Origin of the sequence: Mesonia sp. K7, assembly GCF_003233725.1 — a bacterium.
GTDB lineage: Bacteria > Bacteroidota > Bacteroidia > Flavobacteriales > Flavobacteriaceae > Mesonia.
In genome coordinates this window covers 1-115,343 of the sequence record NZ_QKQV01000004.1, presented here as the reverse complement: position 1 = coordinate 115,343, position 115,343 = coordinate 1, and the positions used below count along the sequence as shown (strand labels likewise).

The following is a 115,343-nucleotide window of genomic DNA, read 5'->3' as shown; positions in this document are numbered from 1 at the left end:
GCGATACCCCAGGAATTATCAAGCCTGCTTACGAATTGCAAAGCTCGATGATGGATTTTGTAAAGTCTGCACTCGATGATGCCGATGTACTTATTTATTTAGTAGAGTTGGGCGAAAAAGAGCTTAAAGACGAAGCTTTTTTCAATAAAATCAAAAACTCGAAAATACCGGTATTGTTGCTTATCAACAAAATAGATAAAGGCGATCAAGAATTGGTGGAAGCACAAGTAAAACTTTGGCAAGAAAAAGTGCCTAATGCAGAAGTTTTTGCAATTTCAGCTTTAGAGAATTTTGGCGTAAGCCAAGTTTTTACCCGTATTATTGAATTGCTTCCAGAATCACCTCCGTTTTACGACAAAGATGCGTTAACTGATAAGCCAGAACGTTTTTTTGTTAACGAAATCATTAGAGAAAAAATCCTATTACATTACAAAAAGGAAATTCCTTATAGTGTTGAGGTAGATACAGAAGAATTTTTTGAAGACGAAAAAATCATTCGTATTCGCAGTGTGATTATGGTCGAGCGAGATACCCAAAAAGGAATTATTATTGGTCATAAAGGAAGTGCGATTAAACGCGTAGGAGTAGAAGCCAGGGCCGATTTAGAAAAGTTTTTCGGAAAGCAAATTCACTTAGATTTGTATGTAAAAGTCAATAAAAATTGGCGAAGTGACCAAAAACAATTAAAACGATTTGGGTATAATCAAAAATAAAAAATACTAATTTCGCACACAAAATAAAAACTATGGGAAATATCGTTGCCATTGTAGGAAGGCCAAATGTAGGAAAATCTACGTTCTTCAATCGTTTAATACAACGACGAGAAGCGATTGTAGATTCGGTGAGTGGTGTAACCCGTGATCGCCATTACGGAAAAACCGATTGGAATGGGCGTGAGTTTTCGGTGATTGACACTGGAGGTTATGTGATTGGTAGCGACGATGTTTTTGAAGCCGAAATCGATAAACAAGTAGAACTGGCCATAGACGAAGCCGATGCGATTATTTTTATGGTTGATGTTGAAGAAGGCATTACGCCAATGGATGAAGATGTGGCAAAATTACTTCGTAAAATAGAAAAACCTGTTTTTTTGGCAGTCAACAAAGTTGATACTGCACAAAAATCTCAAGATGCGATGGAGTTTTATAGTCTTGGTTTAGGCGAATATTTTACGATTGCTGGTATTAACGGTAGCGGAACAGGTGAACTGCTCGATGCTTTGGTGTTAGCTCTACCAGAAAAAGAAGAAAAGGAAGAAGAAGTTCTGCCGAGGTTTGCTGTAGTAGGAAGACCAAATGCAGGAAAATCTTCTTTTATCAATGCGTTGATTGGCGAAGAAAGATATATTGTGACCGATATTGCAGGAACTACTAGGGATTCTATCGATACCAAATACAACCGTTTTGGGTTTGAATTTAACCTTGTCGATACCGCAGGGATTAGAAGAAAATCGAAGGTAAAAGAAGATATCGAGTTCTACTCGGTGATGCGAAGTGTAAGAGCTATCGAGCATGCAGATGTTTGTATTTTAATTGTTGATGCTACTAGAGGTTTTGATGCCCAAGTGCAAAATATATTTTGGTTAGCACAACGCAACAGAAAAGGAATTGTCATTCTAATCAATAAATGGGATTTGGTAGAAAAAGAAACTAATACCATGAAAGAATTTGAAGCGCACATCCGTAAAGAAATAGAGCCTTTTACCGATGTGCCGATTGTGTTTATTTCGGTGTTGAACAAACAACGTATTTTTAAAGCGATAGAAACGGCAGTTGAAGTTTACGAAAACCGTAGTAAACGCATTAAAACCAGAGAATTGAATGATGTTTTGTTACCGATTATTCAAGGAAATCCGCCGCCAGCCTATAAAGGGAAATACGTTAAAATCAAATTTATTACCCAATTGCCAACACCACAACCGCAATTTGCTTTTTTCTGTAACTTACCACAATACGTGAGAGATCCTTATAAGCGATTCCTCGAAAACAAACTACGTCAACATTTTGGGTTTACCGGAGTTCCGATTTCAGTTTATATGCGGAAAAAGTAAAAACTGATGATTAAAATTATTGTCTTTATATTCATTTTACTTGGTTTTAGTTTTTTGTTTTACGAAACTAATAACCCCTTATTTCTGTTATTTATTGCTCCAACTTTATTTTTTGTTCATCAAGTAATTACCAAATTTTCTAAGGTTTAATGCAACTTTTTTGAGGTTTGTTAGTCTATTATATATGTAAACTAACAAAAATTCATTTCTATTTTGAAGAAATTTCATTTACTCCAATGGTTCGCTGTACTTTTCTTTACAGCCACAAGTTTTGCTCAAGATTATAAAATTACTGGTAAAATTTCCGACGAAAGTCAAATCGCTTTAGAGTCGGCTACGGTTTATGTCGAGACCAAAGACAGCACGTTGGTAGATTATACCATTACCGATAGAAACGGAAATTTTACAGTAGAAGGAAAAACTTCAGAAAATTTGGTCAATCTTTTTGTCTCGTACACAGGTTTTCAAACCTTAAAAAAAGAAATCGATTTTTCACAAAGTAAAACAGTAGAACTCGGAAATCTTAACCTTGTTATCGACGACAACACGCTCGACGAAGTAGTTGTAAAAGGAACGAGAGCTCCAGTAACCATCAAGACAGATACTTTGGAATTTAATGCAGCTTCTTTCAAAACAAAAGACGATGCCAACCTCGAAGAAGTACTCAAAAAGCTACCTGGGGTAAAAGTAGATACCGAAGGTAAAATTACCGTGAACGGAAAACCGGTTTCTCGAATTTTGGTGAACGGAAAAGAATTTTTTGGTGACGATCCGTTAGTGGCAACCAAAAATTTACCCAAAGAAATCATCAATAAAATTCAGGTGGTCGATACCAAAACCAAATCACAAGAATTTACTGGGGAAGAAGGTGATTCAGAAAATAAAACCATTAACATTACCATAGAAGAAGATAAAAACAAAGGTTTTTTCTCGCGCTTAACCGCTGGAGCTGGAACTAACGAGCGTTATGAACTCAGCGGAATTGCCAACTATTTTAAAGATGAAATGCGGGTAAGTTTGTTGGCAAGCTCTAATAACATCAACTCTTCTGGGTTTAGTTTTGATGAGGTTTTTGATGCGATGGGAAGAAACGCCTATTCGATTACTCGAAATTCTAGCGGTGCTTTTTCGATTAACGGAAATAGTTTTGGCGGTGGAAGTGGAGTGACCAAGTCGGATAATGCTGGTTTTAATTTCACCAACGAGTGGAATGACAATACAGAATTGGATGTCAATTACTTTTTTAATCGAGCAGATAATGTGACCGAAACTAAAATTGAACGGGAAAATATTTTGCCAGACCGAAGGTATTTTAATAATTCAGAGTCAGGTTCGAATAGAGAAAACGACAATCACCGTTTACGATTGGGTTTTGAAGTAGAACTCGACACGCTTACGCGAATTGATTTCCGACCAAATATTACCTATAATGATGGTTTTTCTAACAGTGACTCTTTTACCGAATCGTTTGAAGAAGACGGAACACCAATAAACGATGCAGAAACTTTTAGAGATTCTGAAGTAAATAGCCTCAACTTTAGTAACCGATTGGATGTGACTAGAAAAATAGGAAAACGCAAGAGTTTTTTAAGGCTTGGGTTTAATAATTCGCATAACAATTCAGATGAAGAAGAGTTTTTGTTTTCGAACCGAAGAACCTACAGTAACGGTGTTTTAGAAGATGAAGAAATTCAAGACCAATTCATCACCGAAGAAGGTAGGCAAGACACTTACGAAATAGAATTTGATTCTCGTTTTTCGCTCACCGATAGTTTGCAATTGGAGTTTGATTATATGTATACGAAAGAAAATCGTCACAACAGTAGGTTGGTTTATGATAAAGATTTGACTTCCGAAGGCTATGATAATTTAAACAACAATTTAAGTAGCGAATTTTACTCCGAAACTTTTGAACATCGACCCTCAGTTGGTTTGAGTTATACTGGAAAAAAACTTAGGTTAGGCACAAATGCTGGTATCCAGAACATCAGATTGGTAAACGAAAATGTCTTTGCAGATGCGGAATTTGATAACACATTTACCAATTTTTATTCTAGGGTTTTTGCGCATTACCGAATCAATCAGACCAAATCGATGTATGCCAATTACCGAAGCAACTGGAATGTTCCAAGTATCAGTCAGTTGCAACCAGTACAGAATACGACCAATCCGCTGAATATTGTTACGGGTAATCCTAATTTACGACCTACGCTCAATCATAATTTGTATGCCAATTTCAATAATTATGATTTTAAGAGTAAATCTGGTTTCTACAGTTACCTTGGCGGAAGCTTTTACCAAGACCAGGTTGTTTCTATCACCACAACAGATGAAGATTTGGTAAGAACAACCACTTACACCAATGTTGATGGAGCGTATAACTTTTACGGTGGTTTTAGCATCGACCGATCGTTTAAATTTAAAGATGAAAGCACTTTTCGTCTAAGTCCGGGGATCAATGCCAATTATTCAAAAAATGTTGGGTTTTCAAACGCGGTACAATTTGATTCTAAGAACTTAAGTCTTACACCAAACATTGGTTTTCAGTATGATATTCCAGACAAGATTACCATCGAACCTAATTATGATTTTTCTTTCAACCAAACCAATTATAGTCTGAACGATAGAACAGAGGAATTTATCAATCATACGGTAACGACAGAAATAACGAGTTATTGGCCAAAGAATTTTGTTTTCGGAAATGATATTACCTACCAATACTTAGGAAATGTAGCGCCAGGCTTTAAAAACAATTATGTATTGTGGAATATGAGTTTGGGTTATAAGGTTTTTGGAGAAGATGGTATTATAAAAGTAAAGGTCTTTGATGTGCTTAACGAAAACACAGGAGTTGTAAGAAGAACAGGTGAAGATTACATCCAAGACCAAGAGAGTTTGGTTTTAGAGCAATATGTAATGTTTAGCTTTACATATAAGCTCAGTAAGTTTGCGGGCAATAAATCTCCAAGAGGAGGAATGCGTTTCAGAAGAATGTAAAAAAAATCCACTTGTTCTGCAAGTGGATTTTTCTTTTATAGCACATAAAAAATTATGGTCTTTTATGGTGTTTTAATTATTGTTGAGCGTTGCCTTGTAATGTGTGGTAATAATCACTTTTTATCACTTTTGACATCCATTCCATCAAGTTGTTAGACTTTCTTTGAAACTTGTATGACACTTCATTTATCATTAGATTTTCGTGGTTTAAATTAGTAGTCATAAGAGTTAGATTTTTTGTTTTTAGTATTCTAAAATTACGAAATCTAAAAATAGACTGTTATGAAATCGATAAACTTTAATAAAAATATAATAGAATTTCTCAATAAATTCTTAAAAAAAGACAGTTGATATGTGAAATTAATAAAAAATTAAGAAGAAGGCTACCAACTTCCGCCAGCGCCACCACCAGAGAATCCGCCACCGCCAAAACCGCCTCCAAAGCCACCCCCAAAGCCTCCGCTGCCAAAACCGCCAGAGCTTCTTCCGCCTCCAAAACTACCTCGACCCATATTGCTTAAAATAAGTGCATCTAAAACAGTCCCTAAAGTGCTTCGGTTACCTTTGCTATTGTCATCGTCATCGTTACGGTTTCTTCTAATGACAGATAAAATAATGATAAGGATGATAAACCCGTAAAAAAGAAGCTTAAATATAATTTCGTAAGAAGTATAACTTGGTTTTTTGTTGGCCTTTCGAGATCCTTTGTAAGTTCCTTTTAAAACTTCAAAAATAGCATTGGTACCTTTATCTAAACCAGCGTAATAATCTCCTTTTTTAAATTCAGGAATAATCACATTTCTGATGAGTTCTCCGTTGATGCCTGCGGTAAGTTTATGTTCAACACCATAACCAGGAGAAATCCAGATATCCCGATCGTCTTTAGCGAGTAAAATAAAAACACCATTGTCTTCTTTTTCTTGCCCGATTCCCCACTTGTGTCCCCAACGCGGAGCTAATAAGCCAATGTTTTCACCTTTGGTAGTACTGATGATACTCACGACAATTTGGGTAGAGGTCGTATCCGAATAGCGAATGAGTTTTTCTTCTAAAGCAGTTTTTTGTGACGGTGTGAGTAAATCGATATAATCATAAACACTAGTTTGCTTTTTTGGGACACCAGGAATATTATACTGCCCAAAAACAATTTGCTGCGAAAGCAACAAAAGCAAAAACAGACTTGACTTCAATATTATTTTTAAGAACTTATTTTGCATTGTTTTCTTTAGAAATCGTATTAGGAAGTTCATTGATATCGCTATGATCCCAAGGAAAATATTTTTGTAATTCGAGACCTGCTTTTTCTATTCCTTCGACCAAACCTTGTTTAAAATGACCGTGCCTAAAATGGTTTTGCATCACCTCTTTGGTAGATTCCCAAAAATCGTCGGTAACAGCATCGTTGATGCCTTTATCGCCATAGATATAAAATTTCTTATCGTTTACCGCCACATAAATCAAGACACCATTTTGAAGTTTGGTATTATCCATTTTGAGGTAATGAAAAACTTCTTTGGTGCGTGACTCAAGTGTTGTTTCACAGTGGTTTTCGATATGCACCCGTATTTCTCCCGAAGTGTTCTCTTCAGCATTTCTTATAGCGGTAATGATTTCCTGTTCTTCGGTTGGAGTCAAGAAATCTTCTATTTTACCCATAACTTTTATTAAAAATCAAATTCTACGTCAACCGGTTTTTCTGCTCCAGGTTCTGAATCGAAATAAGGTTTTCCTTCAAAACCAAACATTCCTGCCAAAACTGAATTTGGAAAAGTTTTCACGTGGTTGTTGTAAGGTTTTATCGCTTCGTTATAGCGTATTCTAGCAGTTTGTATCGTGTTTTCCGTGCTGGTAAGTTCGTCTTGTAGTTTCAAAAAGTTTTGATTAGCCTTTAATTCTGGATAACGTTCTACCGAAACCAGTAATCTCGAGAGTGCTGAAGATAATCCGCCTTGAGCTTGGTTGAATTGCTCTAACTGCTCTGGTGTTATATTTTCTGGGTTGATGTTGGTAGCGGTAGCTTTTGCTCTTGCTTCAATTACTTCCCTTAAAGTGTTTCGTTCAAAATCTGCAGCACCTTGTACGGTCTTCACTAAATTTCCGATAAGGTCGTTTCTACGTTGGTAAGAAGTTTGTACGTTACCCCAAGCTTCGCTTACACTTTCGTTAAGGCGAACAGCTTCGTTGTTAAAACCTACTGCCCAACGGTAAACTCCAAAGATGATAACTGCAAGTATGATTACAGGAATAAGCCATTTTTTCATAACAATAATTTTATAGTTGATTTTTTATTTTTATTAGTTCTTGTTTGATGTGTTCTAATTTACGAACAATCTCAAAGTTGTCAAGTGTTTCTCTTCCTTTTTCTTTGAGATGTGTTTTTGCACCTTCGAGCGTAAAACCTCGTTCTTTAACCAAATGATAGATAAACTCTAGGTTTTTGATGTCTTCGGGAGTAAATTTACGGTTGCCTTTGGCATTTTTTTTTGGTTTCAGAATGTCGAATTCATTTTCCCAATACCGGATAAGTGAAGTGTTAACATCAAAAGCTTTGGCAACTTCGCCAATGCTGTAGTATAATTTCTCCGGAAGGTTTACTCTCATTAGTCAAGAGATTGGTTTTCTAAAGAAGATTGGTGCAACATGATATCATACTCTTCGGCCGTTAAATCACCGTGGTAAAAGTTGATTGGATTGACTACTTTACCATCTTTGTGTACTTCATAGTGTAAGTGTGAGGCGGTAGATAAACCTGTGTTTCCTACTTTGGCAATCACTTCACCTCTTTTTACACGTTGACCACGACGAACATTGATTCTGCTCAAGTGCGCATAGTAGGTTTCGTAACCAAAACCGTGATCAAGCACGACCAAATTTCCGTAACCAGTAGAGCGTTCTGCTTTTTTTACAACGGCATCACCAGTGGCGAAAACTTCGGTTCCTGTTCTTGCTGTAAAATCCATGCCGTTGTGCATTTTTCGGTATTTTAAAATAGGGTGCATACGCATTCCGTAACCCGAAGCCATACGTTTTAGGTCTTCGTTTTTTACGGGCTGTATTGCAGGAATTGCTGCCAAAAGCTTTTCTTTTTCTTTTGCTAAACGGATAATTTCATCTAGTGATTTTGATTGTACAACAATTTGCTTTTGAAGAATATCCATACGTCGATGCGTTTCAATAATCAGTTCCGAATTATCGTAACCATCGTAATCGCGGTAACGGTTTATCCCTCCAAAACCAGCTTTTCGTTGTTCATCTGGAATCGGACTTGCTTCAAAATAGACGCGGTAAATATCGTTGTCTCGGGTTTCTACATCTGCCAAAACACGTTGCGCTTGGTTCATTTTTTTGTTGAGTACCTCAAACTGAACCTGCATGTTTTTAAGCTCACGTTTTAACGCTTTTTCTTTAGGTGTATCTATTTGTGGAATGTTGAGGTAAATAATGAGTAAAAGAAATCCTGCCAGAAAAGAGGCTGTAATACCTAAAGCGATAAACCCAATTCTACGCCCTTTTTTCTTTTCAATTTTCTTGTAAGAGAGGGTTTCGCTATCGTAATAATATTTAACCTTAGACATTCTAGTAAATTATGTTATTTTTGCGTGTTATTAATTTCGAATTAATAACATAACGACTAACAAATATAGAAATTGTTTCAATAGTAACATAATATTAACAAGAGTTCGATTAAAATTCCTATGAAATCTAACGATATACGCACTAAATTCTTACACTTTTTTGAGTCAAAAAAACACCAAATTGTTCCTTCTGCACCTATGGTTTTAAAGAACGATCCCACCTTGATGTTTGTGAATTCTGGGATGGCTCCCTTTAAAGAATATTTTTTAGGAAATGCAGTGCCAAAAAATTCGCGTATTGCTGACTCCCAAAAATGCCTTCGTGTAAGCGGAAAGCACAACGATTTAGAAGAAGTAGGAAAAGACACTTACCATCACACCATGTTTGAGATGTTGGGTAACTGGAGTTTTGGTGATTATTTTAAAAAAGAAGCTATTTCTTGGGCTTGGGAATTATTGACGGAGGTATACAAAGTCAATAAAGACGATTTGTATGTGACGGTTTTTGAAGGTGATAAAGACGATAACTTAGGTGTAGATCAAGAAGCGTTGGAATTGTGGAAAGCTATTGTTCCGGAAGAAAAAATTCTTTACGGAAATAAAAAAGACAACTTTTGGGAAATGGGTGATCAAGGACCTTGCGGGTCTTGTTCAGAAATTCATGTAGATATCAGAAGTGACGAAGAAAAAAAGAAAATTTCAGGTAGGGATTTGGTTAATCAAGACCATCCGCAAGTGGTAGAAATCTGGAATTTGGTTTTTATGCAATACAACCGTCTTGCCAATGGAAAATTAGAAGAATTGCCCAACAAGCATATCGATACCGGAATGGGGTTTGAGCGACTTTGTATGGTATTACAAGACAAACAGTCTAATTATGATACCGATGTTTTTACGCCACTTATTAGAGAAATCGAAACCATTACCAAAACGGATTATGATAAAGATGAAAAAACAGCTATTGCGATTCGTGTAGTTGCCGATCACGTTCGTGCAGTAACTTTTGCGATTGCAGACGGACAACTGCCAAGTAACAACGGAGCTGGATATGTGATAAGAAGAATTTTACGTCGAGCGATTCGTTATGGTTATACTTTTCTCGGTACACGAAAGCCGTTTATCTATAAATTAGTTTCGACTTTAGTAGAACAAATGGGAGAGCAGTTTCCTGAGCTTCAGAAGCAAAAAAATATCTGTGAAAATGTCATCAAAGAAGAAGAGAATTCTTTTTTACGTACGCTAGAGCAAGGCTTGGTTTTGTTAGAGAGCATGACGGCAAATACTAAAGAAAAAACCCTTTCGGGAAAAAAAGCTTTTGAATTGTATGATACTTATGGATTTCCGATAGATTTAACCTCGCTCATTCTGAGTGAAAAAAATATGCAACTCGATTATGAAGGTTTTGAGAAAGAATTACAAAAACAAAAAGAACGTTCGCGGGATGCTTCCAAAACCACCACCGAAGATTGGCAGATTTTAATAGATGATGAGGTTGAAGAGTTTGTGGGTTATGATCGCACAGAAGTTAACGTAAGAATTACCAAATACAGAAAGATCACGACCAAAAAGCAAGGTAATTTATACCAGTTGGTGTTTAATCTAACTCCATTCTACCCAGAAGGTGGAGGTCAAGTTGGTGATAAAGGTTTTATTGAAGCGGCCAACGGAAATATGACCTACATTATCGATACCAAAAAAGAAAACAACCTGATTTTACACTTCGCCAAAAATTTACCTAAAGACCTTAACGGAACTTTTAAAGCGGTGGTAGATGAAAATTCGCGTAAACTAACTGCTTCTAATCACTCGGCGACGCATTTGTTGCATCAAGCTCTGAGAACCGTTTTGGGAAAACACGTCGAGCAAAAAGGTTCGATGGTAAATAGCGATTATTTACGTTTCGATTTTTCTCATTTTGCTAAAGTAAGCGATGAAGAATTACAAGAAGTAGAACGTTTTGTGAATGCGAGAATTAGAGAGCAACTTCCGTTGGAAGAAAAAAGAAATATTCCTTACGAAGAAGCGATAGAAAACGGAGCGATTGCCCTTTTTGGGGAAAAATATGGTGATGCTGTAAGAACTATTGGTTTTGGTGACTCTGTAGAACTTTGTGGAGGAACACACGTAAAAAACACCAATGATATTTGGCATTTTATCATCACTAATGAAACAGCTGTTGCTTCTGGAATACGTCGTATCGAAGCCATAACAGGCGAAACAGCTAAAGAATTTTTAACCCAACAGAGCAAAAGCTTTGATGCTTTAAAAAGTTTGCTGAAATCTAAAGAACCTATCAAATCGGTTGCTCAATTACAGGATGAAAACAATCAGTTAAAAAAGGAAATAGAAAAACTTTTAAGTGAAAAAGCACAAGGTTTAAAAGTAAACCTGAAAAACAACATCCAAGAAAAAAATGGTGTAAACTATTTGGTGCAACAAGTAGATGTAGATGCTAATGCAATGAAAGATATCTGCTTTCAGTTGGGTGGAGAAGTCGACAATTTGTTTGTTTTTCTAAGTGCTGATGTCGATGGTAAAGCGTTGTTGACTTGTTATATTTCTAAAGATTTAGCAGAACAAAAAAGTTTGAATGCAGGAACAATTGTTCGAGAAATGGGTAAACACATTCAAGGCGGTGGCGGCGGTCAAGCTTTTTTCGCTACAGCTGGCGGAAAAAATCCTGCAGGAATTGCCAAAGCCAATGAAGATGTTTTAAAATATTTAGACTAATTGAAGCTATCTACTCAAATACCTATAAAGGAAGAACAGCCAAAAATTAATTTGGATTCTAAAATTCTCTTGCTTGGTTCTTGTTTTTCGGAAAATATAGGAGCAAAATTTGATTATTTTAAATTTCAAACTCTTCAAAATCCGTTTGGGATTTTGTTTCATCCGTACGGTATCGAAAAATTCATTGACTTTGTGGTCGAAAATAAAACTTTTGATGAAGAAAGTTTACTTCGTCATAACGAAGTTTGGCTTTCATTAGATGCACATTCTAAACACAATGGTGTAGATAAAGAAGTGGTCTTTAAAAACCTTCAAACGCAATTAGAGCTAACTCAAAATTTTCTAAAAGAAAGCACTCATGTTTTTATTACCTTGGGGACTTCTTGGGTGTATTCTCATAAGGAGAAAAGGCAATATGTGGCCAATTGTCATAAAATTCCGCAATCGGAATTTCAAAAAGAATTGATCTCGAGCGAAAATATCCGCGAAAGTTTAAAGCGAATGAGTGTAAACATTCATCAAATCAACCCGCAAGCAAAAGTAGTTTTTACGGTTTCTCCTGTGCGACACCTTAAAGATGGTTTTGTCGAAAACCAGCAGAGTAAAGCCAATTTGGTGGTAGCTGTTCATCAACTAATCAAAGAAAATGCTGAGATGGGTTATTTTCCAAGCTATGAGTTGCTGTTGGATGAGTTACGCGATTATCGTTTTTATGCAGCAGATTTATTGCATCCTAATCAATTGGCTATCGATTACATTTGGGAAAAATTCAAAACTACTTGGTTTGATCTTAATATAGAACAAGATTTAAAGCAGATCGATAGTATCCAGAAAGGTTTATTACATAAAGTTTTTAATCCAGAGACTGAGCAATATCAGAAGTTTTTGGCAGATCTAGAAAAGCAAAAAACAGCTATTCGGAAGAAATATTCCCACATCACTTTCTAATTATAAGGCAATTGCCCTATTCTATAAGTAACTTTTTTCTTATAAGTTTGAATTGAAGAAATGCTTTTTAATTTTAGGGGTAATTTTTTAAATCAGCAGACTTTTATAAAATGAAGTCAACTTCAACCATTAAACCGAGATTTTTCTCGGTTTATTTTTTTAGGGCAATTGCCCTATTGTTATAAGTTAATCTTCCGTCTACTTTTGAAACCATAAACCAATAAATATAAAAACCATGAAAAAATTACTTTATTTATGTTTGAGCTTAACCTTTTTGGTTAGTTGTAGTAGTAGCGACGATGGTGGTTCTGGAGGGTCTGCCGCAGAAGGCACGATAGAAGCTAGTGTAAATGGTAGTGCTTTTAACTCTTTAAGCATGACCTCATTTGCATCTTTAGTAGAAGCAGGAGGAACAACATCTCTGGTTATTCAAGGGAATGATGCTGACGGTCGAGCTGTTCATTTAATGATGCATAGCGTTTACGAAGGTCCAGGAACTTATGAGATTAATGGTGATGAAGGAAACGTAATGATTTCTGCATCTTATATAGAAATAGATGTAGATATGAACAATCCGCAAAACTCAGAGACAACTACTTGGGTTGCTCCTTTTGAAGGAGGCGGACTTGTAGGAGAAATTCAAGTATCTGAAGACGAAGGCGAATATGTAAAAGGAACTTTCTTTTTCGAAGCTCGAAATCAAGATGATGAGAATGATACAGTTAATGTGACTTCAGGTTCATTTAATGTAAAGAAACAGTAAGAAATAAAAACATTAAAACTCTCAAACTTGAGGTTTTTATGTGGAACCGGAATATCATTTTAATGTGGTTTCCGGTTTTTTTGTGAGACATATCATTAAAAATGATATATTTAAGATACTAAAATCAACCAACTTATGCGAAAATTTATTTTTGCAGCACTTTTTTTATGCCCCTTTCTTTTTTGTTTTGCACAAAAAGAAGATAATTTAACTCCATTAGATTCTTTAATAAGGTTTTATAAAATTGAGGCTTGGAACAATAGATATATAGATGGAAAAAAAGCTTCTCAAGCTTTGCACCTAGGTTTGGAAGCTGCCTATCAGAAAGATTTTGATGTTGATATTGGTTATTTTTATAGGAAGTTAGTTTCTCAAAAAGGATATTCTAGTGAGCTTGATAGTTCTAGGTATTTTTTTAAGAAGGGCTTAGAGTATTTTAAAGCTCTTCCTAAAAACAAATTGAATGATAAGTCTATCGATGCACATTTACATAGTGAATTAGCAGAAGCGTACCATGTCAACGATTTTATAGACAGTTCTTTATATCACTATAATAAAGCTACTAAGCTCTATAAAAGAGACAATGATGGAATAGGCGTCTTGATAGGCTACATTAATATAGGAAACCTATATTATGAGAAAAATGATAATTCAGAAGCTCTTGTCAATTTTCATGAGGCAGAAAAATTAGCAGATACAACACGATATTTATACATCAAAGCTACAGTGTTTAATAGTCTTGTGGCAGTTTATGATGCGATGGGAAATGTTAATAAATCTAAAGAATATGCATACAAGGCTCTACATACAGCATTGCAAGATGACGATAAAGAAGTGTGGTTGCGAGCATATTTAGCTGTAGCTAAAAAAGAGTTTGTTTCTGGTGATTTTGAAGAAGCTAAAGTTCATCTAAAGCATACCCAGGAAATCATAGACACGACAGGATACAAGAGTTTTAGCCTGCCTTTGAGTATAGAGCATTCAGAAATACTATTAAAAGAAAAAAAATATCAGCAATCAAAAGAAATTTTAGAAAAGAATAAACCTCTTTTAGATGAGTTTCAATATTATCCTGATACTCGTTTTCATTTTAAGTATCAATTAGCAAAAACATACGATGCTTTAAATGATGATATAAAAGCTAAGTCTGTACTGATTCCTTTAGAAAAATTGGCAGATTCTTTAAAGTATAAAAGTGAGCAAGGTTACATCAATAAGTTACTTAGCGATATCTACTTAAAACAAAAAAACTATGAACAAGCTTTTATTACAAGAGAAATATATCATAACATATCTGATAGTCTCATGTCTGTAGAAAAGCAAAAAGAGTTTAAAGAAATAGAAACAGTTTACGAAACAGAAAAGAAAGAGAACCAGATACTTGCACAAAAAGCAGAGCTTATAGAAAAAGATTTACAGGTAAAAAGAAAACATATTTTATTTTTAGCAGGTATTGCCTTGGCTGTAATTTTAGGGTTGATAGGTTTTTTAGTATACAATCAGCAGAGACTTAAAAATAGACAGTTAAAAAAGGAAAGTGAACTTAAAGTTGCCCTTGCCAAAATAGAAACCCAGAATAAACTACAAGAACAAAGGCTCCGTATTTCGAGAGATTTGCACGACAACATAGGTTCGCAACTTACATTTATCATTTCATCTATAGATAGCCTTAATTTTAGATATAATGATAAAAATCAAGAACTTAGTCGTAAATTGGGTTTTATAAGCGATTTCACCACAAGTACTATTTATGAACTTCGTGATACCGTTTGGGCTTTAAATAAAGACAATATTTCTGTTGAAGATCTTAAAACTAGGATTCAGAATTTTATAGAAAAAGCAGGAGTTGCATCGCAGAATACTGAGGTGAAATTTCAAACAAAAGGAGCTATAAATGATCAGACCTTGTTTACTTCAGTTGCCGGAATAAATATTTATAGAATCATTCAAGAAAGTGTAAATAACGCTGTCAAGCACGCTTATGCAGAATTAATAGAAGTGGTGTTTAATGTAGATAATAATTACTTGTCGTTAATGATTTCCGATAACGGAAAAGGATTTGAAACATCTCAACATACTTCTACCAACGGTTTAAACAACATCAGGAAAAGAGCAAAAGAGCTCGAAGGATTTTCAAAAATTGCCTCAGAAAAAAATCATGGAACTCAAGTAGAAGTAAAGCTGCCATTAACCAAAATTAGGGCAAATGCCTAATAGATAATACTAACTTAAACAATTACCTTTATCATAAAATACAGCTATGGTTTTTATCCAGTACAATTTTTTATTGGTCTTGGTCTTGTTTGCTTTTGTTTTTACGCATTGTTATTTTAAGTTAACTTCAAAAATTATAAGAGAAAGGCATGAGTGTATTGTAAAAAAGCTTGAGGGTAAAATAAATTTGAATAGAAATTACATACAAAATAGGCAGGAAAGATTAGCTAACTATAGTTTTTTAGAATACAATTTATCGGAAGTTTTAGTCCCACAAAATACGATTAGAATAGAATAGGTTAACAAGTAGATTTACATATTTTTAAGTTATGAATATAAAAGTAGGTATCATAGATGACAATTCTTTTTTAATTAGTGCTATCAAAGAAAAACTTTCTTTCTTTGAAGACATATTTATAAAAGTTACGGCTTTAAATGGCGGAGAATTGCTAAGTCAATTAGAAGAAGATTGTCGTATCGATGTGTTGCTTATGGATATAGAAATGCCGGTGCTTAATGGTATTGAAGCCACAGAAATTGTCAAGCAAAAATATCCACAGATCAAAATTATTATGTTAACGGCTTTTGATAACGACGAAAACATTTTCAAAGCCATAAAAGCCGGAGCAGATGGTTATTTGCTCAAAGAAATCCATCCCGATTTGTTGTATAAAGGTATTATAGAAACCCTAAGCGGAGGTGCAGCGATGAATCCTTCAATAGCCTTAAAGACGCTAAAATTATTGAGAAACCCTACTGGTATCGAAAATGTAAAAGATCAAGAAGAAATAACACTTTCTGATAGAGAAACACAAGTGCTAGAACAACTTAGTAAAGGTTTGAGTTACACAAAAATTGCCGAGAACCTTATTCTTTCGCCAAGTACCATTAGAAAGCACATCGAAAACATCTATAAAAAACTTCACGTACACAGTAAAATAGAAGCCGTACAAAAGGCAAAGCGACATAATCTTATTTAATAGATCACAAGTTCTCTTAAAATCTAATAATATTGAGAATGAAATATTAAGGTTTCTTTTTTATATCCCAACATTTTTATATTATTGTATTTTAACAAAATTTTATAATTTTCATGTATTTGTGAACTTTATAAGTTTTTGATTTTATAATATAATAACCCCTAACTTCCTAATGAAAAAACTATTACTCCTGTTGCTATTTGTAAGCTTCAACCTCCATGCTCAAGAAAACATCAACTATGTAGATATCGAAGAGTTAGCTATAAATGTTTACGATTTTATTGATAAATCTGATTATAAAAGGGCAATTCAAGAAATTGAAAAAGTACATCCGAATGATTCAACTTACACAGATTTTTTAGTAACTAAATCTTATTGTTACTTACAATTAGAAGATTTTGAAAATGTTGCAAAAGTTTGTCAAGAAGGAATAGAAAAAAAAGACTATGAAAATTTAGAGTCTTTTTATGTAAATCTAGGAACGGCATACTTAAGACAAGAAAAAATGGATAAAGCATTAGAGGTTTATGAAGATGGTTTGCAGTATTATCCTAAAAATGAAACCTTAAATTATAATAAGGCAGTTGCTCTAAGAAGATCAGAAAAAATAAGAGAAAGTATAGATTGGCAAGAAAAAACAATTTTTTATAGTCCTATTAATGTTAGCTCATACACTGAGCTTGCTGACATGTTTTATAAACAAGAGCGTATTACTCAGGCGCTTATGTGTGTAAATATGTATTTAATTCTTAACCCTGAAGGAGAAAACACTTTTTATGTGCTTAAAGCTGCAAATGATATAGCTAAAAATAAAAACCCAAACCAAGCAAACCCAGCATTAGAATCTGCTTTTAAGGCAAAAGGGTTTAAAGAACTAGATCTTATTTTATCGAATAGAGTAGCATTAAATAGTGATTATGAAGTAGATCATAAAATAGATTTAGCCTTAACCAAACAAAACCATCTTTTGTTGGAAGGTTTAAAAAATTACAGCCCAGGAAAAGAAAAAACAGTTTGGTCTGAAATATATGTACCACTTTTTAATTGGATATCAGAAAACGATTACTTCGAAGAATTTATCTATACAATTTCTTATTCTATAGAAAACGAGAGCTATAAAAAAGATGTAGAAAAAAATATAGAAGGCATAATTGAATTTTTAGATAAGTTTAAAAATAAATATTCAGAGTTGCTTTCAGAAAACAGTTACCTCGTTACAAATGAAAAGGATAAGAATTTTCTTTACCATGAGGGTCGTATAGTTTCGTACGGTGCTATACAAAACGAGAAAGCCACAGGAGATTATACTTTCTATACAGAAAACGGAAATATCTCAGCAAAAGGAGCTTTTAAAAATGGAGAAAAGAACGGTGTATGGGAATGGTTCTACAATAACGGAAATGTTAAGGAAAAGGGTGTGTATAAAAATAATGAGCTCCACGGTTTATATGAATCTTTTTATGAAAATGGAAGGAAAGAAACCCTTTTAAACTATAAAAACGGAAAAGCAGATGGGAAGTTCACATATTATAATGAAGAGGGAGCTTTAATTCAAGAAAAGGTGTTTAAAGAAGGAGAAATAGCAGGACTATACAAAGCTTATTTCAAAGTCGGAGATGTATTGCCTGCAGAATTTTTAGTCGAATATTCAAAAGGAGAGGCAAACGGAAGCTTTGTAGAAAATTATGCCACTGGAGATAAATATTCAACTTCCAATTTTAAGAATAATCTTCGTCAAGGTCACGAAAAAGGCTTTTACCTAAATAACAAAGTGATGTTTGAAGCAAACTATCTTGATGGTGTTTACCATGGAGATTTTAAATCATATTGGCCAAACGGAAAATTAAAACAAGAAGGAAAATACAATCAAGGCGAACAGGTTGGTTTGTGGAAGAACTACTTTAAACATGGAGTCCTAAGCGAAGAAGTTACCTATAAAAACGGTAGAATAGATGGTGTTTACAAAGTTTACGATAAAGATGGTTTGCTTACAATAGAATACGACTATAAAAAAGGAGATATCATAGCTTATCGCTCCTATAATAAAGAGGGTAAAGTTATAATGGAAGACAGAAAAAAAGGAGGCGAGTTTTTTTATAGGTCTTTTTCTCCTTACGGTCAGATAGAAACTGAAGGTAAATATGATGTTTCTGGAGGAAAAATCGGGCACTGGAAATTTTATAACGACAACGGTATATTAGAAAGTGAAGGAGATTATATTGATAATAAAGTGCAAGGTGTTTATACCTCTTATTACCTAAATGGTGTTGTTAGAGAGTTATATAAGTATAAAAATGATACTATTCAAGGTTATTATAGCTCTTTCTACAGAAATAAAAACATAAAAAATGAGGGTTATTATAAAGACGGAGAAAGACAAGGAGAATGGAAAACATATTATTCTAATGGAAAATTAGCAGCAATAGAGTTTTTTCATAAAGACAATTACTGGGGAAAACAAAAATATTATGCGCCTAATGGTAAATTAGAACGTGAAATGTTTTATGATCAAGGAAAGTTTTCTAAAATAATATACTATAATCAGAATGAAAAAATTTTAGAAGAAATAGATCACGATATTACAACACCAGATTATACGATTTCTCTTAAGGCACTAAATAATGAACTTTATCAAACTACCCAATATTCTTATCAAGTTGAACACGGGCTATCTCAAGGTTTCTATTTTACAGGTGAAAAAAGATTTGAAGGAAACTATGTAAATGGGGAAAGAAACGGAAACTGGAAATACTTTTATGAAAACGGAAACACAGATGAGGACCTCACATACCTTATGGGGAACCTACACGGAAAAATAAAACGATACCATGAAAATGGCGAGTTAAAAGACGAGATCACATATGAACTAGGTACTCTAGAAGGAACATGGGTAGATTATTACGATAATGGTCAAATTGAAACCGAAAACACTTATGTAAATGATGATTTAAATGGAGAGCGAAAAAATTATTCTTATACAGGAGAATTACAGCTTATACGCTATTATAATCATGGCAGACTTATGGGGTACTCTTATTTAGGAAAAGATAAGGAATTAGTAGAGATGATACCTCTAGAGAATGAGTCAGGAAAAATAAAGGCCTACCATCATAATGGTAATGTGTCTCGTGAGATGGAGTACGAAAAAGGGCTCTTGAATGGCAAATATAAAGCCTACTATACCGACGGAAAGTTACAAATGGAGGTAGATTATGATCATGGTTTTAATGACGGGATTTATTTTACATATTACCCAAACGGAAACATTAAAAAGGAACTAAATTATAAAGAAGATATGCTGAACGGGGAATATAAAAGCTATTACTCTAATGGTAAAGTAAAAGAAACAGGTCAGTATGTAGATGGTATTAAAGAAGGTGAGTTTATAGAATATGATGAGAATGGAAAGATTACAAATAAAATCAATTATTTTAAAGGATATGCATATAAATAAGTTGCCTTTTTTACTGTTTTTTATAGCAAGTCTTTCAACTCAGGCTCAATACTCCCAAGAGTATAAAAACTATAAAAATAAATATCCCAATGCTCATTCTGTAAGGCTTCAGAATCATGTAAAACTCAATTTAGAAGTAAAAAGAGGAGATATAGAAATAACTAGAGAGGTTATAGAAGAAGATCTATACCTTGACGAATCGGCTAACTATAATTCAAAAAAATCTTTAAAGTTTTCTTCTTTTTTTGAATTGGGAAAAATTAAAGCTTCCTCATTTAGTTTTAATGAGGATAAGTATGAAGAGTTTAAAGTGAGTGACTTTACTCAAAAAGACCATTTAGATGGTTCTTTTCATGATGACACAAAAATTTTAAGTTACATCTATCCTAACTTAAAGAAAGGCTCAAAATCAAAATTAGAATACACAGAAAAAATTAAGAACCCTCGCTTCATAACGCCTTTTTATTTTAGTGATTTTTTTCCGATTGTAGACCAAAAGTTTGTTGTAGAAACAGATAAAGAAATCGATATTAGGTTTGTAAAAGTAAATATGGATGATTTTAATGTAAAATACACTACAGAACAAAAAAGAGGAAAAAATATACATACTTGGGAAATAAAAAATGTAGAGAAAGTAAAATCAGAAAGTAACACACCTTCGTATAGCAAAATATTTCCGCACATTATTCCTATAATCAATTCTTATCAAGGAAATGATGATAAAATCAATATATTACGAAATACCCAAGACTTATATAATTGGTATTATGACTTAACAAAAAATCTAAATGAAGAGGAGCCTTCAGAAGCATTAATTAAAACAACAAAAGAGTTAATCAAAGATAAAACCTCTGAGTTTGAAAAAGTAAAAACAATATACTATTGGGTGCAGCAAAACATAAAATACATAGATTTTGAGTACGAATTAGGAGGCTTTATACCTAGAGAGGCAAATGCTGTTTATGAAAAAAAGTATGGCGACTGTAAAGACAACTCTAGTATACTCAAAGAAATGTTTGAAATAGCAAACATCAAAGGATATTTAACTTGGATAGGCACAAGAGATCTTTCCTACACATACAATAATGTGCCAACTCCACTTTCAGACAATCATATGATTTTAACCTACAAAACCTCAGAAGGAAAAAACTATTATTTAGACGCCACCGGCAGGTATCTATCTATAGAATATCCTTCATCATTTATTCAGGGTAAAGAGGCATTAATTGGTAATGGCAAAAACGGTTTTGATATTCAAATGGTACCTTATGTAGAAGCTAAAAAAAATAAGTATATAGATTCTACTTATATAAAAATAGAAAACGATAAACTCATAGGGCAATCTCAGACCTCTATTTCGGGGTATTTAAAATTAGATCTTTTTAGTGACTTAGAAAGAAATAAAAGCGAACAAGATTTAAGAAACGTTTACAAAGCATATGTCGAAAAGGGGAACAATAAATTTATCATAGAAGATTTTGAAGAGATAAATAAATTTGGATACGAAGAACCTTTCGAATTGAAATACAGTTTCACCATACAAGACTATGTAAAAACAATAGGAGATGAAATATACCTTAACCCTAACCTTAACAAAGACCTAATTCATCTAAAATTTGACCCAGATAGAGTTCATTCATACGAGCAGGATTATAAAAAATACTTTAGATATGTAAATACTTTTGATATTCCTGAAGGCTATAAAGTGACGTATATGCCAGAGTCATTATCCATAAAAAACGATTTACTTTCTATTAACATTTCATACGAAATAAAAAATAATCAATTGATTGCCAATCAAGAATTCACCTTAGATTTTATAGAAATAAATACTCAAGAACAAAAAGAACTAAACTCATTTATAAAACAAATAAGTAAGCAATATAACGAAACAATAGTGCTTAAAAAACAATAGTCGTAATATGAAAAATATCTACTTATATTTAATTATCTTTTTTACTTGCTCTTCAGTAATTGCGCAAGAAAAACCATTCTATGAAAATTATGATTGGAATGTAAAACCAACCTATGATTTGCAGGAAACAAAAGACCAGCCAATGCTTGGGTTGAAACACAAAGTTGCTATCGAATTTGCTTTTTTAGAAGATAATTCTTTTGTAGAGTACTACCTTCAGCATAAAGCCTATTTGTTAAATTCTGATGATAAAATAGAAGAATACAATAAAATATACCTTCCATATTCTTCAAGCTCTGAACTCATTGCTAATAAAGCTCGGGTAATCAACGGAAATAAAATCATAGAATTAGATGAAAACGATATTCTAACTGCCGAAAATGAAGAAACTGGAGATAAGTATAAATATTTTGCTTTAAAAGGTGTACAAAAAGGTAGTATTGTTGAGTTTTTTTATATAGTAAAAAAGTACCCTAGTTATAAAGGCGTAAGAGCTTTCTTTCAGGATGATTATGATGTTAAAAATATAGAGTTTGACTTGTACTCACCAGAAAACTTGATTTTTGATATCAAAAGTTTTAACGGTTTAAAAGAAGCTCAATACGATGAAAATTTTTCTGATGAAAATAGAAATCATTGGTCGATGCAGGCTGAAAACATTACAGCGCTAGAAGAAGAAGATAATTCGGCTCACAACGCCAACCGAAAATTTTTAATCTATAAATTAGATAAAAACTTGGCAAATAACAGTTCTGGAATTTCGTCTTACGATATCGTAGTTCAAAATTTAATGCCTTTTTTCTACCCAAAAGAAACTTCAAAGAAGACTGATAAACAACTGGAAAAATATATCAATAAAATAGGTGTTGATAAAGCGTCATCAAATAAAGAAAAAATTCAAAAAATAGAAAATTTTCTGAAAACTAACATTTTTGTGACCGATGTATATAATGATAAATTAGAGGATTTAGAATATATAATGAGTGAAAGCGTTGCTAGTAATAGAGGTATTACCAAATTATATATCTCTTTGTTTAATCTATTAGATATCAAACATGAGATTGTAATCACAAGCGACCGAACAGAATTATCTTTTGATCAGTCTTATGAAGCAACTGTTTTTCTGAACGAATTTCTAATTTATTTTCCAGAGGACGATTTATACCTAGACCCAACCGAAATTGGCTCAAGATTGGGATATCCTCCAACAGAGGTTACAGATAACTATGGTCTGTTCATTAAAACTGTAAAGGTAGGTAGTTATAGCTCTGGCGTTGGTGAGGTCAAGTATATAGATGCAGTAACTTCAGATAAAAATTATGATAATATGCATGTAAAGGCTTCTTTTAACAAAGAAAACCTAAATGAAGTAAATATCAGTCTCAAAAGGGAAATGTTTGGATATTATGCTTCATTTGTCCAGCCTTATGCGCATTTAATAAAAAAAGAATCAGAAAAAGATTTTGTACAAGCAATGGTAGAAAATCTTGATGAAGGTATTCAGGTAGATACCTATAAACTAGAAAATTTTGACTCAAATTTATACGGAGTAAAACCATTGAGAATTATTGTAGAGGTCAATTCAGAAGCTTTTGTAGAAAAAGCCGGTAACAAATACTTATTTAATGTAGGTGGGCTTATTGGTAAGCAAACAGAACTTTATCAAGATAAAGAAAGAAAACAAGCCTTAGACAACGGTTTTATGAGAAGATATGATAGAGAATTAATTATCGAACTTCCTGCAGAAATGAAAGTCGCGAATCTCAATGACATTAATATTGATCAGAAATTCACCAAAGATGGAGAAGAACTAATGGCCTTTAAATCTCGATATAAACTAGAAGGAAATACCCTAACCATATACTGTAATGAGCATTATAGTATAAACAAACTTCCAGCTAGCGATTATGCTGATTATAGAAGAGTTATCAATGCGGCAGCAGACTTCAATAAAGTCACATTGGTTTTAGAACCAAAATAAATTGTAGATGATTTAAAAATGCTTCGTAATCACGAAGCATTTTTTTTTCAAAAGTCAATAACTAAAGTTTTCCAATTTTCTCATTATTTTTATAGAAATAAATTTATAAATGAGGAAAATCATTATTGGTATCGTTGTCGGAATAATAGCCGCTTGTCTTTTTTTCTATATTAAAAACGCTGCTTCTACAAATGAAAAAATAGAGGCAGACTCTGCCTTGATAGAAAAGGAAATCAAAAACGTCAGTAAACTCATCGTTACCGAAGGTTATTACGCTCAGGTTTTCACTTATAAAAATAATGAGTCTTTGTTTTTTGGTTTGGTTCCCACAGAAAAAAAAGCACTCGTTTCTGTCAATACCAAGGCTTTGGTTACATATGATTTGGCTCAAATAAATTACGAAATCGAAGAGCAGAACAAAACTTTAAAACTCATAAAAATTCCAGAATCGCAATTAGAGATATTCCCAGAATTCGAGTTTTATGATGTTTCGCAAGATTACCTCAACCAGTTCAAAGCAGAAGATTTCAATAAAATGAAAGAAAAAATAACTTTGCTTACGCGAAAAAAAATTGAAACCTCAGAAATGATGAAAAATGCCGACAACCGTTTGGTTTCAGAACTTCAAAAACTTTTTATTTTAACCAATTCTCTAGGTTGGACGTTAGAGTATAACCAGCAGCCCATCGATTCTCAGAAAGAATTTGAAATTTTATTGAACTAAAACAACTTGGTTGCTTCTACACACCATATAAAATATAGGTTGTTCTGTTATTTTTTTCTTAATTATTAAAAATTGTCAAAAATTTAAAGTCAAATTTGAGAAAAAGAATACTCATGAAATATTTTTTGATACTGCTTGCTGGTATTTTGGTGATAAATACAGTAAACGCCCAACAACAAATAAATACAACATCTCCTTACAAAACCGAATTTTGGACAGATGCAGGAATAATCACAGGAACAGTCGGTCTAAATGTTCTTGGTTTTTATTTTATTCAGAATAAAGATGGTAAAAGTCTGGAGGAAGTAAATATGCTTTCAGAAGATGATGTTTGGGCAGTAGACCGTTGGGTCGCTGGAAACTATTCAGAAGAAGCAGATCGCATAAGTTATATTCCTTTTTATAGCTCTTTTGCATTGCCTTTAACTTTTCTGGCAGGTGATGAAACTCGTGAAAATATGGGTCAGATTTCTGTACTTTATGTAGAGAGCATGGCTACAGCAGGTGCTTTATATACGCTTTCTGCGGGTTTAATAGATCGAGATCGACCATTGGTATACAACAGAAATGTCACTAATGAAGAAAGGATGGAAAGCAGTGCGCAACGCTCCTTTTTCGCGGGTCATGGAGCAGCCACGGCAGCAGCCACATTTTTTACGGCTAAAGTTTTTCATGATTATTATCCAGATTCTCCGTTAAGACCTTATGTTTGGGGAGTTGCATTTGCAATACCTGCTTATGTAGGTTATTTAAGAATTGAAGCAGGTAAACATTTTTTAACCGATACCGTTTTAGGGTTGGGTGTGGGAGCAGCGGCGGGAATTTTAATTCCAGAGCTGCATAAGAAGGAAAATACAAATTTGTCATTTTACCCTACCTACCAACAAAATCTTAATGGTTCTGGTTTTGATGCCAAAGGTGTTGCACTTTCATACCGATTTTAATTAAATTCCACGTATTTTTATGGCGTGAAGAATAACGATAGAAAAGAACAAATTGTAAAAACTGCGGCGCAACTTTTTAGAGAAAAAGGTTACAATGCTGTATCAATGCGGGATTTAGCAAAAGATTTAGGGATTAAAGCAGCAAGTCTTTACAATCATATTTCCTCTAAAGAAGCCATTTTGGCTGAGGTTATTTTAAGTACTGCAAGAGATTTTACAGAGCATATCGATAACACTTTTTTAGAAGAAAAATCTTCTGTCAAAAAGTTAGAAGAAATTATCGAGAGCCACATAGATCTCACCATCGAAAAAGCCAACTTTGTTGCCTGTCTTAATAATGATTGGATGCATTTAGAGGAAAAAAACCTCAACGATTATATAAAAATGCGTAATCATTACGAAAGTACTTTACGTAAAATTATCATAAAAGGTATGAACTTACACGAAATAGAACCTCAAAATCCTGAACTCATCCTTTTTTCATTGCTATCTACCTTACGAACATTGTATTTGTGGTACCCAAAAAACAAACATATAGAAAAAAGTGTTTTATCTAAAGAATTAAAAAATAATCTCCTTAAAGGAATTATAACTATATAGAAACAAGTTAAATAACTCTGTGAGTTTGCAAAACAAACTAACAATTGTTAGTTTTGTAGTAATCAATTAAGAAAATGACAAATTTTTATACCTTAACGGTCAAAGATATTTACAAGGAGACTTCAGATTGTTCGGTCATCACATTTGAAGTTCCGGAGAACTTAAAAGAAAAATTTAAGTTTCAACAAGGCCAACACCTTACCTTAAAAAAAAATATAAACGGTGAAGAGGTGAGGCGTTCTTATTCGCTCTGTTCTAGCCCGAGAGAAAATGTGTGGAAAGTAGCGGTAAAAGAAATTTTAGGTGGTGTTTTTTCCACTTACGTAAATCAAGAATTAACTGCGGGAGACACACTTGAGGTGATGATTCCCAGCGGTAAATTTGGGATTAAGGCCGACCAACAAAACGATAAAAACTACTTGTTTTTTGCTGCCGGAAGCGGAATCACACCAATTCTTTCGATGATCAAAGCATATCTCGAAGAAGAGCCGAAATCAACTTGTAAGTTGTTTTACGTCAATAAAACAGCAAAATCCATTATATTTAAAGAAGAATTAGAGCAATTACGTAATAAATATTTTGGGCGATTAGAAATTTATTATTTCTTAACCAAAGAGCGACGTGATATCGAGTTGTTTAATGGCAGGTTTGATGAGAGTAAAATGGATGTTTTGTCTAAAACCTTTATCGATATTCCTGATACCAACGAAGTATTTCTTTGCGGACCAGAACAAATGGTAAAGTTTGTAAGCGATTACTTGATCAATGCAGGTTTGCCGAAAGAATTAGTACATTTTGAGTTGTTTGTAACTGGGCTTTCCGAAGAAGATGTCAAACGTGCTGAAAGATTAGCACAGCAAAATGTAGAAGGAACGGAAATTATAATCGTTGATGGTGGTAAAGAATTTCAATTTACGATGACTAAAGAATATGACAATATTCTTGATGCTGCTCTAAGTGCAGGAGCAGATTTGCCATTTGCTTGTAAGGGTGGCGTTTGCAGTACTTGTAAATGTGAAGTTTTAGAAGGTGAGGTAGAAATGAAAATAAATTATGCCCTAGAACAAAAAGAATTAGATCAAAATTTGGTGTTGAGCTGTCAAGCTGTGCCAACTTCAGATAAAGTAAAAGTAGATTTTGATGTGTAACAACTTATAGCTAACGGCTGTAAGCTAAAAGTTAGAAAGATGAGTGAACAAGAAGTAAAAAACTTAGAAGAGATTTTTGAAGCGAGAATCGCTCGCGACGAAAAAATAGAGCCTAAAGATTGGATGCCCGAAAAATACAGGCAAACCCATATTAGGCAGATGTCACAACACGCCCATTCAGAAATTGTGGGGATGTTGCCCGAAGGAAACTGGATTACCAGAGCACCTTCTTTACGTAGAAAAGTAGCTTTGTTGGCAAAAGTGCAAGATGAAGCGGGTCACGGTTTGTATTTGTATAGCGCGACCGAAACCTTAGGAATTTCAAGAGACGAATTGTATGAGCAGTTACATTCCGGAAAAGCAAAATATTCGAGTATTTTTAACTACCCAACGTTAACTTGGGCAGATATGGGCGCTATTGGCTGGTTAGTTGATGGCGCAGCAATTATCAATCAAGTGCCATTGTGTAATACTTCTTTCGGGCCATATGCGCGTGCGATGGTGAGAGTTTGTAAAGAAGAAAGTTTTCACCAACGGCAAGGTTATGAGATTATGCTTACGCTTTGTAACGGCACCGAAGTGCAGAAAGAAATGGCGCAAGATGCCTTAAATCGCTGGTGGTGGCCAAGTTTGATGATGTTAGGCCCAACAGACGATATGTCTGTGCATACCGAGCAATCGATGAAGTGGAAACTCAAGCGAAAAACCAACGACGAACTTCGTCAGCAGTTTATCGACCAAACCGTTCCGCAAGCAGATATCTTAGGCTTAACTATTCCCGATTCAGATTTAAAATGGAATGAAGAAACAGGTCATTACGACTTTGGGGAAATCGATTGGGATGAGTTTTGGCAAGTCGTCAAAGGTCACGGCCCTTGTAACAAAGAGCGTTTACAAACTAGAGTGAATGCCTGGGAAAATGGTCAGTGGGTACGCGATGCTGCCTTAGCTTACGCGGAAAAACAATCAGAAAGAAAAATTAAAAAAGCAATCTAAAAAAGATGGGTAATAAAAAAGAATGGCCATTATGGGAAGTCTTCGTGAGGAGTAAAAACGGTTTAGAACACCGTCACTTTGGAAGTCTTCACGCAGCCGATGCAGAAATGGCCTTAGAAAACGCAAGAGATGTATATACTAGAAGAAGCGAAGGCGTAAGTATTTGGGTGGTCGAGTCAGAACATATTACTGCTTCTAACCCAGAACATAACGGTGAGCTGTTTGAGCCAGCCCAAGATAAAGTATATAGACATCCCACTTTTTATGATTTACCAGATGAGGTAAAGCATATGTAAAATATAAAAAATGGATAAAAAAGATCTTATTCAATATATAGAAACCATTGCCGACAATTCCTTGATATTAGGCCAACGTATGGGTGAGTTAACCGGACATGGGCCAACCTTAGAAGTAGATATTGCCTGTACCAATATTTCGTTAGATTTATTTGGTCAAGTACGTAGCTATTTTCAGTATGCTGCACAGCTTTCAAATCAAGAGATTAGCGAGGACGATTTGGCTTTTCTTCGACAAGAAAGAGCTTATAAAAATGTGTTGTTGGTAGAACAACCCAATCGTGATTTTGCTTATGTAATCGCACGACAGTTTTTGTTTGATCACTATCACTTTTTGTTTTTAAAACACTTGCAAAACAGCGAAGATGAAACCTTGGCAGCCATTGCCAAAAAAAGTATAAAAGAGGTAAGTTATCATAAGCGTTTTTCTTCAGACTGGATAATTCGTCTGGGCGACGGAACCGAAGAAAGCAAGCAAAAAATACAAACGGCTGTTGATGATTTATGGCAATATACCCAAGAATTGTTTGAGCCTAACGAAGCAGAAAAAGCTGCCGAGGAAAAGCATATAGGTGTAGATATCGTTTCACTTCAAGCAGAATATACGCAAAATGTTGGTAAAGTTCTACAAGAAGCAACCCTCACGCAACCTGACTTAAAATTTTTCCAAAGAGGTGGTAAGAAAGGAATACACACAGAACATTTAGGTTATTTGCTCAGCGATATGCAATATATGCAACGCACTTACCCAAATATGAAGTGGTAACAAATTCCTGCCAAGGCAGTAATCTAACTACATAAATTCAAATGACTATTGAGGAAGCACAAATCGATAAAGAACTGATTCCGATTTTAGAAAAAGTTTCGGATCCAGAGATTCCTGTGCTTACAGTTTTAGATTTAGGTGTAGTTCGTTTTGCAAAAATCACCAAGCCCAATTTTGTCGAGGTAAAAATCACCCCAACTTATAGCGGTTGTCCAGCGATGGATGTGATTGGTGACGATATTACTTCCGCTTTAAGCGAAAATGGTTACGAAACAAAAGTAGATTTGGTACTCGCGCCAGCTTGGACTACCGATATGATCACCGAAAGTGGAAGAAAAACCTTGGAAGAATATGGTATTGCTCCACCAATGGATGCTGTGTCAGATAAAAAAGCTTTGTTAGGTGAGGAGCAAGTAGTCAAATGCCCGCAATGTCATTCTACCAATACCAAAATGGTAAGTCAGTTTGGGTCAACGGCCTGCAAGGCACTGTTTAAATGCCACGATTGTCAAGAACCTTTTGATTATTTTAAATGTTTAATATAAATTCCTGCATACCTATTAGCTAAAGCTTTAGTCGAGGCGCAAGTCAGGATTTTTTTTATAAAATAAAAAGATGAGTAACACCATAAATTTCGAAATCAAAAATAACATCGGTTACATTACTTTAAACCGACCAGAAGTATTTAATAGTTTTAATCGCGAAATGGCTTTGGCATTGCAAGGAGTGTTAAAAAATTCGGCCAAGAACGATGAGGTAAGAGCAATTGTTTTAACCGGAAATGGCAAAGCATTTTGTGCAGGGCAAGACCTTAAAGAAGTAACCGACCCTGATTTAAACCCTGGTTTTAAAGCCATTTTAGAAGAACATTACAATCCTATTATTCAGTTGATAAGAGAAACTCCAAAGCCTATTGTGGCTGCGGTAAATGGTGTAGCTGCTGGAGCAGGAGCCAATATTGCCTTGGCTTGTGATATTGTGGTTGCTAACGAAAATGCAGCTTTTATACAAGCGTTTAGTAAGATTGGGTTGATTCCCGACAGTGCCGGCACTTTCTTTTTACCACGATTAATTGGATTGCAGAAAGCTTCAGCTTTAGCAATGTTGGGCGACAAAGTTTCGGCAGAAGAAGCAGAAAAGTTAGGGATGATATATCAAGTAATCAAAGCCGAAAATTTTGAAGAAGAAGTTTCCGCTTTAGCGAAAAAATTAGCCCAAATGCCCACCAAAGCTTTAGCGTTGACCAAAGAAGCCTTTAATCAATCACTCAATAACAACTTAGACGAGCAGTTGGCGTTAGAATCTAAATTTCAGATAAAAGCAGCTTCTTCAGAAGATTACAAAGAAGGTGTCAATGCATTTGTAGAAAAAAGAAAGCCTAATTTTAAAGGGGAATAAAAGATCAAATTAAAAACCGAAAAGTGTAAAATTTAAAATTTCAAAGTGAACACTTTAATTAAAAGAACTTTGTCATTTAAAATTTATCATTTAAAATTTAAAATTAATGAACGTAGGAATCATAGGTAGCGGAACCATGGGAAGCGGAATTGCTCAAGTAGCAGCAACGGCAAACTGTTCTGTAAAAGTATACGATACAAATCAAGAAGCTTTAAAAAAGAGTGAGGTATCGCTAGATAAAGTCTTATCGCGACTTATAGAAAAGGGTCGTATCGATGAAGCTGAAAAAAATAGAATTCAAAACAATATTTTATATGTCGATAGCTTAAAAGAGTTGGCTGATGCCGATTTGACTATTGAAGCGATTATCGAAAATCTCGAAGTCAAACAAAAGGTGTTTCGCGAGTTGGAAAGTTACCAATCAAAAGATGCTATTATCGCTTCTAATACTTCTTCTTTGTCTATTGCTTCCATAGCAGGAGCCCTAGAAAATCCAGAAAGAGTTATCGGGATTCACTTTTTTAACCCAGCGCCGTTAATGCCGTTGGTAGAAATTATTCCTGCCGTGCAAACCTCAGAAGAGGTTAAAAACAAGGTGGTCAAAATTATTGACGATTGGAAAAAAGTAGGCGTACTGGCAAAAGATACCCCTGGATTTATTGTGAATCGTGTAGCGAGACCTTTTTATGGGGAAGCACTCCGAATTTACGAAGAAGGTTTGGCTGACTTTGCTACCATAGATTGGGCGATGAAATCGTTAGGAGGTTTTAGAATGGGACCTTTTGAATTGATGGATTTTATCGGTAACGATGTAAATTACACGGTGACCGAAACCGTTTTTAGAGAATTCTATTACGACCCGCGGTACAAGCCGTCTTTTACACAAAAACGACTTTCAGAAGCAGGTTATTTGGGTAGAAAATCAGGAAGAGGTTTTTATCAATATGGTGATCATGCCAAAACACTAAATCCATCGAAAGATAAAGATCTAGGAAATAAAATCTTAGACCGTATTTTAGTAATGCTTATCAATGAAGCTGCCGACGCATTGTTTTTAAATATAGCTTCCGCGAAAGATATTGACTTGGCAATGAGTAAAGGAGTAAATTACCCAAAAGGCTTGTTGACTTGGGCAAACGAAAAAGGAATCGATTGGTGTGTAGAGAAGCTAGATAAACTTTACGAAGAATACCATGAAGATCGCTATAGGTGTAGTCCGTTATTACGAAAGATGAAAAAGAACAATCAAAAATTTCTAGTTTAATGAAACCTGAAAAAATTCCGCATCACATGCTCGCCAATGATCCATTTAGTAGTTGGCTAGGTATTGAGATTTTGGAAGTAAAAGAAGGTTATTGTAAACTGCAAATGAAAGTGAGAAAAGACATGCTTAACAGCATGAAAAAAGCTCACGGCGGAATTACTTATGCACTCGCCGATACGGCATTTGGTTTTGCGTCTAATACCCATGGTAGAAAAGCCGTTTCTATCGAGACTTCCATCAATCACGCCGAAGCAGTAGAAGAAGGTGATATCATCACTGCTGAAGCCAATTTAAAGAGTTTAAAAAACAAGTTGGCTTTTCACATAGTCGAAGTAAAAAGAGGAAATACTTTAATAGCACTTTTTAAAGGTGTAGTGTATCGTACAGGTGTTGAGTGGTAATTTTTAGTTAAAATCAATTAATTACAGCGATACCAAACTTCGTAATTTACTATCTTTAGGTTTCTAACAAAAGCAAACATTATGAAATGGAGAGGTAGAAGGCAAAGTGGTAACTTAGAAGATCGTCGAGGAATGGGAACGACAGGAAAAGTTCTTGCAGGCGGTGGAGTTATTGGTGTTATTGTCATTTTATTACAACTTTTTGGAGGCGAAACAGGACAAACTGTAGGTACAATTCTTAACGAAGTCAATAAAGGTCAACAAACTCAGCAAGTCGAGCAGAGAGAATTAACCGCTGCCGAAAAAGAATCCGGTCAGTTTATGGCAACCGTTTTGGCGGATACGGAAGATGTATGGAACCAAATTTTTAGAGAAGAAAATATAGGCGATTATCCTGAGCCAAAAATGGTGTTGTTTACCGATAGAGTTCAGAGTGGTTGTGGTACAGCTTCGGCTGCATCGGGTCCTTTTTATTGTCCCGGTGACAATAAATTATACATGGACTTGGCTTTCTTTCAGCAACTCAAAACTCGTTTTGGTGCGAAAGGCGGTGATTTTGCCATAGCTTATGTAACAGCGCATGAAGTGGGTCATCATGTACAAACTGTCCTTGGTACAACTCAAAAAGTGCGTCAGTTGCAGCAGCAACAAGGTCAAGCGGCAGCCAATCAACTTTCAGTGGCTTTAGAGCTTCAAGCCGATTTTTACGCGGGAGTTTGGGCGCACCATAACCAACAATACCTCGAAGAAGGCGATATACAAGAAGCTTTAAGTGCTGCGCAAGCAGTTGGTGATGATGCTATTCAGAAGCGAATGCAAGGTCACGTGGTTCCCGATTCTTTTACCCACGGAACTTCCCAACAACGTATGGAATGGTTTATGAAAGGTTTCCGTTCGGGCGACGTGAGACAGGGAGATACCTTTGCGGCTCTAATTAATTAAGGTTAATTTCATTCCGATAAAACCTATTTTAGCTTTCCGTTTCTGTTAAAAATCCGTATTTTTAGGGCTCAAAAATCAGAACTATAAATGGATGCATTTATCATAGACGGAATCAGGACTCCCATCGGAAACTACAAAGGCACATTATCCCCCGTAAGAACCGATGATCTCGGAGCACTCGTCATCAAAGAATTAGTAAAAAGAAATCCCAATATTCCTCAAGACGCTTACGCGGATGTTATTTTAGGTTGTGCCAATCAGGCTGGAGAAGACAATCGAAATGTAGCCCGCATGTGTTCACTTTTGGCAGGTTTGCCTTATAGTGTTCCCGGAGAAACAGTCAATAGACTTTGCAGTAGCGGTTTATCGGCAATCATACACGCCAATCGAGCGATCAAAGCTGGCGATGGCGGTTTGTTTATTGCGGGTGGAGTTGAGCATATGACGCGTGGCCCATACGCTATAGCGAAACCTTCGTCTGCATTTGGTAACGATGCCCAAATGTACGATACGAGTTTCGGGTGGCGTTTTGTCAATCCCAAAATGCACGAAATGTATGGCACCGACGGAATGGGAGAAACAGCCGAAAACTTGGTAGACAAATACCGTATTTCGCGTGAAGATCAAGATGCTTTTGCTTATCACAGTCAGATGAAAGCTACTAAGGCGCAAGAAAATGGACGGTTGGCAAAAGAAATTGTAGCGGTAGAAATCCCACAAAGAAAAAAAGACCCAATAGTTTTTAACCAAGACGAATTTGTAAAACCAACGACAACTCCAGAAATTCTTGCAAAGTTACGTCCGGCTTTCCGTAAAGAAGGCACTGTAACCGCAGGAAATGCTTCTGGTTTAAACGACGGAGCTGCCGCAACGATAATCGCTTCCGCGGAAGCAGTAAAAAAATATAATTTAAAACCTTTGGCTAAAATTGTAAGTTCAGCAGTAGTTGGTGTGGAACCAAGGATTATGGGAATTGGTCCTGTAGAAGCTTCCAACAAAGCTTTGGAAAAAGCAGGATTAACGATGGAGGATATGGATGTAATTGAATTGAACGAAGCCTTTGCGGCACAATCATTGGCTTGTATTCGTGCTTGGGGATTAAAAGATGATGACCCAAGAATAAACCCAAATGGAGGAGCGATTGCGATTGGGCATCCGCTTGGCGTAACCGGCGCTAGAATTGCTTATTCTGCGGCTTTAGAATTACAAATGACAGACAAAAAATATGCACTGATCACGATGTGTGTAGGCGTTGGTCAAGGTTATGCTGCAGTAATTGAAAATGTTTCTGCGTAAGCAAGAAATAGTTGGGAATATCAAATTGATATAAAATTTTAAAAATACCTGCTTTAGCAGGAAAGAATTATGACAAAAACACAACATTATGTTCAAGGAAATTGGATCGATGGTCAAGGTGAAGGAACACCTATTTTCGATTCGGTAACGGGTGAACATTTTACCAATATTACGACCGAAGGTTTAGATGTTCCGGCAATTTTAGACTACGGAAGAAAACACGGAAATCAACTTCGGAAAATGACTTTTCAAGAGCGAGGTTTGATGCTTAAAAAATTGGCTTTTTACCTTCAGAAAAGAAAAGATAAATTTTACGAAATCAGTTATCGAACTGGAGCAACGCGAATCGATAGTTGGATAGATATCGAAGGGGGTTTTGGAAATTTATTTGCCAATGCTTCCTTGCGAAAACTCTTCCCCAATAAACCATTTCACGTAGAAGGAAGTCCGATTGATTTATCACGTGGCGGAAAGTTTATGGCGCATCACATTATGGTGCCAAGAAGCGGAGTTGCGGTACATATCAATGCGTTTAATTTCCCTGTTTGGGGAATGTTGGAAAAATGTGCGGTCAACTGGATGGCCGGAATGCCAGCGGTAGTTTTACCTGCTCCACAAAGTGCTTACCTAACAGAAGCTGTTGTCAAGGAAATTATCGCTTCAGGAATTTTACCAGAAGGTTCGATACAATTGATTAGCGGAACGGCAAAAACAATTTTAGATACGGTAAACTCACAAGATGTAGTGACGTTTACGGGTTCTGCCGCGACAGGAAGAAAACTAAAAACCCATCCGAGATTAATTGAAGAATCAGTACCTTTTACGATGGAAGCAGATTCATTAAATGCTTCTATTCTTGGGGAAGATGCGGTTCTGGGAACTCCTGAGTTTGACTTGTTTATCAAGGAGGTTCGTAACGAAATGACCGTAAAATGTGGTCAGAAATGTACGGCGATTAGAAGAATAATTGTGCCGGAAAATTTGGTTGAAGATGTGCAAATTGCGCTCGGTAAAGCATTAGATAAAGTAACTTTCGGAGATCCTCGATTAAAAGAGGTGAGAATGGGATCTTTAATTGATAAAAAACAAGTAGAAAGCGTCAAAAATCAGGTGAAAGAAATTGCTAAGACTGCAGAGATGGTTTACGGTGATTTTGAAGGTGGAAAAGCAATTGGAGCTGATTTTGAAAAAGGAGCCTTCATCAAACCTATTTTATTAAGAGAGGATAACCCTTTTAAAAATGAAGCGGCTCACGTTACTGAAGCCTTTGGTCCGGTAAGTACAATTATGCCTTATAAAAACTTAGACGAAGCTATTCAACTTTCGCATTTAGGTAAAGGTTCTTTGGTGAGTTCTATCGTTACGAATGACAATAAAATTGCTACGGAATATACGGTAAACGCAGCAACACATCACGGTAGAATTTTGGTGCTCAACCGCGAAAGTGCCAAGCAAAGTACGGGTCACGGTTCACCGTTGCCTAACTTAATTCACGGTGGTCCAGGTCGAGCTGGAGGCGGTGAAGAAATGGGTGGTGTTCGCGGTATCAAGCATTATTTGCAACGTTGTGCGGTACAAGGTTCGCCAACTACACTTACGGAAATCACAGGGATTTATCAACCCAATGCCGATTATAAGGAAGCAGAAAAGCATCCATTTGCCTATCACTGGGAAGATATTCAGCCAGGAATGTCTTTACAAACACACAATAGAACGATTACAGATACCGATATTGTCAACTTCGGAAACTTAACTTGGGATCATTTTTATGCACATACGGATATTACTTCACTGGACGGAAGTATTTTTGAGAAAAGAACTGCTCACGGGTATTTCATTATTTCCGCGGCAGCAGGATTATTTGTATATCCCAACAAAGGTCCGGTAGCGGCAAATTACGGATTGGAAGAAATCAGATTCTTGCGTCCGTTGTACCACAACGATACGATTTCGGTGCGACTAACTTGTAAAGAAAAAGTAGATCGCGACCAAAAAGGTGAAGAATTACCAAGCGGAATTGTCAAGTGGTATGTAGAGGTTTTTGACGTGGAAGCAGAAGAACCCGAGGATAAATTGGTGGCAATTGCGACTATTTTGACCATGGTGCAAAAAAAGCAAACCACTTTCGTGGAAATAAATGACGAAGTAATAAAATCCGCTTTAGCGAAATTAAAAGAAGGTACACAACCAGAATGGGGAAATATGAATGCACAACAAATGGTAGAGCATTTAGAATATACTTATAGAATCGCCTCTGGAGAAATTCAGGATTTTGAAATAAAAACCCCAGAAAAAGTTTTACAGAAAGTACACGACACCTTATACAACTACGAGAAAATGCCTAGAAATTTTGAATTTCCGTTGTATGAATCTAAATCTGCACCTGCTTTAAAACACGAAAATCTGGAACAGGCCAAAGAAAAATTATTGGAAGCACGAGAAGATTACCTGCGATTTTTCAAGGAAAATAAAGAAGCAACTTTAAAAAATGCTGTTTTTGGAGAACTAAATCGCTTTGAGTGGTATTTACTGGAGCGTAAACACCTCAATCATCATTTCGAACAGTTTAATTTGTTTTAAATTAAACTGTTCGAAAATTTCCACGAAAGTGGAAATCTGAAAATAATAAAATCAGAATTTTATAAAAACTCTTCTGATAAGAATGAGACATTATGTTTACATATTATCAAATAAACCAAATGGAGTTTTATATATTGGAGAAACAAAAGAACTAAAAAGGCGAATTTATCAGCATAAAAATAAAGTCCATCCAAAAACTTTTTCAGCTAGATATAATCTCGATAAATTGGTTTATTTTGAAGAGTATAATACAAAGAAAGAAGCTTGTCTAAGAGAAAAGAGGATGAAGAAATGGAATCGAGCTTGGAAAATTGAATTAATTGAACAAAAGAATCCAGATTGGCTGGATCTTTACAAAAAAATTAAGTAAAATAATTAAAAAAAGTTTCCCGTTTTCATGGGAACACAAAAAGTGATGACACAAGCATACGTAACACAAACCATACAAAATCAAGTAGCAACTATCGAGTTTTTTCATCCAGCGCATAATAGTTTGCCAGGAGATATCTTAGCAAAATTGGCGAAAACTATCGAAGAAGCTGGAAAAAATGAGGAAGTTCTCGTCATTATTTTAAAGTCGGGTGGCGAACGCACGTTTTGTGCAGGCGCAAGTTTTAAAGAACTTATCGCTATCGAAGATGAAAAAACTGGTGAGAAATTTTTTAGTGGTTTTGCCAATGTAATCAATGCCATGCGCAAGTGTCCTAAATTTATCATTGGTCGCGTGCAAGGAAAAACCGTAGGCGGTGGTGTTGGTTTAGCATCAGCGATGGATTATTGTATGGCTACCAAATTTGCTTCAATTAAGCTTAGTGAGCTTAATGTTGGTATTGGTCCGTTTGTGGTTGGTCCTGCTGTTCAGCGTAAGCTTGGCGTTAGCGGAATGTCACAGATCGCTATCGATGCCAATACTTTTTATGATGCCGAATGGGCAAGACAAAAAGGCTTATATGCTAATGTTTATGAGAGTACAGAAGAGCTAGATAAAGCTGTTGCGGAATTTGCTCAGAACCTTTGTAATTACAATCCAGAAGCGGTAAAAGAAATGAAACAAATGTTTTGGCGTGGTACCGAAGATTGGGATGAGCTTCTACTAGAAAGAGCAAAAATTAGTGGTCGATTGGTGTTGAGTTCGTTTACAAAAGAGAAATTGAAGAGGTTTGAGTAGAATTTCTGCGAAAGCAGGAATCTCATAGAGAATTTCACACAAAAATAATAAGATTCCTGCCTCCGCAGGAAATAGATATGATTTATTCTTTTAAAGGACATATTCCGATAATCCACGAAAGTAGTTTTGTACATCCTTTGGCTGCAGTTACAGGAAATGTGATTATTGGGAAGAACTGCTATATTGGTCCAGGAGCCGCGATTCGTGGCGATTGGGGTGAAATTATTCTCGAAGACGGTGTAAATGTGCAAGAAAATTGTACGGTACATATGTTTCCTGGGAAAAGTATCGTACTCAAACAAAGTGCTCACGTAGGGCACGGAGCGATTATTCACGGTGCCAATTTAGGTAGAAATTGCCTTATCGGAATGAACTCAGTAATTATGGATGATGCCGAAATTGGCGACGAATGTATTGTTGGTGCGATGGCTTTTGTAAAAGCAGAAACAAAAATTCCGTCAAGGACTTTGGTGGTGGGAAATCCTGCGAAAGTGATTAAAGAAGTTTCTGATGAAATGATCGCGTGGAAAACCGCAGGAACAAAACTTTACCAACGCTTACCAGCCGATTGTTACGAAAGTTTACGGGAAGTAGAGCCCTTACGGGAAATTCCTAAAAACAGACCCGAACAAGAAAATTTTTATCAAACCCTTCAAGAAATGAAGAAGGACAAATAAAATAAAAAGCTCACAAATTTTGTGAGCTTTTTTAATTCCGAAAGGAAAATAAGTCTATTTTTTCTTTTTGTCTTTTCTTTTGTTTTTTCCTTTTTGTTTTGGGTGTACCAATTTCATTTCGTCTATTAAATGTGTTGCTCCGGCATATTTATCGATAATAAATAAAATATAACGTGCATCGACCATAATGTTACGAGAAATAGAAGGATCGTAATAGATGTCACTCATCGTTCCTTCCCAAACACGGTCAAAATTAAGGCCAATCAAATTTCCGTTGGCGTCAATTACAGGGCTTCCAGAGTTTCCTCCAGTAGTGTGATTCGTTCCGATAAAGTTGACAGGCATTTTGCCATTTTCGGCATATTGGCCATAATCTTTTTGGTTGTACAAATCGATAAGCTTTTGCGGGACATCAAACTCATAATCTCCCGGAACGTACTTTTCAATCACACCGTCAAGATAACTTACAGGCTGGTATTCTACCGCATCTCTGGGTTGATAGCCTTTTACCTGTCCATAAGTAACTCTCAAAGTTCCGTTGGCATTTGGGAAAATACGAGCGTCTTCTGGGCTCAATTCTAAAATACCTTTCATATATTTTTTCTGAAGCGCATCAATCTCTAAGCTCTTATTTCTATACGTTGGTAAAACACTTTCGTAGAATTTTTGTGCTTGTTCTTTTACAAAACTATAGCCTGGATCTTCATTTAATGCTTTTACAGCATCGTTGGCATTTCCTTCTAATAATTTCTCGATTGAAGCATAAGAAGTAAGTGCAGAATTATTATAAATATTATTTGTTAAGGTTAACTTATTCTGCGATTTTAGGTTATTTGCCATAAACTGCTCAGGCATATTTTCAGCATAAAAAGCAATGACTTTCTCAAAAACTTTTTCATCTACTTGAGCATTGTAATCTTTGTAAGAAGCTTTAAAATCTTCTAAAAGATTTGCTTTTCTGTCGTTAAAAGATTGTTCGCCACGCGCCTGTAAAACCTGTTCTAATTGGTATAACTGAAAGCCATTTCGCAACAATTCGACATTTCTGATAAATGCTTCTGAGAATAGATTATAAGCCAAGTTGTAATCTTCATATTCCGCGTAAGCTTTATCTAAATCACTTAAAAGTGACCCATATTCTTTGCTCAAACCTTTTGCTTTTACGGTATTCATAAAAGCTTTTTCTTGAGCTTTCTTTATGCCAACAGCATCGGTCTTTTTTAAACCTTGACTTTCACCAATCCATTTTTTATAATAGTTGGCGATACGCGCATATTTTGAAGCGTATTGAATTTTAATCTGCTGATCTTTACGCATAAAAACATCTTGCTCTTTTAGGGCGACCTCTCGTAAACCAATACGAGCTGGATTAATTGTATTTACAATTTGCTCAACGGCAACAGCTGGTAGATACTCATCAGTCGTTCCTGGGAAACCGAAAACCAACGTAAAATCGTTTTGCTCAACACCATCTAAACTTACCGGTAAAAAATGTTTGGGTTTGTAAGGAACGTTGTCTTTACTGTATTCTGCAGGTTTGTTGTTTTTATCGGCGTAGATTCTAAAAAGAGAAAAATCACCCGTGTGTCTAGGCCACATCCAATTGTCGGTATCTGAACCAAACTTACCAATTGACGAAGGCGGAGCTCCTACCAAACGAATGTCTTTAAAGGTTTCTACTCTAAAAAGCATAAACTGATTTCCTTCGTAAAACGTACTGATGCGATTGGTCTGCCAAGCTTCTTTCGGAGAAGAATCGATCACCGATTGTTTGTTTTTTTCAATAATTTGCTGACGTTCTTCTTCGCTCGAAGCGTTTTCAGTTCCCTTTAAAACCTGTTCGGTCACATCTGTAATTTCTTTAATAAAAGTAACGGTCATACCTGGGTTTGGTAATTCTGCTTCCAGATTTTTTGCCCAAAAACCGTCTTTAAGGTAATCGTTTTCTACGGTAGAATGCGATTGAATTTGACTATAACCACAGTGGTGATTGGTTAATAAAAGTCCTTTTGGTGAAATCACTTCTGAAGTACAGCCACCATTAAAATGCGGAACCGCATCTTTCAAACTACTTTGGTTAACACTATAAATATCTTCAGCAGACATTTTCATTCCGAGCGATTGCATTTCGTCTTCGTTCATTCCTTCCAATAGTGAAGGAATCCACATTCCGCCTTCTTGGGCAAAAACCGGAAAAGCAAATAGGAAAATAAAGATTCTAATCAGTTTCATAAATGAGATTTAATAAATTTAAAATGGTTTGCAAAATACTACTTTTATAGATTTTCTACACTATAATATTGTGATGACTCATCAAATGATGTTCTGAAAAGATTACATTTTCTTTCGTTATTCCTTCCTAAATTCTACAAAAAATAGGCATAAAATGTTATTTTTGTGAACCCAGCAACAATCTATTGTTCTTAAGAAAATTTTATGTCGAAAGTAGAATTAGTATTGCCCAGAATGGGCGAAAGTATAACCGAAGCAACTGTTTTAAATTGGTTGGTAGCCGAAGGCGATGAAGTAGAGCAAGACCAAACCGTAGTAGAAGTCGCTACTGATAAAGTAGATTCTGAAGTACCGTCACTAGTTAACGGAAAAATCACTAAAATATTGGTTGAACCCAATGAAGTGGTAAAAGTAGGCGAAGTCATTGCGATTATAGAAGCTTCAGGCGATCAGTCTTCAAAAAAGAAAGCAAGTAAAGCTTCTGCGGAAAAGAAAACAGAGCAGAAAGCTGTTTTGCCAAAAAAAGTAACTTCGACTTCGAACTCAACCTCATACAAACTCAACGCTAACCAAAATACGTTTATTTCTCCTCTCATTCAAGCAATTGCGCGAGATTATCATATCAGTTACGAAGAGTTGGCACGAATTCCGGCAACAGGACACGAAGGCAGGTTACGTAAAAGTGATGTTTTTAAATATATTGAAGACGGAAGACCGGCACAATTTGCACAACCTGTTTCAGAAAATTCAGGATTTCAAGTACCCGATTTAAAATTAGATAAAGGTACCGGAAAGATTGTCGAGATGGATCGTATGCGCCAAATGATTGCCGATCATATGGTGTATTCCAAACATACATCACCGCACGTAACGGCTTATGTGGAAGCCGATTTGACTGATATGGTAAACTGGCGAAATGCCAACAAAAAAGCTTTTCAGGAGAAATATGGTGAAAAACTTACGTTTACGCCACTTTTTGTTGAAGCGGTAGCCAAAGCGGTGAAAGACTTTCCGATGATCAATGTTTCCGTTGACGGAAAAAATATTATTGTCAAAGAAAATATCAACATCGGTATGGCAACAGCTTTACCCAGCGGAAATCTAATAGTACCTGTAGTAAAAGATGCCGACAAAAAATCATTGCAAGAGATTGCTGCTAACGTTAACGAATTAGCCGAGAAAGCCCGTAATAACAAATTGAGTCCAGACGATACCAAAGGAAGCTCGTTTACCATTTCTAACGTGGGAACTTTCGGAAGTTTGATGGGAACGCCTATTATCAACCAACCTGAAGTCGCTATTCTTGCCACTGGAATCATCAAAAAAAGAGCTGAGGTAATGGAATATGAAGATGGAGATAAAATCGAAATTAGAAGTATGATGTATTTGTCACTGTCTTTCGACCATCGTGTGGTTGATGGTTTCCTTGGCGGAAGCTTTTTAAGAAGAGTAGCCGATTATTTTGAGGAATTTGATAATCAAAAGACTTTTTGATACAAGACAATTTGAGGCAAGACAAAATAAATGAAATGAGAAGACATAATTTCAAAAAATTACAGATATGGGAAGAAGCGATGGGTTTAATTGATGAAAATTATCTCTTAACTTCGACTTTACCAGATTATGAAAAATATGGTTTGAGAACTCAAATGAATCGTTGTTCTGTATCAATTGCTTCAAATATATCAGAAGGTTCTAGTAAACGAACTGATAAACATTTTATAAAATTTTTAGAAGATAGTTTAGGTTCTTCTTTCGAATGGGAAACTCAATTAGCAGTTTGTTTTCGTCAAAGGTTTATCTCTGAAAAACTTTATTTTAATTTAGAAAGTAAAATACAAAAATTACAAAGCAAAATTTCGAATTTTATTGATAGCCTTGAATCAAGTAACTGATTAAATCTTGATTCAAAAAGTCATGTTTCGTGATTCTAAAAAAAAACTAATGAGTATAAAAATAGATAAAGCTACATACCAACAAGCTTTTAAAAACCTATGTGCGGCAAAGGCAATGACCGAGTTGTACGAAGAAAATTTTAAAGTCGTTTCTAAATATGTTCACGCTACTTCACGTGGTCACGAGGTGATACAAATGGCTGTTGGGATGCAGTTGAAACCTTATGATTATGTGTTTCCATATTACCGTGACGATTCTATTTTGTTAGGCTTGGGAATGGAACCAAAAGATTTGATGCTGCAAGTTTTGGCCAAAAAAGACGATCCGTTTTCTGGAGGTAGAACCTACTATTCACATCCGAGTTTAAACGATCCCGATAAACCAAAAATTCCGCACCAAAGTTCGGCGACAGGAATGCAAGCCATTCCAGCAACCGGAACAGCGATGGGAATGTGGTATAAAGAGACAGAAGGTTTAGCAAGCGATGAAAAACCAGTGGTTGTATGTTCACTTGGTGACGCTTGTGTGACCGAGGGCGAAGTGGCAGAGGCTTTTCAGATGGCGGTGCTCAAGAGTTTACCCATTTTATATGTTGTACAAGATAATGGTTGGGATATTTCGGCCAACGAAGAAGAAACACGCGCTCAAAACGCAGCCGAATACGCGAGAGGTTTTAATGGTTTAGAAGCCATTTCAATCGATGGAACGGATTTCAACGAAAGTTACAGCACGGTAAAAAAATGTATCGAAACCATCCGTAAAGAGAGACGTCCAATGTTGATTCACGCTAAAGTACCTTTGTTAAATCATCACACTTCAGGCGTAAGAATGGAGTTTTACCGCGACGATTTAGATGAAGCGAGGACAAGAGATCCGTATCCAAAAATGAAGAAGCTGTTATTGGATAATAATTTTGCTGAAGCGGAATTGAAAAACCTAGAAGACGAATGCTATCAAAAAGTAAAGAATCATTATAAAGAGGCTCTAAAAGCAGAAGACCCAAAACCAGAAGATTTATTTACGCATGATTTTGCACCTACAACAATTACGGAAGAAAAAGGAGAACGTTCACCAGAGGGTGCCGAAAAAGTAGTGATGGTAGATTGTGCCTTGTTTGCGATAGAAGAGTTGATGCGCAAGCACAAAGAATGTTTGCTTTACGGTCAAGACGTTGGCGGAAGATTGGGCGGTGTTTTTAGAGAAGCGGCGACTTTGGCGCAAAAATTTGGAGACAATCGTGTATTCAATACACCAATTCAAGAAGCTTTTATTATTGGTTCGACGGTAGGAATGTCTGCGGTTGGCTTAAAACCAATTGTTGAGGTGCAGTTTGCCGACTATATTTGGCCGGGTCTTAATCAACTCTTCACGGAAGTGAGTAGAAGTTGTTATTTATCAAATGGAAAATGGCCAGTTTCAATGATATTACGCGTTCCTATTGGTGCTTATGGTAGCGGTGGTCCTTACCACTCTTCTTCGGTAGAGAGCGTAGTAACCAACATACGCGGACTCAAAATTGCTTACCCAAGTAACGGAGCCGATTTAAAAGGATTGATGAAAGCTGCTTATTACGATCCAAACCCAGTAGTGATTTTTGAACACAAAGGCTTGTATTGGAGTAAAGTACCTGGAACCAAAGGAGCCACTTCGGTAGAACCAAGTGAAGATTATATTTTGCCTTTCGGGAAAGCGTGGGTTTTACAAGAAATCTGGAAACAGGAAGATGCCGAAACCCTTTCGATCATCACTTACGGAATGGGTGTGCATTGGGCAATGAATGCTTCCGCGGAATTAGGCATGCAAGACCAAATAGAGGTGGTAGATTTACGTACCTTGCATCCACTGGATGAAGAAACGATTATGAAATCAGTAAAGAAATGCGGTAAATGTTTAGTGGTGACCGAAGAACCTTCTAGCAATAGTTTTGCAAGGGCTTTGGCCGGAAAGATTCAAGAAGAATGTTTTCAGCAATTAGACGCTCCAGTGATGACCATTGGTTCAGAAAATATGCCAGCAATTCCGTTAAATTCTACTTTGGAAGAGACAATGATTCCTTCTACCGAAAAGGTGAAAAAGAAAATAGAGGAATTGTTGAATTATTAAAATTTTAAGTTTTCCCTTTTGTTTTTAAGAGATTTAATAGAAAGAAGTTAAATCTTACCTAAGTATTAGTTAATTGGCTGATATTGAGAATTATATTTCAGTAAATTTAGAGTACTAAAACTTAAAAATAAAAGCTATGGAAACTAGAAAAGAAATTGCCAACAAATTAAATGAGATTTTAGAAAGAACCTATGATGCAGAAAAAGGTTATAAAGACGCTGCAGAAAGAGTTGATAATGCAAAAATGAAATCTTTTTTAAATGAACAGGCACAACAGCGTTATGATTTTGGTCACGAGCTAAAATCCGAAATTAAAAATTTTGGTGAAACTCCTGAAAAAGGTGGAAGTGTCAAAGGTGCAATTCACCGAAATTGGATGGATTTAAAAGCTGCAATCTCATCTAATAGTGAAGAAAGGGTGATGGAAGAAGTTCAGCGTGGTGAGCAAGCAGCATTAGATGAATACGATAGTGTGATGGAAAATATAAACATTTTACCATCTTCGACACTACAAATCTTACAAAAACAACGTGAGAGTATTTCTCAAGCACAGCAAAACGCAAGAAATTGGGAAATAATCTCTTAGTAAGTATTTTTCACCTGATAAAAAGACCGCTTTGAGCGGTTTTTTTATTTGTAAGTTTTTTAAATGTTTAAAAATAGTATGTTAAAATTCATGAAAAACAAGATGCATTTAGTTGTATTTTATTTATAATGCCAGCTAATTAAAAATAAATTTATATGGACATAGATATCGACTTTGACAAAATCTACCAAATGATTATTGAATACGCTCCAAAAGTTTTGGGGGCTATTTTAACCCTTGTTATTGGCTTTTGGATAGCCAACTTAATTGCTGGCAAAGTAAGAAAAGCTTTAGAAAAGAAAGAAGTTGATCCTTCGCTTACGCCTTTTTTAGTATCTGTAATTGGTATCGGACTTAAGCTTTTGGTGCTCTTGAGTGCTGCCTCAATGTTTGGTTTTGAAGTAACCTCATTTGTAGCGATCTTCGGTGCTTTAGCATTGGCAATTGGTATGGCGCTGCAAGGAAATCTTTCGCATTTAGCAGCAGGAGTTTTGATATTGTTTTTTAAACCCTTTAGAGTAGGTGACTTTATCGTGACAAACGGTTACTCGGGTACAGTAAAAGAAATTCAAATTTTCAACACGTTTTTAACTACGTTAGATAACAGAGTCATTATTATACCTAATGGTGAAATCACTTCCAATCCGTTAGAAAACTTAACGGCAAACGATATCAGAAAAGTGCCAATGACATTCGGTATTGGCTATGGTGATGATATAGATAAGGCACGTTCGGTGATACAGGAAGTAGTAGCTTCTTGTGATAAGGTTTTGCACGATCAACCGGTAGATATTTTAATATCGAGCTTGGGAGATTCATCGGTAAATTTTGCGGTGAGACCTTGGTGTAAAACCGAAGATTATTGGGCAGTAAACTTTTATATGCATGAGCACATCAAAAAAGCTTTTGATAAAAATGATATTGGCATTCCATTCCCACAAATGGATGTACATATGCATAAAGTAGCCGATGAGAAAGAAGATGATAGAGAAGCTGCAGAGTAAGTAGAATATCTTTTTTACTAAGACAAAAAATTCCGCTTAAAGCGGAATTTTTTTATTTAAACAGTAAATGGATTTATTTTTTTTCTTTTTCTGGAGGGTACTTTTCTAAAATTTCTTCGACCATCTCATTGATTTGTTCAATCTTGGCATCTCGATTTTGGTATAAAACTCCTGTTCCCATTCCTTGCCAAATAAGTTCCTTTTTTTTGGCATCAATCAAATCGATATATAGCGTGCCTTCGGTTGTTCTACTTACCGTATTAAAACCGCTGTTCCAGTACCAAGGATGCCAACCCCAACCGTAACCCCAGCCCCAATTGTTTTGGTAAATGTTTACGTTTTCTTGGGTTTTTGTAAAAATACTAATCAACATATCGGGCTGCTCAGATTTAATCATGCCTTTTTCGATAAGTTTGGCTTCAATAGCACGAAGGATTCTTTTTTTATCTAAATCGGAAATTTCAGTTTTATCGATACCAGGTTTGTAAAAAGCAAAACTTTGGTATTGGTTAAAGTCCACCGACTCATCGTAATCGGTAGCAACTCTCACGCTACTACACGAAAAAAGTGTAGTCACAAGAGCTAACAAAATAGTAATTTTTAGTGCTTTCATCTGTATAGGGTTTTTAAGAAAGCAAATCGTCGCTCACAATATTGGGTAAAGTAACTTTAAGTAAGGGTTCGTTTTGCATCGCTCTTTTGATCGCAAAAATTGCTTCGTTGTTCCTAGCCCAAGAACGTCTGGCAATACCATTGTTAACATCCCAAAACAACATTTGTTTTAAACGCTGATCTGCTTCTTTACTACCATCAAGAAGCATACCAAATCCGCCATTGATAACTTCGCCCCAGCCAACGCCACCACCGTTATGGATGCTTACCCAAGTGGCTCCTCTAAAACTATCACCAATCACATTGTGAATAGCCATGTCGGCGGTAAAACGACTTCCGTCGTAAATATTTGAGGTTTCTCGATAAGGAGAATCGGTACCCGAAACATCGTGATGATCTCGACCTAAAACTACAAGGCCAATTTCTCCTTTTTCGATAGCTTTATTAAAAGCTTCGGCGATTTTCATTCTTCCTTCTGCATCTGCGTACAAGATACGAGCTTGAGAACCTACCACCAATTTGTTTTCTTGCGCACCTTTGATCCAAGTGATGTTGTCTTGCATTTGCTGCTGAATTTCTTGTGGCGAGTTTTGTTTTAATTCATTTAAAACTTTTGTGGCAATCGCATCGGTTTTGGCTAAATCTTCTGGTTTGCCCGAAGCACAAACCCAACGAAACGGACCAAAACCATAATCGAAACACATTGGTCCCATAATGTCTTGTACATAACTTGGGTATTTAAAATCGATGCCGTTTTCTGCAAAAACATCAGCTCCGGCACGAGAAGCCTCAAGCAAGAAAGCGTTTCCGTAGTCGAAAAAGTAAGTGCCTTTTTGGGTGTGTTTATTAATAGCTTCGGCTTGACGAATTAAACTTTTTTGTACTTCTTTCTTAAACTGTTTTGGGTTATTAGCCATCATATCATTGGCTTCTTCAAAGCTTAGACCAACTGGATAATAACCACCAGCCCAAGGATTGTGTAAAGAGGTTTGATCGCTTCCTAAATCGATGTGAAGCTCAGCTTCGTCAAACTTTTCCCAAACGTCAACCACGTTTCCGTTATAGGCAATCGATACGGTTTCTTTTTTAGCTTGAGCTTCTTTAACACGAGTCACTAATTCCTCTACATCGGAAATCACTTCGTCAACCCAACCTTGTGAGTGTCTGGTTTCAGTAGCTTTTGGATTGACCTCTGCGCAAACAGTGACACAACCCGCAATGTTACCAGCTTTAGGTTGAGCACCACTCATTCCGCCAAGGCCAGAAGTCACAAACAATCCGCCTTGAGTGGCTTTATTGATTTTTCTGAAACCGTTAAGAACGGTAATTGTTGTGCCGTGAACAATACCTTGTGGGCCGATATACATATAACTTCCAGCAGTCATTTGCCCATATTGGGTGACACCTAGCGCATTAAATTTTTCCCAATCGTCAGGTTGCGAGTAGTTGGGGATCATCATTCCGTTGGTCACGACAACTCGCGGAGCTTCTGCGTGTGATGGAAAAAGCCCCATCGGATGACCGCTGTACATCACCAGTGTTTGTTCATCGGTCATTTGGGAAAGGTATTTCATCGTCAATAAATACTGTGCCCAGTTTTGGAAAACAGCTCCATTTCCACCGTAAGTAATGAGTTCGTGTGGGTGTTGCGCTACGGCGTAATCTAAATTATTTTGAATCATCAGCATAATGGCTTTCGCTTGTAAGCTCTCTCCTGGGTAATCGTCAATAGGTCGAGCATACATCTTGTAATCTGGACGAAAGCGGTACATATAAATTCTTCCGTAAGTTTCTAACTCTTCTTTAAATTCAGGAATTAAAGTAGCGTGATGTTTTGGTTCGAAATAGCGTAAGGCGTTTCTTAAAGCAAGTTTTTTTTCGTCTTCGCTTAAAATTTCTTTTCGCTTTGGAGCGTGATTTATCGAAGTATCGTAAGCTTTTTTGTTGGGTAAATTATCTGGAATTCCTTGTAAAATTTGTTCTTTAAATGTCATGTTTCTTTTCGTTGTTACTTTTTTATTAACTACTCAATCCCGGTTTTTATCAAATCCGTAAGGACAATGGCGGCAACCGCTTTTACAACAATAACCTCGTTTTAGGTGGTATTGTTTGGTAAAAACCTTGTAGCCTTCGGGCGACAAATAATAATCGCCTTCTTCTAATGGGATAAACTTTTTCATTTTTCGCAAAGATAATTTAATTTAGCCAGTAATTTAAAGACTTATGGCTTTGATTCTGCCTTGGCGTTTTTTGGTTCCCAAAGGATATTTGGCAGTAACCTTTTTTCCGTTTATTTTTCTGAAAAATCATTTACTTAAAAATGATAAAATATTGGTAAATCATGAGAAAATACATTTACGCCAGCAGTTAGAGTTGTTGGTGATTCCTTTTTTCATACTTTATTTTGCTCATTTTATTTACTTATGGCTAAAGCATAAAAACTGGCAAATCGCTTACCGAAATATTATTTTTGAACGTGAAGCTTATCAAAAAGACAATGATTTAGAGTATTTAAAAAATCGCCCTTTTTGGAATTTTTTAAAGTTTTAGGACATGAAAAACCAAAAAGTAGAATTTCCAGGGGTTGAAAATGAAATTTTTATTAAAAGAGAAGATTTAATTCATCCTTACATTTCGGGGAACAAATACCGAAAACTAAAATACAATCTGATCGAAGCCAAGAATCAAAACCACAAAAATTTACTCACTTTTGGCGGTGCTTTTTCTAACCATATTTTGGCTGTCGCTTACGCTGGAAAAGAGAACGATTTTCAAACTGTTGGTGTGATTAGAGGCGAAGAATTGGGTGGGAATTTGGAGAAAACTTTAAAACAAAATGATACGTTACGATTGGCACAAAGCTTTGGGATGCAATTTCACTTTATTTCACGTGAAGGCTATAAAAATAAAGAATCAGATGAGGTTTTAAATTCGCTAAAGCGAAAGTATGGTGAATTTTATTTGTTGCCTGAAGGCGGAACGAACCATTTAGCTATTAAAGGTTGCGAAGAAATTTTGACCGAGGAAGACAAAGGTTTTGATTTAATTTGCTGCTCAGTAGGAACTGGCGGAACCATTTCTGGGTTGATTAATTCTGCGAAAGCACATCAAAAAGTTTTGGGTTTTTCAGCTCTAAAAGGTGAATTTTTACAGGATGAAATAAATAAATTGGTAAAAAAAGAAAACTGGCAAATCAATACCAACTATCATTTTGGAGGCTATGCCAAAATAAATAACGAGTTAGTTGCGTTTTTAAACCAGTTTTACGAGCAAACCGAAATTCCTTTAGACCCAATTTATACTGGAAAAATGATGTACGGAATTATAGATTTGTGCCAGAAAGGTTTGATTAATAAAAATACTCGTATTTTAGCAGTTCATTCTGGAGGTTTGCAAGGCATTGCAGGGATGAACAAACATTTGAAAAAGAAAAACTTAAATCTAATAGAATATTCTTCATGAAAAGCGTTTTACAAATTTGTTGTGTGTTGTTGTGTATTTTTTTAGTCTCTTGTAGTGCTGTTAAAAGAGCAGAAAGAGCATCTCATAAAAAAGATAAAAATGAGGTGGCTGTTGTCGACAGAAGAGAAAGCATAGAAGACGAAGAAGATAGAAATGAAGAGCTAAAAGAAGATCGTGGTGACGAAGATAAAGTTGCGGTCAAAAAACCAGTAGATACAGGTCCTGTTTTTGAGGACATCAACGAAAAGTATATCTACGATTATGTTGCTATTGCTCAAGAAGAAATGAAATTGTACGGAATTCCCGCCAGTATTACTTTGGCACAAGGAATATTAGAATCAAGTGCAGGAAAAGGAGAGCTTACGCGAAAATCTAACAACCATTTCGGTATCAAATGTAACGGTTGGCAAGGCGAAAAAGCTTATCACGACGACGATGCCTACCAAGAATGTTTTAGAAAATATAAAGACCCTAAATACAGCTTTAGAGACCACTCTTTGTTTCTAAAAGAGAGAAGACGTTATGCAGCACTTTTTGAATTAGATATCGAAGATTACAAAGGTTGGGCTCACGGACTCAAAAAAGCGGGTTATGCAACCGATCCACGATACCCAGCAAAACTTATTGGTTTGATAGAGCGTTATAATTTAAGTCAATACGATCGTCAGGTTTTAGGAAATGCTTATACTCAAAATCAAAAATCGGGCAGTTTAAAAGCAGACCATACCAGTATTCGTTATACCGTAAAAAAAGGCGATACACTTTATGGGATTGCTAAGCAACACAACCTCACGATAGAAGAGCTTAAAATGCTCAACAACCTAAATTCAAATGATTTGGCGATTGGCCAAAAACTATACGTAAAATCACTTTAGTTTATGATTTATCAAAGAAGCAGTCAGCTTTTCGCTGAAGCTAAAAAATATATACCAGGTGGAGTCAATTCACCTGTAAGGGCTTTTAATGCGGTTGGCGGAGAACCTATTTTTATTAAAGAAGCCAAAGGAGCTTATTTGTATGATGAAGATGGTAACCAATTCATCGATTACATCAATTCTTGGGGACCGATGATATTAGGTCACGCCCATCCAAAAGTGATTGATGCCCTGATTGAAAAAGCCAAAAAAGGAACTTCTTTTGGCACACCAACCGAAATCGAAACCGAAATCGCCAAACTTGCCGTAAAAATGGTACCTAATATCGACCAGATCAGAATGGTCAATAGCGGAACCGAAGCTTGTATGAGTGCGGTTCGTTTGGCAAGAGGTTATACCAAACGCGATAAAATTATCAAGTTTGCGGGTTGTTACCACGGCCATAGCGATACGTTTTTGATTCAAGCCGGAAGTGGAGCCGTTACTTTTGGTGAGCCCAACAGTCCGGGTGTTACCCAAGGAACTGCCAAGGATACTTTACTGGCAAATTATAATGATATTGAAAATGTCAAACAGATTGTGAGTGAAAACCAAAATGAAATCGCATGTATCATTCTCGAACCCGTTGCCGGAAATATGGGGTGTATTCCGCCGAAAGGTGATTTTTTACAACAATTGCGACAAGTGTGTGATGAAAATGGCATTTTACTCATTTTTGATGAAGTGATGACCGGTTTTAGACTCGCTCAAGGCGGAGCTCAAGAATTGTTTGAAATAAAAGCCGATATCATGACTTTCGGGAAAGTGATTGGTGGCGGTTTGCCAGTGGGAGCTTTTGCTGCACGACAAGAAATTATGGATCATTTGGCTCCGTTAGGCTCGGTATATCAGGCGGGCACTTTAAGTGGAAACCCTTTAGCGATGGCAGCCGGTTTAAAGATGTTACAAGAATTGCATCAACAACCTGAGATTTACCAAAGTATCAATGAGAAAACGGCTTATTTAAGAGAAGGTTTGCAAAAAGTCTTGACCGAAAATGAGGTGACTTTTACCATCAACCAAATTGGGTCGATGATTTCGGTGCATTTTAGCGATCAAGAAATGAAAGATTTTGAATCTGCTAAAAGCGGAAATAACGAGCGGTTTAAAAAATTCTTCCACGGAATGCTCAAAGAAGGCGTTTATATTGCCCCAAGTGCGTTTGAAACTTGGTTTATTTCGGAAGCTGTAAGTTATGGTGATTTAGATTTTACGATTGAAGCGGCGAGGAAAGTAACTGCGGACGGGTTTTAATATTTTCAAATGAAAAAGATAATTTTAGAAGATAGATTTACGACTCATCAAAAGTTAATGATATTATTTTGTGTTGGCGCTCCTTTTTTATTGATGACTGTGACAGTTCTTGGTTTTAATCTAAATTTTAAAGGTTATTTATTTTTAGTTTTTCTTATTATAGCCTGTGTTTTTATATTTTGTATTACTTTTCTTAAAAAAGGATTTATAAAAATAAAATCAGATTTATATCGAGGTTCTTTTTTCTAGGAAAGTTGTTTTTTATGACAAAAATAAACCTTATCGATAAGCCTAAACTTAGTGTTTTAAAATTTAAAAAAGTACAAAAATTTGCTTTCTTTTCTGCAGCAAGGCCAGATTTAGGCAGCGGTTTTAACTCTTATGAAATTAATATTCTTAATAAAAATCACACAAAAAGAGAAGCAATATTAGTTTTAAAAAAGGAAGAAAATTCTAAAAAAGTGATTGAATTTTTAACAGCAAATTTTTCTTTAGTACATGAGACTTATAGTCCAAAATTTTATACGTAAATAACTTACAACCCTCTATTGATCTCCAACAACTCCTCCAAATAATCTCGGGTGTTCGACAATCTCGGGATTTTATGTTGTCCGCCTAATTTATCATGTTTTTTAGACCAATTGTAAAACAATTTGCTTTTGGCTTGATGCAATTTTAGCATATTGAGCGTGACGTTGTTTTTGCGTTTAGCTTCGTAGTCACTATTGAGGCTTTGCAATTTGAGGTCAAGATTTTCCGCGAAAGCGTGTATGTTTTCTGGCGGCGTTTTAAACTCGATGATCCACTCGTGAGCACCTTTTTCATTATCTTCCATAAAAATAGGGCCTGCTGTATAATCTATAATTTCGCAATGGTGTAGTTGTGAGACTTCGTTTAAGGCTTTTTCGGCATTTTCGATAATGAGTTCTTCTCCAAAAACGTTAATGTGGTGTTTGGTGCGACCTGTCACTTTAATGCGGTAGGGCTTGGTTGAAGTAAACCTTACCGTGTCGCCAATTTTATAACGCCACAAACCCGCATTGGTGGTGATGACAACCGCATAATTTTTTCCTTCTTCGACCTCGGAAAGCGGAATCACTTTTTCGTTTTTAGAACCGTAAGTAGCCATATCGATAAACTCATAAAAAATACCGTAATCGAGCATTAAGAGTAAATCTTTGGAGTCGTTTTGGTCTTGTGCGGCAAAAAAACCTTCGGAGGCATTGTAGATTTCAAAATACTTAAAATCTGTTGAAGGAATTATTTTTTTGTATTGATTTTGATAGGGTTCAAAACTTACACCACCGTGAAAATACACTTCTAGATTAGGCCAAATTTCGAGTAAATTGGTTTTTCCTGTCGTTTCCATCACATTGTTAAGCAATACCAACATCCAAGAAGGAACTCCTGCCAAACTGGTAACATTTTCGTTAACGGTTTTGTTGACAACGGCATTCATTTTGGCTTCAAAATCGCTCATAAGCGAAATTTCGTTATTGGGTGTAGAACTCAACGTAGCCCAAATCGGCATATTATCAATCAAAATCGCTGACAAATCCCCAAAAACAGTCCCGTTTTCTTTGTATAGTTCTTTACTTCCGCCCAAGCGCAAGCCTTTACCTGTAAAAAGTTTGGAGTTAGGGTTGTTGTTTAAATACAAACACAACAAATCTTTGCTGGCGGCATAATGGCAATCTTCGAGCGATTCTGTACTTACTGGAATAAACTTACTTTTGGCATTGGTCGTACCGCTAGATTTCGCAAACCATTTGATTGTCGAAGGCCAAAAAATATTGTTTTCGCCACGACGACTTCGCTCAATAAGCGGTTCGAATTCTTCGTATTCAAAAATAGGGACTCTTTCTTTAAATTCTTGATAATTGGCTATACTTTTAAAGTCGTATTGCTTACCAATTTCGGTGTCTTTTGCTTTAGAAATAAGCTGATGCAGTAGTTCTTCTTGTACTTCGTTGGGATACTTTATAAAAAGTTCCATTTGGTGGATTCTTTTTTTTAGAAACCAAGAAGCGATAGAATTTACTATTGGTATTGGCATTTATAGATTATATTTAGACCTTTATAGCGGTTATAAATTTAAAGTATTTATAAATTTAAAAAACTCATTCTATCATAAAAATATAAAAAATATGTTATACGAAGGCGTATTGGTCAAGATGCAAACCGAATTGAAGAGCGAGGTGCAATATTATCTGGTTTTTAATCAGGATTTTATTCATGTGAACCAGTTGCTGGATAAAAAAGTACAGCTTACTTTTTTGAAGTATGAATGCCTAAATTGTCATCAAGACAAACAGATTTATCGTCAAGGTTTTTGTAAACAATGTTTTTATGAGGTGCCACAAGCAGCAGATTGGGTAATGCGACCAGAACTGAGCAAAGCTCATCTTGATGAAGAAGATAGGGATTTAGCTTATGAAAAGAAAGTACAATTACAACCGCATATTGTTTATTTAGCAAATTCGAGTAACGTAAAAGTAGGTGTAACGCGAAAAGTACAAGTTCCGACAAGGTGGATTGATCAAGGAGCTCACGAAGCCATAGAAATGGTCGAAGTACCCAATCGTTATTTGGCAGGAATTGCTGAAGTAAGCCTAAAAGAACACATTAGTGATAAAACCAATTGGCGAACGATGCTTAAAAACGAAATCATAGATGCTGATTTAAAAGCCGAAAAGGAAAAACTAATTGCTTTTTTACCCGATGAAGTTAAACCTTATGTGAAAACTAATATTGAAGAATTAAATATCAAATTTCCAGTGCTAGAGTTTCCAAAAAAACTAAAATCACTCAATCTCGAAAAAGAGAAAACTTATTCGGGTGTCCTCAAAGGTATAAAAGGGCAGTACCTTATTTTTGAAGATAGTACTGTTTTTAACATCCGTGGAAACGAAGGTTTGTATGTAGGTATCGATATTTTAGCCTAAGTAATTTCGCAACACAATATTATTGGAAGAACGTTTGAGTTTTCTAATTCCTTTTTCGCGAATTTGTCGCACACGCTCACGTGTGAGTTCAAATAATTCGCCTATTTCTTCGAGTGACATCGGTCTATTGTTGTCTAATCCATAAAAGAGTTTGATTACATCGGCTTCTCGTGTAGAAAGATGTTTTAAAGCTCTTTCTATTTCTATCGAAAGCGAATCATGAATGAGTTTTTCGTCTGGATGATCGCCGTCACCTGGATTAAGCACGTCATAAAGATTGGAGTTTTCTCCTTCCACCAATGGAGCATCCATCGAAAGATGCTTTCCTGAGTTTTTTAAAGATTGGGTTACCACACTTACAGCAACGTCTATTTCTTTGGCAATTTCTTCTGCTGTTGGAGGTCTTTGATAAGTTTGCTCTAAAGCCGCATAAGCTCGATTGATTTTATTGATCGAACCAATTTTGTTGAGTGGTAAACGTACAATGCGTGATTGTTCTGCTAGTGCTTGTAAAATAGATTGGCGAATCCACCAAACGGCGTAAGAAATAAATTTGAAACCACGGGTTTCATCAAAACGTTTGGCAGCTTTTACAAGTCCTACATTTCCTTCATTTATCAGATCGGGAAGCGTCAAACCTTGGTTTTGGTATTGTTTGGCAACCGAAACTACAAAACGTAAATTGGCTGTAGTTAAACGGTTTAAAGCTTGTTGGTCACCAGCTTTGATGCGTTGTGCAAGTTCTACTTCTTCTTCGGCGGTAATTAGATCTACTTTACCAATGTCATGTAAGTATTTGTCTAAAGAGACCGACTCACGATTGGTAACTTGTTTGGTTATTTTAAGTTGTCTCATATCGGGTTAGATGGTTATTCATCCGAAATTTAACAAAATATGTAGAAAAACCTCAAAAAAAATCAATTTTTCTTGTTACCAAATAAATCTTTTAGAATATTTCCTGCTGCTTCTTTTACTTTGTCTTCTGTACTTTTATTATCATTTGCAGGGATAGTGTCGGTTTGGTTCTCTTTATTAGGGTTTAAGATATCATTTAACTTATCGTTGATTTCCTCTTTTACTTTATCGGTCGCTTTGTCTTTTTGTGCATCAATAATTTTTTGTGAAAGTTCTCTTACAGCTTGTTCGGTATTTACATTTACACTTGGGTTGGCAAAGTTTCCAGTGAGGCTTATCGGAACTTTTACTTTGGTGTTTTCTAAATTGGTGTTGGTAAGACTTGCTAAACCACCACTAATTTCACTACCTAAATATTTTGCTGGGACATCAAGATTGAGGTTATAATTCATTTGGTTGTCAAAACCATGCGAACCTTGTATCTGAAAATTGAAATCTTTGATATTAAAATTAAGCGGTGCAACATTTACTTTTCCGTCGCTAAATGAAAGTTGTGTAGTGATATCTTTTAGATTAACATTATCAAGATTTATAAAATCAAGCCTGCCGTCTAATTTTTGAAGCATCGGAGTTTGTTCGGTATCTATTTTAGCATCTAAAATTTTCGCCAAAGCATCACCGACCAAACTGGATAAAACAGGTGTGAAATCCTCATTCAGATTTCCTTTTAGAGTTAAATTGGTATTGAGGTTGCCCGTAAAAGCCTTTGCTAAAGGAGCCAAACTCTGTAATAATTCTAACTGTTTAAACGAATCGACAATATTGATCTGGCTTAAATCGAGATTCATTGCAAAAGTGGGTGTTTTTTGCTGTGTCGAAACATTTCCGGTTAAACCGATGCTTCCGCCAAAAATGTTGGTTTTCACATTGTTCAAAGAAGCGATTTCGTCTTTGATGGTCATATTTCCGGTCACGTTTTTCAAAACCAAATTGTCGTATAAAACCTGATTGGCTGTAAAATCTACTTGAGCATCTAAGAAAGCAGGTATTTTGATGGCTTCTTCTTCGGCCGAAGTAGTTTTAGTTTTGCTTGAAGCGGATTTATTAGTTCTTTCTTCTTCAGAGGTCATAAAATCGCTAAAAGCAAACTGATTGGAATTGAGCTTGAACTGTCCTTTTAGTTTTTGGTCGGCAAACAAATACCCAAACAAATTCTGAATGGTTCCCGAAATCGCTGCATCGGTTTTTCCGGTTTGCGCTTTCATTTCTTTTAGCTGAATGGTTTGCGGGTTGAACGCTAAACTCGCCTTAGAAACATCAATCGGGTTTTTGAAATCTTCTGAAGTATATCTGAAATTAGAAATCGTTGCCGTTCCGTCACCTTTGATATTTTGGTATTGCTCTTTTTCTATCGACTCATAATCGAATTGTGTCGTAAAATCGGCATCAATAATTCCGTTAAGGTCGTTTTCTAATTCAACAGGATATGTTTTTTCGATGTTTGCTAGATTCAATCTTCCTTTTACGGCAAGATCGACTAACATGTTTTCGGTAAGGTTTTTTAGCGAACCCTTAGTATTAAACTCATCGGTGTCTACTTTAAAATTAAGGTTGTTGATGTTGAGGTAGGTGTCTTTAGAAAGTCCGGTTTCGTTTTTTAAGTTAAGGTCTATCGCAATATTTTCAACCTTTTTCGGCAAATCAGGGTATTTAAAAGACGCATTGCTACTGCTTACCTGAATATCCATTTGCGGAACAGTAGTTTCGCTTACTATACCTTTTATGATTCCGTTTACTGTAAAATCGCCAGTAGTTTCTACGTTGCTGATGTTTTTAGAATAAACTTCTGGAATAATCGCCAAGAAGTTTTTAAAATCTGACGAAGGTGTTTTAAAACTCAAATCGATTTCGTTATTGTTTTCATTCACTTTTACAAAACCTTCGAAGGTAAGCGGCAACTGATTGATTATGGCCTTGTTTTCTGAAAACGTATATTTTTGGTTCTCTAGATCGAGGTCGAAGATAGCATCTAATTGTAACTTGTGCTTATTGAGGTAATTGATGCTATCTAAGGTAAACGAAACATCGGCGTCGGTTTTGGTTGTGAGCTTGGTGGTCGAAGCTGATAAATCTCCTGTTCCTGAGTGATTAAAATTTTCAAGATGGAAGTAGGTCTTGGTCTTATCGTCGATATAATTGATTTCTGCATTTTCTATTTCATAATTCTGAACATCAAAAACCAAGGCTTTTTCGGTCTCTTTTTTAGATTCGTCTTTTTTGGCAACATCAAAATTGGTGTTTCCTAAAGTGTCTGTTTTTAAGTTAAGAACGGTGTTGTTTATCAAAATTTCTTTGATACTTATGGGTTCGCCTTCGCCTTTAAAAAGTTCACCTAAATCCATATTCAAACCAACCGATTCACCATAAGCCAAAGTGTCTCCGGTGTAGGCTCCTTTGCTCAAAATCAGAAAATCTTTAATGCTTACCGTCGCATCTGGAAAATGCTTGTATATACTCAGATTAAAATCTTCCCAACTCACGGTAGCTTCTAAATTGTTGTTCACCGATTTTTTAATCGCTTTTTCAATTGGCCCTTTAAAAATAATTGGTGCTAAGAGCACAATAATGACCAAAAGCACAATCACAAATAATATAATCTTTATCGTCTTTTTCATATTATATCAATTCTAATTCTTCGTTTGTTTTAAGGTTAAACTTACGTCGGAAAAAGTAAACGCCTGCATACAAAAAGGGTGTATCTAATAAAGCGATGATTACTTTAAATAAAAATCCGCTAAGTAACAGTTTGCCAAATCTTTCCCAGGAAATTTCGCTAAAACTACACAACAAAAACAATACCGCAAATGTATCTATAAATTGTGAAGTAAAAGTCGAGAAATTGTTTCTCAGCCATAGGTGTTTTCCCTGTGTTATTTTTTTCCAGTAATGGTAAATGTGTATATCTACAAATTGCGCCAAGAGATAGGCGATCATCGATGCTATTACGGCTAGAATAGTCGAGCCAAACACTTTGTTGAATAACTCATCGCTTACCGGCGACCAACTCGTTGCTGAAGCCAACGAAGCAGCAGTAATAATGAGCAAAGAAAATACCGAGGCAAAAATACCAGCGACCACCACTTGGTTGGCTTTTTTCTTTCCGTAGATTTCACTAATTAAATCGGTAATCAAAAAAGTGATGGGATAGGGTAAAATCCCTACTGAAATCTCGAAGGTGTGTAGCCCAAAAAAATCCCAAGAAAAAAACTTTTTGAAAATAAGGTTGGAAGCCACCAAAGAAGCTATAAACAAAGCACCCAAAACGAGATAGATTTTAAAACCTAAAATTTTGTTTTCGGGGGATTGGCTGCTCATTTTTTTGATTTAATTGTTAACAAATGTAGGTTTATGTAGCTTTCTTTTACTTAATTTGTTGTGAAAATATAAAAATTTAATTGTTAATTTTTTGAGAGAAAACCGCACGACATATCTTGGTTTGGGTAGCAATTTGGGTGATAAACAACAGTTTTTACAACAAGCTGTGACCGAAATTGAAGCGAAAATTGGTTTTGTGACAAAAACTTCTAAAACCTATCAAACACCAGCTTATGGGTTTGATGGCGAAGATTTCTACAACATTTGTGTTGAGGTGAAAACACGTTTTTCGGCGGAAGATTTTCTGCAAAAAGTGCTGCAAATAGAAACCGATATAGGAAGAGAAAGAAGTAAAGAAGGTTACCAAAACAGAACCGTAGATATCGATGTGCTTTTTTACGAAAATGAAATTATCAACCAGAAAAATCTTCAAATTCCTCATCCAGAAATTAGCAAACGCAATTTTGTACTTTTTCCGTTAGCAGACATTGCTCCAGATTTTTTACACCCTACAGAAAATAAAACGGTTGCAGAACTCAAAAATGCACTGCCTTTTGGCGAAATAAAGGCTGTGGCTGGTCAAATTTCCGCTAAAGCGAAAGAATATAAATTCCCAGAATATTTAGTGATTGAAGGAAACATCGGAGCAGGAAAAACCTCGTTGGCAACTATGATTTCACAGGATTTTAATGCCAAACTGGTGATCGAACGTTTTAAAGACAATCCTTTTTTACCAAAGTTTTACGAAAACCAAGAGCGTTTTGCATTTACAGTCGAGATGTCTTTTCTCGCCGATCGTTACCAGCAGTTACACGACGACATCAAGCAATATAATTTGTTTACTGACTTTATGGTTGCGGATTACGATTTGTACAAGTCGCTTATTTTTGCGCAGGTTACTTTACAAGAAGATGAATTGGCGTTGTACAAGAAAATTTTTCAGTTGATGTATAAAGAATTGCCGAAGCCAGATTTATATGTCTATCTCTATCAGAACACTGAAAAACTGCTTAATAACATCAAGAAAAGAGGTAGAAGTTATGAGCAAGAAATCCCAGCAGAATATTTAGAAAAAATCAATCAAGGATATCTCAATTACATCAAAAATAACACAGAAATGCAGGTGAAAATTATTGATGTTAGTGCTCTCGATTTTGTAGAAAACCACGAAGATTACCTCAAAGTTTTACAGGAAATAACCAACAAATGAACTTTAGTATAGAAAAATCACCTCTTATAAAAATTATAGGAAAGTCGGTAGAAATGAGTTTTACTGAAAATAAAAACGCTTGGTTGGCACAACAATTTATATCTCAAAAACAGCTCATCGAAAATAAAAAGAGGGAAGAAGTTTTTTCTATTCAGCAGTATTCAAATTTTGAATTTTCTAGCTTTTCACCAACAACAAAATTTAAAAAGTGGTTTGGAGTTGAAGTAAATGATTTTCCTGAAAATTTAGACGGATTAGAATGTTTAGAAATTCCAGCAGGAAAATACTTGGTCTTAACTTACCGTGGTCAACCTGAAAACTTTCCCGCTTTTTGGGTGAAGGTCTTTACTGAAATCATCCCTAAAAACAGCTTAGAAGTTGATACAAACCGACCTCATTTTGAGGTTTTGCCAGTAGGGTATAACCCGAATGACGAAAACGCAGAAGAGCAAGTTTACATTCCAATTTTATAAAATCAAAAGAAACGCATTTTCGCAAACAAATCCCATAAAACCACTCCGGCACAAACCGAAATATTGAGCGAGTGTTTGGTGCCAAACTGCGGGATTTCAATTACAGTATCACTTTTTGAGACGATATTTTGTTGTACGCCTTTTACTTCATTTCCAAAAACGACGGCATATTTTTCGTTTTTCTGAGGTGCAAAATCGTTCAGCATTACCGAATTTTCGGCTTGTTCGATCACTAAAATTTTGATGTTTTCCTGTTGAAGTTCGTCTATCAAATGCACCACATCTTCGCGGTATTCCCAAATAACACTATCGGTTGCACCTAAAGCTGTTTTCTGGATGTCTTTGTGTGGCGGTGTTGCGGTAAATCCACATAAATAAATTTTTTCAATCAAAAAAGCATCAGAAGTTCTAAAAACCGACCCGATATTGTTTAAACTCCTAATGTTGTCAAGAATCACTATAATGGGTGTTTTTTGAGCTTCTTTAAAACTACTGTTATCGATACGTTCGAGCTCGCTATTTTTTAACTTTCTATTTTTCATAGACTGCAAAAGTAGTATTTTCTTTAGATTTTCAGATTGTGGAAAACTTGCAATAACTCATGGGTTTTCCGTCAAGCAAAAATTACTCAATTTCTTACATTTGAAGTTCTTATTCTTTTTAAAGTATGGCTAAGAAAGTAACCCCCTTAATGAAACAATACAACGCGATTAAAGCAAAATATCCTGATGCGTTATTGCTTTTTCGTGTGGGGGATTTTTACGAAACCTTTGGAGAAGATGCTGTAAAAGCAGCGCAGATTTTAAATATCGTTTTAACGAACAGAAACAATGGTGGTGAAAAAACCGAATTGGCAGGTTTTCCGCATCATTCTTTGAATACTTATTTGCCAAAATTGGTCAAAGCTGGTGAACGGGTTGCGATTTGCGATCAGTTAGAAGACCCAAAGCAAACCAAAACCATAGTCAAACGTGGCGTGACCGAATTGGTAACTCCAGGAGTTGCTTTGAATGACGAAGTTTTACAATCGAAGTCCAATAACTTTCTAGCTTCACTTCATTACGGAAAAACACATTTAGGTGTCGCTTTTTTAGATGTTTCGACCGGTGAATTTTTAACCGCTCAAGGAAATTTAGAATACATCGACAAATTATTTCAAAACTTTTTACCAAGTGAAGTATTGGTTTCCAAAAAACAAAAAAATCATTTTTTTGAAGACTTTGGAGACACTTTCCATACCTTTTTTCAGGAAAATTGGGTGTATCAAGAAGATTTTGCTAACGAGACTTTACAAAAACATTTTGATGTACAATCGCTCAAAGGTTTTGGCGTAGATCATCTGCAAGATGGGATCATTGCCGCGGGAGTAATCTTACATTACCTCGAAGAAACGCAACATAAGCAGCTACAACATATCACTTCGCTCAACCGAATTGCACAAGAAGAATATGTTTGGATGGATAAATTTACCATTCGTAACTTAGAGTTGTACAATCCAACCAATCACCAAGGGGTTACTTTGCTCATGGTGATCGATAAAACCCTTTCTTCGCTTGGGGCAAGAATGTTGAAGCGTTGGTTGGCATTGCCACTAAAAAATACCCAGAAAATAAAACAACGGCATCAGGCAGTCAATGCTTTTTTGAAAGATAAAAGTTTAAAAGAAACCTTACAAAAGCACATTAAGCAAGTAGGTGACTTAGAGCGTTTAGTATCAAAAATTGCGACGCAGAAAATTAACCCACGGGAAGTGGTGCAACTTAAAAATTCTTTGGATGCGGTAATTCCCATCAAAGAAGCTTTGCAAAAATCGGAAGTAGAATACCTAAAAGTAATTTCAGATAATATCCAATCGTGTGATTTGTTGCGAGAGAAAATCGATAAAACAATACAAGAAGAAGCTCCGGTAAATATTTTAAAAGGAAATGTGGTTTTAAAAGGGTTTTCAGAAGAGTTAGATGAATTGAGAAATCTTGCCTTTTCAGGGAAAGATTACCTCGATAAAATGCTGGAACGCGAAATTGAAGCCACTGGAATTACTAGCTTAAAAATAGCAAGCAATAATGTGTTTGGGTATTACATAGAAGTACGAAATACGCACCGTGATAAAGTACCCGAAAACTGGATTAGAAAGCAAACTTTGGTCAATGCTGAGCGTTATATTACCGAGGAACTCAAAGATTACGAAGCTAAAATTTTGGGTGCCGAAGAAAAGATTTTACAGTTAGAGCAACAGATTTTTAGTTCGCTCATCAACGATTTAACGGAATACATCAAAGCAGTACAGCAGAATGCCAATCTCATTGGGCAATTAGATTGTTTACAAGGTTTTGCTCAATTGGCATTAGAAGAAAACTATTGTGAACCAGAAATTACCGATGGTTTTGAGTTGGATATTACTGATGGAAGACATCCAGTGATTGAGAAGCAACTAAAAGTGAGCGAAAGCTATATTGCCAATGATGTTTATTTGGATAGAGAAGACCAACAAATTATCATGATTACAGGACCAAATATGAGTGGTAAATCTGCTATTTTACGTCAGACTGCTCTTATTGTTTTATTGGCACAAATGGGAAGTTTTGTTCCAGCAAAAGCAGCAAAAATAGGTTTGGTAGATAAGATTTTCACTAGAGTGGGAGCGAGCGATAACATTTCGATGGGCGAATCTACTTTTATGGTCGAGATGAATGAAACGGCAAATATCCTCAACAATATTTCGGAACGGAGTTTGGTTTTATTAGACGAAATTGGTCGCGGTACGAGTACTTACGACGGTATTTCGATAGCTTGGGCCATTACCGAATATTTACACGAGCATCCAGCCAAGCCTAAAACCTTGTTTGCAACACACTATCACGAACTCAATGATATGCAACAAACTTTTTTGCGAATTAAAAACTATAATGTTTCCGTTAAAGAGTTAAAAAATAAGGTGCTTTTCTTACGGAAATTGGTTCCTGGAGGGTCAGAACATAGTTTTGGTATCCATGTAGCTAAAATGGCGGGAATGCCACAACAAGTATTGTCAAGAGCGAATAAAATTCTTAAAAAATTAGAGAAAGCTCATGGCGAAAATGCCTTAGATGAAAAAATAAGCCAAGCAACAGCAATAGATCATCAATTGAGTTTTATACAATTAGACGATCCTTTATTGGAGGAAATCAAAGATGACATCTTGAGTATTGATATCAATACACTTACGCCAGTAGAAGCTTTGATGAAACTAAATGAGATAAAACGGCTCTTAGGTTTGAGTCAACAAAAAGTTCAAAAAAATTAATTTTTTTCTTTTGTAAACTAAAAAAAGAATTAAATTTGCATCCGCAATAGCGATGTTGCAACGTTCATATAAAATGCGAAAATAGCTCAGCTGGTAGAGCGCCACCTTGCCAAGGTGGAGGTCGCGGGTTCGAACCCCGTTTTTCGCTCTAGCATACATAATATTTGCTCGGATGGTGGAATTGGTAGACACGTTGGACTTAAAATCCAATGAACATTAGTTCGTGCGGGTTCAAGTCCCGCTCCGAGTACACAAACCCTTGTTAATCTTTTGATTTTCAAGGGTTTTTTGTTTTAAAATGAATTGTAATTAAAAAGGCTTAGTTTTTACATAAAAACTAAGCCTTTTTAGTGAAAATAGTTATTTAACTAAAATAAAGCTATATATAATTATACTTTCTTTTTGAAGTCTTTCATAAAGGATTTAGCTAGTTTTGCGTATGCTTCTGCAACTCTACTATGAGAAGCAAAATCATAACCCATTGCGTCTGCTCCTTTAACATTTTCATACTTAACTTTTAATAAAGGTGAATTTTCCCCTCTTTTATAAATATAAATAATGGCATCTATTCTTGCCGGTTTACGCATGACACCAACATTCCAACCGTTGTAGATCATTGTTGTTTCAACCCTTAAAATATAAGGCTCTCCATCATAAGTCTTGCTCACTTTTTGACTTTCTCTTTTATTAAAAGATTCGATGAACTTAGGTTCAAAATGAGCTTCTCGGTCTGCAAAATATTTTTCTTTCCAGACTTTACCTTGTCCAGGTTCGTCTTCATCTTTTTCCTTCATTTTTTGATTGATGTAATCTTCTTCTGTATCAAAATCTGGAACCTCTACATTAGAATAATCAAATTCTAAATCAAATTTTTCAATGCCTTTAAGAGACTTCCAATCACCTTCTAAAACCTTTCCTTTTTGAGCCGTCATGGCAAATGCAATTAGAAGTGTTAAGCTACTTAGGATAATTTTTTTCATTTATTAAATTTATGGTTTATAGGTTGCAAAATAGTATTATTTTATGTTATTGCAACTAAGAAATTTTATATTTTCCGAACTTTGATATTAATAAACCTGAGAATTATTCAATAAAAAAAGCCACTTTGTTTGAAGTGGCTTTTTGTTTTCTATAGAAAGAAAAGATTACATATCGTCGTTGCCTTCGATTTCGTCTTCTACTTCTTGAGCTGCATTTTCGATAGCATCTCCTGTTTCTTCAGCAGCGTTCTCAATAGCGTTACCTGTTTCTTGAGCTGCATTTTCCATAGCGTCACCCGCATTTTCTAAACCTTGCTCAACATCGTTTTCAGCTTCTTCAACGTCTATTTCTACCTTTTTGTCTTCTCTACAAGAAGTAAAAGCGGTTGAGAATGCAAATAACATAGCTAGCATTAAAACTGTTTTTTTCATAATGTTTGTTTTTGTGTATTAGTGTTTAAATTTAAATTTTTATTAGTTGTCGTTACCAATTTTCTCAATTTCTTCATTGACTTCTTTTTCGACTTCTGCATCAATTTTTTCTGCTGTACGCTCAAGAATTCCTTTGTCTTCTTTTTCTACTTCTACAGGAACTTCTTTTTCGATAACTTCTACTTCTTTAACAACCTCTACTTCTTTTTTTTCTTCTTCTCTACAAGAAGTGAAAATAGCTAAAGTAGCAACAGCCAATGTAAATGCCAATTTTTTCATTTATGGTTATTTTAATATTATAATTGGCTAAAGTATATATTTTAGAGGTGGTTATGCAAATTTAAAACAATAAAATTTTATTAAATTTTGATAAAAAGTACTTAAAATATAATTTATTTAGGTTTTATAATACTTTATCTATACTCATCTGTTGTAAAATAAAATCAGTAGCTCCTGTATTATCGAGTACATACCGCTTAGAATTTGCACCTGATTTTTCTCTAAATTCCTTATTTTTAGTTAGTTTTTGAAATATTTCTTCTAATTCCTTTTTATTTTTTATTACAAAAAGTCCTTCTAGTTTTTTTAGATTTTTTGCCTCTGGGAATTTATCATAATTTGATCCAATGATTATAGGTTTTCCGAAAGTAGCGGGTTCTAAAATGTTGTGTAAACCGGTATTCCCCATTGCTCCCCCAACATAAGTGATATCTGCGTAAGCGTAAATTTTTGAAAGTAACCCAACAGTATCGATAATAATAACTTGAGCCTTTTTCAGAGAGTTTTCTGTGTAATTGCTATATAATCCAGTTGGTTTTTGAATACTATTTTTTAAACGCTCTATTTTTTCAGGTTTGATCTCGTGCGGAGCAATAATAAATTTGACAGCTTCTTTACATTGATTGATGAATGGAACCAAAACTTCATCATCTTCTGGCCAAGTGCTTCCGCAAACCATACAAAGCTTATTATCGAGAAAAATTTCGATAAAATCAAGCTGATTATCGATTTGTAATTGAGCATCTACACGATCAAAACGAGTATCTCCGCTTACGCTGGAATTAAAAATCTGATGCTGTTGTAGTATTTCTAAACTTTTGTGGTCTTGTACAAAAACATGCTGAAATTGCTTTAAAGCTTTGCGTAAAAATCCGCCGAAAGGCTTAAATAAAAACTGATTTTCTCTAAAAGTTGCCGAAACTAAATAAATAGGAATCTGCTTTTGAGAAAGTTCGTGAAGAAAATTTGGCCAAATTTCATATTTAATGAAAAGAACTACATCGGGTTGAGCTAAATCGACAAACTCACGAGCATTTTTCTTGGTGTCTATCGGTAAATAGCTTGTAAAAATAGCATACGGATTGTTTTTTTTGATTTCGTAACCCGATGGCGAAAAAAAAGTGACGATGATTTCAAAATCATTTTTTAGCTTTTCCATTATCGGAACAGCTTGTTCATACTCTCCCAATGAGGCGGTATGAAACCAAATTCGTTTTTTTTGTTTTTCAGGAATATGAACAAGTTTTTCTGTAAAATTTTTCCTTCCATTTGCAAACAACTTCATTTTATCGCCAAAAATGCCTAAAAAAGGCAAAAGGACATCAAATAAGGAAATGAATATGTCGTAAAGAAACTTCAAGCTAAAACTTTTTTAGCAAAAATAAACTTTTCTAAAGATTGAGGTTAACCTGTACATATTTTGTATTTTTGAAACACAAATTATGACTATGAAAAAATTACAGATGGTTGACCTAAAAGGTCAATACCAAGCTATAAAATCACAAATAGATGCTTCTTTCGAAGAAATTATAGACAATACTTCTTTTATCAATGGTCCAGAAGTTCATGCTTTTCAAAAAGACTTAGAAAATTATTTGGGTGTAAAACATGTGATTCCGTGTGCCAACGGAACCGATGCCTTACAAATTGCCATGATGGGTTTGGGTTTGCAGCCTGGCGACGAAGTCATCACTGCCGATTTTACCTTTGCCGCAACCGTAGAAGTGATTGCTCTTTTGCAACTAACTCCAGTTTTGGTCGATGTAGATGAAGATAGTTTTAACATTAATATCGAAGCCATCAAAAAAGCGATTACCCCAAAAACAAAAGCGATAGTTCCGGTACATTTATTTGGGCAAGCTGCTCATATGGATGAAATTCTCGCTGTCGCGAAAGAACATAAACTTTTTGTGATAGAAGACAATGCGCAAGCGATTGGAGCTAATTATTACAGTAAATCTGGTAAAGTTTTAAAAACAGGAACGATTGGCGATGTAGGAACAACTTCTTTTTTTCCGAGTAAAAATTTAGGTTGTTATGGCGATGGTGGAGCCATTTTCACCAACGATGATAATTTAGCATATACGATTAGAGGTATTGTGAACCACGGAATGTACGAACGTTACCATCACGATGTGGTCGGTGTAAACTCACGTTTGGATAGTTTGCAGGCAGCGGTTTTAAGAGCTAAGCTTCCAAAATTAGATACTTATAATAAAGCGCGCCAAAAAGCAGCAAAAACATATTCCGAAGCTTTAAAAAACAATCCCAATATCATTACACCAGAAATTTTAGGAAGTGAAGATACCCACGTCTTTCATCAATACACCTTAAGAATTACCAACGGAAGAAGAGATGCTTTGGCAGAACACCTAAAAGAAAAGAATGTTCCCTTCGGAATTTACTATCCAATTCCGCTACATGCGCAAAAAGCTTATACAGACGAGCGTTTTAACGAAAGTGATTTTAAAGTCACCAATCAACTAGTGAAGGAAGTCATTTCTTTACCGATGCACACCGAATTGGATGACGAGCAAATAGATTTTATCACAGCAACGATAAACACATTTTTAAAGTAACAAAAAAGGCTTCCATTTGGAAGCCTTTTTTGTTTGTCTTTATACTTCTCCAGTTAATGTTTCAGCGTTTCTGTCTATTTTTTTAACTAAGCCTTGTAAAACTTTTCCAGGGCCAACTTCTGTAAAAGAAGACGCACCATCTTTGATCATTTGTTGTACCGATTGTGTCCATTTTACGGGAGCAGTCAACTGAAAAATCAGATTTTTCTTTATTTCTTCTGGATAGGTCACCGCAAAAGTCGTCACGTTTTGATAAACCGGACAAATAGGAGTGTTGAAAGTGGTGTTTTCTATAGCTTTGGCCAATTCTTCGCGAGCAGGTTCCATTAGCGGTGAGTGAAAAGCGCCACCAACAGGTAATTTTAAAGCGCGTTTGGCTCCTTTTTCCAGTAAAGCTTCACAAGCTTTATCAATCGCATCAATTTCTCCAGAAATCACTAATTGACCAGGACAATTATAGTTGGCCGCCACTACAATTCCATCGACGTCGGCGCAAACGGCTTCGACAATATGGTCGTCTAAGCCAAGTACAGCAGCCATGGTAGAAGGTTGCACTTCACAAGCTTTCTGCATTGCCATAGCTCGTTGCGAAACCAGTTTTAAGGCGTCTTCATAAGCAAGGGTCTTATTGGCAACCAATGCTGAAAATTCTCCTAAAGAATGACCTGCAACCATCTCTGGTTTTGCTTTTTCGCCCATCATTTTGTGTAAAATTACGGAATGTAAAAATATAGCAGGTTGTGTCACTTTGGTCTGTTTAAGATCTTCTGCAGAACCTTCAAACATCACATCGGTAATATTGAATCCTAAAATTTTATTGGCTTGCTGAAACATTTCTTGTGCTTCTGCATGATTTTCGTATAAGTCTAATCCCATTCCGGTAAATTGAGCACCTTGCCCAGGAAAAATATATGCTTTCATCTATTTTTTATTTGGTTTTTAACAAATGTAATAAAATCTATCCATTGAAAACTCAATATCTATTTATGATTTGGGTACACGAAGGGTAATAACTGCTCCCAAACAAATTGAGATGAACCAATAAGTAATACAACTGGAATAGATGAATACGTTCTTTCCATTCCACTTCAAGCGGATTTTCTTCGTTGTAAGTTTCAAAAAAATAAGTGGGAGGAGAACCAAACAATTGTAACATGGCCAAATCAAACTCTCTGAGCGAAAAACTTACTGCAGGATCAATCAAAACAGTTTGTAGATGGGAGGTGAAAAAATAATTGCCACTCCATAAATCTCCGTGGGTTAAACTTGGTTTTTCGTTTGGTATTATCCTTGGAATTTGTTTTAAAAAACTCTCTTCATGCTTAAATGTAAAACCTTTCGCTTTTGCGGAATTTAGTTGTGGTAAAATTCTTTTCTGAATATAAAAATCGGAAGAAGAAGTCAAATTTCCATTGTTTTGTTGCGGTAAACTTCCAATAAAGTTATCGTGATTTAAACCAAAATTAGGCTGGCTGACTCGATGCATTTTCGCCAAACGTATAGCAAAATTTTCCCAATGTTTTTGCGTGGGTTTTTCTGGTGGAATATAATCGATCATCAAATATTGTTTCTTCTCAAAATTTCCAAAACCCATCACTTCTGGAATAGTAAGATTAGAGTTTTTCGCTAGAAGCTTTAAACCATTAGCCTCTGCTTCAAACCAATTTTCGGGCTGGTTCTCATTTGTTTTGATAACAAAAATTCGGTTTTCTGTCTTAACTCTATAAACTTGATTGATATCTCCGCCAGTTAAAACTTCGGAGTGTAGAATTTTAAAGTTTTCTTTTTCGGCTATGTGGTCAAGAAGAGAGATGCTGCGAATCTTTTTTCACATACGTGAGGTAACTAAAACAATATTGATGTCTTTCGTCTTTTGGATGATGCTTAAATTCTGTGATTACCCAATCTTCTTTAGGAATTTCAGGGAAAAAAGTGTCGGCATCAAAAGTGGCGTGAACTCTGGTGAGCTCAATTTTATCCGCGTAAGCGAGTGCCATTTTATAGATTTCACCACCACCAATAACAAATGGGTGATTGTCTTTTTCTGTTATTTGTATGGCTTTTTCAAGACTATGAACTACAATGCATTGCTCATGGTCGATATGATAATTTTTATCTCTAGTAATGACAACGTGAATCCTATTGGGAAGTGGTTTAGGAAAACTCTCAAAAGTTTTTCTACCCATGATAATGTGATGTCCGCTGGTTAGCATTTTAAACCGTGCAAAATCGTCGGGTAAATGCCAAACCAAGTCATTGTTTTTACCTAACTCATTGTTTTCGCCTGCAGCAGCAATAAGAGTAAGTGTCATACAGATGGTTTAGGAGGTAGCGGTTGATTAGGTTCGTTATTGGCTACTTCTGGAGAAGGTAACGGATAATCTTTGTCTATTTTTTCTTGTAGCTTATTGATTTTCTTTTGCTGTTTTTCAATTAGAAATTCTAACTGTTTTTCTTCCCATTCTTTTCCCATGAAGCGGTTTACCACAAAAACATTGATAAAATGAATGAGAAAGAAGAAAAACCAAATCAAAATTGCCCAAACAAACCAATTGGAGTTGGTAGTTTCGTTGATTTCCTTTCCGAAACCTAAAACAAGATCAAGGATGATAAACAAGACCGAACCTGCGATAAAAATCACAAAATGACGCATGAGGTTTTTCTTTTGTTTAACTCTTCGCTGTGCGTTTTCGATAAGAAAACGCTGTTGCGGATCTATATTGGGATGGGTTGAACTTGCCATAAGTAAATTTAGAAACTAAAATTAAAACAAAATTAGTTAAAACTTAAAAGGAACGGTATATTTTATAGCTCTTGGTTTTCCGTCTAACGACCCGGGTTTCATCTTAGGTATGGCTAAAATATTGCGTTTTGCTTCGTCTTGTAAGTATTTTTTCCCGCCTGTAACTTTGGTGATTTGCGGTTCGCCATTTTCGTCAATCACAAAACTCACGACTACTTTGGTGCCTTTATCGGCTTCGGTATATTCTTTTGGGAATTTATAATTTTGAGCAATGTGTTGCGAAAGTTTTTGGTTAAAACAATTGCTGGTAGAACTTGCTTCTTCACAACCTGGCCAAATAGGTGCTTTTTCTTTGTTAGAAACGGTATTGCCGGAAACATTCTGGGCAAACCCAAAACTTGTAGCGAATACAAAAAAGGTAAAAACGATTATTTTTTTCATAACGATATTCTTTTTTTAAACTGCAACTGCTGCTTTTATATGCGGATGCGGATTATAATTTTCTAATGTAAAATCCTTAAATTTAAAGCCAAAGATGTCTTTTACCTCAGGATTTATCTTCATTGTCGGTAATTCTCTAGGTTCACGAGACAGTTGCAGGGCTACTTGCTCAAAGTGATTGTTGTAAATATGAGCGTCACCAAACGTATGAACAAAATCGCCAGCTTCGTAACCACAAACTTGCGCCATCATCATCGTTAGTAAAGCATACGAAGCAATATTAAAAGGAACCCCTAGGAAAATGTCAGCACTTCGTTGGTAAAGTTGACACGAAAGTTTGCCATCGGCAACGTAAAACTGAAAAAAAGCATGGCAAGGCGGTAAAGCAGCTTTGTTGTTGGCAACGTTTTCACTAAAAGAAACTGAAGTGTCTGGTAAAACACTAGGATTCCAAGCAGAAACAAGCATTCTACGACTGTTTGGGTTGGTTTTAAGCGTTTCAACTATATCTTTTATTTGATCGATTTCTTCACTATTCCAGTTACGCCATTGATGCCCATAAACCGGACCCAAATCACCATTTTCATCAGCCCACTCGTTCCAGATTCTTACGCCATTTTCTTGTAAATAACTAATATTGGTATCCCCATTCAAAAACCACAACAATTCATGAACAATCGATTTGAGATGCAATTTTTTTGTGGTCACCATCGGAAAACCTTTGCTCAAATCAAAACGCATTTGGTAGCCAAAAACACTTTTGGTTCCAGTTCCTGTTCGGTCTCCTTTTTGGTGTCCGTTTTCTAAAACGTGTCGCAGTAAATCGTGGTATTGTTGCATTTTTGTTGTTGATACGTTAATGGTTAAACATTAATTGTTTATTTGTGAAATTGCTTTAATAAGGTATAAATTTAATTATTTTCGTTTGATTAAGAGGGTGATTTCAATCCAAATTTTTATGAATTTAAAACTCAAATACCTATTTACCCGAATATCAACTTGAGAACTTTCAAACATTAAGCCTTTAAACTAATTAACCTACCCAATAATCATTCCGGCGATCGTTGCTGAAAGTAGTGAAGCTAAAGTTCCACCGATAACGGCTTTTAAACCAAACTCTGAAAGGGTTTTGCGTTGTCCTGGCGCCAAAGAACCTATTCCTCCTAACTGAATCCCAATGGAGGCAAAATTGGCAAACCCACAAAGCATATAAGTTGCCATGATAATTGATTTCTCATAAGTTAGGCTTAACGCTGTGGCTGGATTTTTTAACTCAGCAAGTTGAATGTAACCTACAAATTCGCTGGCAGCAAGTTTAATTCCGAGCAATTGCCCCATCAGCATCATGTCTTCTTTAGCTACGCCAATAAGCCACATGAGCGGAGCAAATACAGTTCCGAGAATCGCTTCGATAGAAAACGATTGGTAAGGTGTGTATTCTGCTAAAAGCGCATTTAAGCTTGTCCAATGACCAATTTTTCCAAAACCGTAATTAATCATTGCGATAAAAGCAATAAAGACCAACAGCATCGCACCAACATTTGCTGCAAGTTTTAAACCTTCGGTGGTTCCGTTAGCAATGGCATCAAGAAAATTACTTCCTATTTTATCTTGGGAAACTTCTACTTCTTGATTGATTTTTTCTGTCTGTGGGTATAAAATTTTTGAAATAATAATTGCCCCTGGAGCTGCCATTACCGAAGCTGCCAATAAGTGTTTGGCAAACTCTAATTTCATTGTTGGGTCATCACCACCAAGAAAACCAATATAAGCTGCCAAAACACCACCAGCAACAGTTGCCATTCCACCAATCATTACAAGAAGAATCTCAGATTTGGTCATTTTTTCAAGGTAAGCTTTAATCATTAGCGGAGCTTCTGTTTGGCCAAGGAAAATATTTCCGGCAACGCTCAGGCTTTCTGCTCCAGAAATACCCAAAAGTTTGGTTAAAACCCAAGCCAAACCTTTCACGACGACTTGTATAATCCCGAAATAAAATAAGACCGAAGTAAGTGCTGAAAAGAAAATTATGGTAGGTAAAACCTGAAATAAAAAGATAAATCCAAAACTTTCAACGTTCATCATTCCGCCAAGGAGAAATTCACTTCCAGCAGCGGTAAAATCTAATATTCGTACGAAAATTTTGCCAATAAACTCAAACACCATTTGTACTGCTTTTACTCTTAATACACCAAAAGCGAGCAGAAGCTGAGCTGCTAAACCCAGAATAATTGTTTTCCAATTGATGGCTTTTTTGTTTTTACTAAGGAGAAATGCGATGAGTAGAAGTGAAATCATCCCGATAGCTCCGCGGTAAAAACTATGGAAAGTAAAGCCTTGACTTTTGATGACTTGTTTTATAGGGGGTGTATTGACAATTTCCTTTTTCTCTGCTTTAAAGTTGTAAATTTGGTTGTAATTTTTGGCAACCAAAGTAGAATCGGTAAACTCTGTAATGTAAAAGCGAGTAATGCTGTCTTTGGGCTGATCGAAAAAGAATAGAAGGAATTTGTCTTGTTTGATGTAATTCCCTTTTAAGGAATCGGTTGTAGTTGTGATTTTAAACTCACCTTGCTTGAGTTGTAATTCTTTATATTCGGTTTGATGGTTGGTGTTTTTCCAATTGTTTTCAATTTCTTGAGAGAAACCCATTTGAAAACTTAAGCATAAAGCGAAAAACAACAACAGTATTCTCATATTACGAATCGGATCTTTTTGAAATTTCATCTCTTATTTTTGCCGCTTCTTCATAATCTTCGTTTTTCACGGCTTTTTCTAAATCTTCTTCAAGTTCGCTCAGGGATTTTTTATGATAAGTTGATTTTTTAGGGGGCTGTGTTTCTTCTTGTATTTTTTTGATTTCTTCTTCAATATTTGCTTCAGTTTCTTCGGAAGTAATATCTTCTTCTTGTTTTTCGTTTTTAAGGTAAATTCCTGCTTTGTCTAAAATGTTTTGGTACGTAAAAATAGGGGCGTTAAAGCGCAAGGCTAACGCAATGGCATCACTCGTTCTCGCATCAATAATTTCTTCAATCTTGTCTCTTTCACAAATCAGGCTCGAGTAAAAAACACCATCGACCAATTTATGAATAATCACCTGTTTGACCAGAATAGAAAAGCGGTCGGAAAAACTTTTGAATAAATCGTGTGTTAATGGTCTTGGTGGTCGAATATCTTTTTCTAAAGCAATCGCAATCGATTGAGCTTCAAAAGCTCCGATGACAATCGGGAGTTGTTTTTTACCATCTACTTCGCTCAATAATAGGGCGTAAGCTCCGTTTTGGGTTTGGCTGTAAGAAATTCCTTTTATCGTAAGGCGCACTAAACTCATACTTCGTATTCTTCTTTAGCTAAAAATATAAAAAAAAGCGGTCTAAAATAAGGACTTTTTATTTTTAGACCGCCCTTTGTTCTGAGGCACAATTTATAAAAATTATGAATTGTTTGCCTTAAATTCTTTTAATTTTTCTGTAAGCTTTGGTACAACTTCAAAAGCGTCGCCAACAATACCGTAGTCTGCGGCTTTAAAGAAAGGAGCTTCCGGATCGTTATTGATCACTACTTTGGTTTTGGAAGCGCTTACACCAGCCAAATGTTGTATTGCTCCTGAAATACCAATCGCAATATATAAGTTAGAAGCAACGGGTTTACCGGTTTGCCCAACGTGTTCGCTGTGTGGTCTCCAACCCATATCACTAACAGGTTTAGAACAAGCGGTTGCGGCACCAAGCACTTCTGCAAGGTTTTCTACCAATTCCCAATTTTCAGGACCTTTAAGACCACGACCGCCAGAAACTACGATTTCTGCGTCAGCGATGGTTACTTTATCGGTTGCTTTATCGACAGCATTTACATTGACACTAAAATCTTCGCCCGATAACTCTGGTGAAAACTCTTCTGCAGTAAGTTCTGTTGGGTTTTCTTTTAATCCGTAAGCATTTTTAGAAACACCCACAATTTTGATATCTGTAGAAATGCTGGTGATGTTAAAAGCTTTGTTACTGAAAGCTGTTCTTTTCACCTGAAAAGGTGAAGTGCTTTCTGGTAAAGCCACGGCATTAGAAGCATAACCGGCTTCTAATAATCCCGCCAAAAGTGGGGCTAAATATTTGTCGTTAGCCGTTTGACCTAAAATGACCACTTTTGTCGCTTCTTTTTTTGCTGCTTGAGCAATAGCATCTGCGTAAGCTTCTGCATTAAACTTGCTTAACTTCTCATTGGCCACATTTAAAACCTTAGAAACACCGTAGGTTTTTAAATCGTCGTGGCTGCTCATATTAAAACTTATTGCCGTAACCTCAGTTCCCATTTTATCGGCAACACCTTTGGCATAAGAAGCGGCTTCTAACGCGGCTTTTTTGTATTTTCCGTTTTCTGATTCTGTATATACTAAAACTGACATATGTTTTCTTTTTTTTGTAGTTGATTAGATAACTTTTGCCTCGTTGTGCAATAAGTTGATTAATTCGTCTAAATTGTCTTTATCTACTAATTTTACCGCACCTTTTGGAGCTGGTTTTTCAAATTTTTCTGCATTCGAAAAAGCTTGAGCGCCTTGAGGTTCAACTACGTTTAGTGGCTTTTGTCTCGCCATCATAATACCTCTCATGTTTGGTATTTTTAGTTCGTTTTCTTGCACCAAACCTTTTTGACCGCCAATAACCAAAGGTAAATCTGCAGTTAAGGTTTCTTTTCCGCCATCGATTTCTCTTATGGCAGTGGCAGTATTTCCTTCTACTTTTAAATCCACGCAAGTGTTAATAAAGTTTGCTTTTAATAGCTGGGCAACAATGCCAGGAACCATCCCGCCATTGTAATCGATAGATTCGCGACCTGCAATAATCAAATCATAATTACCGTCTTTGGCTACGTGAGCAATTTCCTTGGCTACCTGAAAACCGTCTTTAGCTTCTGTGTTTACACGAATGGCATTATCGGCACCAATAGCTAATGCTTTTCTTAAAGTTGGTTCTGTTTCGGGTCCACCAACATTGATGATGTCTACCGTTGCGCCTTGTTGCTCTTTGAACCACATCGCACGTGTTAAACCAAATTCGTCGTTAGGATTGATGACAAATTGAACACCATTGGTGTCAAACTTGGTATCGCTATCGGTAAAATTTATTTTGGAAGTCGTGTCTGGAACGTGACTTATACAAACTAATATTTTCATACTTGTTGTTTTGAAATTTTTTAAAAATGCTCTGCGAAGATAATAAAATCTTTCAAAAAATACTATGCTTGCATAATATATTTTTAACGAAAACTACTATAAATATGATTTTGATGTTTACTTTTGTTTTCGCAAAAAATAATCATTTAAAAATAGATGAGAACAATCCAGTTTAGAGAAGCGATTGCTGAGGCAATGAGCGAAGAAATGAGAAGAGATGAGGCTGTTTATTTGATGGGAGAAGAAGTGGCAGAATACAATGGGGCTTACAAAGCGTCTAAAGGTATGTTGGACGAGTTTGGAGCTGAAAGAGTTATTGATACACCTATCTCAGAAGCTGGATTTAGCGGAATTGGAGTAGGTTCTACGATGACAGGTGCAAGACCAATTGTAGAGTTTATGACCTTCAATTTTTCGTTGGTAGGAATTGACCAAATCATCAACAATGCTGCTAAGATTAGACAAATGTCTGGCGGACAATTTAACTGCCCGATTGTCTTCAGGGGTCCAACAGCTTCTGCAGGTCAGTTGGCGGCAACACACTCACAAGCGTTTGAAAGTTGGTATGCCAATTGTCCAGGTTTAAAAGTGATTGTTCCGTCAAATCCTTACGATGCCAAAGGTTTATTAAAATCGGCAATTAGAGATAACGACCCGGTTATTTTTATGGAAAGTGAGCAAATGTATGGTGATAAAGGCGAAGTGCCAGAAGAAGAATACACCATTCCTATAGGCGTTGCAGATATCAAAAGAGAAGGAAGTGATGTGACCATTGTTTCTTTCGGAAAAATAATTAAAGAAGCATACGCTGCTGCGGAAAAATTAGCAGATGAGGATATTTCGTGTGAAATTATCGACATCAGAACGGTAAGACCTTTAGATTACGAAACCATTATTAAGTCCGTAAAGAAAACCAACAGATTGGTAATTTTAGAAGAAGCTTGGCCATTTGGTAATGTAGCTACACAGATTGCTTTTGAGGTACAAGATCAGATTTTCGACTATTTAGATGCGCCAATCGTAAAGATAAACACTGCAGATACACCAGCGCCTTATTCTCCAGTTCTTCTGAAAGAATGGTTGCCAAACAGTGAAGATGTTGTTAAAGCTGTTAAAAAAGTATTATATAAATAACAGATATTCATTTATAAAATTATATTTGAAACTTCACTTGAAAAAGTGGAGTTTTTTTTATGGCAATGAACAGAAACTTAGCATTCCTTGTATTATTTATTTTTTCCACTTTCGTGGGAGTGTCGCAAACTAAAGTTGGTGGTTATGTAAAAGACGCCAACGGAGAACCTATACCTTTTGTAAATGTGGTCTTCGAAGGTTCTTCTGAAGGAACGATTACCAATGACGATGGTAGTTTCTATGTTCAATCAGACAATTCTTTTAAATCAGTTACCTTTTCATTTATCGGTTTTGAAAGTAAAAAGTTAGAACTTACTTCTTCAGTTTCACTTAATTTAGAAATTGTTTTACAAGAGGAAGCCAGTGCTTTGAGCGAAGTGGTGATCTATCAAGGAAAAACGTCTAAAAAGAATAATCCTGCCATCGATATTCTTCGCAAAATATGGGAAAAAAGACGCGAAAATGGCGTGAAAAAGTTTGACCAATACCAATACAAAAAATACGAAAAGCAGGAGTTTGACCTCAATACGATTGATAGTAATTTAATCAACAGCCCGATTTTTAATGGGATGGAATTTATTTTTAAAGAAACCGATACCAATACCGTCACTGGAAAAACCTATTTGCCTATTTTCATTAACGAGGCGGTTTATAAGGTTTACGGAGATAACAACCTCAATAAGGAAAAAGAGATACTTCTTGGAAACAAAAACTCAGGGTTTAGCGATAACCAAACCTTGATTTCGTTTATCAAAGATTTATATTCAGAGTACAATGTTTACGACAATTACTTGAAGTTTTTCGACAAAAGTTTTGTGAGTCCGTTGAGTACCACAGGCATCGATGCGTATAATTATGTGTTGTCTGACAGCACTTTTATCGATAACAAATGGTGTTATAAAATTGTGTATTACCCGAGACGTAAAAATGAACTCACTTTTAAAGGTGATTTTTGGGTAAATGATACCACTTGGGCGATTAAAGAAATCAAACTGCACGTTACTAAAAGTGCAAACATCAACTGGATTAGGGATATTTATATCGAACAAGAATTTGATGTACTTAACGATTCGGTGTTTCTCATTAAACGTGATCATTTTATGTCTGATTTCTCTTTTCGGGAAAAAGATGCTGCTCGCGGAGTTTACGGAAAACGAACGACTTTATATGACGATTACCATTTCGATATCGAAAAAGGAGCAGCTTTTTATAAAAACCAAGTACAAGAATACCAAGATCACGTGTTTAATAGAGATGATTCTTTTTGGGAAACAAACCGTTTAGAAGAACTCAATAATGACGAAAAGCAGGTTTATAAAATGTTAGACACGCTTAAAACGGTAAAAGCCTTTAAACGCATTTATAATGTAGCGAGCATTTTAGCTTCAGGTTACATAGAGTTTGACGATTTAAACTTCGATTTTGGCCCTGTTTTTTCCACTTTTGGTTATAACGATGTCGAAGGTTTACGGATAAGAGCTGGAGGAAGAACCTATTTTGGTAGAAACGATCCTTGGCGAATCGAGGGTTATACCGCTTACGGTCTAAAAGACGATAAATTCAAATATGGTATTTCTGGAAAAGTACTGCTTGACAAAAAAATGCGATTGATTGTTTCTGGAGGAAACCGCCGTGATATCGAGCAACTCGGGGCAAGTTTAACCAATACCAACGATGTTTTAGGTAGAAGTTTGGCTTCGTCTTCATTGATAACCGTTGGTGCCAACACCAGTTTAACCGACATCAATTTGTCAACTTTTGCAGTTGAAATCGAGCCAGCCAAAAACTTTAATGTTCGTGTAGGAACTTCGTTTAGAACCTTAGAATCGGCATCCCGAGATTTTAGTTTGGCTTATTACACCGATGATACCTATACCACAATAAAATCGGATATCCGACAAGCAGAGATTTCAACAATTTTAAGTTTTTCACCCAAACGAAAAACAACCGGTTATGGTGTCGAGCGAATTATTGTAAATGATGGCGATTATCCGCAGTTGTTTTTGAATTATTCGCTCGGTATAAAGGGCATGTTGGAAAGTGATTTTGATTACAAAAAAGTGCAATTCTTTTACCGACAGCCCATACAGGTTGGTGGTTTTGGAAGGCTTACCACAACTCTTGAAGCAGGAAAAACCTTTGATGAGGTTCCACTTGGCCTGTTGAGCGTTGTGCCGGGTAACCAGACCTATTTCTCTATTTTTGGTACTTTTCCTTTGCTTAATTTTTATGAATTTGTTACGGATACATACACTAGTTTACATGTCGAGCACAATTTTAACGGTCGACTATTTAGCAGAATTCCAGGAGTGAGAGATTTAAACTTACGTGAAATTGTTTCTGTACGCGGGGTAATTGGTGAGATTTCAGAAGAAAACCAACTGCTAAACGCATCGACCTCACATCCTGTTTTATACGCGCCAAATGTAGAACCTTATTGGTCTTACAGTTTTGGTATAGGCAATATATTTAAAGTTTTTAGACTCGATTTTCATTTCCGTGGAAACTATTTTGATAATCCCGATGCGAGAAGTTTTGGTCTGACTGGTAATTTTGGTTTTTATTTCTAAAAAACGACACGTATTTTTAAAGATAGTCGTAAATTTGCACTCTTAATTTTTCAAACCTTTTTTAGAAATGACTTTTGATGTATTAGTAGAGATTCCAAAAGGAAGTCGTAACAAATATGAGTATGATTTCGAATTAAAAAAAATACGTTACGACCGTATGATTTTTTCATCGATGATGTATCCTGCAGATTACGGTTTTATTCCACAAACCTTAGCTCTAGATGGTGATCCGTTAGATGTTTTGGTTTTGGTAACCGAGCCAACTTTCCCAGGTTGTGTGATGGAAGTAAAACCAATCGGGGTTTTCCATATGGCAGACGAAAAAGGGCCAGATGAAAAAATAATTTGTGTACCCGTTTCAGACCCAATCTGGAATAAATACAATGACATTACAGAGCTTAATCCGCACAGAATAAAAGAAATCGAGCACTTTTTCCAAGTGTATAAAGATTTAGAAAAGAAAAAAGTAGATGTTGGTGGATGGGACAATGCAGAAAAAGCAAAAGAAATCGTAGAGCTTTGCATCAACAGATTTCAGGTAAGTGATGTACCTAGATTTAAAGTAAGTATCGATTAGTAAATAATCAATTATCCTATTAAAAAAGCCGTGCTTTCATAAAAAAGTACGGCTTTTTTTATGGAATTTTATTTTTAAATACTAGATTTAGCCAAACTTTAAAATCAATCTTTATGGATTCTAACATTATTCTTATCCCTATTATATTAGCGGTTATCGGAATTTTATTTATGCTTTTCAAAGCAAGCTGGGTCAAAAAACAATCACCTGGTTCAGAAAAAATGCAAACCATTTCAAGAAGCATCAAAGAAGGTGCGTTAGCGTTTCTCAATGCCGAATATAGATTGCTACTTATTTTTGTAGTCATCGCTTCTATTGCTCTATTTGTGGTTTCTCAGCTCGTAGAAACCACGAGTTGGATGATTATTCCAGCTTTCATCATCGGAGCAATTTTTTCTGCTCTAGCAGGAAATATTGGGATGCGTATTGCTACCGAAGCCAATGCTCGTACCGCAGAAGCAGCCAAAACAAGTTTACCAAAAGCCTTAAAAGTATCTTTTAGCGGAGGAACTGTGATGGGACTTGGTGTTGCAGGTTTAGCGGTATTGGGTTTAAGTTTATTATTTTTATTCTTTTCAAATCAGTTTTTAACTGGTACAGGAGATTTTTATAGTCAGATGACTATTGTTCTCGAAGCCTTAGCGGGTTTTTCGCTTGGCGCGGAATCGATTGCATTATTCGCTCGTGTTGGTGGAGGGATTTATACCAAAGCTGCCGATGTGGGTGCCGATTTGGTAGGGAAAGTTGAAGCGGGAATTCCGGAAGACGACCCAAGAAACCCAGCGACAATTGCAGATAACGTAGGAGATAATGTAGGTGATGTTGCAGGTATGGGAGCAGATCTTTTCGGAAGTTACGTAGCAACCGTTTTAGCGGCAATGGTTTTGGGAAATTATGTGATTCGTGATATGTCTGTAAACGGAGCTTTTACTGACAATTTTAATAATATGGGGCCAATTCTATTGCCTTTGGTCATTGCAGGGGTTGGTATTTTAGCTTCGATTATTGGTACTTTTTTGGTACGAATTTCAAGCAACGATGCCAAAGAAGCTCAAGTGCAAAAAGCTTTGGATTTAGGAAACTGGGTAGCTATTTTATTGACTTTAGCGGCAAGTTTTGTTCTAATCAAATACATGCTTCCAGAAACCATGAATATGAAGTTTTTTGGTGAGGGTTACGTCGAAGTAAGTTCGATGAATGTTTTCTGGGCTTCACTTATTGGTTTAGCCGTTGGAGCTTTAATCTCGATGGTAACCGCTCATTTTACAAGCCTAGGTAAAAAACCAGTATTGAGTATAGTGAGAAATAGCTCAACAGGAGCAGCAACCAACATTATAGCTGGTTTGGCTGTTGGGATGAAATCTACTTTTGCATCGGTAATTCTTTTTGCAGCAGCGATTTACGGTTCATACGAGTTAGCAGGATTTTATGGGGTGGCTTTAGCGGCTTCTGCCATGATGGCCACTACGGCGATGCAGTTGGCGATAGATGCTTTCGGGCCAATTGCCGATAATGCTGGAGGTGTTGCCGAAATGAGCGAATTGCCAGAAGAAGTTCGTGAACGTACCGATATTTTAGACTCGGTAGGAAACACAACCGCAGCGGTAGGTAAAGGTTTTGCCATTGCTTCGGCAGCATTAACAGCCTTAGCACTTTTTGCAGCTTATGTAACGTTTACAGGTATCGACGGAATCAATATTTTTAAAGCAGACGTATTAGCAGCTTTGTTTTTAGGAGGAATGATTCCAGTAATTTTTTCCGCTTTAGCGATGGAGTCTGTAGGAAAAGCAGCCATGCAAATGGTAAAAGAGGTGAGAAGACAGTTCAAGGAAATCCCAGGGATTATGGAAGGAACTGGCAAGCCAGAATATGCCAAATGTGTTGATATCTCTACCAAAGCCGCTTTACGCGAAATGATTTTGCCAGGTTTGCTCACGATTGTTACCCCAATTTTAGTAGGTGTATTTTTTGGTGCAGAACCACTTGGTGGTTATATGGCGGGTGTTTGTGTAAGCGGTGTGATGTGGGCTATTTTCCAGAATAATGCAGGTGGAGCTTGGGATAATGCCAAAAAATCCTTTGAAGCAGGAGTAGAAATCGACGGGAAAATGACCTATAAAGGAAGCGATGCACACAAAGCAGCCGTTACAGGCGATACGGTTGGTGACCCGTTTAAAGATACTTCCGGACCTTCGATGAATATCTTGATTAAACTTACTTGTTTGGTTGGTTTGGTGATTGCTCCGATTTTAGGTGGGCATTCCAGCAAGAGCGATTTAAGCGTGATGGGTTTAGAAAATGATCAAAAAAGAATTGAACTAAAAGTAGAAAAATCTGTTATAGATGATAAAGCGTCGGCAACTGTTTATTACGAAACCTTGAATGACGATGGAAAACTAATCAAAGAAAAGAAAGTTTTTGAAGGAAGTGAAGATGAAGTAGAAGCGCAGATTGAAGATTTTAAAAATAGTTTGGAATAACTTTCAACGTTAAAAATCACTTAAACTCCGACAAAAATGTCGGAGTTTTTTGTTAATATAGTGTTTCGGAACATATAAACTCTTATGAACTACGATCAAATTATCATCCTTGGAATATCTTTTGGTTTGGGAATGTTGGTAGGAATGCAGCGCGAAACCACAAACAACAGAATGGCGGGTGTGCGAACTTTTACACTCATAACGATTCTGGGTTCGCTCACAGGTTTTATAGCGCAAGAGTTCGAAAGCCCGATTATTATTGCTGCAATTGCGGTTGTTTTAGCAGCTTTTTTAATTATGGCAAATGTCATAAAACTCAAAAAACTACCAGATCCAGATGTAGGGCAAACCACAGAAGTTGCTGCCATTTTGATGTATTCTATTGGAGTTTATCTGGTTTTTGGCGATAAGATTATCGGTGTGATGGTTGGTGGTGTTTTAGCTATCTTACTTTTCGTGAAAGAACATTTACATGGTTTTATCGAAAAGCTAAAAGAAAAAGATTTGTCAGCTATTATGACTTTCGTCGGAATTTCTCTGGTAATTTTACCCATTCTTCCCGATGAAACTTTTGGGCCGTTTGATGTGCTCAACCCAAAAAACATTTGGTTAATGGTGGTGCTTATTGTTGGCATTAGCGTTTTTGGCTATTTTATCTACAAATGGCTTGGTAAAAAAGCAGGACTCATTTCTAACGGTATTCTTGGCGGAATTATAAGTAGTACTGCAAGTACAGTAAGTTTTGCGAGAAAGAGCAAAAAAAGCAACTCTAGTGGAAAATTAGCGGCATTTGTCATTTTGTTAGCAGTTACCGTTTCGTTAGTTCGGGTTTTAATTGAGATTATGGTCGTTATTCCTGGAAAATTCCAAGAGATCATCACTCCAATTATGGTTTTGTTTGTCTTTATGCTTATGTTGAGTGTGGTGTTGTTTTATCTGATTTCAAAAGATCGAAAAGACGAAGAGTTGCCTGAGCCAAAAAATCCTGCCCAATTCAAAAGTGCCTTGGTTTTTGCGGCGATATATGCAGCTATTTTATTGATTGTCGCTTATACCGAAAAGGAATTTGGTAACGACGGTTTATACATTGCTTCAGCAATTGGCGGTTTGGCCAATAAAGATGCCATTACGCTATCGCTTTCTAAAATGATTGGTGGCGGAGTAGAAACGAGCTTGGGTTGGCGACTCATTATGACTGCCATTATTTCCAATCTCTTTTTTAAAGTAGTGATGGTGTCTGTTTTAGGAAATAAAAACCTTACCAAATGGATTTCTCTTTTTATGCTCATTTCGATAGCTTTTGGAGTAGGGTTGATTCTATTGTGGCCTGACAATTGGCATTTTTAAATCAAACCTATGTCCTTGATCAACATTTTTAAAAAAGACCCACTTCAAATTATCACTTTTCAGTCTTACGGAACTGACACCCATTTGTATGCAAGAGGAAGAGCCTTAGAAGACGAGCAAATAGACCTGAACAAAAATAGTTGGTGGCATTTACTCATCAATTCGTGGAAACGTTTTGAAACTGATGAAATCAAGCATACCGAACTCAACTTAAAATTAGAAGATAACAGTATTTACAAAGTAAAAACCAATCATAGAGGTTATTTTACGATAGATGAGCCTTCGGGAAATTTAAAATCACTGTGCAACGAAGAAGGTTGGCTGTCTTATGAAATGGCTTATGATAATGTGAATATTGTGCATAAAATCACTTCAGAAAATCGTTTTCCAGGACAAGTTCTTATCCCAAAAGACGACTCTGAATTTGGGGTGATTTCTGATATTGATGATACTATTTTACATACCGGAGTGGTTTCCTTTCTAAAATGGCGGGTGTTTTTCAATACGTTTTTTATCAATACCCAAAACAGAACACCACTAAAAGGAGCGGCAGAATTTTACCATTTACTGCATCACGGAAAATCGGGTGAAAATGCCAATCCTATTTTTTATGTGAGTCACAGCCCTTGGAATTTATACCGTTACTTGGAGTTTTTTCTCCGGCATAATAATTTCCCAAAAGGACCAATTTTACTGCGTGATTTTCCTAAACCCTTTTCTCATCAAGAGTTACAACGGGAAAAACCACAAAAACAACACGAAATCCTGAATATCCTAAAAATGTATCCGCAATTAGATTTTATTCTGATTGGCGATAGTGGCGAAAAAGATGCCGATATTTATTTGGAAATCGCTCATTTATATCCGAAAAGGATAAAAGCAATTTACCTACGTTCAGTAAATCATCAAAAGAAAATAGAACGCATCAAAACGCTTATCGGGAAACATGAAGAACAATTACCTATTTTATTAGTAGAAAACTCAAAGCAAGCCATCGACCATGCAAAAGCACATGGTTTTATCGCCTCTTAATTCGCTTCTGGATCGATATAAACGTTGGTTTGTTGTTTCTTTTGCTGAATGTCTTTTCTTGGCATAGTTCTAAAAATAACATCCCAAAATGGTGACGAAACACCAAAGGCTCTGTCTGACTCACGATAGTGATGAATACTATGATGATGCCATAAGATTTTCAAGAAATTGTTAGGTACTTTAAATGCATGTACCGAATAATGTACCGCCAAATAAAGAGCGTAACCCATTAAAAACCCAGCCAAAAATCCAAAGACGTAATCACCCATTACGGCGCGATAAATAATAAAAAATATCGTTGCAATGATTAAACTTAAAACGGGCGGCATTGCCAATCTCGATTTGTCTTTCGGATAATCGTGATGCACGCCGTGCATTGTGTAAGATATTTTTTTGTTACGTTCGTTTGTTGCTGGTAAATGATACAAATAGCGGTGCATTAAATATTCTATAAGCGTAAAAAACATTAAACCTGCAAAGAACAAACCTACAATTGCTGGTGTGGTAAACCCTTTCTCAAAAATACCGTAATAAATCAACGCAGCCGAAATCACCGAAAAAATAATCAGCGGAAGCGAAATGTGTGTATGTGTTAGTTTTTCTAAAATGGGGTTGTCAAAAAGTTTTGGCGAACCCTTATGTTTTGGTCTTTTTAGTTTTGTAGATTCCATCTTTTCCATATCAAAATAATCCGTTTATCTCTCCGTCAATTTTATTAATAATACCTCCTAAATGCTCGGGATTGTCTACAAAGTTAATATTATCGACATCAATAATCAATAAACTCCCTTTTTCGTAGGTGCTAATCCAGGCTTCGTATCGTTCATTTAAACGGTTGAGGTAATCTATAGAAATGCTATTTTCATACTCTCGACCACGTTTTTGTATTTGTGCTACCAAATTTGGTACCGAACTCCTTAAATAAATCAATAAATCAGGCGATTTGGTGACACTTTCCATCAAATCAAACAGCGATTTGTAATTTTCAAAATCCCTATTCTCCATCAAACCCATCGCGTGTAAGTTGGGAGCAAAAATATGAGCGTCTTCATAAATGGTGCGATCCTGTATGATTTTTTTTCCACTTTCGTGGATTTCTAAAATCTGCCGAAACCTGCTGTTTAAAAAATAAACTTGCAGGTTAAAAGACCAGCGATCCATTTTGTTGTAAAAATCTTCTAGATAAGGGTTTTCGAGCACATCTTCAAACTGTGGTTCCCATTTGTAATGTTTGGCAAGAAGTTTTGTTAAAGTTGTTTTTCCCGCTCCGATATTTCCAGCTATCGCGATATGCATTCCTTATTCTTTTGGAAGATTGATTTGATATTTACTTAAAAAGTTTTGGGTGTAAAGATAAAGGTTTTCTTGTTGCAAGAAAATATCTTTAACTTCTATTTCAGAATTGTACACGTTTTTCCAGTTTTCGGTTTCTGTACTCGAAATTTCGATGCTATTTCCAGTTTTTGCCAATAAAAAGTTATCTGAAATCATGAGGTTTTCTACTTTTTTAGGTTGCCAGCTTTTTACCATATTCCCGTAGATGTTATATAGCTCTAGGGCTTTTTGATGCGCTATCCAAACAAAGTTGAGGTTACTGGTGAGGTCGTAAATCTCGCTGTCAAAAGGTTGAGTTCTGGCAATGGTTTTTAAGTTTTTGGTATCAAATAACTCTAGTTGCTCTAGGTTTTTGTTGTATAGCCAAAGGCTATTGTTTTTGGCAGTTCCAGCAAAGCTGATGATTTTAAAATCTTCGATTTGCGAGAAATTAATGCGTTTGATTTCGTTTAGCCGATTGTCGAGAATCACAACGGTATTCATATCTTGGTAAAAAAGAGTAATCTGCAACGGATTGATTAAATCTACCGAAGTGAGTTCACCCAATTGTGGGTCGAAAAAAGTATATTCTTTTTTCGTTGGTTCTAACTTAAAAAGGGCATTTTTCTGTTGGTAATACAAGTTGTCAAACTTATCGATGCCCACTAGTTTTTCTTTCGCGAAAGCGATGCTGTTAACCTTTTTTACCGTAAGTTGGGCTAAACCAAGTTGCGAAACAAAAAGTAGTAAAATCAAGCAATTTTTCATTTTTAAATGAAATTATAACACCGATATATCCCAAGAATTAGACCAAAGGCAATCGATTAAATCGGTAATAAGATGAAAATTTAATCCCAAAAAAGCAAGTTGTAGCTTTCCTTTTTTGGTAAAAATAAATCCGATGAGGTAAATCACCCAAGCATAATAGGTGTGTAAAAAGTGAAAGTTGATGCTACACCGTTTAGGGTCAAAAATAGGATTGGCAAACAAATGGTCAAGATCGATTAACATCGTTGCCAAAAGAATCAAATAATTGATTTTGAAGTTTTCTTTATCATAAACGTAAGCAATAATTGCTATAAAACCGAAGTGCAAAAAATAATGAATGAGCGGTTGCATTGAATTAGTCTTCACCTTTTTCTTCGACTTCATCATCGGGCAATAACAAATCGCTGAGTTTCTTTTCTAAAATAATATAACGCCAAATCCCGATAATGATAAACAGTACACAGATAAATAATGCCATATAGCCAATAATGTGTAGGTTATCATATTCTTCGAGTTGTAACAAAGCCGTTCCGCCCACCAACAAATAAAGCGAAGCTCTAATGTAAGCCAAAAGCGTACGTTCGTTGGCAAGTTTGGTGCGTTCTAGCGCCAGATGCTCCCGAATTTTCTTTTCGTCGGTAATTCTGGGTTTAAACGGATTATGTAATTTTACTTTTCTCATACTTCAAAAGGGAAAAACAAAGGTATAATAAAAGAAGCAGCTATCCATATAATGATGTTGAGTGGTGTCCCAATTTTTACAAAATCATTGAATTTGTAATTTCCAGGAGCGTAAACCATCGTGTTGGTTGGGTAGCTTACAGGTGTCATAAACGTAAGCGAGCAAGCAAACATAACTGCGATTAAAAAAGGTTTGTAGCTCAGTTGCATCGCCGCAGTGAGACTAATAACAATAGGTGACATCAAGGCTGCGGTAGCTTTACTAGATAATACATTGGTCGATAGAAAACTGATTAAGAAAATGAGGCTTAATGTGATCCTGTGGTCTAAACCGCCAATATTTTCAAAAATAAAGTTTGAAATTAATTCATCGCCACCGGTTTTTTCTAATGCTTTTCCCATCGATAAAACACCGGCCATCATAAAAATCACTTTCCATTCGATTGCTTCGTAGGCTTCTTTGGGTTTGATAAGTGTGGTCGTTACCAATACTAAACTTCCGATAAGGGCACTTATGAGAAGCGATGTGATATTTAGGGCAGCAGCTAAAATTACGCCTACCAAAATAGCAACCGTTGGAATGGCCCTTTTTAGTGAAAATTTTCTCCCTTGGTATTCAGAAAGGGTCACCACCATTTTTTCTCTTGTGAGTGCATGTAAATTTTCCGCGGAAGTGTAAACAAGTAACATGTCACCTTCGTTGAGTTTTACATTAGAAACATCAGAAGTAATCGTCTCTTTGCGCTGTCTTAAGGCTAAAACCGAAGCGTAATAATTGGTTCTAAAATTGAGGTTTTTGAGTGTTTTTCCTGCCATCATTGAGCCGTGAGGAATCATCACTTCGTATATTTTTTTGAGTTGTTCGTCTTCTAAAATAACCTTATCGCCAGTGAGTTTGTAGGTTTTGATTTCTTGAAGTTTAGCCAAATTACCTGGAGTAATCATAATTTTTATCTTGTCTCCTTGGCGTAGATTGGTTTCTTCGTTTATTTCAAAAACCGTAGTGTGTTTTCGTCTAATACTTAAAACTTGAGCACCAAATTTTCTATTTAGACGGCATTCTTTTATGGTCTGATCGATATCCTCATTTCCTTCGGTCAATTCTATTTCTGCGATGTAATTTTCTGCTTCAATTTTGAGCAACATATCTTTTGAAGGGCGATTGGGTAAAATAAGCGGCCCAATAAAAAACATATAAGCCAAACCAATAGCCAAAAGACACAAGGCAGGTAAAGAAAATTCAAACATTCCGAAAGGCTCAAGACCACTTTTTTTAGCAATGCTACTTACAAGAATATTTGTGGAAGTTCCGACTAAGGTGCAAGTTCCGCCGAAGAGCGCTGCAAAAGAAATAGGGATAAGCAATCGGGAAGGTGCGATATTGGTTTCTCGGCAAACCATCAATGCCATTGGGATAAGAATGGCCACAATGGCGGTATCGTTGATAAATGCTGAGAATGCTGCAGAAACGATACAAAAGATCATCAAGGCAAAAACATAGTTTATTTTTGCAATTTGCACAATTTTAGAACTCAAACCATCGATAATTCCTGATTTAAAAACAGCGGCACTAATCACAAACATGCAGCCAAGTGTAATGGTTGCGGGATGGTTGAAGCCAGAAAAACCTTCTTCCGGACTCAAAACACCAACGACAATAAAAAGCGACATAATTACAATAGAAGTAGTGTCGATAGTGAAATAATCTTTCACGAAAAGAAAAACCCCGATGAGTATAATGAGAAAGGTTAGGTAAAGCATGAAATCTAGTTATGTGATAAACTAAAATACGTAAAATATTTTCTTTTGAGGTATAGATTTCTAATTTACAAATGCACTGTAGCCTGTAATGGCTCTACCTACAATCAGGGAATTGATTTCTTTGGTGCCTTCATAACTGTAAATAGCTTCTGCGTCAGCAACAAAACGTGCGACATCGTGTTCTAATAAAATACCATTTCCGCCTAAAACCTCGCGTGCTCGACTCACAATGTCTCTTGTTCGCATACTACAATACACTTTAGCAAGTGAAGCATGTTCATCGGTTAAGATGCCTTCGTCTTGCATTTCTGACAAGCGAAAAACCATCGTTTGCATTGCGGTAAGATTAGAAAGCATCTCTACCAAATGGTTTTGAATAAGCTGGTACGAAGCAATAGGTCTGCCAAATTGTTCTCGCTTTTTGGTGTATTTTAAAGCGCTTTCGTATGCTCCTCGAGCGCAACCAACTGCTTGCCAAGCAACACCGGCACGTGTCATTTTTAATACTTTTGCCGTGTCTTTAAAAGAATTGGCATTTTGTAGGCGATCACTTTCGTGGATTTTGCAATCGGTTAAGGTAATTAGGGCATTTTGCACGATACGTAACGCCATTTTGTCTTTAATCACTTCAGCTTTAAAACCTGGGTTTTCTTGACGAACTAAAAAGCCTTTGACCTGTTTGCTGTCAATATCTTTTGCCCAAATAATAATCACATCAGCAAAAGTGGCGTTACCAATCCATTTTTTTTGCCCGTTGAGAATCCAATTTTCGCCATCAAATTTGCAGGTGGTTTCCATACCTTGCGAAACGGCAGAGCCTACATTTGGTTCGGTTAAACCAAAAGCACCAATTTTTTCTAATCGCTGCATTTTTGGAAGCCATTCCTGTTTTTGTGCTTCGCTTCCGCAAAGGTAGATAGAGCCCATGGCCAAACCACTGTGAACGCCAAAAAAGGTTGAGATGGAAACGTCTACGCGAGCGATTTCTTGGGCGGCAATGCCTTCCATGAGAAATGGTAAATTAGGGCAACCATAACCTTCGTATGGTAAGCCAGAAATATTGAGTTCTGCTAACTTTGGGATGATTTCCATCGGAAATTTTGCTTTGTTCCAATGGTCATTTACCAAGGGGCGAATTTCATCTTCCATAAAATTGCGCACCTTTATCTGTAAGTCGCGTTGTGGTTTGGAAAGTTTCAAATCTAAGTTATAAAAATCTCCATCGATAGGCGGAAGTTGATGTTGTCCTTTTTTACCTTGGGAATTCAACATTTTCATCATTCCTTTGAGTTGGCGGTCGTCTAATCTTCCTAGAGTCTCCATCGTTTTCTTTAGGTCTATCTTTTCGTTAATTTTTGCTAATTGGTCTAAATCGACACCTTTTAGTAAATCGATGGTGTTTTTTATTTTTTTGAACAAAGACATACAGCGGATTTATTTTTTATTCTTTAAAAATAGAGATTAAATCCACAGGAATTTGTTAAAATAATGAGAAGAAATTTTAGCGTAAGATTTGCATTAATTCATTTTTCCAAAAATATCGATTAAAATAGGTTTTAATCCCGAAAAGAAAAACTCTACAGCGATTACCATGACGATAAGTCCCATCAAGCGCATCAAAACATTTTGGCCAGTTTCTCCCATGAGCTTTAGAATTTTAGAAGAGCTCCAAAGAATAATAAAAGTGAGTAATAAGACTATAAAAATAGCTGAAATCAATACAATTTTATGTGTAACGCTTGTGGCGTCTTCCATCATCACGATAGCATTGGTTAATGCGCCTGGGCCAGAAATCATAGGAATAGCCAAAGGTGTTATGGAAATATCGTTGACATAACTTTTTACTTGGTCTTCTTTTACTTTGATGGTTGCCAATCTCGCTTGTAGCATATCCATACCCATGAGAAAGAAAATTACCCCACCAACAACCCGAAAACTGTTGACAGAAATTCCAAAAAACTTAAATAAAAGCTGTCCGGAAAAAGCAAACAGAACAATCGTAAAAAAGGCAGCTATGGTTGCTTTTTTTGCAGTTTTTGCTCGATGCTTGTCGTCAAGATTTGAAGTCATCGTCATAAATATAGGCATTGTCCCAATCGGGTTGATTAGCGTAAAAAAGGAGGTGAAAGCAAGAAAAGCAAATGCGATGATTTCGTTCATGAATTTAAATTTGGTGCAAAAGTAGAAAAATAAAAAAGCAGCCCAAAAGCTGCTTTCATTTTTGTGTTTTATTTAGGTTTTTTTACAGCCCAAAAGCAGTTTTTATTTTGTCGATATAATCGAGTTTTTCCCACGTAAAAAGTTCGACTTCTTTTTCTACTTTTCCTGAATAAGGACTCTCAAAAACCTTAGTCACCACTCGAGGTTCTTTCCCCATATGTCCGTAAGCAGCAGTTTCTTTATAGATAGGATTGCGAAGTTTTAGTCTTCGCTCGATAGCTGCGGGTCGTAAATCAAAAATTTCTTTTACTTTTTGGACAATTTCACCGTCAGGTAAATTTACCTTCGAACTTTTATAAGTATCTACAAAAATAGAGGTGGGTTCTGCAACACCAATCGCATAAGAAATTTGTACCAAGATCTCGTTGGCAACACCAGCGGCAACCAAATTTTTAGCAATATGTCTTGCGGCATAAGCAGCCGAACGGTCTACTTTACTTGGGTCTTTTCCGGAAAAAGCGCCACCGCCGTGAGCACCTTTACCGCCATAGGTATCGACGATGATTTTTCTTCCCGTTAAACCGGTATCGCCGTGAGGCCCGCCTATTACAAATTTTCCAGTAGGGTTGATGTGGTAAATAATGTCTTCGTTAAAAAGCGGCTGAATTTGTGCTGGCAATTGCTTGATTACTCTCGGGATTAAAATCTCTTTGATGTCTTTTTTGATTCGCGAAAGCATCACTTCGTCCTGACTATCAAAAGGATCGTGTTGTGTGGAGACTACAATCGCTACAATTTTCTGAGGAATGTTGTCGTTGCTGTATTCTATAGTAACTTGGCTTTTTGCGTCGGGTCTTAAATAGGTGATTTCTTTATTTTCGCGACGTAATTTGGCAAGTTCAATTAAAATTTTATGCGAAATGTCAAGCGCCAATGGCATATAATTTTTGGTTTCTGAGGTAGCATAGCCAAACATCATTCCTTGATCGCCGGCACCTTGTTCTTCTTTTTCCGTTTTATCTACGCCTTGGTTGATGTCTTGCGATTGCTCATGAATAAGGGAGATTACACCGCAAGAGTCACCACTAAATTGGTATTCACCTTTGGTGTAACCAATTTCGTTGATGGTGTTTCGGGCAATTTCTTGCACATCGATATACGTTTCGGATTTTACTTCACCCGCCAAAACTACTTGTCCTGTGGTGACAAGCGTTTCACACGCGACTTTAGAGTTTTCATCAAAAGCGAGAAAATTATCTAATAATGCGTCGCTAATTTGATCTGCAATTTTATCGGGGTGTCCTTCAGAAACACTTTCTGAAGTAAATAAGTATGCCATAAATAGTAATTTGTAGGGAAGCTGACTTGTGATTCTAAAAGAATACTTTTACTGTTTTAGCATTTTTTAGGGTTGCAATCAGTCAAATTTCTCCCTGAATTAGGCGACAAATTTAAAAATAATTTCACGAAAAAACTATCTTTAACATTTATAAAACAGTTGAAATGAAAATAAGCTTAAAGCGAATAAACAGTTCGTATAATTTTGAAACCGTAAACGAAAACGGTGACATCGTTTTGTTAGATAACCGTTCTGAAGATGTGCTAAATGGTTCCAGTCCGATGGATTTGCTGCTGCGAGCTATTGCAGGTTGTAGTAGTATTGATATCGTATATATATTAAAGAAACAAAAAATAGAACTAGATAATATTAAAGTTGAAGTGGAAGGAATAAGAAAAGAAGGGAATATTCCTAATGTGTTTACAGAAATTATCCTTACTATATTCATTGAAGGAGATTTACCAGAAGCTAAGCTTTTAAGAGCGGCAGAATTGTCGTTTACTAAATATTGCTCGGTCTCTAAAATGTTAGAAAAAGCGGCAAAAATCAATTATGTTATTTTCCTGAATGGTAGTGAAATTAAGGTCTGATAATGATATTGTCATGAATTTTATTTTTTTATTACTTTTTTTTTAGTAAAAAATAATTTTTATTATATATTTGATAGCTATTGTAGATTATTAATATTTTCTTAACTAAACATAAATTTTTATGGCAAAAAAATACTTATTCTTATTTTTGGGTTTTTTAGCTTGTGGACTTTATGGGAATGCACAAGTGCAAACCATCTCCGCAACCTATAGCGCTGGAGATATACCTACGGCTTTTAATGCTTATGACTCAACTTGTAATGGTCCTTCGACAGCACTAACAGTAACCTTGCCTGCAACTACAGGGAATTGGGAGGTTTTAGGTGTTGATATAGCTTATGATATGACTGCTGCTAATGTAGCTTACATGTCTGAACAACGATCACGAGTACATTTTCAAAACAATGGTTTTACAGAAGCAACGATAAATGGTTCTGGAAGTACAGGAGGGACTTTCTCATATAGTAGAACAGCTCTTACCTTTGCAAATGGTTATTACGCAGGAGGAACCAGTCTAATTTTTGAAATGCAGGCTTGGAGGACTTGGGGTTCCACAGCTCCAAATGCAGGGTGCGGTACCCACTATAATAAAGTAGATAATAATACATGGATAATTACAGTGCATTATCAGGTGCCACCAACGTGTATTTCACCAACAAACGTGCAAACAGGAAATGCGACAAATACCTCTATTGATGTTGCTTGGACAGACACCAATACACCAACACCAGCAAGTTGGAACATAGAATACGGTGCACCAGGTTTTGCTCAAGGAACAGGAATTACGCATGTAGCGACCACCAATCCAACTACTATTGGTAGCTTAACGACAGATACCGACTACGAGTTTTATATTCAAGCAGATTGTGGAACTACTGATGGAACGAGTTTTTGGGAGGGGCCTTTCGCTTTTTCAACAACCATAGATTGCTCTATCTATACTTTAGATATTACATCTTCTTCGGGAGATACTGTAGCTTGTCAAGGTACCGCTACTTTAACAGCAACTTCTACAGGAACAGGGGATGATATTTATTGGTATGATGCTGCAGTGGGAGGAAACATTGTAGGGACAGGAAGTACTTTTGTAACTCCTGTTATTTCAACCACAACTTCTTATTGGGCATCAGAAATAAAAATGGAATCGGGTTCAGGTGGTGCTACGCCAACTTATTGTGTTCCAACTTATCCAACCGGGTGTACAGTTGGAGATGATATAGATGATTTTGACATGTCTAGTGCAGGAATATCGCACACAGGTACAGGGTGTTCTACAGGTGCTTATGCAGATTATACGAATGACCCAAACTTAGTAGGGGTGATGAATATTGGGAGCACCTATAGTTTCTCTGCAACGCATAATTTTGCTAACCAATGGTTGAAAATATGGATTGATTTAGATCAAGATGGAACTTTTAGTGCTAGTGAGCTTTTATTTGCTTCACCAGGAGGATCCGCTAATACTACAGGCTCTATAACAATACCTGGAGCAAATGGAGGAGCGACGGTGATGAGAGTGATGGGTAGGTATGCAAACTTGCCTACAGATGCTTGTAATCCAGGAGGAACATTTGGAGAGACGCACGACTATAAGGTTATTATAAGTGATGTAGCTTGTGAATCACCAAGAGAGGAAGTGGTTGCAACAGTAGATGTAAATGGAGATGTTCAGGTGACAACACTTCCTTATAATGACTCTAATAATGATACGGCGAATTATGGAGATCCTTTTGCTGGTTCTCCAGGATCTAGTTGTGGGACAACAGAAAATTACCTTAACGGAAACAATGTGGTTTACAAATTTACAGCACCTAATACGGAATTAGTTGACATTTTACTATCAGATTTAACCGATTTCTATGCTTCTGTTTTTGTATATGATAATTGTGGAGAGATTGGTAACAATTGTCTTGCAGGAGAAATAGCTGGGCCGAGTGATGATGATTTTGGCATAGAAGATTTCCAAGTCACCGCTGGTGAAGATTACTATATAGTAGTGTCTAGTTGGTTATCATCTACAGTAGGATACACTTTAGATATTATACCATTCGATTGTGCTAGTTTGGCTACGCCAGATGGTGATTCTCCTCAAGATTTTGTAACAGGGGATATGTTAAGCGATCTTGAAGTGGAGACTACTGAAAACCCAGCAACTTTAAATTGGTACGCAGGTCCAGGAGCAACCAGCCCTATTTCGGATACGACAACTTTAATGGATAATACTACTTACTTTGTCACGCAAACTTTTAACGGTTGTGAAAGTGCACCAACTTCAATATTGGTCGAAGAAATAGATTGTAGTGCTCTAGCGATTAATCAGGTTACAGACACAGGTGCGGTTAATTGTCAAGGACAAGTAACCTTTACAGCAACTGCTAGTGGGACAGGTAATGAGATTTATTGGTATGATGTTGCGACAGGAGGAAATCCTATTGAATTTGGGAACACCTTTACGACACCAGTATTAACAAGCACTACGTCTTATTGGGTTTCAGAGGTAAATGCCGAAGGTCTGACTTCAACAGGTAATGCCAAACCTGCGATTACACCGGGAAGTACTGATTTTGGAGGTGCTAATTATGGTTTGATTTTTACGGCAAACCAGTCTTTTACGATTGTTGAAGTTGATATTTACCCAGACGGAGAGGCAGGAACTTTTGATATAGAATTAGTGGATCATGCCACGAATACCGTGATTACCAGTACTTCGGTAACGGTGCCTAATATGAATGGAGATACGCCAATGACGGTACCATTAAATTTCTTTGTGCCTCAAGCAGGTGATTATAGACTGATTCAACAAGGGGTCATAGATATGACGAGAGATTTCTCAGGGATAACTTTTCCGTATGACTTAGGCCCAAATGGTTCGGTGGGTCAAGTTACTTCGGGTTGTTTTGGAGCTACAGGCTCAACTTCTACAAGTTATTACTACTTCTATAACTGGACAATATCTACAGGGGAGTTAATTTGCGAATCTACACCGCGCACAGAAGTTACCGCAACAGTTAATCAAACAGGTGATGTACAAGTAGCTTATACTGACTTGCCATATAACACAAGTGATTCTACAGCTATATACGGAGATAGTTTTCAAGGAGACCCTGGTGCTGACTGTCCAGGTGCTGCTTATTTAGATGGAAACGAGGTTATCTATCAATACACGGCAGATCCTGTAAATGACGATATTTTACAAATAGAATTGTCAGGAATTACGAACCCTAACACGGGAATGTATATTTACACCAGTTGCGGGGAAGTAGGAACCAATTGTTTAACGGGAGTGACCAATGAAGATTCACCTTCTGCAATGGCTATTTCCGATTATTACATCAATGCAGGGGAGACCATATTCATTGTGATTTCTTCAGAAAATAATACAGTAAATTATACCTTAGATATCTATGGGTTTGATTGTGCGACAGCACCATTAGTTGATGTTGATACTGCGCCGTATTTTGTGCAACCAGATACATTAAGTGATATAGATGTAGGAACAGATCCTAATAGCACAACCTATACGTGGTATGCCGATGCAGCATTAACCATGCCAGTTGCAGACCCAACTATTGAAAATTTAGTAGATGGTATGACTTATTATGTGACCCAAACTATTTTAGGTTGTGAAAGTGCTCCAGTGGCAGTAACAGTTGTAGAATTTAATTGTGCAGCGATGGGGGTTTCTCAGACAAATGATGTGGTCATCTGTGCGCCAGGAGGTAACGTGACATTATCAGCTCAAAGTACGGGTATAGGTTATGATATTTTTTGGTATGATGCAGCATCAGGAGGTAATGTCGTTGCAACAGGAACGAACCCTTCACTAAATGTAACGCAAACCACTTCTTTCTGGGCTTCAGAAGTCTATTTGGGTAGCGGAGTAACTGCTGGGCCAATTTCAAATACTTATTGTGTACCTTCTTATCCAACAGGTTGTACGGTAGGAGATGATATTGATGATTTTGTAATGTCGACTGCAGGGATTAGTCATTCAGGTACAGGATGTTCTGCTAATGCTTATACAGACTATACTACTGACCCTTCATTAGTTGGAAACATGACTATAGGAAACACTTATAATTTTAGTGCAACGCATAATTTTGCTAATCAATGGCTTAAAATTTGGATTGATTTGAACCAAGACGGTACTTTTGATGATGCTACTGAACTTTTATTTGCTTCTACTTCAGGATCGGCTAATACAACAGGTTCGATTACTATTCCAGGAGGTACTTCTGGTTCTACAGTAATGAGGGTGATGGGGAGATATGCAGGATCACCAACAGGTGCTTGTAACCCAGGGGGTACTTTTGGCGAAACACATGATTACAAAGTAATAATTGGTTCTATTCTTTGTGAGAGTACAAGAGAAGAAGTGGTTGTGACTGTAAATGACCAACCTACAGCAGTTCCAACGGGTACAAGTATCCAAAAGCTTTGTACAGGAGCTACGATTGCAGATTTGACGGCAACAGGATCAGACTTACAGTGGTATGCTTCAGATACTGCGTCAACGCCTCTGGGTTTAAATCATGAATTGGAAGATGGTGAGACATATTATGTTACCCAAACCATAGATGCATGTGAGAGCCAGACACGCTTGGCGGTAACGGTAGAGATTAAAGATGTTGCGGCATTGCCAACAGGTCCTACAAACCAAGATTTTGTACAGGGAGAGACCATATTGGATTTAACCGTTACGGGAACCAATTTAACTTGGTATACGAGCAATGACGGTATGATTTTTACCGAGGTTACAGACCCTTCACAGGTAAACCTTACCGATCAGACCACATATTACGTAACCCAGACCCCAAATGGTTTCTGTGAGAGTGATAAATTGCCCATCAAAGTCCATAGGGTTGTTGGTTTAGATCATCCTAATTTTGAAGGTTTGGTTTACTATCCAAACCCAGTTAGAGACTATTTGTCGATCGCTAATAGAAAGGCAATCGATGAGATAGTGGTGTTTAACTTGCTGGGTCAGCAGGTGGTTAGTGAGAAGTTGAATACAACAGAAGCAATAATAGATATGTCTTACCTTGCTGCTGGGCCTTATATGGTAAAAATCACTGTAGAAGAGAAGTCTACTATGGTGAAAATTATAAAAGAATAATTTTTCACACATTGAATTTATGATAAAAAGGAGTGGTGGTTACTGCTCCTTTTTTTGTTAAGATTATTTTAAAGATTTAGTTCGTATATCCTAAGTATATCTAAAATATTTTTTTTATATTTGAAGCTAATGTTAATAGTTCTTAAAATTTAAACATATGAAAAAAAATTACATGCTAAGTTTTATTTTGGCTTGCTTTACTATGGTTTTTGGGTTTTCCCAAAATTGTAGTACACTTGCTATAACAAATACGGTAGATGGCTCGGTTTGTGGTCCAGGTAAGGTTGTTTTAGAAGCGACTTCGTCCGGAACAGGAGATGATATTGTTTGGTTTGATGCCGCTACAGGTGGAAATTATGTCGGTTCAGGAAATGTTTTTGAAACTGCTGTGCTAACATCCACTACGCAGTATTGGGCGACAGAAGTCTTGTACTCAGGTACTCCAATAATCGGTGATGCAGAAACAGTTTTTACTGCGGGAGCTTCGAATAACTTAAGTGCTATAGGTAGCACGGTTACTTTTGCTGTTGAAAACACAAATTCTAATTCTATTACTATTACGGGTTTGGATAACTATATGCCCGCAAATGTTACTAGAGAGCATGAGTTATGGTATCACGCGACAGATTTGACAGGTCCTCCTTCTGCAATCAACGCTTCAAATGGATGGGTTTTGGCAACTCCAGCGCAGACATCAACCAGTGGTGCTTCTATAGGGCTTTCTAATATTTTCAATAATACTTCTATAGTTATTCCAGGGAATACGGTTTATCGTTTTGCTTTGGTGATGACTGCAAATACTAGCGGGGTGTCTACATTTTACTATTGGGGTAATACCACAACGCCTGCAGCTCCAAATAATTTTTCAAGCAATGGGGTGAGCCTTTTAGTGGGAGATAATAAATTGGGCGGTACGGATAATGTTGGTTATAGTGGGCCTTCCACGAATCCTACAGCTAATAATCCTAGAGCATTTTACGGAAAAATTTATTTCGATTCAGTGGCGATTCAATGTGAGTCTACACCTAGAATGCAAGCGACAGCGACCGTAAATACTGCGGGCGATGAACTGGTGACATCTCTTCCTTATACAGATACGGATGATACGGCAAACTATGCCAATAATTATACTGGTGCCCCAGGGAACGATTGCGGCACGGCCGATATGTATTTAGATGGGAATGAGGTGGTGTATGAATATACGGCCACTGCCGATTATATTATGACGGCTGAGTTGGCAAACATCACGGCAAACGAAACAAGTATATTTGTCTACGAATCTTGTGCCGATATAGGTACAGATTGTTATGCTGGAGCGGTAAATGAAAACACAGGAACATATGATTTACAGTTTTCGGTTGTAAATGGTCAAACCTATTATATAGTGGTTTCCAGTTCTGCCGTAACGGGAACCTTCCCTTATACGTTTAATTTAGATGGCGTGCTTTGTACGAACTATCCTGCGCCAACGGGATCGGCAACACAGGATTTTATAGCTGGGCAGACATTGGCCAGTTTAGATGTGACCGGCTCAGATCTTACATGGTACAGCGATGCGGCTTTGACTACGGTCATTCAAGACGATACGGTGATGGTTGATAATACACCTTATTATGTAACACAGTCTTTCGGGACTTGCGAAAGTCCAGCTTTGACCATAACCGTAAACGAGGTACAGTGTTCGGTACTCTCAATAGTTTCATCGCAAGGAGCGTCTGTTTGTGGGGAAGGCGTGGTCGAGCTTCAAGCAACCGGAGCGGAACAGGCTGTAGATACCAGGATTTGGTGGTATGAAAACGCTACAGGAGGCACTCCTATTGGTAAGGGAGCAACCTTTACCACTCCTGAAATAGCAACAACAACTTCTTTTTGGGTGTCTGAAGTCGCGGCGACAGGTTCTGTTTTAACAGGTCAAGGCCAGCCAACTTCTTCAGGAACTTTATCTACCACCACTAACGGAGGTATAATTTTAGACGTCACGCAACAGATGACCTTAATTGATGCTGAAGTGTTTAGTACATCAGCAGCAGGAGGAATCTTAAATGTGGAATTAAGAGATATAAATAATGGTAACGCTACAGTGGCTTCAGCTTCGGCTACGATGCCTGCGGGAGGAACTTCTGCGGCGCCAATTTCTGTGGTAGTGTCTTTGAATTTTAATATAGCTCCTGGTCAATACCGACTGGTGAAAGTTTCTGGGCCTACTTTTAGGTATGAGTCAGGTTCTTTTCCAGATCCTCTAGGGACTTACGGGTCTGTTACAGGGGGTGCAACGGCAACGGGAACATCAACCTTACAGTACATTTTCTATAACCTAACGATTGGTGATGAGCAAGCGATTTGTTCGTCTAGTCCAAGAACAGAGGTGATAGCAACAGTAAACAATGCAGCGGATATCGTTACGACAAACCCATTACCTTATGTAAATACAAATTCGACAGGTGCTTTTGCGAATAATTATGCGGGAGATCCAGGTAACAATTGTAATACTACAGATGATTACCTTGATGGTAGTGATGTGGTGTATGAATACGTGGCAGATACCGACAGGGTGGTCAAAATAGGTCTTTCAGCAATCACTGGTAATGATGCCTCGGTTTTTGTTTATGAGAACTGTTCGGAAATTGGAAATTCCTGTTTAGCGGGAGCTGTAAACACGGGGTCGTCTTCTGATTTTGCAATAGATGAGTTCACGGTCTATGCGGGAGAATCTTATTTTATTGTGGTTTCAGGTAACGGTACGCCAATGAGTATAGATTATACCTTGACAATTGAAGAGGCAATGATCAATTGTGCAGATTACACTACAGGTCCAACGGTAGACGATCCAGAATATTTTAACCCTGGAGATACTCTTGGTGACTTAGATATAGAAGGTGCCAATTTAACTTTTTATTCGGATGCGGCAGGAACAATGATGCTTCAAAATACAGACCCTGCAGTAGATGGCGCTACTTATTATGTAACACAAACATTAAATGGCTGTGTGAGTAATATTGTAGCAGTAAATGCAGAAGAAATTATTTGTAATATTTTGGATATTACAAGTTCTATGGGAGATACAGTACCTTGTGTAGGTTCGGCAACTTTAACAGCCACACCTTCCGGTAATGGTAATGAGATTTATTGGTATGATGCTCAAACTGGTGGAAATCTTGTAGGGTCAGGTCCAACATATACTACGCCCCAAATTACTTCAACTACTTCTTACTGGGCTTCAGAGGTGTTGGTTGATAATGGAGGTTCAGGAGGAGGCTCTGGTTGTGCAGATCAACTGCAAACAACATTTGCCACAGGTTCAAGTTGTGGTGCAGGTAATATGTTTGATCTTGTAATTAATAACTCTATGTTGATAGAAGGTTTCACAATATTACCAAACGCAACAAGTTCTTCTTTTCCTGTTGATATTTATTATGTGGAAGGAGGATTTACAGGTACTACTCAGGCTGACTGGACTCTTGTAGAAAGCCTTTCGGTTAATGCTACTTCAGGTCAGCAATTACAATTTAACTTGACAAACGGTGTTCTTTTGGACGCTGGTAAAACTTATGGTATATATATATTAGCAAATTTACGTTATACGCCTAGTGCTAATACTTTTTCTAATGCTGATTTAACTTTTAATTCTGGAAATGGTAACTGTTCTGCATTTGATTATTGCTGTTCTCCTAGAACATGGAATGGAATAATTCACTACGATTTATGTGGTGGAAATACTATTATCTGCGAATCTCCAAGAGAAGAGGTGATTGCAACAGTGGATACCAATGGTGATATCCAGGTAACGACTTTGCCCTATACCGATGCCAATAACAATACTTTAAACTACGGAGACCCTTACGAAGGAACGCCAGGAACCAATTGCGGGACGACAGAGAATTACCTGAACGGTAACGATGTAGTGTACAAGTTTACGGCGCCCAATACAGAGTTGGTTGATATCCAGCTTTCAGATCTAACGGATTTCTACGGAGCTGTATTTGTATATGACAGTTGTGGTGATTTGTTAGACAACTGTTTAGCGGGAGCGGTTGCAGGACCGAGCGATGATGATTTTGGGATAGAAGATTTTCAGGTGACTGCAGGAGAGGATTATTATATAGTTGTATCGAGTTGGTTAACTCCAACCATAGGGTATACACTAGATATTATACCATTCGATTGTGCGGCTTTGGCAGCACCCGATGGAGATTCTCCTCAGGATTTTGTTGGAGGAGATACCTTGGCAGACCTAGAGGTAGATACTACTGAAAATGGAGCCACTTTAAATTGGTATGCGGGGCCAGGAGCTACTAATCCAATCCCAGATACGACAACTTTAATGGATAATACTACTTACTTTGTCACGCAAACTTTTAACGGTTGTGAAAGTACGCCAACTTCAATATTGGTCGAAGAAATAGACTGTAGTTCTTTGGGGATTACAGCAACCACGACGGGTACGGTAAGTTGTCAAGGCGAAGTAACCATGACGGCGACAGGCAGTGGAACAGGGTCAGGAATATATTGGTACGATGCTCCAGTAGATGGAAATGTAGTGGCTACAGGTAATACTTTTACCTCACCAACCTTAACCACCACTACATCCTATTGGGTGTCGGAGATCAACTTGGTCTCTGGAAGTGTAGGAGGTTCAGTTCCTTCAGGATATTGTATCCCGACTTATGGAACGGGCTGTACTTCTGGAGATGTACTAGAAGATTTTGTAATGCTTGATGCAGGAATCAATCATGTTGGTAGTGGTTGTTCGCCTAGCGGATATGGAGATTTCACCAATGATCCAAGTTTAGTGGGTACTCTCTCTGTGGGTCAGAGTTATGACTTTAGCACAGTGCATGGACCTACTTTTAGTCAAGGAATAAAAATATGGATAGATTTAGACCGTGATGGAGCCTTTAACGATACTAATGAGTTGTTGTATACTTCATCGGGTACGGCACTAGCTCATACAGGTTCTATTACTATCCCCGCGACTACTGGAGGGCCAACTGTGATGCGTATTGTAGATAGATATGCAGGAACACCAACAAATGCTTGTACGCCTGGCAGTACATTTGGAGAAACCCATGATTATAAAGTAGTGATAGGGGAAGTCTTATGTGAATCAACTCCTCGTACAGAAGTTGTGGCTACAGTAAATCAAACGGGAGATGTACAAGTGTCTCATACAGACTTGCCTTATAACACGAGTGATTCTACAGCGATCTACGGAGACAACTTTGAGGGCGATCCGGGATCGGACTGTCCGGGAGCAGCTTATTTGGATGGCAACGAAGTCGTATATCAATATACCGCAGATCCTGTAAATGATGATATCTTACAAATAGAATTGTCAGGGATCACGAACCCTAATACGGGTATGTATATTTACACCAGTTGCGGTGAGGTAGGAACCAACTGTTTAACAGGGGTGACCAACGAAGATTCACCTTCTGCTATGGCTATTTCCGATTATTACATCAATGCAGGGGAGACCATATTCATTGTGATTTCTTCAGAGGCTGCAACGGTCAACTACACCTTAGATATTTATGGATTTGATTGTGCGGCAGCACCACTGGTAGAGGTAGATCCTGCACCTTATTTTGTACAGCCTGATGTGTTGGATGATATTACTGTAGAAACAGATCCTAATAGTACCTCTTATACGTGGTATGCCGATGCGGCATTAACCATGCCAATTGCAGACCCAACTATTGAAGATTTAGTAGATGGTACGACTTATTATGTGACCCAAACTATTTTGGGTTGTGAAAGTGCTGCAGTAGCAGTAACTGTTGTGGAGTTTGATTGTAATGCAATGGGAGTTTCTCAAGCAGATGATATTATAATCTGTGCTCCAGGAGGTGAAGTGACCTTGAATGCACAAACAAATGGCGTAGGTAATGAAGTGATTTGGTATGATGCGGCAACAGGAGGCAGTGTGTTAGGTACAGGAAACAGCCTTGATGTGAATGTTAGCAGTACAACTTCTTACTGGGTAGCAGAAGTGTTTACAGACGGAACAGTGCCTGTTCCGGGTTCTGCTAGGCTTGCACCAGACCCTGGAAGTAGTGATTTTGGAGGGTATTATGGTCTTGAATTTGTTGCTTATCAATCATTTACATTGGCTTCGGTAGAGATTTATCCAGATGGCGAAGCAGGTACATTTAATTTACAATTAGTAGATGATTTAACAGATCAAGTACTTATAACGACACCAGTTACGGTTCCGAATATGGACGGTGCAACACCTTTTGTTGTCACTCTTAATTATAATATTACTCCAGGTACTTATCGTTTAATGCAGGATGGAAATATTGATATGACTAGAGATTTTGCCTCTACCACAACCTATCCATATCCGATAGGAGCAAATAGTATTTATGGTGAGGTTACAACAGGTCAGTTTGGAGCAACGGGCTCTAATACAACCTCTTATTACTACTTTTATAACTGGACAATAGGATCAGCAGACATTCTTTGTGAGAGTACAAGAGAAGAAGTGGTTGTGACTGTAAATGACCAACCTACAGCAGTTCCAACGGGTACAAGTATCCAAAAGCTTTGTACAGGAGCTACGATTGCAGATTTGACGGCAACAGGATCAGACTTACAGTGGTATGCTTCAGATACTGCGTCAACGCCTCTGGGTTTAAATCATGAATTGGAAGATGGTGAGACATATTATGTTACCCAAACCATAGATGCATGTGAGAGCCAGACACGCTTGGCGGTAACGGTAGAGATTAAAGATGTTGCGGCATTGCCAACAGGTCCTACAAACCAAGATTTTGTACAGGGAGAGACCATATTGGATTTAACCGTTACGGGAACCAATTTAACTTGGTATACGAGCAATGACGGTATGATTTTTACCGAGGTTACAGACCCTTCACAGGTAAACCTTACCGATCAGACCACATATTACGTAACCCAGACCCCAAATGGTTTCTGTGAGAGTGATAAATTGCCCATCAAAGTCCATAGGGTTGTTGGTTTAGATCATCCTAATTTTGAAGGTTTGGTTTACTATCCAAACCCAGTTAGAGACTATTTGTCGATCGCTAATAGAAAGGCAATCGATGAGATAGTGGTGTTTAACTTGCTGGGTCAGCAGGTGGTTAGTGAGAAGTTGAATACAACAGAAGCAATAATAGATATGTCTTACCTTGCTGCTGGGCCTTATATGGTAAAAATTACTGTAGAGGATAGATCAACGATGGTAAAAGTTATGAAAGAATAAAAAAAGGGAGTACAACAAGAAAAGAATGCTTTTCTTGTTGTACTTTTAATAAGTATTAATACAACTAAATTTAATAAATGATGAATAAAAATTACTTTCTTTTAAGTCTTGTGTTTTTATTTTGCTGTATAGCAATAAATACATCAAAAGCGCAAGTGCTTGTTTATGAGGATTTTGAAAACGGTGTTTCTATGCCTGCAGATTTTCCAGGATGGAATACAGGTCTACCTCCTTTTGTAGTGACAGATACCGATCCTTGTTCTGGAGATCAGTCGGTTAGAGTAAATTCTTCAGGAGGAAACATTACAACTATCCAATATGCTTCTCAAGTAACAACAGGATTAGCAATTGAGGTTTCTTTTGAGTATAAAGTTGTTGATGTTGTTTCTGGTAACCCTGCTGCTGCCAATGCTGCATCTATCGCATTACAATATTCGATAGATAATGGTACTACTTGGACGACCTATAATACACTAACGGCAGCAACCTTAGATTGTTCTACGCAAACAGACTTAATCCCTGCGGCAAGTTTACCAACAGGATCAGATTTTGCTTGGAAGATGGAAGTGACCAATTTAGGTTCAGATGTATATGTGTATGTGGATAAGTTTACAGCAATAGAGCAAGTTTCTTGTATTCGCCCTACACGCGTGCAAGTAGATGAGTCAACCATTAGTTTTGATGAAGCAGATATTTCATGGTTAGATCTCAATAATCCTAATGCTACAGAATGGGAAGTAGCAGTTTGTCCTATTCCTGGACCTCCTTCTACAGTATTTTGTACCTTTACTACAGTGACAGGTGCCGTAAATGCAGACGGAGAAATGAGTACTACCTTAACGGGTTTAACAGATGGGCAGACTTATTATGTTCATGTGAGAGCAATTTGTGGACCATCAGATACGAGTGCATGGTCATCTTCAATACAGTTTCAAACCATTGCCTTGGGTTCTTATTGTGAAGTAGCAATAGAAGTAAACCAGACCCCAAGTGCACCAGATAATAGTATCGATTTACCATATTCTGATACAGATCAAACAGATAGGTTTGGTTTTGCAGATTATGAAGGTGACCCAGGTGGAGGTTGTAATGCCACTTCAGATATTCTAGATGGTTACGAAGTGGTCTATCATTTTACAAGTAGTCAAGATGATATTTTGACAGTTGATGTAACAGGCTTAGCAAATGGTGTTACTACTGGGGTTTTCATTTATGAAATGTGTAGTGATATTGAGAGTATATGTTTATTTGGAGCCGAGTCTCAAAACGGTGCCGATATAGAGATTAATAGTATTTATGTAAATACGGGAGATGAAATATATATCATGATTGCAACGATAGATGGTTCTGGGAATCCTATCAATTCACCTTACACATTAGATATTGAAGGCTTCGACTGTGCTTCATGGGTGGTTCCAGATGGTAATACAACACAGGCATTTGTGAGTGCTGCATCACAGACGTTGGCAGACTTCGATAATGCTTCACCACTACCAACTCCAGCTCCTTCAAATGCTGCAGGCGCTTACCCAACTATAAACGGAGCAACTTTACAATGGTATCCAGATTTAGCGGGAGCACCAGATACTGCTAACCCAATTGCAAACCCAAGCACAATTGTTTTAACAGATGGCGACGTGTATCACGTGACCCAAAATGTAGGTGCATGTGAAAGTCCAGCTTTAATGATTACTTTTGAAGATATCGATTGTAATACAGATTTAGGCGGGATATCAAACCCAATTGGGGATGAAGTATGTGAAAGCGGAACGATGACACTTTCGGTGACAAAAAACGCTAGTGTATATGATGATCAAACACAAGTTTATTGGTATGATATGGCTTCGGGAGGAGAAGTGGTAGGCGTAGGTGATAGCTATGCGACACCTAACTTGACGCAGACTACATCTTTTTGGGCAGCAGAAGTATTCTTAGGAAGAGGAAATTTAATACATCAAGCTAATCCAGGACCTGTCGCAGGAACTACTTCTACTTTAAATTACGGCGTAAGGATTAGTGTAAGCGAACCTATAAAGATTTCTACGGTAGAAGTATACGCTGCAGGAAGTGGAAATTTAGAACTTGAATTGGTACAAACGGTAAATTCCTCTGGAGGAGCTTTACAATCAACATTGTCTAAAACAGTTGCGCTAAACGGAGGAACAGCTTCTTCGCCAACATTAAATGTTATTAATTTAGATTGGAACTTACTAACTTCTGGAGAATATTACCTACGTAAAGTATCTGGTCCTGCATTATTATATACGGCTTCCGGAGATGCTGATTTTCCTTATCCTTTAGGGGCTTCTGGTGCTGTAGTTGGTGGTGCAACTACCTCAGGGTCTAACTCTACGAATTATTATTATTTCTATGACTGGACAATTGTAGCGCCACAAGTTTTATGTGAGACACCAAGACAAGAAGTGGTAGCGACTGTTCATGAAATATTACCAATCACAACGAGTGCAACCAATATGATTGTTTGTGTAGGAGGTCAAGCGGACTTAACAGCAACGAGTACAGATACAGATTATCAATATACTTGGACTTGGACTGATGCCAATGGGGCGCATACAGATTCTGGCGCAAACATACAACCTACGGTAATAGCCAATACCACTTTTGAAGTTACAGGTTATAACCCGATTACAACATGTAGTACAACTTCTACAATAGATATTACTGCTAACGGTGTTGGTAACCTAGGTGTAATCCCTGTAAGTGAAAATATCTGTGCAGATGAAATAATTAAGTTAACAGCCGGCTCAGAAATTTATGATTTTGAAACTGGAGCTCAAGGATGGACTTCAGTAAATACTTCAACAGCCCCTTACGGAAATGTTGCTAGTGCAGATTGGAATATTGTAAGTTCACCACATTCGCCAGCAAATAACCCATTAGCATCCTTGTCTAGTCCAGATGATTCTCAGTATTACCTTGCTGTTTCAGATCAACTAGGGCCAGCATGTACCTTAGATACAAGGCTTATCTCACCAACAATCAATTTAGTTGGAGTGGCTGGTGTAGAAGTGAGTCTAGATTATTTCTTTAGAGCTTACCCTGCAGATTTTACCAATCAAGATACCGAAGCACAGGTGCAAGTTTCTATAGATCAAGGGCCATGGCAAAACATACAAGCCTTAACACCAGTGATTGATGTAGATGGACCATTTACCAATACTACAGTAGATTTAGATCAATATGTAGGCTCTTCTGATGTTCGAATTGCAATCCACTATTCTGGTGGATGGGGTTGGTGGGTTGCTGTCGACAACATTGTTATTTCTCGTAGTTTTGCAGACGGTTTTGTAAGTTGGTCGCCAAATACAGACTTATACTTTGATGATCAAGCAACTGTACCTTATGATGGTTCGCCAGTAAATGAAGTGTATTTTACACAATCTGCCGCTGGAAACTATCAATATACTGCAAACTTAGATTTCACAAGTTGTCCTGATGTAAGTAGTACCGTAGATATTAACGTATATTTTACGACACCGCCTACAACAACTAGTACAACACAGCAATATGTGACAGGAGATACCACTGGAGATTTAGATGTTACAGGCACAGATATTAAGTATTATGTGATTGATACAAATGGTGAGTACGATTTAGTGACAATTAACCATTTATTACAACATGGTGAAACCTATTACATTACACAAACCCTAAATAATTGTGAAAGTGATTATTTGCAAATCACAGTGGAGTTAGATTGTCCTTCGCCAACAAATTTAAGCATAGGTAATCAAGAGCTTTCTTTAGACGGTACTACGGTAAGTGCAGTGATAGAATGGGATGTGCCAGCAGTGCTTTCTAGTATCCAAAGCTATATCTTGAGAGTTTATGAGCCAGGTAACGAAGCCAACCCTGTATATACTACTGCAATAAACGATAGTAGTAAAGACTTCAAAGTGGTAAATGGTTTACCAAAGGAGACTAACTTGGTTGCGGAGCTTTATTCACTTTGTGATCCAAATATCCCCGTAGAAAGTGCTCCTAGATTAACAGAGCCTTTCCCTACTATTAATACGGAAAACACGGTATTTAACGGATTGAGTTATTACCCTAACCCAACCAATAATAGGGTTAATTTTGAAAACGCATTGCCGATTGAAAAGGTTGAAATTTACAGCTTATCAGGTCAACAAGTTCTCAAACAGCAAGCAGGTGCAAATGAAGTTGCTATATCGTTAGAAAGATTTGCTTCAGGAACTTATTTTGCAGCTATTTATGTTGATGGAGTTAAAAAAGTAGTAAGAATTATTAAAGAATAAATAAAAAATTATTCCTTCCTCATGCTATTTGGGGAAGGAATATTTTAAAGATTAAATCCTAACATTATGACTAAAAGATTACTTTACAAAAGTGTCATTGCTAAAATAAGCCTATCGTGTTTATTCTTAGTCATGAGTACTATGGCAGTAAATGCCCAAACGCCACCGCCAGCTCCAACTGGTCAAGCAAGTCAGTATTTTTGCTCGGCGACCAGCTGGCTAAATGCTGGTTTTACAGAACCAGACGATACCTTTGATGAGTTATATATATATGGTGAGAACCTCACCTTTTATGCCGATCAAGCATTGACCACAGTACTACCTGTGAGTACACCTTTGCAAGATGGTACTACTTATTATGTTACCCAAACTGTAGCAGGAGTAGAAAGTGCTCCACTTGTGGTAGATGTAACCGATAGAGAGTGTGGATGTATCAAAAACCATAAATTTGAGTCTTACGACGGAACCCCTGATTCTTCAGGAAATTACGATGCTTTTGATGAATCTTATCAGCAAGGGCATAAAACCTGTGGAGGTTCTACGGCAGCAGCAACTTCTATTCCTGTTGGAGCACCAGATAGCGCAACCAATGCTACCTTGGTGTCATTCGGAACAGACAATAATACACCACTTGCAAGAACTACTCCTGATAACCCTTATTCAGAATACGGTTTTCGTTTAAATAACGGGGCTGGACAAGGTTCAGCTAACGGAAAAGTAAACCATATGACGAAAGAGTTTATTGCAGGTGAGGTATTTGTATTTAATTTTGCTGCAGTATTTCAGAATCCTTTAAATCATGAATATGATGAGCAACCTTATTTTTATGTAGCAATCTATGATGAAAATGGTGATTTGTACACTTCACGTTGTATCGTGTCACAGCCTTCAGACTGTATTTTCTTTGGTAGTGCAGGAGATGTACTTTACAGTGAATGGTCATGTATGAAGTTAAACACCTTACCGTTGATAGGGGAAAAGGCAACCGTACAATTTACCATGGGTGACTGTACCTTAGGAGGTCATTGGGGTTATATGTATATAGATGATTTGTTTGTAGGAGATAACATAGACTCTCCTTGTGATTCACCTTCTTTCGGATATATTGCGATGGAGTCGGTAAATTCAAGTCCTACGACATTAGACTGTGTAGTAGATGTAGCGGGTACAGCACAATCTTGTGGCGACACCATTAATGCATCAGTACCTTTCCCTATCGAGGTTTGTGGTACCATTAAAATGCCAGTGAGTAACACTACTCCACCAAATATAGACGATCTCACTTTAGCAATTTTGCAAAATGGGGTTCAGGTAGGAACAGCCACTAACCCAACGGTTAACGGAGACCAATTCTGTTTCACGGTTGATGCGAGTGATGTAAATGTATCGCCTTACGGTCAGTTCGAATTATCGTCCTATGTAGCTTACGACTTAGATTGTGGAGAGGCTTATACGATAGAAATTACAGATACCGCTAATGTAGATATTTGCCCTACAGCAGTTTGCGCAGCACCATTAGAAGTGTGTAGTAGTTCAGGTAATGGTATAGGTACTTTTGACCTTACTCAAGCAGACGCAGAATTTAGAGGTACAGATTGGGGGCCAGCCGATGTAGATATTACTTACTACGAAACAGACGTAGACGCGATAGATGGTAATGCTGCAAATGCTATTGCATCGCCTACAGCTTATCAGAATATCACGCCGTATAACCAAGTGGTATACGCAAGATTAGACTGGCACCCTCAAGGAAGTCCAACGCAGTGTTTTTATGTAATGCAGTTAGAACTAACGGTCTACGAAGATCCTATTGTAAATATGCCTGCCCAAACGGTAGCTTGTGGTCCAGGTGCTTTTAGTGTACCTATTGTAGCAACACCTGCTAATATTACAGATTTAACCAATGTGACTTATACTTGGTATAGAAATGGAAATTTAATGGCATTTTCAGGGAGTTATTATACAGCTACACAAGGGGGTACATATACTGTTGAAATTGCAGAAGCAAATTGTTCTACAACAGTTACTACAGATGTAGTTTATGCAGAGTATACCGTAGATTTAGGTGCTCCTCTAATTGATTTGTGCGGCACAGGAGATAGTGTAACTCTAACAGCAGATATTACAGATGTAGCCAGCTCACCAGCAATGGACATGAATGACGTAACTTATTTATGGAACACTAATGAGACTACGCCAAGTATCACAGTGACACAGTCAGGGACATACACAGTAACCACAGATTATTTAGGTTGTGTACAAACCGATATGGTAAATGTACAAATCAGTGAGCGCCCAGTGGTAGATTTAGGAACAAATCAAACGATTTGTAATACACCAAATGACCCAACCGATGATGCGGTAATTACTGCAAATATTTCTAATTACCAAGCATCTGAAGTTGAATTTGTATGGTATTTAGACGGCGGTATAATTGCCGGAGAAACGGGGCCTACAATTACGGTGAATACGCCTGGTACTTATGTAGTAGAAGTAAATGAAATTGGTGCGCCAGACTGTATAGGAGAAGATACAGTAGAAGTTTCTTTCTATGCAAATGAAGGTTGTGTATTACCACAAGGAATCTCACCAGATACAACAATCGGTCTTAATGACTGTTTAGATTTAACATTTTTAAATGATAGATCTGGAATTCAAAACATCAAATTCTTTAACCGTCATGGTAGACTTATAAACGAGTTTGATAACTATACCGATGATTTTTGTGGGGCAGACCAAAACGGTAATGCCTTACCAACAGGTACTTATTTCTATGTAATGGTGTTGGCAAACGAAGATGCTGTTCACGGTAAAGTGAAAAAAGGTTACGTTTATATCAACAGAGAGGCTAATTAATCTATCAATATTTCCAGAGGTCTAAACCTCTGGAAATAAATTTAATATAAAACATACTACAAACAACAAAAATCATACTATGAGAAAACTATATTATTTATTGTTGGCAGGATTTCTCTTTATAACCATAAAGACAAATGCACAGCAAGACCCTCAGTATACTCAATACATGTATAATATGAACGTAGTCAACCCGGCTTACGCAGGGTCAAAAGACCACTTAGACGTTGGGTTATTATACAGGAGTCAATGGAATGAAATTGAGGGGGCGCCAACTACCTTTACTTTTAATACTCATTCTCCAGTAGGTGAAAATACAGGCTTGGGTTTATCTGCTATTAGTGACGAAATAGGTCCCATTAAAGAGACCAATGTCTATGCAGATTTCTCTTATACGCTACGTTTTGCTAACTCTAACTTAGCTTTTGGATTAAAGGCAGGAGCTACTTTTCATGATGTAAACCTTATGGAGTTG

Annotated in this window: 94 protein-coding genes and 2 tRNA genes (1 of these 96 running past the window's edge); 58 read left to right on the top strand and 38 right to left on the bottom strand. The window is 36.7% G+C overall.

Annotated features, from left to right (window positions below):
• From era to DNG35_RS04410, 3 genes are all read left to right on the top strand, one after another.
• Window positions 1-713: the 3' portion of a GTPase Era gene (era, locus tag DNG35_RS04420; RefSeq protein WP_111126543.1), read on the top strand. It extends 172 nt beyond the left edge of the window; the window shows 713 of its 885 coding nt (coding positions 173-885); its start codon lies off the left edge, out of view; it ends in the stop codon at window positions 711-713.
• Between the two features lie 32 nt (window positions 714-745).
• Window positions 746-2,050, top strand: coding sequence for a ribosome biogenesis GTPase Der (gene der / locus DNG35_RS04415; RefSeq protein WP_111126542.1), 1,305 nt, complete (start codon window positions 746-748; stop codon window positions 2,048-2,050).
• Window positions 2,051-2,263: 213 nt separating this feature from the next.
• A complete protein-coding gene (locus DNG35_RS04410) occupies window positions 2,264-5,047 on the top strand; it encodes an outer membrane beta-barrel protein (protein ID WP_111126541.1) in 2,784 nt (927 codons plus the stop codon).
• 76 nt (window positions 5,048-5,123) lie between these two features.
• On the opposite strand, the gene DNG35_RS12165 is transcribed toward DNG35_RS04410, so the two are convergent.
• The 6 genes from DNG35_RS12165 to DNG35_RS04385 all read right to left on the bottom strand — a co-directional run bounded on the left by DNG35_RS12165 (window position 5,124) and on the right by DNG35_RS04385 (window position 8,622).
• The gene (locus DNG35_RS12165; RefSeq protein ID WP_158524871.1) at window positions 5,124-5,270 is read right to left on the bottom strand and encodes a hypothetical protein; all 147 of its coding nucleotides are present in this window, start codon (window positions 5,268-5,270) and stop codon (window positions 5,124-5,126) included.
• Between the two features lie 160 nt (window positions 5,271-5,430).
• Window positions 5,431-6,264 (bottom strand): YgcG family protein, encoded by an 834-nt coding sequence (locus DNG35_RS04405; protein ID WP_233494453.1) that lies wholly within the window; start codon window positions 6,262-6,264, stop codon window positions 5,431-5,433.
• Window positions 6,254-6,703, bottom strand: coding sequence for a TPM domain-containing protein (locus DNG35_RS04400; RefSeq protein WP_111126539.1), 450 nt, complete (start codon window positions 6,701-6,703; stop codon window positions 6,254-6,256). The genes DNG35_RS04405 and DNG35_RS04400 overlap by 11 nt, the downstream gene beginning before the upstream one ends.
• A gap of 8 nt (window positions 6,704-6,711) precedes the next feature.
• Window positions 6,712-7,308, bottom strand: a complete 597-nt coding sequence (locus tag DNG35_RS04395; RefSeq protein ID WP_111126538.1) for a LemA family protein — start codon at window positions 7,306-7,308, stop codon at window positions 6,712-6,714.
• Between the two features lie 10 nt (window positions 7,309-7,318).
• Window positions 7,319-7,648 carry a MerR family transcriptional regulator gene (locus DNG35_RS04390; protein WP_111126537.1) on the bottom strand — a complete coding sequence of 110 codons (330 nt, stop codon included), beginning with the start codon at window positions 7,646-7,648 and terminating at the stop codon, window positions 7,319-7,321.
• Window positions 7,648-8,622 carry a M23 family metallopeptidase gene (locus tag DNG35_RS04385; protein WP_111126536.1) on the bottom strand — a complete coding sequence of 325 codons (975 nt, stop codon included), beginning with the start codon at window positions 8,620-8,622 and terminating at the stop codon, window positions 7,648-7,650. Before DNG35_RS04385 ends, DNG35_RS04390 begins: the two co-directional genes overlap by 1 nt.
• Window positions 8,623-8,742: 120 nt before the next feature.
• Here DNG35_RS04385 and alaS point away from each other — a divergent pair, with 120 nt between their 5' ends.
• The 25 genes from alaS (at window position 8,743) to DNG35_RS04255 (ending at window position 38,807) form a co-directional block, all read left to right on the top strand.
• On the top strand, window positions 8,743-11,352 hold the full coding sequence (gene alaS, locus DNG35_RS04380) for an alanine--tRNA ligase (protein ID WP_111126535.1): 2,610 nt from the start codon (window positions 8,743-8,745) through the stop codon (window positions 11,350-11,352).
• A gap of 51 nt (window positions 11,353-11,403) precedes the next feature.
• Complete coding sequence (locus tag DNG35_RS04375; protein ID WP_233494452.1) at window positions 11,404-12,300, top strand: GSCFA domain-containing protein; 897 nt, start codon at window positions 11,404-11,406, stop codon at window positions 12,298-12,300.
• A gap of 235 nt (window positions 12,301-12,535) precedes the next feature.
• Window positions 12,536-13,063: a DUF6252 family protein gene (locus DNG35_RS04370; protein ID WP_111126533.1), complete on the top strand. Its 528-nt coding sequence runs from the start codon at window positions 12,536-12,538 to the stop codon at window positions 13,061-13,063.
• A 135-nt stretch (window positions 13,064-13,198) separates the two neighbouring features.
• Window positions 13,199-15,277 (top strand): ATP-binding protein, encoded by a 2,079-nt coding sequence (locus DNG35_RS04365; protein ID WP_111126532.1) that lies wholly within the window; start codon window positions 13,199-13,201, stop codon window positions 15,275-15,277.
• Window positions 15,278-15,606: 329 nt separating this feature from the next.
• Window positions 15,607-16,257 (top strand): response regulator transcription factor, encoded by a 651-nt coding sequence (locus DNG35_RS04355; protein WP_111126530.1) that lies wholly within the window; start codon window positions 15,607-15,609, stop codon window positions 16,255-16,257.
• Between the two features lie 172 nt (window positions 16,258-16,429).
• Window positions 16,430-19,711: a toxin-antitoxin system YwqK family antitoxin gene (locus tag DNG35_RS04350; protein WP_111126529.1), complete on the top strand. Its 3,282-nt coding sequence runs from the start codon at window positions 16,430-16,432 to the stop codon at window positions 19,709-19,711.
• Complete coding sequence (locus DNG35_RS04345; RefSeq protein WP_233494451.1) at window positions 19,659-21,626, top strand: DUF3857 domain-containing protein; 1,968 nt, start codon at window positions 19,659-19,661, stop codon at window positions 21,624-21,626. The genes DNG35_RS04350 and DNG35_RS04345 overlap by 53 nt, the downstream gene beginning before the upstream one ends.
• Before the next feature lie 7 nt (window positions 21,627-21,633).
• Window positions 21,634-23,607, top strand: a complete 1,974-nt coding sequence (locus DNG35_RS04340; RefSeq protein WP_111126528.1) for a DUF3857 domain-containing protein — start codon at window positions 21,634-21,636, stop codon at window positions 23,605-23,607.
• A gap of 109 nt (window positions 23,608-23,716) precedes the next feature.
• Window positions 23,717-24,331 (top strand): DUF4230 domain-containing protein, encoded by a 615-nt coding sequence (locus DNG35_RS04335; protein WP_111126527.1) that lies wholly within the window; start codon window positions 23,717-23,719, stop codon window positions 24,329-24,331.
• 113 nt (window positions 24,332-24,444) lie between these two features.
• Window positions 24,445-25,275 carry a phosphatase PAP2 family protein gene (locus DNG35_RS04330; protein WP_111126526.1) on the top strand — a complete coding sequence of 277 codons (831 nt, stop codon included), beginning with the start codon at window positions 24,445-24,447 and terminating at the stop codon, window positions 25,273-25,275.
• A 24-nt stretch (window positions 25,276-25,299) separates the two neighbouring features.
• Window positions 25,300-25,875 (top strand): TetR/AcrR family transcriptional regulator, encoded by a 576-nt coding sequence (locus DNG35_RS04325; protein ID WP_111126525.1) that lies wholly within the window; start codon window positions 25,300-25,302, stop codon window positions 25,873-25,875.
• 74 nt (window positions 25,876-25,949) lie between these two features.
• Window positions 25,950-27,023 (top strand): 2Fe-2S iron-sulfur cluster-binding protein, encoded by a 1,074-nt coding sequence (locus DNG35_RS04320; RefSeq protein WP_111126524.1) that lies wholly within the window; start codon window positions 25,950-25,952, stop codon window positions 27,021-27,023.
• Window positions 27,024-27,062: 39 nt separating this feature from the next.
• Window positions 27,063-28,019 carry a 1,2-phenylacetyl-CoA epoxidase subunit PaaA gene (gene paaA / locus DNG35_RS04315; RefSeq protein ID WP_111126523.1) on the top strand — a complete coding sequence of 319 codons (957 nt, stop codon included), beginning with the start codon at window positions 27,063-27,065 and terminating at the stop codon, window positions 28,017-28,019.
• Window positions 28,020-28,024: 5 nt separating this feature from the next.
• On the top strand, window positions 28,025-28,315 hold the full coding sequence (gene paaB, locus DNG35_RS04310) for a 1,2-phenylacetyl-CoA epoxidase subunit PaaB (RefSeq protein ID WP_111126522.1): 291 nt from the start codon (window positions 28,025-28,027) through the stop codon (window positions 28,313-28,315).
• Between the two features lie 10 nt (window positions 28,316-28,325).
• The gene (gene paaC / locus DNG35_RS04305) at window positions 28,326-29,081 is read left to right on the top strand and encodes a 1,2-phenylacetyl-CoA epoxidase subunit PaaC (RefSeq protein WP_111126521.1); all 756 of its coding nucleotides are present in this window, start codon (window positions 28,326-28,328) and stop codon (window positions 29,079-29,081) included.
• A gap of 41 nt (window positions 29,082-29,122) precedes the next feature.
• Complete coding sequence (paaD, locus tag DNG35_RS04300) at window positions 29,123-29,626, top strand: 1,2-phenylacetyl-CoA epoxidase subunit PaaD (protein WP_111126520.1); 504 nt, start codon at window positions 29,123-29,125, stop codon at window positions 29,624-29,626.
• A gap of 70 nt (window positions 29,627-29,696) precedes the next feature.
• Window positions 29,697-30,479 (top strand): enoyl-CoA hydratase-related protein, encoded by a 783-nt coding sequence (locus DNG35_RS04295; RefSeq protein WP_111126519.1) that lies wholly within the window; start codon window positions 29,697-29,699, stop codon window positions 30,477-30,479.
• 106 nt (window positions 30,480-30,585) lie between these two features.
• Complete coding sequence (locus DNG35_RS04290; protein ID WP_111126518.1) at window positions 30,586-31,743, top strand: 3-hydroxyacyl-CoA dehydrogenase NAD-binding domain-containing protein; 1,158 nt, start codon at window positions 30,586-30,588, stop codon at window positions 31,741-31,743.
• Window positions 31,743-32,144 (top strand): PaaI family thioesterase, encoded by a 402-nt coding sequence (locus DNG35_RS04285; protein ID WP_111126517.1) that lies wholly within the window; start codon window positions 31,743-31,745, stop codon window positions 32,142-32,144. Before DNG35_RS04290 ends, DNG35_RS04285 begins: the two co-directional genes overlap by 1 nt.
• 81 nt (window positions 32,145-32,225) lie before the next feature.
• On the top strand, window positions 32,226-33,086 hold the full coding sequence (locus DNG35_RS04280) for a neutral zinc metallopeptidase (protein WP_111126516.1): 861 nt from the start codon (window positions 32,226-32,228) through the stop codon (window positions 33,084-33,086).
• 87 nt (window positions 33,087-33,173) lie between these two features.
• Window positions 33,174-34,382, top strand: a complete 1,209-nt coding sequence (gene pcaF, locus DNG35_RS04275; protein ID WP_111126515.1) for a 3-oxoadipyl-CoA thiolase — start codon at window positions 33,174-33,176, stop codon at window positions 34,380-34,382.
• Between the two features lie 69 nt (window positions 34,383-34,451).
• Window positions 34,452-36,962, top strand: coding sequence for a phenylacetic acid degradation bifunctional protein PaaZ (paaZ, locus tag DNG35_RS04270; RefSeq protein WP_111126514.1), 2,511 nt, complete (start codon window positions 34,452-34,454; stop codon window positions 36,960-36,962).
• 82 nt (window positions 36,963-37,044) lie between these two features.
• Entirely contained in the window at window positions 37,045-37,332 is a 288-nt protein-coding gene (locus DNG35_RS04265) for a GIY-YIG nuclease family protein (protein ID WP_111126513.1), read from the top strand.
• A gap of 45 nt (window positions 37,333-37,377) precedes the next feature.
• The gene (locus DNG35_RS04260; RefSeq protein ID WP_111126642.1) at window positions 37,378-38,130 is read left to right on the top strand and encodes an enoyl-CoA hydratase/isomerase family protein; all 753 of its coding nucleotides are present in this window, start codon (window positions 37,378-37,380) and stop codon (window positions 38,128-38,130) included.
• A gap of 77 nt (window positions 38,131-38,207) precedes the next feature.
• Window positions 38,208-38,807: a transferase hexapeptide repeat family protein gene (locus DNG35_RS04255; protein WP_111126512.1), complete on the top strand. Its 600-nt coding sequence runs from the start codon at window positions 38,208-38,210 to the stop codon at window positions 38,805-38,807.
• Between the two features lie 54 nt (window positions 38,808-38,861).
• Here DNG35_RS04255 and DNG35_RS04250 read toward each other — a convergent pair whose 3' ends face one another.
• A complete protein-coding gene (locus DNG35_RS04250; protein ID WP_111126511.1) occupies window positions 38,862-41,039 on the bottom strand; it encodes a S46 family peptidase in 2,178 nt (725 codons plus the stop codon).
• Window positions 41,040-41,243: 204 nt separating this feature from the next.
• Here DNG35_RS04250 and DNG35_RS04245 point away from each other — a divergent pair, with 204 nt between their 5' ends.
• The 5 genes from DNG35_RS04245 to DNG35_RS04225 all read left to right on the top strand — a co-directional run bounded on the left by DNG35_RS04245 (window position 41,244) and on the right by DNG35_RS04225 (window position 46,628).
• Complete coding sequence (locus tag DNG35_RS04245) at window positions 41,244-42,533, top strand: dihydrolipoamide acetyltransferase family protein (RefSeq protein WP_111126510.1); 1,290 nt, start codon at window positions 41,244-41,246, stop codon at window positions 42,531-42,533.
• A gap of 35 nt (window positions 42,534-42,568) precedes the next feature.
• Window positions 42,569-42,934 (top strand): four helix bundle protein, encoded by a 366-nt coding sequence (locus DNG35_RS04240; RefSeq protein WP_111126641.1) that lies wholly within the window; start codon window positions 42,569-42,571, stop codon window positions 42,932-42,934.
• Between the two features lie 49 nt (window positions 42,935-42,983).
• Complete coding sequence (locus DNG35_RS04235; RefSeq protein ID WP_199489099.1) at window positions 42,984-45,038, top strand: thiamine pyrophosphate-dependent enzyme; 2,055 nt, start codon at window positions 42,984-42,986, stop codon at window positions 45,036-45,038.
• 136 nt (window positions 45,039-45,174) lie between these two features.
• Window positions 45,175-45,624 carry a PA2169 family four-helix-bundle protein gene (locus DNG35_RS04230; RefSeq protein WP_111126509.1) on the top strand — a complete coding sequence of 150 codons (450 nt, stop codon included), beginning with the start codon at window positions 45,175-45,177 and terminating at the stop codon, window positions 45,622-45,624.
• Window positions 45,625-45,779: 155 nt separating this feature from the next.
• The gene (locus DNG35_RS04225; RefSeq protein WP_199489098.1) at window positions 45,780-46,628 is read left to right on the top strand and encodes a mechanosensitive ion channel family protein; all 849 of its coding nucleotides are present in this window, start codon (window positions 45,780-45,782) and stop codon (window positions 46,626-46,628) included.
• A gap of 73 nt (window positions 46,629-46,701) precedes the next feature.
• On the opposite strand, the gene DNG35_RS04220 is transcribed toward DNG35_RS04225, so the two are convergent.
• Genes DNG35_RS04220 through DNG35_RS12160 form a run of 3 tightly spaced genes read right to left on the bottom strand, consistent with a single transcriptional unit; the run spans window position 46,702 to window position 49,420 of the window.
• Window positions 46,702-47,241 (bottom strand): DUF4136 domain-containing protein, encoded by a 540-nt coding sequence (locus DNG35_RS04220; RefSeq protein ID WP_111126508.1) that lies wholly within the window; start codon window positions 47,239-47,241, stop codon window positions 46,702-46,704.
• A 13-nt stretch (window positions 47,242-47,254) separates the two neighbouring features.
• On the bottom strand, window positions 47,255-49,234 hold the full coding sequence (locus tag DNG35_RS04215) for a urocanate hydratase (RefSeq protein ID WP_111126507.1): 1,980 nt from the start codon (window positions 49,232-49,234) through the stop codon (window positions 47,255-47,257).
• Between the two features lie 33 nt (window positions 49,235-49,267).
• Window positions 49,268-49,420, bottom strand: coding sequence for a DUF5522 domain-containing protein (locus DNG35_RS12160; RefSeq protein ID WP_158524870.1), 153 nt, complete (start codon window positions 49,418-49,420; stop codon window positions 49,268-49,270).
• A 49-nt stretch (window positions 49,421-49,469) separates the two neighbouring features.
• On the opposite strand from DNG35_RS12160, the gene DNG35_RS04210 reads away from it, so the two are divergent.
• The 6 genes from DNG35_RS04210 to DNG35_RS04185 are packed head-to-tail and all read left to right on the top strand — an operon-like array spanning window position 49,470 to window position 53,400.
• Window positions 49,470-49,790, top strand: coding sequence for a hypothetical protein (locus DNG35_RS04210; protein WP_199489100.1), 321 nt, complete (start codon window positions 49,470-49,472; stop codon window positions 49,788-49,790).
• A gap of 3 nt (window positions 49,791-49,793) precedes the next feature.
• On the top strand, window positions 49,794-50,702 hold the full coding sequence (locus DNG35_RS04205; protein ID WP_111126505.1) for a 1-aminocyclopropane-1-carboxylate deaminase/D-cysteine desulfhydrase: 909 nt from the start codon (window positions 49,794-49,796) through the stop codon (window positions 50,700-50,702).
• Window positions 50,699-51,577, top strand: a complete 879-nt coding sequence (locus tag DNG35_RS04200) for a glucosaminidase domain-containing protein (RefSeq protein ID WP_111126504.1) — start codon at window positions 50,699-50,701, stop codon at window positions 51,575-51,577. Before DNG35_RS04205 ends, DNG35_RS04200 begins: the two co-directional genes overlap by 4 nt.
• A gap of 3 nt (window positions 51,578-51,580) precedes the next feature.
• Entirely contained in the window at window positions 51,581-52,870 is a 1,290-nt protein-coding gene (gene hemL / locus DNG35_RS04195) for a glutamate-1-semialdehyde 2,1-aminomutase (protein WP_111126503.1), read from the top strand.
• A 9-nt stretch (window positions 52,871-52,879) separates the two neighbouring features.
• Window positions 52,880-53,119: a hypothetical protein gene (locus tag DNG35_RS04190; RefSeq protein ID WP_111126502.1), complete on the top strand. Its 240-nt coding sequence runs from the start codon at window positions 52,880-52,882 to the stop codon at window positions 53,117-53,119.
• A gap of 14 nt (window positions 53,120-53,133) precedes the next feature.
• Window positions 53,134-53,400: a hypothetical protein gene (locus DNG35_RS04185; RefSeq protein WP_111126501.1), complete on the top strand. Its 267-nt coding sequence runs from the start codon at window positions 53,134-53,136 to the stop codon at window positions 53,398-53,400.
• Between the two features lie 5 nt (window positions 53,401-53,405).
• On the opposite strand, the gene DNG35_RS04180 is transcribed toward DNG35_RS04185, so the two are convergent.
• Entirely contained in the window at window positions 53,406-54,926 is a 1,521-nt protein-coding gene (locus DNG35_RS04180) for a GH3 auxin-responsive promoter family protein (protein WP_111126500.1), read from the bottom strand.
• A gap of 91 nt (window positions 54,927-55,017) precedes the next feature.
• Here DNG35_RS04180 and DNG35_RS04175 point away from each other — a divergent pair, with 91 nt between their 5' ends.
• Window positions 55,018-55,815 (top strand): DUF2797 domain-containing protein, encoded by a 798-nt coding sequence (locus DNG35_RS04175; protein WP_111126638.1) that lies wholly within the window; start codon window positions 55,018-55,020, stop codon window positions 55,813-55,815.
• Here the strand turns inward: DNG35_RS04175 and DNG35_RS04170 are convergent.
• The 3 genes from DNG35_RS04170 to DNG35_RS04160 form a co-directional block, all read right to left on the bottom strand.
• Window positions 55,807-56,670, bottom strand: a complete 864-nt coding sequence (locus DNG35_RS04170; RefSeq protein ID WP_111126499.1) for an RNA polymerase sigma factor RpoD/SigA — start codon at window positions 56,668-56,670, stop codon at window positions 55,807-55,809. The two genes, DNG35_RS04175 and DNG35_RS04170, sit on opposite strands and share 9 nt — an antisense overlap.
• 62 nt (window positions 56,671-56,732) lie before the next feature.
• Window positions 56,733-59,345, bottom strand: coding sequence for an AsmA-like C-terminal region-containing protein (locus tag DNG35_RS04165; protein WP_111126498.1), 2,613 nt, complete (start codon window positions 59,343-59,345; stop codon window positions 56,733-56,735).
• Between the two features lies 1 nt (window position 59,346).
• Window positions 59,347-60,045, bottom strand: a complete 699-nt coding sequence (locus tag DNG35_RS04160) for a queuosine precursor transporter (protein ID WP_111126497.1) — start codon at window positions 60,043-60,045, stop codon at window positions 59,347-59,349.
• A gap of 91 nt (window positions 60,046-60,136) precedes the next feature.
• On the opposite strand from DNG35_RS04160, the gene folK reads away from it, so the two are divergent.
• Together folK and DNG35_RS04150 are read left to right on the top strand one after the other, a co-directional pair.
• Window positions 60,137-61,255: a 2-amino-4-hydroxy-6-hydroxymethyldihydropteridine diphosphokinase gene (gene folK, locus DNG35_RS04155; RefSeq protein ID WP_111126496.1), complete on the top strand. Its 1,119-nt coding sequence runs from the start codon at window positions 60,137-60,139 to the stop codon at window positions 61,253-61,255.
• Entirely contained in the window at window positions 61,252-61,728 is a 477-nt protein-coding gene (locus tag DNG35_RS04150; RefSeq protein ID WP_111126495.1) for a GyrI-like domain-containing protein, read from the top strand. Before folK ends, DNG35_RS04150 begins: the two co-directional genes overlap by 4 nt.
• A gap of 2 nt (window positions 61,729-61,730) precedes the next feature.
• Here the strand turns inward: DNG35_RS04150 and DNG35_RS04145 are convergent, their stop codons facing one another.
• A complete protein-coding gene (locus tag DNG35_RS04145; protein WP_111126494.1) occupies window positions 61,731-62,270 on the bottom strand; it encodes an RNA methyltransferase in 540 nt (179 codons plus the stop codon).
• 149 nt (window positions 62,271-62,419) lie between these two features.
• On the opposite strand from DNG35_RS04145, the gene mutS reads away from it, so the two are divergent.
• The 3 genes from mutS to DNG35_RS04130 all read left to right on the top strand — a co-directional run bounded on the left by mutS (window position 62,420) and on the right by DNG35_RS04130 (window position 65,261).
• On the top strand, window positions 62,420-65,011 hold the full coding sequence (mutS, locus tag DNG35_RS04140; protein WP_369908035.1) for a DNA mismatch repair protein MutS: 2,592 nt from the start codon (window positions 62,420-62,422) through the stop codon (window positions 65,009-65,011).
• A gap of 75 nt (window positions 65,012-65,086) precedes the next feature.
• A tRNA-Gly gene (locus tag DNG35_RS04135) sits at window positions 65,087-65,159 on the top strand.
• Between the two features lie 18 nt (window positions 65,160-65,177).
• A tRNA-Leu gene (locus tag DNG35_RS04130) sits at window positions 65,178-65,261 on the top strand.
• 139 nt (window positions 65,262-65,400) lie between these two features.
• Here the strand turns inward: DNG35_RS04130 and DNG35_RS04125 are convergent.
• From DNG35_RS04125 to DNG35_RS04110, 4 genes are all read right to left on the bottom strand, one after another.
• Window positions 65,401-65,991 carry a hypothetical protein gene (locus DNG35_RS04125; protein ID WP_111126492.1) on the bottom strand — a complete coding sequence of 197 codons (591 nt, stop codon included), beginning with the start codon at window positions 65,989-65,991 and terminating at the stop codon, window positions 65,401-65,403.
• 165 nt (window positions 65,992-66,156) lie between these two features.
• Window positions 66,157-66,423 (bottom strand): hypothetical protein, encoded by a 267-nt coding sequence (locus DNG35_RS04120; RefSeq protein ID WP_111126491.1) that lies wholly within the window; start codon window positions 66,421-66,423, stop codon window positions 66,157-66,159.
• A 42-nt stretch (window positions 66,424-66,465) separates the two neighbouring features.
• Entirely contained in the window at window positions 66,466-66,702 is a 237-nt protein-coding gene (locus DNG35_RS04115) for a hypothetical protein (protein WP_111126490.1), read from the bottom strand.
• 124 nt (window positions 66,703-66,826) lie between these two features.
• Window positions 66,827-68,062 (bottom strand): 3-deoxy-D-manno-octulosonic acid transferase, encoded by a 1,236-nt coding sequence (locus DNG35_RS04110; protein WP_111126489.1) that lies wholly within the window; start codon window positions 68,060-68,062, stop codon window positions 66,827-66,829.
• 88 nt (window positions 68,063-68,150) lie between these two features.
• Between DNG35_RS04110 and DNG35_RS04105 the strand changes: the two genes are divergently transcribed.
• Window positions 68,151-69,281 carry a DegT/DnrJ/EryC1/StrS aminotransferase family protein gene (locus DNG35_RS04105; protein ID WP_111126488.1) on the top strand — a complete coding sequence of 377 codons (1,131 nt, stop codon included), beginning with the start codon at window positions 68,151-68,153 and terminating at the stop codon, window positions 69,279-69,281.
• A 39-nt stretch (window positions 69,282-69,320) separates the two neighbouring features.
• Here DNG35_RS04105 and fabD read toward each other — a convergent pair whose 3' ends face one another.
• The 10 genes from fabD to DNG35_RS04055 form a co-directional block, all read right to left on the bottom strand.
• Window positions 69,321-70,202, bottom strand: a complete 882-nt coding sequence (gene fabD, locus DNG35_RS04100) for an ACP S-malonyltransferase (RefSeq protein ID WP_111126487.1) — start codon at window positions 70,200-70,202, stop codon at window positions 69,321-69,323.
• 52 nt (window positions 70,203-70,254) lie between these two features.
• Window positions 70,255-71,076: a fructosamine kinase family protein gene (locus DNG35_RS04095; RefSeq protein WP_255419899.1), complete on the bottom strand. Its 822-nt coding sequence runs from the start codon at window positions 71,074-71,076 to the stop codon at window positions 70,255-70,257.
• A 4-nt stretch (window positions 71,077-71,080) separates the two neighbouring features.
• Complete coding sequence (locus tag DNG35_RS04090) at window positions 71,081-71,593, bottom strand: dihydrofolate reductase (RefSeq protein WP_111126485.1); 513 nt, start codon at window positions 71,591-71,593, stop codon at window positions 71,081-71,083.
• Window positions 71,590-72,024 carry a 2TM domain-containing protein gene (locus DNG35_RS04085; RefSeq protein ID WP_111126484.1) on the bottom strand — a complete coding sequence of 145 codons (435 nt, stop codon included), beginning with the start codon at window positions 72,022-72,024 and terminating at the stop codon, window positions 71,590-71,592. The genes DNG35_RS04090 and DNG35_RS04085 overlap by 4 nt, the downstream gene beginning before the upstream one ends.
• A gap of 36 nt (window positions 72,025-72,060) precedes the next feature.
• Window positions 72,061-72,465: an energy transducer TonB gene (locus DNG35_RS04080; protein ID WP_111126483.1), complete on the bottom strand. Its 405-nt coding sequence runs from the start codon at window positions 72,463-72,465 to the stop codon at window positions 72,061-72,063.
• Window positions 72,466-72,480: 15 nt separating this feature from the next.
• Window positions 72,481-73,305, bottom strand: a complete 825-nt coding sequence (locus DNG35_RS04075; RefSeq protein WP_111126482.1) for a thymidylate synthase — start codon at window positions 73,303-73,305, stop codon at window positions 72,481-72,483.
• 198 nt (window positions 73,306-73,503) lie between these two features.
• Window positions 73,504-75,192 carry a NupC/NupG family nucleoside CNT transporter gene (locus DNG35_RS04070; RefSeq protein WP_233494450.1) on the bottom strand — a complete coding sequence of 563 codons (1,689 nt, stop codon included), beginning with the start codon at window positions 75,190-75,192 and terminating at the stop codon, window positions 73,504-73,506.
• Complete coding sequence (locus tag DNG35_RS04065) at window positions 75,164-75,796, bottom strand: bifunctional nuclease family protein (protein WP_111126481.1); 633 nt, start codon at window positions 75,794-75,796, stop codon at window positions 75,164-75,166. The genes DNG35_RS04070 and DNG35_RS04065 overlap by 29 nt, the downstream gene beginning before the upstream one ends.
• Before the next feature lie 102 nt (window positions 75,797-75,898).
• A complete protein-coding gene (locus tag DNG35_RS04060) occupies window positions 75,899-76,867 on the bottom strand; it encodes an electron transfer flavoprotein subunit alpha/FixB family protein (protein WP_111126480.1) in 969 nt (322 codons plus the stop codon).
• A 24-nt stretch (window positions 76,868-76,891) separates the two neighbouring features.
• On the bottom strand, window positions 76,892-77,638 hold the full coding sequence (locus tag DNG35_RS04055; RefSeq protein WP_111126479.1) for an electron transfer flavoprotein subunit beta/FixA family protein: 747 nt from the start codon (window positions 77,636-77,638) through the stop codon (window positions 76,892-76,894).
• Between the two features lie 156 nt (window positions 77,639-77,794).
• On the opposite strand from DNG35_RS04055, the gene DNG35_RS04050 reads away from it, so the two are divergent.
• The 6 genes from DNG35_RS04050 to DNG35_RS04025 all read left to right on the top strand — a co-directional run bounded on the left by DNG35_RS04050 (window position 77,795) and on the right by DNG35_RS04025 (window position 86,778).
• Complete coding sequence (locus DNG35_RS04050) at window positions 77,795-78,772, top strand: pyruvate dehydrogenase complex E1 component subunit beta (RefSeq protein WP_111126478.1); 978 nt, start codon at window positions 77,795-77,797, stop codon at window positions 78,770-78,772.
• 65 nt (window positions 78,773-78,837) lie between these two features.
• The gene (locus DNG35_RS04045) at window positions 78,838-81,342 is read left to right on the top strand and encodes a DUF5686 and carboxypeptidase-like regulatory domain-containing protein (RefSeq protein ID WP_111126636.1); all 2,505 of its coding nucleotides are present in this window, start codon (window positions 78,838-78,840) and stop codon (window positions 81,340-81,342) included.
• Between the two features lie 67 nt (window positions 81,343-81,409).
• Window positions 81,410-81,919 (top strand): inorganic diphosphatase, encoded by a 510-nt coding sequence (locus DNG35_RS04040; RefSeq protein WP_111126477.1) that lies wholly within the window; start codon window positions 81,410-81,412, stop codon window positions 81,917-81,919.
• Between the two features lie 113 nt (window positions 81,920-82,032).
• Window positions 82,033-84,399: a sodium-translocating pyrophosphatase gene (locus tag DNG35_RS04035; protein WP_111126476.1), complete on the top strand. Its 2,367-nt coding sequence runs from the start codon at window positions 82,033-82,035 to the stop codon at window positions 84,397-84,399.
• 84 nt (window positions 84,400-84,483) lie between these two features.
• Window positions 84,484-85,746, top strand: a complete 1,263-nt coding sequence (locus DNG35_RS04030; protein ID WP_111126475.1) for an MgtC/SapB family protein — start codon at window positions 84,484-84,486, stop codon at window positions 85,744-85,746.
• Between the two features lie 15 nt (window positions 85,747-85,761).
• The gene (locus DNG35_RS04025; protein ID WP_369908034.1) at window positions 85,762-86,778 is read left to right on the top strand and encodes an App1 family protein; all 1,017 of its coding nucleotides are present in this window, start codon (window positions 85,762-85,764) and stop codon (window positions 86,776-86,778) included.
• Here DNG35_RS04025 and DNG35_RS04020 read toward each other — a convergent pair.
• The 9 genes from DNG35_RS04020 to metK form a co-directional block, all read right to left on the bottom strand.
• Complete coding sequence (locus DNG35_RS04020) at window positions 86,775-87,458, bottom strand: sterol desaturase family protein (protein WP_233494449.1); 684 nt, start codon at window positions 87,456-87,458, stop codon at window positions 86,775-86,777. The two genes, DNG35_RS04025 and DNG35_RS04020, sit on opposite strands and share 4 nt — an antisense overlap.
• A gap of 1 nt (window position 87,459) precedes the next feature.
• Window positions 87,460-88,074 carry a deoxynucleoside kinase gene (locus DNG35_RS04015; RefSeq protein ID WP_111126474.1) on the bottom strand — a complete coding sequence of 205 codons (615 nt, stop codon included), beginning with the start codon at window positions 88,072-88,074 and terminating at the stop codon, window positions 87,460-87,462.
• 3 nt (window positions 88,075-88,077) lie between these two features.
• Window positions 88,078-88,860, bottom strand: a complete 783-nt coding sequence (locus DNG35_RS04010; protein WP_111126473.1) for a hypothetical protein — start codon at window positions 88,858-88,860, stop codon at window positions 88,078-88,080.
• A 12-nt stretch (window positions 88,861-88,872) separates the two neighbouring features.
• Entirely contained in the window at window positions 88,873-89,226 is a 354-nt protein-coding gene (locus DNG35_RS04005; RefSeq protein WP_233494448.1) for a DUF6122 family protein, read from the bottom strand.
• On the bottom strand, window positions 89,216-89,542 hold the full coding sequence (locus tag DNG35_RS04000) for a DUF202 domain-containing protein (protein WP_111126472.1): 327 nt from the start codon (window positions 89,540-89,542) through the stop codon (window positions 89,216-89,218). The genes DNG35_RS04005 and DNG35_RS04000 overlap by 11 nt, the downstream gene beginning before the upstream one ends.
• The gene (locus tag DNG35_RS03995) at window positions 89,539-91,302 is read right to left on the bottom strand and encodes an SLC13 family permease (RefSeq protein ID WP_111126471.1); all 1,764 of its coding nucleotides are present in this window, start codon (window positions 91,300-91,302) and stop codon (window positions 89,539-89,541) included. Before DNG35_RS03995 ends, DNG35_RS04000 begins: the two co-directional genes overlap by 4 nt.
• 60 nt (window positions 91,303-91,362) lie before the next feature.
• Window positions 91,363-92,727, bottom strand: a complete 1,365-nt coding sequence (locus DNG35_RS03990; protein WP_111126470.1) for an acyl-CoA dehydrogenase family protein — start codon at window positions 92,725-92,727, stop codon at window positions 91,363-91,365.
• A 93-nt stretch (window positions 92,728-92,820) separates the two neighbouring features.
• Entirely contained in the window at window positions 92,821-93,462 is a 642-nt protein-coding gene (locus DNG35_RS03985; protein WP_111126469.1) for a MarC family protein, read from the bottom strand.
• Window positions 93,463-93,544: 82 nt separating this feature from the next.
• Window positions 93,545-94,801: a methionine adenosyltransferase gene (metK, locus tag DNG35_RS03980; RefSeq protein WP_111126468.1), complete on the bottom strand. Its 1,257-nt coding sequence runs from the start codon at window positions 94,799-94,801 to the stop codon at window positions 93,545-93,547.
• A gap of 164 nt (window positions 94,802-94,965) precedes the next feature.
• Between metK and DNG35_RS03975 the strand changes: the two genes are divergently transcribed.
• The 6 genes from DNG35_RS03975 to DNG35_RS03950 form a co-directional block, all read left to right on the top strand.
• The gene (locus DNG35_RS03975) at window positions 94,966-95,391 is read left to right on the top strand and encodes an OsmC family protein (RefSeq protein WP_111126467.1); all 426 of its coding nucleotides are present in this window, start codon (window positions 94,966-94,968) and stop codon (window positions 95,389-95,391) included.
• A 121-nt stretch (window positions 95,392-95,512) separates the two neighbouring features.
• Window positions 95,513-100,507, top strand: coding sequence for a GEVED domain-containing protein (locus DNG35_RS03970; RefSeq protein ID WP_111126466.1), 4,995 nt, complete (start codon window positions 95,513-95,515; stop codon window positions 100,505-100,507).
• 157 nt (window positions 100,508-100,664) lie between these two features.
• Window positions 100,665-107,732 (top strand): GEVED domain-containing protein, encoded by a 7,068-nt coding sequence (locus DNG35_RS03965; protein WP_111126465.1) that lies wholly within the window; start codon window positions 100,665-100,667, stop codon window positions 107,730-107,732.
• Between the two features lie 80 nt (window positions 107,733-107,812).
• Window positions 107,813-112,012, top strand: a complete 4,200-nt coding sequence (locus DNG35_RS03960) for a T9SS type A sorting domain-containing protein (RefSeq protein ID WP_158524869.1) — start codon at window positions 107,813-107,815, stop codon at window positions 112,010-112,012.
• Window positions 112,013-112,078: 66 nt separating this feature from the next.
• A complete protein-coding gene (locus DNG35_RS03955) occupies window positions 112,079-114,868 on the top strand; it encodes a gliding motility-associated C-terminal domain-containing protein (protein ID WP_111126463.1) in 2,790 nt (929 codons plus the stop codon).
• 79 nt (window positions 114,869-114,947) lie between these two features.
• Window positions 114,948-115,343: PorP/SprF family type IX secretion system membrane protein (locus DNG35_RS03950; protein WP_146228831.1), on the top strand; the 396-nt coding region annotated here is incomplete at its 3' end.

Bases quoted from the DNA above. Each gene is read 5' to 3' on its own strand.
- der (WP_111126542.1), top strand. From the start codon at position 746: ATGGGAAATATCGTTGCCATTGTAGGAAGGCCAAATGTAGGAAAATCT.
- DNG35_RS12165 (WP_158524871.1), bottom strand. From the start codon at position 5,270: ATGACTACTAATTTAAACCACGAAAATCTAATGATAAATGAAGTGTCA.
- DNG35_RS04405 (WP_233494453.1), bottom strand. From the start codon at position 6,264: ATGCAAAATAAGTTCTTAAAAATAATATTGAAGTCAAGTCTGTTTTTG.
- DNG35_RS04400 (WP_111126539.1), bottom strand. From the start codon at position 6,703: ATGGGTAAAATAGAAGATTTCTTGACTCCAACCGAAGAACAGGAAATC.
- DNG35_RS04395 (WP_111126538.1), bottom strand. From the start codon at position 7,308: ATGAAAAAATGGCTTATTCCTGTAATCATACTTGCAGTTATCATCTTT.
- DNG35_RS04390 (WP_111126537.1), bottom strand. From the start codon at position 7,648: ATGAGAGTAAACCTTCCGGAGAAATTATACTACAGCATTGGCGAAGTT.
- DNG35_RS04385 (WP_111126536.1), bottom strand. From the start codon at position 8,622: ATGTCTAAGGTTAAATATTATTACGATAGCGAAACCCTCTCTTACAAG.
- alaS (WP_111126535.1), top strand. From the start codon at position 8,743: ATGAAATCTAACGATATACGCACTAAATTCTTACACTTTTTTGAGTCA.
- DNG35_RS04370 (WP_111126533.1), top strand. From the start codon at position 12,536: ATGAAAAAATTACTTTATTTATGTTTGAGCTTAACCTTTTTGGTTAGT.
- DNG35_RS04365 (WP_111126532.1), top strand. From the start codon at position 13,199: ATGCGAAAATTTATTTTTGCAGCACTTTTTTTATGCCCCTTTCTTTTT.
- DNG35_RS04355 (WP_111126530.1), top strand. From the start codon at position 15,607: ATGAATATAAAAGTAGGTATCATAGATGACAATTCTTTTTTAATTAGT.
- DNG35_RS04350 (WP_111126529.1), top strand. From the start codon at position 16,430: ATGAAAAAACTATTACTCCTGTTGCTATTTGTAAGCTTCAACCTCCAT.
- DNG35_RS04345 (WP_233494451.1), top strand. From the start codon at position 19,659: ATGGAAAGATTACAAATAAAATCAATTATTTTAAAGGATATGCATATA.
- DNG35_RS04340 (WP_111126528.1), top strand. From the start codon at position 21,634: ATGAAAAATATCTACTTATATTTAATTATCTTTTTTACTTGCTCTTCA.
- DNG35_RS04335 (WP_111126527.1), top strand. From the start codon at position 23,717: ATGAGGAAAATCATTATTGGTATCGTTGTCGGAATAATAGCCGCTTGT.
- DNG35_RS04330 (WP_111126526.1), top strand. From the start codon at position 24,445: ATGAAATATTTTTTGATACTGCTTGCTGGTATTTTGGTGATAAATACA.
- DNG35_RS04320 (WP_111126524.1), top strand. From the start codon at position 25,950: ATGACAAATTTTTATACCTTAACGGTCAAAGATATTTACAAGGAGACT.
- paaA (WP_111126523.1), top strand. From the start codon at position 27,063: ATGAGTGAACAAGAAGTAAAAAACTTAGAAGAGATTTTTGAAGCGAGA.
- paaB (WP_111126522.1), top strand. From the start codon at position 28,025: ATGGGTAATAAAAAAGAATGGCCATTATGGGAAGTCTTCGTGAGGAGT.
- paaC (WP_111126521.1), top strand. From the start codon at position 28,326: ATGGATAAAAAAGATCTTATTCAATATATAGAAACCATTGCCGACAAT.
- paaD (WP_111126520.1), top strand. From the start codon at position 29,123: ATGACTATTGAGGAAGCACAAATCGATAAAGAACTGATTCCGATTTTA.
- DNG35_RS04295 (WP_111126519.1), top strand. From the start codon at position 29,697: ATGAGTAACACCATAAATTTCGAAATCAAAAATAACATCGGTTACATT.
- DNG35_RS04290 (WP_111126518.1), top strand. From the start codon at position 30,586: ATGAACGTAGGAATCATAGGTAGCGGAACCATGGGAAGCGGAATTGCT.
- DNG35_RS04285 (WP_111126517.1), top strand. From the start codon at position 31,743: ATGAAACCTGAAAAAATTCCGCATCACATGCTCGCCAATGATCCATTT.
- DNG35_RS04280 (WP_111126516.1), top strand. From the start codon at position 32,226: ATGAAATGGAGAGGTAGAAGGCAAAGTGGTAACTTAGAAGATCGTCGA.
- pcaF (WP_111126515.1), top strand. From the start codon at position 33,174: ATGGATGCATTTATCATAGACGGAATCAGGACTCCCATCGGAAACTAC.
- paaZ (WP_111126514.1), top strand. From the start codon at position 34,452: ATGACAAAAACACAACATTATGTTCAAGGAAATTGGATCGATGGTCAA.
- DNG35_RS04265 (WP_111126513.1), top strand. From the start codon at position 37,045: ATGAGACATTATGTTTACATATTATCAAATAAACCAAATGGAGTTTTA.
- DNG35_RS04260 (WP_111126642.1), top strand. From the start codon at position 37,378: ATGACACAAGCATACGTAACACAAACCATACAAAATCAAGTAGCAACT.
- DNG35_RS04255 (WP_111126512.1), top strand. From the start codon at position 38,208: ATGATTTATTCTTTTAAAGGACATATTCCGATAATCCACGAAAGTAGT.
- DNG35_RS04250 (WP_111126511.1), bottom strand. From the start codon at position 41,039: ATGAAACTGATTAGAATCTTTATTTTCCTATTTGCTTTTCCGGTTTTT.
- DNG35_RS04245 (WP_111126510.1), top strand. From the start codon at position 41,244: ATGTCGAAAGTAGAATTAGTATTGCCCAGAATGGGCGAAAGTATAACC.
- DNG35_RS04240 (WP_111126641.1), top strand. From the start codon at position 42,569: ATGAGAAGACATAATTTCAAAAAATTACAGATATGGGAAGAAGCGATG.
- DNG35_RS04235 (WP_199489099.1), top strand. From the start codon at position 42,984: ATGAGTATAAAAATAGATAAAGCTACATACCAACAAGCTTTTAAAAAC.
- DNG35_RS04230 (WP_111126509.1), top strand. From the start codon at position 45,175: ATGGAAACTAGAAAAGAAATTGCCAACAAATTAAATGAGATTTTAGAA.
- DNG35_RS04225 (WP_199489098.1), top strand. From the start codon at position 45,780: ATGGACATAGATATCGACTTTGACAAAATCTACCAAATGATTATTGAA.
- DNG35_RS04220 (WP_111126508.1), bottom strand. From the start codon at position 47,241: ATGAAAGCACTAAAAATTACTATTTTGTTAGCTCTTGTGACTACACTT.
- DNG35_RS04215 (WP_111126507.1), bottom strand. From the start codon at position 49,234: ATGACATTTAAAGAACAAATTTTACAAGGAATTCCAGATAATTTACCC.
- DNG35_RS12160 (WP_158524870.1), bottom strand. From the start codon at position 49,420: ATGAAAAAGTTTATCCCATTAGAAGAAGGCGATTATTATTTGTCGCCC.
- DNG35_RS04205 (WP_111126505.1), top strand. From the start codon at position 49,794: ATGAAAAACCAAAAAGTAGAATTTCCAGGGGTTGAAAATGAAATTTTT.
- DNG35_RS04200 (WP_111126504.1), top strand. From the start codon at position 50,699: ATGAAAAGCGTTTTACAAATTTGTTGTGTGTTGTTGTGTATTTTTTTA.
- hemL (WP_111126503.1), top strand. From the start codon at position 51,581: ATGATTTATCAAAGAAGCAGTCAGCTTTTCGCTGAAGCTAAAAAATAT.
- DNG35_RS04190 (WP_111126502.1), top strand. From the start codon at position 52,880: ATGAAAAAGATAATTTTAGAAGATAGATTTACGACTCATCAAAAGTTA.
- DNG35_RS04185 (WP_111126501.1), top strand. From the start codon at position 53,134: ATGACAAAAATAAACCTTATCGATAAGCCTAAACTTAGTGTTTTAAAA.
- DNG35_RS04180 (WP_111126500.1), bottom strand. From the start codon at position 54,926: ATGCCAATACCAATAGTAAATTCTATCGCTTCTTGGTTTCTAAAAAAA.
- DNG35_RS04175 (WP_111126638.1), top strand. From the start codon at position 55,018: ATGTTATACGAAGGCGTATTGGTCAAGATGCAAACCGAATTGAAGAGC.
- DNG35_RS04170 (WP_111126499.1), bottom strand. From the start codon at position 56,670: ATGAGACAACTTAAAATAACCAAACAAGTTACCAATCGTGAGTCGGTC.
- DNG35_RS04165 (WP_111126498.1), bottom strand. From the start codon at position 59,345: ATGAAAAAGACGATAAAGATTATATTATTTGTGATTGTGCTTTTGGTC.
- DNG35_RS04160 (WP_111126497.1), bottom strand. From the start codon at position 60,045: ATGAGCAGCCAATCCCCCGAAAACAAAATTTTAGGTTTTAAAATCTAT.
- DNG35_RS04150 (WP_111126495.1), top strand. From the start codon at position 61,252: ATGAACTTTAGTATAGAAAAATCACCTCTTATAAAAATTATAGGAAAG.
- DNG35_RS04145 (WP_111126494.1), bottom strand. From the start codon at position 62,270: ATGAAAAATAGAAAGTTAAAAAATAGCGAGCTCGAACGTATCGATAAC.
- mutS (WP_369908035.1), top strand. From the start codon at position 62,420: ATGAAACAATACAACGCGATTAAAGCAAAATATCCTGATGCGTTATTG.
- DNG35_RS04125 (WP_111126492.1), bottom strand. From the start codon at position 65,991: ATGAAAAAAATTATCCTAAGTAGCTTAACACTTCTAATTGCATTTGCC.
- DNG35_RS04120 (WP_111126491.1), bottom strand. From the start codon at position 66,423: ATGAAAAAAACAGTTTTAATGCTAGCTATGTTATTTGCATTCTCAACC.
- DNG35_RS04115 (WP_111126490.1), bottom strand. From the start codon at position 66,702: ATGAAAAAATTGGCATTTACATTGGCTGTTGCTACTTTAGCTATTTTC.
- DNG35_RS04105 (WP_111126488.1), top strand. From the start codon at position 68,151: ATGAAAAAATTACAGATGGTTGACCTAAAAGGTCAATACCAAGCTATA.
- fabD (WP_111126487.1), bottom strand. From the start codon at position 70,202: ATGAAAGCATATATTTTTCCTGGGCAAGGTGCTCAATTTACCGGAATG.
- DNG35_RS04090 (WP_111126485.1), bottom strand. From the start codon at position 71,593: ATGACACTTACTCTTATTGCTGCTGCAGGCGAAAACAATGAGTTAGGT.
- DNG35_RS04085 (WP_111126484.1), bottom strand. From the start codon at position 72,024: ATGGCAAGTTCAACCCATCCCAATATAGATCCGCAACAGCGTTTTCTT.
- DNG35_RS04080 (WP_111126483.1), bottom strand. From the start codon at position 72,465: ATGAAAAAAATAATCGTTTTTACCTTTTTTGTATTCGCTACAAGTTTT.
- DNG35_RS04075 (WP_111126482.1), bottom strand. From the start codon at position 73,305: ATGCAACAATACCACGATTTACTGCGACACGTTTTAGAAAACGGACAC.
- DNG35_RS04070 (WP_233494450.1), bottom strand. From the start codon at position 75,192: ATGAAATTTCAAAAAGATCCGATTCGTAATATGAGAATACTGTTGTTG.
- DNG35_RS04065 (WP_111126481.1), bottom strand. From the start codon at position 75,796: ATGAGTTTAGTGCGCCTTACGATAAAAGGAATTTCTTACAGCCAAACC.
- DNG35_RS04060 (WP_111126480.1), bottom strand. From the start codon at position 76,867: ATGTCAGTTTTAGTATATACAGAATCAGAAAACGGAAAATACAAAAAA.
- DNG35_RS04055 (WP_111126479.1), bottom strand. From the start codon at position 77,638: ATGAAAATATTAGTTTGTATAAGTCACGTTCCAGACACGACTTCCAAA.
- DNG35_RS04050 (WP_111126478.1), top strand. From the start codon at position 77,795: ATGAGAACAATCCAGTTTAGAGAAGCGATTGCTGAGGCAATGAGCGAA.
- DNG35_RS04045 (WP_111126636.1), top strand. From the start codon at position 78,838: ATGAACAGAAACTTAGCATTCCTTGTATTATTTATTTTTTCCACTTTC.
- DNG35_RS04040 (WP_111126477.1), top strand. From the start codon at position 81,410: ATGACTTTTGATGTATTAGTAGAGATTCCAAAAGGAAGTCGTAACAAA.
- DNG35_RS04035 (WP_111126476.1), top strand. From the start codon at position 82,033: ATGGATTCTAACATTATTCTTATCCCTATTATATTAGCGGTTATCGGA.
- DNG35_RS04030 (WP_111126475.1), top strand. From the start codon at position 84,484: ATGAACTACGATCAAATTATCATCCTTGGAATATCTTTTGGTTTGGGA.
- DNG35_RS04020 (WP_233494449.1), bottom strand. From the start codon at position 87,458: ATGGAAAAGATGGAATCTACAAAACTAAAAAGACCAAAACATAAGGGT.
- DNG35_RS04015 (WP_111126474.1), bottom strand. From the start codon at position 88,074: ATGCATATCGCGATAGCTGGAAATATCGGAGCGGGAAAAACAACTTTA.
- DNG35_RS04010 (WP_111126473.1), bottom strand. From the start codon at position 88,860: ATGAAAAATTGCTTGATTTTACTACTTTTTGTTTCGCAACTTGGTTTA.
- DNG35_RS04000 (WP_111126472.1), bottom strand. From the start codon at position 89,542: ATGAGAAAAGTAAAATTACATAATCCGTTTAAACCCAGAATTACCGAC.
- DNG35_RS03995 (WP_111126471.1), bottom strand. From the start codon at position 91,302: ATGCTTTACCTAACCTTTCTCATTATACTCATCGGGGTTTTTCTTTTC.
- DNG35_RS03990 (WP_111126470.1), bottom strand. From the start codon at position 92,727: ATGTCTTTGTTCAAAAAAATAAAAAACACCATCGATTTACTAAAAGGT.
- DNG35_RS03985 (WP_111126469.1), bottom strand. From the start codon at position 93,462: ATGAACGAAATCATCGCATTTGCTTTTCTTGCTTTCACCTCCTTTTTT.
- metK (WP_111126468.1), bottom strand. From the start codon at position 94,801: ATGGCATACTTATTTACTTCAGAAAGTGTTTCTGAAGGACACCCCGAT.
- DNG35_RS03975 (WP_111126467.1), top strand. From the start codon at position 94,966: ATGAAAATAAGCTTAAAGCGAATAAACAGTTCGTATAATTTTGAAACC.
- DNG35_RS03970 (WP_111126466.1), top strand. From the start codon at position 95,513: ATGGCAAAAAAATACTTATTCTTATTTTTGGGTTTTTTAGCTTGTGGA.
- DNG35_RS03965 (WP_111126465.1), top strand. From the start codon at position 100,665: ATGAAAAAAAATTACATGCTAAGTTTTATTTTGGCTTGCTTTACTATG.
- DNG35_RS03960 (WP_158524869.1), top strand. From the start codon at position 107,813: ATGAATAAAAATTACTTTCTTTTAAGTCTTGTGTTTTTATTTTGCTGT.
- DNG35_RS03955 (WP_111126463.1), top strand. From the start codon at position 112,079: ATGACTAAAAGATTACTTTACAAAAGTGTCATTGCTAAAATAAGCCTA.